The 115,343-nt window shown below is 41.2% G+C and carries 86 protein-coding genes, 1 tRNA gene and 1 other RNA gene (1 of these 88 running past the window's edge); 48 read left to right on the top strand and 40 right to left on the bottom strand.

Features of this window, described 5'->3' with window-relative positions:
- A protein-coding gene (locus HWV58_RS13055; RefSeq protein WP_175634525.1) for an arylsulfatase crosses the window boundary here: on the top strand, positions 1–869 show its 3' portion. 517 nt of this gene lie to the left of the window's left edge; 869 of the gene's 1,386 nt are visible here — the last part of the coding sequence; its start codon lies off the left edge, out of view; its stop codon occupies positions 867–869.
- A gap of 317 nt (positions 870–1,186) precedes the next feature.
- Here the strand turns inward: HWV58_RS13055 and HWV58_RS13050 are convergent, their stop codons facing one another.
- The gene (locus tag HWV58_RS13050; RefSeq protein ID WP_175634524.1) at positions 1,187–2,080 is read right to left on the bottom strand and encodes an AraC family transcriptional regulator; all 894 of its coding nucleotides are present in this window, start codon (positions 2,078–2,080) and stop codon (positions 1,187–1,189) included.
- Positions 2,081–2,599: 519 nt separating this feature from the next.
- Here HWV58_RS13050 and spt point away from each other — a divergent pair.
- The 15 genes from spt to HWV58_RS12975 all read left to right on the top strand — a co-directional run bounded on the left by spt (position 2,600) and on the right by HWV58_RS12975 (position 22,785).
- A complete protein-coding gene (gene spt, locus HWV58_RS13045) occupies positions 2,600–3,805 on the top strand; it encodes a serine palmitoyltransferase (protein WP_175634523.1) in 1,206 nt (401 codons plus the stop codon).
- Entirely contained in the window at positions 3,802–4,923 is a 1,122-nt protein-coding gene (locus HWV58_RS13040) for a hypothetical protein (RefSeq protein ID WP_175634522.1), read from the top strand. The genes spt and HWV58_RS13040 overlap by 4 nt, the downstream gene beginning before the upstream one ends.
- Positions 4,920–5,909 (top strand): NAD-dependent epimerase/dehydratase family protein, encoded by a 990-nt coding sequence (locus tag HWV58_RS13035; RefSeq protein WP_175634521.1) that lies wholly within the window; start codon positions 4,920–4,922, stop codon positions 5,907–5,909. Before HWV58_RS13040 ends, HWV58_RS13035 begins: the two co-directional genes overlap by 4 nt.
- A gap of 18 nt (positions 5,910–5,927) precedes the next feature.
- Positions 5,928–7,253 (top strand): inositol-3-phosphate synthase, encoded by a 1,326-nt coding sequence (locus tag HWV58_RS13030; RefSeq protein WP_175634520.1) that lies wholly within the window; start codon positions 5,928–5,930, stop codon positions 7,251–7,253.
- Positions 7,253–7,708, top strand: a complete 456-nt coding sequence (locus tag HWV58_RS13025) for a phosphatidylglycerophosphatase A family protein (protein ID WP_199748384.1) — start codon at positions 7,253–7,255, stop codon at positions 7,706–7,708. The genes HWV58_RS13030 and HWV58_RS13025 overlap by 1 nt, the downstream gene beginning before the upstream one ends.
- Before the next feature lies 1 nt (position 7,709).
- Positions 7,710–8,087, top strand: coding sequence for a GtrA family protein (locus HWV58_RS13020; protein ID WP_175634519.1), 378 nt, complete (start codon positions 7,710–7,712; stop codon positions 8,085–8,087).
- Positions 8,084–10,624 (top strand): DUF5686 and carboxypeptidase-like regulatory domain-containing protein, encoded by a 2,541-nt coding sequence (locus HWV58_RS13015; protein WP_175634518.1) that lies wholly within the window; start codon positions 8,084–8,086, stop codon positions 10,622–10,624. The genes HWV58_RS13020 and HWV58_RS13015 overlap by 4 nt, the downstream gene beginning before the upstream one ends.
- 9 nt (positions 10,625–10,633) lie before the next feature.
- The gene (locus HWV58_RS13010) at positions 10,634–11,926 is read left to right on the top strand and encodes a DUF4833 domain-containing protein (RefSeq protein WP_175634517.1); all 1,293 of its coding nucleotides are present in this window, start codon (positions 10,634–10,636) and stop codon (positions 11,924–11,926) included.
- 3 nt (positions 11,927–11,929) lie between these two features.
- Positions 11,930–12,574 carry a sterol desaturase family protein gene (locus HWV58_RS13005; protein WP_175634516.1) on the top strand — a complete coding sequence of 215 codons (645 nt, stop codon included), beginning with the start codon at positions 11,930–11,932 and terminating at the stop codon, positions 12,572–12,574.
- A complete protein-coding gene (locus tag HWV58_RS13000) occupies positions 12,552–13,487 on the top strand; it encodes a phosphatase PAP2 family protein (RefSeq protein WP_175634515.1) in 936 nt (311 codons plus the stop codon). Before HWV58_RS13005 ends, HWV58_RS13000 begins: the two co-directional genes overlap by 23 nt.
- Before the next feature lie 441 nt (positions 13,488–13,928).
- Positions 13,929–14,279: a hypothetical protein gene (locus tag HWV58_RS12995; protein WP_175634514.1), complete on the top strand. Its 351-nt coding sequence runs from the start codon at positions 13,929–13,931 to the stop codon at positions 14,277–14,279.
- 157 nt (positions 14,280–14,436) lie between these two features.
- Positions 14,437–17,550: a SusC/RagA family TonB-linked outer membrane protein gene (locus tag HWV58_RS12990; RefSeq protein WP_217706999.1), complete on the top strand. Its 3,114-nt coding sequence runs from the start codon at positions 14,437–14,439 to the stop codon at positions 17,548–17,550.
- Positions 17,551–17,576: 26 nt separating this feature from the next.
- Positions 17,577–19,097 carry a RagB/SusD family nutrient uptake outer membrane protein gene (locus HWV58_RS12985; protein WP_175634513.1) on the top strand — a complete coding sequence of 507 codons (1,521 nt, stop codon included), beginning with the start codon at positions 17,577–17,579 and terminating at the stop codon, positions 19,095–19,097.
- A gap of 46 nt (positions 19,098–19,143) precedes the next feature.
- A complete protein-coding gene (locus tag HWV58_RS12980) occupies positions 19,144–21,450 on the top strand; it encodes an arylsulfatase (RefSeq protein WP_175634512.1) in 2,307 nt (768 codons plus the stop codon).
- 69 nt (positions 21,451–21,519) lie between these two features.
- The gene (locus HWV58_RS12975) at positions 21,520–22,785 is read left to right on the top strand and encodes a protease-associated domain-containing protein (RefSeq protein ID WP_175634511.1); all 1,266 of its coding nucleotides are present in this window, start codon (positions 21,520–21,522) and stop codon (positions 22,783–22,785) included.
- On the opposite strand, the gene HWV58_RS12970 is transcribed toward HWV58_RS12975, so the two are convergent.
- Positions 22,768–22,944, bottom strand: a complete 177-nt coding sequence (locus HWV58_RS12970) for a hypothetical protein (RefSeq protein WP_175634510.1) — start codon at positions 22,942–22,944, stop codon at positions 22,768–22,770. The two genes, HWV58_RS12975 and HWV58_RS12970, sit on opposite strands and share 18 nt — an antisense overlap.
- 783 nt (positions 22,945–23,727) lie before the next feature.
- Here HWV58_RS12970 and HWV58_RS12965 point away from each other — a divergent pair.
- The 4 genes from HWV58_RS12965 to HWV58_RS12950 are packed head-to-tail and all read left to right on the top strand — an operon-like array spanning position 23,728 to position 31,326.
- Positions 23,728–25,113: an IPT/TIG domain-containing protein gene (locus tag HWV58_RS12965; RefSeq protein ID WP_175634509.1), complete on the top strand. Its 1,386-nt coding sequence runs from the start codon at positions 23,728–23,730 to the stop codon at positions 25,111–25,113.
- A 20-nt stretch (positions 25,114–25,133) separates the two neighbouring features.
- Positions 25,134–28,217, top strand: a complete 3,084-nt coding sequence (locus HWV58_RS12960; RefSeq protein WP_235972724.1) for a SusC/RagA family TonB-linked outer membrane protein — start codon at positions 25,134–25,136, stop codon at positions 28,215–28,217.
- A gap of 12 nt (positions 28,218–28,229) precedes the next feature.
- Positions 28,230–30,308 carry a RagB/SusD family nutrient uptake outer membrane protein gene (locus HWV58_RS12955; protein WP_175634508.1) on the top strand — a complete coding sequence of 693 codons (2,079 nt, stop codon included), beginning with the start codon at positions 28,230–28,232 and terminating at the stop codon, positions 30,306–30,308.
- Between the two features lie 19 nt (positions 30,309–30,327).
- Positions 30,328–31,326: a DUF4973 domain-containing protein gene (locus tag HWV58_RS12950; RefSeq protein ID WP_175634507.1), complete on the top strand. Its 999-nt coding sequence runs from the start codon at positions 30,328–30,330 to the stop codon at positions 31,324–31,326.
- A 1,069-nt stretch (positions 31,327–32,395) separates the two neighbouring features.
- Here HWV58_RS12950 and HWV58_RS12945 read toward each other — a convergent pair.
- Positions 32,396–34,102 (bottom strand): glycoside hydrolase family 43 protein, encoded by a 1,707-nt coding sequence (locus tag HWV58_RS12945; RefSeq protein WP_175634506.1) that lies wholly within the window; start codon positions 34,100–34,102, stop codon positions 32,396–32,398.
- Between the two features lie 500 nt (positions 34,103–34,602).
- On the opposite strand from HWV58_RS12945, the gene HWV58_RS12940 reads away from it, so the two are divergent.
- Together HWV58_RS12940 and HWV58_RS12935 are read left to right on the top strand one after the other, a co-directional pair.
- Complete coding sequence (locus tag HWV58_RS12940; protein WP_175634505.1) at positions 34,603–35,340, top strand: 3-keto-disaccharide hydrolase; 738 nt, start codon at positions 34,603–34,605, stop codon at positions 35,338–35,340.
- A 4-nt stretch (positions 35,341–35,344) separates the two neighbouring features.
- Positions 35,345–36,700, top strand: coding sequence for a Gfo/Idh/MocA family protein (locus tag HWV58_RS12935; protein WP_175634504.1), 1,356 nt, complete (start codon positions 35,345–35,347; stop codon positions 36,698–36,700).
- Between the two features lie 589 nt (positions 36,701–37,289).
- Here HWV58_RS12935 and HWV58_RS12930 read toward each other — a convergent pair.
- Positions 37,290–38,063, bottom strand: coding sequence for a response regulator transcription factor (locus tag HWV58_RS12930; protein ID WP_175634503.1), 774 nt, complete (start codon positions 38,061–38,063; stop codon positions 37,290–37,292).
- 2 nt (positions 38,064–38,065) lie between these two features.
- Positions 38,066–41,248 (bottom strand): ligand-binding sensor domain-containing protein, encoded by a 3,183-nt coding sequence (locus HWV58_RS12925; RefSeq protein ID WP_175634502.1) that lies wholly within the window; start codon positions 41,246–41,248, stop codon positions 38,066–38,068.
- Between the two features lie 286 nt (positions 41,249–41,534).
- Between HWV58_RS12925 and HWV58_RS12920 the strand changes: the two genes are divergently transcribed.
- The 10 genes from HWV58_RS12920 (at position 41,535) to HWV58_RS12875 (ending at position 54,974) form a co-directional block, all read left to right on the top strand.
- A complete protein-coding gene (locus HWV58_RS12920) occupies positions 41,535–43,109 on the top strand; it encodes a family 43 glycosylhydrolase (protein WP_175634501.1) in 1,575 nt (524 codons plus the stop codon).
- A gap of 243 nt (positions 43,110–43,352) precedes the next feature.
- The gene (locus tag HWV58_RS12915) at positions 43,353–44,426 is read left to right on the top strand and encodes a cellulase family glycosylhydrolase (protein WP_175634500.1); all 1,074 of its coding nucleotides are present in this window, start codon (positions 43,353–43,355) and stop codon (positions 44,424–44,426) included.
- A gap of 133 nt (positions 44,427–44,559) precedes the next feature.
- Positions 44,560–47,625, top strand: a complete 3,066-nt coding sequence (locus HWV58_RS12910) for a SusC/RagA family TonB-linked outer membrane protein (RefSeq protein WP_175634499.1) — start codon at positions 44,560–44,562, stop codon at positions 47,623–47,625.
- A gap of 10 nt (positions 47,626–47,635) precedes the next feature.
- On the top strand, positions 47,636–49,306 hold the full coding sequence (locus tag HWV58_RS12905; protein WP_175634498.1) for a RagB/SusD family nutrient uptake outer membrane protein: 1,671 nt from the start codon (positions 47,636–47,638) through the stop codon (positions 49,304–49,306).
- Between the two features lie 41 nt (positions 49,307–49,347).
- Positions 49,348–50,715 (top strand): sulfatase family protein, encoded by a 1,368-nt coding sequence (locus tag HWV58_RS12900; protein WP_217706998.1) that lies wholly within the window; start codon positions 49,348–49,350, stop codon positions 50,713–50,715.
- Positions 50,716–50,778: 63 nt separating this feature from the next.
- A complete protein-coding gene (locus HWV58_RS12895; protein ID WP_175634497.1) occupies positions 50,779–51,123 on the top strand; it encodes a hypothetical protein in 345 nt (114 codons plus the stop codon).
- Between the two features lie 369 nt (positions 51,124–51,492).
- A complete protein-coding gene (gene uxuA / locus HWV58_RS12890; RefSeq protein ID WP_175634496.1) occupies positions 51,493–52,668 on the top strand; it encodes a mannonate dehydratase in 1,176 nt (391 codons plus the stop codon).
- 28 nt (positions 52,669–52,696) lie between these two features.
- Complete coding sequence (locus HWV58_RS12885) at positions 52,697–53,803, top strand: glycoside hydrolase family 88/105 protein (protein WP_175634495.1); 1,107 nt, start codon at positions 52,697–52,699, stop codon at positions 53,801–53,803.
- 261 nt (positions 53,804–54,064) lie between these two features.
- Positions 54,065–54,310, top strand: a complete 246-nt coding sequence (locus HWV58_RS12880; protein ID WP_175634494.1) for a hypothetical protein — start codon at positions 54,065–54,067, stop codon at positions 54,308–54,310.
- Between the two features lie 172 nt (positions 54,311–54,482).
- Complete coding sequence (locus HWV58_RS12875) at positions 54,483–54,974, top strand: hypothetical protein (protein WP_175634493.1); 492 nt, start codon at positions 54,483–54,485, stop codon at positions 54,972–54,974.
- Positions 54,975–54,987: 13 nt separating this feature from the next.
- Here HWV58_RS12875 and HWV58_RS12870 read toward each other — a convergent pair whose 3' ends face one another.
- Genes HWV58_RS12870 through HWV58_RS12855 form a run of 4 tightly spaced genes read right to left on the bottom strand, consistent with a single transcriptional unit; the run spans position 54,988 to position 60,505 of the window.
- A complete protein-coding gene (locus HWV58_RS12870) occupies positions 54,988–55,965 on the bottom strand; it encodes a PorP/SprF family type IX secretion system membrane protein (RefSeq protein WP_175634492.1) in 978 nt (325 codons plus the stop codon).
- A gap of 10 nt (positions 55,966–55,975) precedes the next feature.
- Complete coding sequence (locus HWV58_RS12865) at positions 55,976–56,920, bottom strand: T9SS type B sorting domain-containing protein (protein WP_175634491.1); 945 nt, start codon at positions 56,918–56,920, stop codon at positions 55,976–55,978.
- A 33-nt stretch (positions 56,921–56,953) separates the two neighbouring features.
- Positions 56,954–57,649, bottom strand: a complete 696-nt coding sequence (locus HWV58_RS12860) for a hypothetical protein (RefSeq protein WP_175634490.1) — start codon at positions 57,647–57,649, stop codon at positions 56,954–56,956.
- 21 nt (positions 57,650–57,670) lie between these two features.
- Positions 57,671–60,505 (bottom strand): DUF11 domain-containing protein, encoded by a 2,835-nt coding sequence (locus tag HWV58_RS12855; RefSeq protein WP_175634489.1) that lies wholly within the window; start codon positions 60,503–60,505, stop codon positions 57,671–57,673.
- An 855-nt stretch (positions 60,506–61,360) separates the two neighbouring features.
- Here HWV58_RS12855 and HWV58_RS12850 point away from each other — a divergent pair.
- Entirely contained in the window at positions 61,361–62,881 is a 1,521-nt protein-coding gene (locus HWV58_RS12850; RefSeq protein ID WP_175634488.1) for an alpha-L-fucosidase, read from the top strand.
- Positions 62,882–62,947: 66 nt separating this feature from the next.
- Positions 62,948–63,319, top strand: a complete 372-nt coding sequence (locus HWV58_RS12845; protein ID WP_175634487.1) for a hypothetical protein — start codon at positions 62,948–62,950, stop codon at positions 63,317–63,319.
- A 97-nt stretch (positions 63,320–63,416) separates the two neighbouring features.
- Here the strand turns inward: HWV58_RS12845 and HWV58_RS12840 are convergent, their stop codons facing one another.
- From HWV58_RS12840 to HWV58_RS12810, 7 genes are all read right to left on the bottom strand, one after another.
- On the bottom strand, positions 63,417–65,006 hold the full coding sequence (locus HWV58_RS12840; protein WP_175634486.1) for a DUF5689 domain-containing protein: 1,590 nt from the start codon (positions 65,004–65,006) through the stop codon (positions 63,417–63,419).
- A 24-nt stretch (positions 65,007–65,030) separates the two neighbouring features.
- Complete coding sequence (locus tag HWV58_RS12835) at positions 65,031–66,605, bottom strand: SusD/RagB family nutrient-binding outer membrane lipoprotein (protein ID WP_175634485.1); 1,575 nt, start codon at positions 66,603–66,605, stop codon at positions 65,031–65,033.
- A gap of 11 nt (positions 66,606–66,616) precedes the next feature.
- Positions 66,617–70,114 (bottom strand): SusC/RagA family TonB-linked outer membrane protein, encoded by a 3,498-nt coding sequence (locus HWV58_RS12830; protein ID WP_175634484.1) that lies wholly within the window; start codon positions 70,112–70,114, stop codon positions 66,617–66,619.
- A gap of 116 nt (positions 70,115–70,230) precedes the next feature.
- Positions 70,231–71,238: a FecR family protein gene (locus HWV58_RS12825; protein WP_175634483.1), complete on the bottom strand. Its 1,008-nt coding sequence runs from the start codon at positions 71,236–71,238 to the stop codon at positions 70,231–70,233.
- A 124-nt stretch (positions 71,239–71,362) separates the two neighbouring features.
- Positions 71,363–71,929 carry an RNA polymerase sigma factor gene (locus HWV58_RS12820; RefSeq protein ID WP_175634482.1) on the bottom strand — a complete coding sequence of 189 codons (567 nt, stop codon included), beginning with the start codon at positions 71,927–71,929 and terminating at the stop codon, positions 71,363–71,365.
- A 539-nt stretch (positions 71,930–72,468) separates the two neighbouring features.
- A complete protein-coding gene (locus tag HWV58_RS12815) occupies positions 72,469–72,750 on the bottom strand; it encodes a PP2C family serine/threonine-protein phosphatase (RefSeq protein ID WP_175634481.1) in 282 nt (93 codons plus the stop codon).
- Positions 72,751–73,784: 1,034 nt separating this feature from the next.
- Complete coding sequence (locus HWV58_RS12810; protein WP_175634480.1) at positions 73,785–75,071, bottom strand: hypothetical protein; 1,287 nt, start codon at positions 75,069–75,071, stop codon at positions 73,785–73,787.
- 154 nt (positions 75,072–75,225) lie between these two features.
- On the opposite strand from HWV58_RS12810, the gene HWV58_RS12805 reads away from it, so the two are divergent.
- Entirely contained in the window at positions 75,226–76,317 is a 1,092-nt protein-coding gene (locus tag HWV58_RS12805; protein ID WP_175634479.1) for a DUF1573 domain-containing protein, read from the top strand.
- A gap of 472 nt (positions 76,318–76,789) precedes the next feature.
- Here the strand turns inward: HWV58_RS12805 and HWV58_RS12795 are convergent, their stop codons facing one another.
- Positions 76,790–78,112: a hypothetical protein gene (locus HWV58_RS12795; protein WP_175634477.1), complete on the bottom strand. Its 1,323-nt coding sequence runs from the start codon at positions 78,110–78,112 to the stop codon at positions 76,790–76,792.
- 479 nt (positions 78,113–78,591) lie between these two features.
- Between HWV58_RS12795 and HWV58_RS12790 the strand changes: the two genes are divergently transcribed.
- The 4 genes from HWV58_RS12790 (at position 78,592) to HWV58_RS12775 (ending at position 82,142) form a co-directional block, all read left to right on the top strand.
- Positions 78,592–79,245 (top strand): bacteriocin fulvocin C-related protein, encoded by a 654-nt coding sequence (locus tag HWV58_RS12790; protein WP_175634476.1) that lies wholly within the window; start codon positions 78,592–78,594, stop codon positions 79,243–79,245.
- 18 nt (positions 79,246–79,263) lie between these two features.
- Complete coding sequence (locus tag HWV58_RS12785; protein WP_175634475.1) at positions 79,264–79,905, top strand: bacteriocin fulvocin C-related protein; 642 nt, start codon at positions 79,264–79,266, stop codon at positions 79,903–79,905.
- Complete coding sequence (locus HWV58_RS12780; protein WP_175634474.1) at positions 79,883–80,314, top strand: DUF1573 domain-containing protein; 432 nt, start codon at positions 79,883–79,885, stop codon at positions 80,312–80,314. Before HWV58_RS12785 ends, HWV58_RS12780 begins: the two co-directional genes overlap by 23 nt.
- Positions 80,315–80,411: 97 nt before the next feature.
- Positions 80,412–82,142, top strand: a complete 1,731-nt coding sequence (locus HWV58_RS12775) for an O-antigen ligase family protein (protein WP_317174802.1) — start codon at positions 80,412–80,414, stop codon at positions 82,140–82,142.
- Here the strand turns inward: HWV58_RS12775 and HWV58_RS12770 are convergent.
- Entirely contained in the window at positions 82,119–82,550 is a 432-nt protein-coding gene (locus HWV58_RS12770; RefSeq protein WP_175634472.1) for a hypothetical protein, read from the bottom strand. The two genes, HWV58_RS12775 and HWV58_RS12770, sit on opposite strands and share 24 nt — an antisense overlap.
- On the opposite strand from HWV58_RS12770, the gene HWV58_RS24615 reads away from it, so the two are divergent.
- Positions 82,539–83,054, top strand: a complete 516-nt coding sequence (locus tag HWV58_RS24615; RefSeq protein WP_394354241.1) for a DUF932 domain-containing protein — start codon at positions 82,539–82,541, stop codon at positions 83,052–83,054. The two genes, HWV58_RS12770 and HWV58_RS24615, sit on opposite strands and share 12 nt — an antisense overlap.
- Positions 83,055–83,080: 26 nt before the next feature.
- Here HWV58_RS24615 and HWV58_RS12760 read toward each other — a convergent pair whose 3' ends face one another.
- The 4 genes from HWV58_RS12760 to HWV58_RS12745 form a co-directional block, all read right to left on the bottom strand.
- Positions 83,081–83,893: a phage integrase SAM-like domain and Arm DNA-binding domain-containing protein gene (locus tag HWV58_RS12760; protein ID WP_175634470.1), complete on the bottom strand. Its 813-nt coding sequence runs from the start codon at positions 83,891–83,893 to the stop codon at positions 83,081–83,083.
- A 259-nt stretch (positions 83,894–84,152) separates the two neighbouring features.
- Positions 84,153–84,520, bottom strand: a transfer-messenger RNA (tmRNA) gene (gene ssrA / locus HWV58_RS12755).
- A gap of 271 nt (positions 84,521–84,791) precedes the next feature.
- Positions 84,792–85,991 (bottom strand): pyridoxal phosphate-dependent aminotransferase, encoded by a 1,200-nt coding sequence (locus HWV58_RS12750; protein WP_175634469.1) that lies wholly within the window; start codon positions 85,989–85,991, stop codon positions 84,792–84,794.
- A 63-nt stretch (positions 85,992–86,054) separates the two neighbouring features.
- On the bottom strand, positions 86,055–86,447 hold the full coding sequence (locus HWV58_RS12745) for a DUF1573 domain-containing protein (RefSeq protein ID WP_175634468.1): 393 nt from the start codon (positions 86,445–86,447) through the stop codon (positions 86,055–86,057).
- Between the two features lie 170 nt (positions 86,448–86,617).
- Between HWV58_RS12745 and HWV58_RS12740 the strand changes: the two genes are divergently transcribed.
- Both HWV58_RS12740 and HWV58_RS12735 read left to right on the top strand, forming a co-directional pair.
- Positions 86,618–89,038, top strand: a complete 2,421-nt coding sequence (locus tag HWV58_RS12740; protein ID WP_175634467.1) for an alpha-ketoacid dehydrogenase subunit alpha/beta — start codon at positions 86,618–86,620, stop codon at positions 89,036–89,038.
- Between the two features lie 282 nt (positions 89,039–89,320).
- Positions 89,321–91,636, top strand: coding sequence for an ATP-binding protein (locus HWV58_RS12735; protein WP_175634466.1), 2,316 nt, complete (start codon positions 89,321–89,323; stop codon positions 91,634–91,636).
- Here the strand turns inward: HWV58_RS12735 and HWV58_RS12730 are convergent, their stop codons facing one another.
- The 10 genes from HWV58_RS12730 to HWV58_RS12685 all read right to left on the bottom strand — a co-directional run bounded on the left by HWV58_RS12730 (position 91,637) and on the right by HWV58_RS12685 (position 101,257).
- Complete coding sequence (locus tag HWV58_RS12730; RefSeq protein WP_175634465.1) at positions 91,637–92,389, bottom strand: LytR/AlgR family response regulator transcription factor; 753 nt, start codon at positions 92,387–92,389, stop codon at positions 91,637–91,639.
- 122 nt (positions 92,390–92,511) lie between these two features.
- Positions 92,512–93,123, bottom strand: coding sequence for a DUF1684 domain-containing protein (locus HWV58_RS12725; RefSeq protein ID WP_235972723.1), 612 nt, complete (start codon positions 93,121–93,123; stop codon positions 92,512–92,514).
- A gap of 4 nt (positions 93,124–93,127) precedes the next feature.
- Positions 93,128–94,225, bottom strand: a complete 1,098-nt coding sequence (gene aroC / locus HWV58_RS12720; protein WP_175634464.1) for a chorismate synthase — start codon at positions 94,223–94,225, stop codon at positions 93,128–93,130.
- A gap of 134 nt (positions 94,226–94,359) precedes the next feature.
- Complete coding sequence (aroA, locus tag HWV58_RS12715; RefSeq protein ID WP_175634463.1) at positions 94,360–95,649, bottom strand: 3-phosphoshikimate 1-carboxyvinyltransferase; 1,290 nt, start codon at positions 95,647–95,649, stop codon at positions 94,360–94,362.
- A gap of 225 nt (positions 95,650–95,874) precedes the next feature.
- On the bottom strand, positions 95,875–97,014 hold the full coding sequence (locus tag HWV58_RS12710) for a chorismate mutase (protein ID WP_175634462.1): 1,140 nt from the start codon (positions 97,012–97,014) through the stop codon (positions 95,875–95,877).
- 152 nt (positions 97,015–97,166) lie between these two features.
- A complete protein-coding gene (locus tag HWV58_RS12705) occupies positions 97,167–98,000 on the bottom strand; it encodes a prephenate dehydratase (RefSeq protein WP_175634461.1) in 834 nt (277 codons plus the stop codon).
- 364 nt (positions 98,001–98,364) lie between these two features.
- Positions 98,365–98,973, bottom strand: coding sequence for a hypothetical protein (locus HWV58_RS12700; RefSeq protein WP_175634460.1), 609 nt, complete (start codon positions 98,971–98,973; stop codon positions 98,365–98,367).
- A gap of 76 nt (positions 98,974–99,049) precedes the next feature.
- Complete coding sequence (locus tag HWV58_RS12695; protein ID WP_175634459.1) at positions 99,050–99,994, bottom strand: sterol desaturase family protein; 945 nt, start codon at positions 99,992–99,994, stop codon at positions 99,050–99,052.
- A 1-nt stretch (position 99,995) separates the two neighbouring features.
- On the bottom strand, positions 99,996–101,051 hold the full coding sequence (gene aroB / locus HWV58_RS12690) for a 3-dehydroquinate synthase (RefSeq protein ID WP_175634458.1): 1,056 nt from the start codon (positions 101,049–101,051) through the stop codon (positions 99,996–99,998).
- On the bottom strand, positions 101,051–101,257 hold the full coding sequence (locus tag HWV58_RS12685; RefSeq protein WP_124558664.1) for an RNA-binding S4 domain-containing protein: 207 nt from the start codon (positions 101,255–101,257) through the stop codon (positions 101,051–101,053). The genes aroB and HWV58_RS12685 overlap by 1 nt, the downstream gene beginning before the upstream one ends.
- A 94-nt stretch (positions 101,258–101,351) precedes the next feature.
- Between HWV58_RS12685 and HWV58_RS12680 the strand changes: the two genes are divergently transcribed.
- Entirely contained in the window at positions 101,352–102,536 is a 1,185-nt protein-coding gene (locus tag HWV58_RS12680) for a proline dehydrogenase family protein (protein ID WP_175634457.1), read from the top strand.
- A 424-nt stretch (positions 102,537–102,960) separates the two neighbouring features.
- Here HWV58_RS12680 and HWV58_RS12675 read toward each other — a convergent pair whose 3' ends face one another.
- The 4 genes from HWV58_RS12675 to HWV58_RS12660 form a co-directional block, all read right to left on the bottom strand.
- On the bottom strand, positions 102,961–103,281 hold the full coding sequence (locus HWV58_RS12675; protein WP_175634456.1) for a DUF962 domain-containing protein: 321 nt from the start codon (positions 103,279–103,281) through the stop codon (positions 102,961–102,963).
- Between the two features lie 8 nt (positions 103,282–103,289).
- Positions 103,290–103,925: an HAD family hydrolase gene (locus tag HWV58_RS12670; RefSeq protein WP_175634455.1), complete on the bottom strand. Its 636-nt coding sequence runs from the start codon at positions 103,923–103,925 to the stop codon at positions 103,290–103,292.
- A gap of 114 nt (positions 103,926–104,039) precedes the next feature.
- Complete coding sequence (locus HWV58_RS12665) at positions 104,040–106,742, bottom strand: PQQ-dependent sugar dehydrogenase (protein ID WP_175634454.1); 2,703 nt, start codon at positions 106,740–106,742, stop codon at positions 104,040–104,042.
- Positions 106,743–106,913: 171 nt separating this feature from the next.
- Positions 106,914–107,108, bottom strand: coding sequence for a hypothetical protein (locus HWV58_RS12660; protein ID WP_175634453.1), 195 nt, complete (start codon positions 107,106–107,108; stop codon positions 106,914–106,916).
- Positions 107,109–107,344: 236 nt separating this feature from the next.
- On the opposite strand from HWV58_RS12660, the gene HWV58_RS12655 reads away from it, so the two are divergent.
- The 4 genes from HWV58_RS12655 to HWV58_RS12640 all read left to right on the top strand — a co-directional run bounded on the left by HWV58_RS12655 (position 107,345) and on the right by HWV58_RS12640 (position 109,244).
- Positions 107,345–107,569, top strand: a complete 225-nt coding sequence (locus tag HWV58_RS12655; RefSeq protein WP_175634452.1) for a cold shock domain-containing protein — start codon at positions 107,345–107,347, stop codon at positions 107,567–107,569.
- Positions 107,570–107,733: 164 nt separating this feature from the next.
- Entirely contained in the window at positions 107,734–107,919 is a 186-nt protein-coding gene (locus tag HWV58_RS12650) for a cold-shock protein (RefSeq protein ID WP_175634451.1), read from the top strand.
- Between the two features lie 218 nt (positions 107,920–108,137).
- On the top strand, positions 108,138–108,341 hold the full coding sequence (locus HWV58_RS12645; RefSeq protein ID WP_175634450.1) for a hypothetical protein: 204 nt from the start codon (positions 108,138–108,140) through the stop codon (positions 108,339–108,341).
- Between the two features lie 117 nt (positions 108,342–108,458).
- A complete protein-coding gene (locus HWV58_RS12640) occupies positions 108,459–109,244 on the top strand; it encodes a helix-turn-helix domain-containing protein (RefSeq protein ID WP_175634449.1) in 786 nt (261 codons plus the stop codon).
- A 209-nt stretch (positions 109,245–109,453) separates the two neighbouring features.
- Here the strand turns inward: HWV58_RS12640 and HWV58_RS12635 are convergent, their stop codons facing one another.
- Positions 109,454–110,722 carry an Hsp70 family protein gene (locus tag HWV58_RS12635; RefSeq protein ID WP_175634448.1) on the bottom strand — a complete coding sequence of 423 codons (1,269 nt, stop codon included), beginning with the start codon at positions 110,720–110,722 and terminating at the stop codon, positions 109,454–109,456.
- Between the two features lie 77 nt (positions 110,723–110,799).
- Positions 110,800–112,959 carry an HRDC domain-containing protein gene (locus HWV58_RS12630; protein WP_175634447.1) on the bottom strand — a complete coding sequence of 720 codons (2,160 nt, stop codon included), beginning with the start codon at positions 112,957–112,959 and terminating at the stop codon, positions 110,800–110,802.
- A gap of 193 nt (positions 112,960–113,152) precedes the next feature.
- On the opposite strand from HWV58_RS12630, the gene HWV58_RS12625 reads away from it, so the two are divergent.
- Positions 113,153–113,226 (top strand) — tRNA-Ile (locus HWV58_RS12625).
- Between the two features lie 469 nt (positions 113,227–113,695).
- Here the strand turns inward: HWV58_RS12625 and HWV58_RS12620 are convergent.
- Both HWV58_RS12620 and HWV58_RS12615 read right to left on the bottom strand, forming a co-directional pair.
- Positions 113,696–114,148, bottom strand: coding sequence for a carboxymuconolactone decarboxylase family protein (locus tag HWV58_RS12620; protein ID WP_175634446.1), 453 nt, complete (start codon positions 114,146–114,148; stop codon positions 113,696–113,698).
- Between the two features lie 68 nt (positions 114,149–114,216).
- Complete coding sequence (locus HWV58_RS12615; protein ID WP_175634445.1) at positions 114,217–114,792, bottom strand: Crp/Fnr family transcriptional regulator; 576 nt, start codon at positions 114,790–114,792, stop codon at positions 114,217–114,219.
- Positions 114,793–115,343 lie beyond the last annotated feature (551 nt).

The raw sequence follows: 115,343 nt of genomic DNA, 5'->3' as shown, positions 1-115,343 counted from the left end.
ACGCCAGTACCTATTGGCCCGACCACCGTTATGTTAACGGAAAACTCGTAACGGTTGAGCCCAATACCAATGCCAGAAAGGGCTATTACGAAACCAATATCTGTACAGATGAGGCATTGGCTTACCTGAAAACGCAAAAAGACAGTAAAAAGCCTTTCTTTTTGATGCTGAACTTTAACAATCCGCATTCGCCACTCGATGTGCCGGACCAGGCCATTTATAAAAATAAAAACTGGCCGGAAGATATGAAGACTTATGCTGCCATGGTGTATTACATGGACCAATCGGTGGGTAAGATTAAAGATTATTTGGTTAAAAGTGGTTTATCGGAAAATACGATCGTCTTTTTTGCTTCCGATAATGGGCCGAGGTCAGAACCCACCAGTCAGCTGAAGGCCGTATCCGAGTTTTTTGATTCGAACGGTCCGCTTAAAGGTTATAAAAGAGATATGTATGATGGTGGAATCCGTATTCCTTTTATTGCATGGGCACCATTTATTAAAAACGCCCCTAAAACGAGCGATGTGCCCGGGTACTTTCCCGATATTATGCCCACATTTGGCGAAATTGCAGGTAAAACCAGTGGATTTAAAACCGATGGAGCCAGTATTTACCCCGTACTTAAAGGCGTTAAACCAAAAACAGACCGTTTTCTGTATTGGGAGTTTTTTGAGCTGGGCTTTGAACAAGGTGTTCGTTATGGCTGGTGGAAAGGTGTAAAAAGACATCATAAACTGGAGCTTTACGATTTGAAGACCGATATTGGCGAGACAAAAGATGTGGCGGCAGCCCATCCGGATATTGTTAAGAAAATAGAAGATTATCTTTTAACAGCAAGAACGGATTCGCCTTACTGGACGGTAAAATAGAAAATGTAATTGGAAATTTATTGTAAATGGCAATTTCTTTGTCCTAGCCGGACGGGCTTTCTTTTTGGTGTCAAAAAGACCGGCATAGGCAGCTTGAACGCAGTTGAAAACATAATGAGGTGTGAAAAAAACAAAAAACACCGGCTTAAAATTTTTCTTTCAAAGTCACTGGTTTGGCGTGATTAGTGCAAACCGAAAAATTTGTTATGCCGGTTTTGAGTAAAACGGAGATGCAGTGCTTTGGCTTAGCCAGTTGGTAATGCATGGTGCTAATAAGATCTATGTTAATAATGCCTTATAGCTTACCTGTTTGTGAGTTATAAGGCAATATTATTATCCCTTTTAAACGATAGCGGTGATAAACCCGCATGTTTTTTAAAGTATTTTCCAAAAAAGGAAGGATTGCTGAAATGAAGTTCTTCGGCAATTTCCGAAATGTTCAGCACATGCCCGGTAAGCAATAATTTAGCTTCCCTGATAACAAAATCGTCTATATGTTCTCCGGCCGATCGGCCGGTAACCTGTTTAACAACCTGAGAAAGATGCCTTGGGGTAATGTGCAGGCAGTTTGCATAATAAATTACCCGTTTTTCTATTTTGAAACGCTCCGCTACCAGCGATAAAAACCGATTGGTAAGTTCTACTTTGCTGTTTATTGCGGATGAAGGTAGTTTCTTTTGCTTTTCGTTCAGTAAAAAAATATCATATACAATAGATAAGAAGCTATTGTGTATAATATCGTCGATATGGCGGGTGTGTTTTGAAATGGAAAGCCGGTTTTGAAGCGCCATCATATCGGCCAGTACCTGCTCATATTCGGCTTTTGAGAGCGAAAACTTTAACAGTTCCTGCCCGTTAAATATCTTGTAAGTTTCGGCGATATTAAAAAATATGCCCTTACGTGCAAGATAGCTTTTATTGAAATGCGTAAAAATAACGGTGGCATTGGGTTCTTCGGGTATTTCGTAAATATGATCGGGCATCATACATAAAATATCGCGGTAGTTTAAAGTATACTCTACAAAATTGATTTTTATTTTCAGGCTTCCCTTTTTTACCATTAAAATCCCGAAATCGGTAGACCGGAAAGGCGATTTAGGACAATCACTTCCGCTGGCACTATTGTATATCGACACCATAAGCTCAATGCCCGTTAGGGTATCAGGATAACCTGATGATGATGGCTTTTTGACCGGATGCAATTGTCCCATGCTGGTGTTAAATTATTAGTCTAATTAGTCGTTTAAATCGTTTAGGTTTTTGCGTTTCGGCTTGTGCTGAAAACGCCCGGTTTTTCCTGCCTTCAAATGTATGTTTCGACGCATAATTTTTTATTATTTTTTAAAAATTTGACGAAAATCTGATCAAAAACCAATCATTTGATTAATTTTTAGTGATGGTGTTTTGTTTCTTAATTTATTAAAAATTAGTGTTTTATATTGTTTATTGTAGTTTTTGTGGTGTTTTTAAGGTGGTTTTTTGAATTTTACTATTTTATTTAAAAAGTCAGATAGTAGAACGGTCAACTCATCTAAATGTCATATTCAACCGATCCACCTTTTTGACCAATATATCCCACCTTTCAACCTTTTTTTAGGTCAGATTCTGCGTTAAAATTGTGTTAACAAAACATCAGATAAAAGTAAAGGCTAGCGGCTTTTTGCTAATGGAATTGATGCGTTTGGTGTAAAATGATATGCTTAAACCAAGACAGAATAACAGCATTCGGCATGCGTAAAAAACTACAGGATAGAATTGCTTCATTTAAAGATGCAACACTTATAAAAGAAAAAGGATTGTACCCATATTTCAGGTCAATTGAATCGGCTCAGGATACCGAGGTGGTTATTAACGGGAAAAAAGTGCTCATGTTTGGCTCTAACTCCTATTTGGGGCTTACCAATCACCCCGAAATTAAACAGGCTTCGAAAAATGCCATTGATAAGTATGGTACAGGTTGTGCAGGTTCGCGCTTTTTAAATGGTTCACTCGATATTCACCTGGAGCTGGAGCAACGGCTTGCAGCTTACGTGGGTAAGGATGCGGCAGTACTGTTTAGTACGGGCTTTCAGGTAAACCTTGGGGTAATTTCCTGCCTGCTCGATCGGAACGATTACCTCATTCTGGATGAGTACGACCATGCCTCGATTATTGATGGAAGCAGGCTTTCCTTTTCGAGGACGATAAAATACGCCCATAACGATATGGATGATTTGCGGAGCAAACTGAGCCGCTTACCGGCCGATTCGGCCAAACTCATCGTTTCTGACGGTATTTTTAGCATGGAAGGCGATTTGGTTAATTTACCCGAAATGGTCGAAATAGCCGACGAGTTTGGCGCAAACATCATGATGGATGATGCGCACAGTTTGGGGGTAATTGGTTTTAACGGGGCAGGTACCGCATCTCATTTTAACCTTACCAACCAGGTAGACCTCATTATGGGAACCTTCAGTAAATCTCTGGCTTCGTTAGGTGGCTTTATTGCTGGCAATACCGAAACCATCGAGTTTATTAAGCACCGGGCCCGTTCGCTGATGTTTAGTGCAAGTATGCCGCCTTCGGCTGTAGCCAGTGTTATTGCGGCACTCGATATTATCGAAAGAGAACCCGAACGTATTGATAAACTTTGGGCCAATACCAATTATGCTAAACAGCTTTTGTTAGATGCCGGATTTGATATCGGCCACAGCAACAGCCCCATTATTCCGGTCTACATCAGGGATAATACGGCCACTTTTATGATCACGAACATCTTGCAGGAGAATGGCATCTTCGTTAATCCGGTGGTATCGCCGGCAGTGCCTTCCGATTCTTCGCTGATTCGCTTTTCGCTTATGGCAACACATAGTTTTGAGCAAATAGAAACGGCTGTTGAGAAATTGAAAGCGGCTTTTGTTGCGGTTAATGTTAACCTGTTAAACGTGAGGTTATGAGGGTAATTAAGCCAGTTTCGGATAAAAAAGATTTAAAGGCCTTTATCGATTTTCCGCATACGCTCTATGCCGGCGACCCCAATTATGTGCCCGAACTTTTTATTGCCCAAAGAGATTTACTTACCCCAGGCAAACACCCGTTTTTTAAACATTCTACCATTGCGCTTTTTTTACTGATAGATGAAAATGAAATTGTAGGGCGCATTGCAGCCATCGAAAATACCCGCCACAATGAGGTTTATGATGCAACAGATGGTTTTTTCGGCTTTTTCGATTGTATAAATGATGAGGCGGCAGCTAAACAATTAATCCATACGGTACATCAATGGCTGGAAGCAAGGCAGCTTACGCGGGTACTTGGTCCTGTAAATTTCTCTACCAACGAGGTTTGCGGTTTATTGATCGAAGGTTTTGACGGGCCGCCGGTAGCCATGATGCCTTACAACGCACCTTATTATTTGCCACTGCTCGAAAAAATGGGCTATGTAAAAAATGTAGATCTGCGCGCATATCGCTATACCGCCGGGAATTATAGCGACAGGTCGCTTAAGCTGATGGATCGGATTAAAGAAAGGCTGTTAAGAAATAACATCACCATCCGTACCATCAACATGAAAAAATTTGCTGAGGAACGCGATGCCTTACGCGAGGTGTATAACCGTGCCTGGGATAAAAACCTGGGTTTTGTGCCCATGAGCGATGCTGAATTTGAATACACCGCCAACGACCTTAAACTAATCCTCGATCCTAAATTCTGCATCATGGCCGAGCAGGATGGCAAGATTGTGGGCTTTGCACTGGCCATACCCGATATCAATCAGGTGCTGATCAAGATTAAAAGGGGAAGGTTGTTTCCAACCGGGCTGATTAAGTTACTGGCCAATAAAAAGAAGATAGATGGCATCAGGATCATGCTGCTTGGTGTGGTAGATGGTTACCGGAAGATGGGGATTGAAGCCTGTTTGTATGGTGAAATTATCAGGCATTTTTTGGAAAAGAAAATGAAATATGCCGAAGCCAGCTGGACACTCGACCACAACGATATGGTAAACAGGCCCATTGAAGATATTGGCGGAAAACTGTACCGTAAGTATCGAATTCTGGAAAGAAACCTATGAAAAAGCGGATTTTAATTACCGGTGCTACAGGTTTTGTTGGCTTTCATTTAATTGAAGCTGCCTTGGCAGAGGGGCTTGAAGTGTTTGCCAATGTTCGCAAATCGAGCAAAACCGTACATTTGCAAGGTTTAGGGATCAATTTCGTGGAGCTCGATTTCGAATCGATTTACCAGATGGCGAAGCATGTGCAGGAGTATAAATACAATTATGTGATCCACGCTGCAGCAGTAACCAAAGCCGAAAACCTCGATCAGTACCATAAATACAATGCGGGCTATACCCGTAACCTGGCCATTGCGGTAGCGCAGGCAGCACATCAGGTAGAAAAGTTTGTGTTTGTAAGTAGCCTCGCTGCATTGGGGCCATTAAAAAAGACAGGCAGTCAATTAAGCGATAATGGAGCATCAAACCCGGTAACCCATTATGGAAAAAGCAAAGCTTTGGCCGAAACCTATTTGCATCATATTGATAAGCTGCCCTGGCTGGTGTTTCGGCCAACGGCGGTGTACGGCCCGCGTGAGCGCGAAATATTGATGGTAATTAAAGCCATAAACAGGGGACTGGAGCTGTACATGGGCGATAAAGAGCAGCAACTCAGCTTTGTTTACGTAAAAGACCTGGCTCAAATTATGGTCAGTTCGCTGCAATCGGCAGTGGTTAACAAAAGTTACAATGTTTCTGATGGACACGTTTATGGCCGGTCGACTTTTGCTGAACATGCAAGGGCGATTATGCAAAAGAGCACATTTAAAGTACAGGTGCCGCTGCCGCTAATTAAAGGGATTGCCTGGAGCCTTGAAAAAGGGTATAAGCTGATCCGTAAAATGCCAACACTAAACATCGATAAAGTGAACGAGCTTACCGGCATTAACTGGAGCTGCGACATTCAAAATATTAAAAACGACCTCGGTTACAGTCCGCGATACCAGCTGCAACAGGGTTTAGAAGAAACAATAAAATGGTATCAGATTAACAAATGGTTATAAGTATTTAAATAAGATAAGATGACAGAACAAGTAAAATCAGCAAATGGCAAACTTGGAATATTAATGCCAGGCCTGGGTGCAGTAGCTACAACCATGATTTCGGGGGTAGCAGCAGTGAAAAAAGGATTATCAAAACCAATTGGTTCGCTTACGCAGATGGGTACAATCCGCATTGGCAAACGCACAGAGAAGAAAGAACCTAAAATTAAAGATTTTGTTCCTTTGGCGGCATTAGAAGATTTAGTTTTTGGCGGTTGGGACGTTTACGAAGATAACGTTTATGAGGCGGCCATGAATGCACGCGTATTGGATGCCAATTTATTGCGCGATGTAAAAGAAGAATTGCAGGCCATCAAGCCTATGCGTGCTGCTTTTGATCGCAACTATGTTAAAAACCTGGATGGTAAATATGTGAAGGATATCGATAACCGTTACGAACTGGCACTGGCAGTGATGGACGATATTAAAAACTTTAAAGCCGATAACAATTGCGACCGCATTGTACTGGTTTGGTGTGGTTCTACCGAAATTTATTTCGAGCCTTCGGAAGTGCACAGTTCGCTGGCTGCTTTCGAACAGGGATTAAAAGACAACGATTCGCGTATTGCCCCAAGTATGATTTATGCTTATGCCGCTTTAAAACTCGGCATTCCTTTTGCCAATGGCGCGCCTAACTTAACGGTTGATATTCCGGCCCTGATTGAGCTGGCTAAAGAAACCAATACGCCGATTGCCGGAAAAGATTTTAAAACCGGACAAACCCTTATGAAAACCATTCTGGCTCCAGGCCTTGCAGCCCGCTCACTGGGTGTAAACGGTTGGTTTTCAGATAATATTTTAGGTAACCGCGATGGTTTGGTACTTGATGATCCGGATAACTTTAAAACCAAAGAGGTATCTAAACTAGGCGTACTTGAAGATATTTTCAAACCAGAAATCAATGCCGATTTATATGGCGATATGTACCACAAAATCAGGATCAATTACTATCCGCCTCATGGCGATAATAAAGAGAGCTGGGATAACATCGACATTTTTGGCTGGTTAGGTTATAAAATGCAGATCAAAATCAATTTCCTTTGCCGCGATTCGATTTTAGCTGCCCCAATTGTACTGGATTTAGCCTTGTTTATCGATTTGGCTAAGCGTGCTAACCTTTCAGGCATTCAGGAATGGCTTTCGTTCTACTTAAAATCGCCACAAACCATTCCGGGGGTACCTGCAGAGAACGATATTTTCAAGCAGTTAATTAAGCTTCAAAATACTTTGCGCTACATTATGGGCGAAGAGCTGATTACCCATTTAGGGCAGGATTACGAGGAAGAAGTGGTAGAAACGGTATAGTGTTTTTTCACAAGTTCATATCTACAGCCCTGGGTATAGGCTACATTGGCAAGGGGGCAGGTACCGTCGCTGCGGCGGTTACCTGCGTCCTCTGGTGGTTTTTACAAACGCCGTACACCAATCCGCACCTCTGGCCTTTTTTATCATCCATATTTATTTTGCTGATTGGTGTAATTACAGCCGATGAGGTAGAAAAGGTATGGGGCAAAGACCATCAAAGGGTAGTGATAGATGAAGTAGCCGGAATGGGCATAGCCTTGCTTTGTGTGCCGTTAAAATGGCCGTATTACCTCATGGCCTTAATCCTTTTCAGGTTTTTCGACATTGCCAAGCCTTTTTACATCAGGCATCTGGAAGTACTACCGGGTGGCTGGGGCGTAATGGCCGATGATGTGCTGGCAGGGATTTATGCCAATGTGGTGTTGCAGGGTATTATCCTTTTAGGGCTGTTTTAGTATGCTTACCTTTTTAAAAGCCCAGGCTTCTTCGTTAACGGCTTCGGCAACCGATTTTTTAATCACCGCCTTAACCGTAAGCATATTTGGCTGGTGGTATCTGGCCGGAAGCATGATCGGAACCATTTCGGGGGGAGCTGTTAATTTTTACATCAACCGGAACTGGGTTTTTAATGCCAGCTCAGCAGAAATGAGGAAACAAATCATCAGGTATATGCTGGTATGGCTGGGCAATTTATTACTGGTAACCTTGTTCGTTTACCTGCTTACCCGTTTTTTCAGTCTCAATTACCTGTTCTCCAAAATAGCCGTTTCCGTAGTAATGGGACTCAGCTATAATTATTATATGCAAAAGCAGTTTATTTTTCCCGTAAAATGAAAGTTATTTATTCATTTTTTATAGTCTTGGTTTGGGTTGCAACAGGTTTAAGTGCTTTTGCACAGAAAACAGTTGTTACCGGTAATGTGCGCGATGCCGTTTCCAAAGAGCCGCTACCTTACGTATCTGTATTTTTTAAAGGCACTACTATCGGAACCCAAACCGACCTTAACGGGAATTATGCGCTCAGTTCGTCGAGCCAGCAGGAAGGATTGAGCTTTAATTACATCGGCTATATTACCTTGTCGAAAAACATAATGCCGGGCTTTGAGCAAAAACTGGATGTTGCGCTCGTACCCGATGCAAAAGCACTGGGAGAAGTTACTGTGGTGGCTGGTAAAAAAGCACGTTACCGCAATAAAGATAACCCGGCAGTAGAACTGATCAGGCAGGTAATTGCCCACAGGGAAGAAAACCGGATTAGCAATTTCAATACCGCCGCCTTCAGGCAGTACGATAAAATGCTTTTTTCGATGAGCAATGTATCCGAAAAGTTTAAAAATAAGCGCATTTTCAGAAATTATCAGTTTCTTTTTCAGCAGCAGGATTCTACCTTAATTGGTGGTAAAAATCTGTTGCCCATTTATATACAGGAGAAATTAACCGATAAATATTTTGCCAGCGATCCAACACGGAACAAATCGGTTATTATTGGCGAGAAACAGGTTAATTTCGATCAGCAGCTGGTTGATAACAACGGCATGAAGGTTTATTTCGAACGCATGTACCAGGATATTGATATTTATAAGAACAATATCTCGGTGATCAGCAACGAGTTTTTAAGCCCGATTGCCAATGCTGCGCCTTCTTTCTATAAGTTTTTTATTACCGATACCATTAAAACAGGTCATGGAGAGGTAATTGAACTTGCTTTTACCCCCAGAAATGGTACCGACATGCTTTTTGAAGGGAAATTATATGTGAGCAACGATTCGCATTATGCCGTTACAGGCGTATCGATGGGGGTAAATAAAAACATCAACCTTAATTTCGTAAGGGCTTTAAAAATCGATCTGGATTTTGAACCCACGCTTTCGGGCAAATACAGTTTAGCCAAAAGCAAGCTGATTGCCGATTTTGGGCTGGGCAAAACCAAGGGGATGGGCTTTACGGGCGAGCGTTCTTCGACTTATAAAAATTACCAGTACGATATTAAATTACCCGATACGATTTTTCAGGGTAGGAGTATCGTGTCGGTTGCCGGGGCCTCTGCCCGCGATGATCAGTATTGGGAAAAGAACCGATTAGATCCCTTATCAAAAGAACAGGCAAAGATTTACCACAACATCGATACCCTTCAAAAAATACCTTCATTTCAGCGTACGGTAAAAATTGCGACACTGCTTTTTGCCGGCTATGGTAACCTTGGTCCATACGAAATCGGCCCTGTTAATACCTTTTACAGCTTTAACAATGTAGAGGGGTTTCGATTGCGCTTTGGTGGCCGTACTACCCCCGAACTTAGTAAACGGTTTTATTTTGAAAATTATGCCGCTTATGGTTTTAAAGATGAAAAATGGAAATTTTTTCTTTCTGCAACCTATTCCATTAACAACAAATCAATTTATCAGTTCCCGCAAAATTATGTGCGGGCAAGCTTTCAGCGCGATACCAAAATTCCTGGTCAGGAACTGCAGTTTGTGCAGGAAGACAACTTCCTCCTGTCGTTTAAACGTGGATTAAATGATATGTTGCTCTACAACGATTTTTACCGCCTGGATTATGTGCATGAGTACGAAAATCACTTTTCTTATGCTTTTGGGTTTAAAAAGTGGAGCCAAACACCTGCCGGAGGTTTAAACTATCAGGCCAATGGTGGCGGATTTATTAACCGCTTAACCACCAGTGAGCTTTCGCTGGCTTTGCGTTATGCGCCTAACGAAAAGTTTATCCAGGGCAAAATTTACCGTGTACCCATTGCCGATCGTTATCCGGTATTTAACCTGCGTTACACAGCCGGAATAAAAGGATTGTTGGGTGGCGAATACAATTATCATAACCTTACCGGGAGCGTAGATAAGCGCTTTTATCTTTCACAGCTGGGTTACAGCGATGTTACTTTCGAAGGCAGTTATATTGCCGGTAGGGTGCCTTTTCCCTTGCTGGCGATCCATCGGGCTAACCAAACCTATGCCTATCAGCTCAATTCGTATAACCTGATGAATTTCCTGGAGTTTGTGAGCGATCACTATATAAGCATTAACATCGACCATAATTTTAACGGGTTTTTCTTCAACAAATTGCCGCTAATCAAAAAGCTAAAATTAAGAGAAGTGGTTTCTTTCAAAGCGCTTTACGGTGGTTTACGCGATGAAAATAATCCGGCAGGCGGCAGTGCCCTTTACCAGTTACCGGCATTCGATAATGGTTTGCAGCGAACTTATTCGCTGGGCAAAGAGCCTTATATGGAAGGTAGCGTGGGTATTGGCAATATTTTTAAATTATTGAGGGTTGATCTGGTTAGGCGTTTTACTTATCTGGATAATCCGGAGGTGGCTAAATGGGGGATTAGGGCAAGGGTTAAATTTGATTTTTAAATAAAATATATGGAAAGCGTAAAATTAAGAGATCGCCTTCAGCTGGCTATTTACAAGGTGATTAATCCCTTCGTAAAAGGGCTCATTAAAATAGGCTTAACGCCCAATATGGTAACCAGCATTGGCCTGGTACTAAACATTGGTGTGGCCGTAATTTTTGTACTTGGTGCCGAAAAATCTAATCGTGGCGACATGTCGTACATTGGGTGGGGCGGTGCATTGGTGCTTTTTGCAGGCCTTTTCGATATGCTGGATGGGCAGGTGGCCCGCCTGGGCAACATGAGTTCCCGCTTTGGGGCATTGTACGATTCGGTGCTCGATCGCTACAGCGAAATGATTATGTTTCTGGGCATTTGCTATTATCTGGTGGCGCACCATTATTTTTTAAGTTCGTTGTTTGCCTTTATTGCGCTTATTGGCTCTATGATGGTGAGCTATACCCGCGCCCGGGCAGAAGGTTTGGGCGTTGAGTGTAAAGGCGGATTGATGCAGCGGCCGGAAAGGGTAGTAACCATTGGCGTATTTGCCATTGCCTGCGGGGTAACCGGGCATTTTATTGGCGGCGATTATAAAATCTATCTGCCAGGCATTTCCTTTCATGTATTTGAAACCATGTCGGTTTTTACTTTACCCATTACCTTAATGGCAGTTTTAACCAATATTACAGCCGTTCGGCGCTTGCAGGAGGCCAAAAAAGGCCTGGAAGCACAGGAGCGAAACGAAAAAAAGACCAGCAATAAAGCGGCTTTGGTGGCAGCTACACTGCTTGTTTTAGGCCTGGGGGCAATGGCTCCGGTAAAAGTAATGGCACAGGGCGATAACCCTTCGCCCATTGTTTTTCCTACACCCGAAGGTATTGCCAATCAGCTTTTCTATTTACAACGCGATCCGAATACCAATACCATCGTTTGCCAGTTGAATATCGATAAACACGGTGAGGTGAATAAAGCGCAGCCGGTTAATGTTTTTTGGATGCGTTACGGCGATAAAGGAGAGAAGAAAGAACTCAGCTACATACAGCGTAAATTTGCCTATGGCATTGTGAGTAAAGATTTGGGCAACGGGCAATTCGAACTCCGGTTTGTTTCGCACAAAAAGCTGCCCATGTATCTCCGAAAATCAACAGCCGATAAAAAATACCATGTTTACGCCACCATCAACGATAAAAAGATGGAGATCGATCGCATATTCCTGCGCATAGAAGGGGGCACTTTCTGGTTCCCGAATGTAAAATATGTAGAAATAAAAGGACGCGATGCTGCAGCGCCGGTTAAGCAATTTACAGAAAGGATTAAAATATAAGGTATGAAGAAGAATTTTGTATCCAACAGCACCGCATCGGTAAGGATGTTTAAAAGCGATTTGATGGAAAGCCTTTCGAAAGTACGTTTTTATGTGCCTTTAATTGTTTATGTTCCGGTTATAGCCTTTCTGAGCTATAAGTCGCTGTGGCAAAACGAAATGGCCTTTGTTAATTTCGCGGCATGGTTGCTGTTCGGATTGGGGATATGGACCATTACCGAATATTTTCTGCACCGGTATGTGTTTCACTTCGAACCCAAATCGGGCTGGGGGCAGCGCATCCATTTTATTTTTCATGGTGTGCACCACGATTACCCTAACGATGCCAAAAGGCTGGTAATGCCACCTTCTGCCAGTATTCCAATGGCTTTGGGCTTTTACTTCCTGTTCGACTGGCTGCTTCCCCAAAATTGCGAATATCCATTTTTTATCGGCTTTATGATCGGGTATTTGTTTTACGATATGGTACATTATGCGCTTCACCATGCCAGTTTTAAAAGCGGTTTCTGGAAAAAATTGAAACAGCACCACATGTTGCATCATTATTCCGATTCGACCAAAGGTTATGGCGTAAGCTGGACATTCTGGGACCATATATTTCGCTCAAATTTTGATAAGAAGCAGGATGGAAGAACAACAGGCCAGTAAAGGCTTTTACCACCGCAGTTTCGTTTATGCCGCCATAGCCATTTCGGTGGGCTATTTATTGCTTTCCTTGTTGCTGGTTGGTTTTAAAACAGATCAGCTGGTGCTGGTTTTCATCTTTAACGCCTTGTTCTTTTTTTCAAAAGCAACACGGAAATTTATTCTGGGGTTTTCTATTTTTATCGTGTACTGGATCCTTTTCGATTACATGAAGGCATTCCCGAATTACCGCTACAATGCAGTGCATATCGAAGATCTTTATGATGCAGAGAAACGCATTTTTGGGATCAACCTGCATGGCATGATGTTAACCCCAAACGAATTTTGGAAAATAAACAGCAATGCTTTTTTAGATGTATTAACCGGCCTGTTCTACCTGATGTGGGTTCCGGTTCCACTGGCTTTTGCAGTATATCTGTTCTTTAAAAAGAAGCTTGAGTTTGTGCATTTTTCGCTGGTATTTGTTTGGGTAAACCTGCTCGGCTTTGTTGTTTATTACCTTTTTCCGGCTGCACCGCCATGGTATGTACAGGAGCACGGTTTTGCACTTATACCCGGTACCCTCGGAAATACCGCAGGTTTAGCCCGCTTCGATCAGTTTTTTAACATTACACTATTTAAAGGAATTTACAGCAAAGGCTCTAATGTTTTTGCAGCAATGCCATCTTTACACTCCGCCTATCCGGTTATTGTAGTGTATTATGCGCTCAAAAATAAACTGGGGGCCATTAATGTATTTTTTGTAACGGTAATGCTGGGGATCTGGTTTTCGGCCATTTACAGCAGTCACCATTATTCGTTAGATGTGCTGGCCGGAATAAGTTGTGCCATATTGGGCATTGTTTCCTTTCAGTTTCTGGTGAAAAAGGCTCCGTTAAAACACTTCGTGGCCGCCATAGTGAAGAAAATTACTTAAAATGACTTGATTTTTTATTTGGCTTGAAGCCAGCTAGGGCGGGGGATAGCTATGCTGTTTTTTCTTCAAAAAGACTATTCTCCGTCATGCGAAAAGGTGAAATTTAATTCCTGCGCATTACCATATTGATAATTCAGATCGGATAAACTTATTTTCTTTGCCAATTTTTTAACGTAAAGTGCTGATAATTTAATGTTTGCAATAAATCTACTATATCCATAGATAATATAGATATATTCCTATATTTGCAATGTCAATGTTATACATAACAATATGAATCAACTTTACATTAACAATACCAAACTGCCTGTACTTAAATCTGAAACTGTTTTAAGCCTTGCTGAAATTTGTTGTAGCGTTGATACTTTGTGTTGTTGTATGTGTATGTAAACACCAACGCTCGCCACAAACATTATTCAGTTTATCCTTATTTTCTTTTTTATGAATCCCCTTTTCAGGAAAGTCGTAATCAGCCTTTTGATTATTTTTCTGGCCTGCTTTTTTTTGAACTTTAAGCAAACCGAACCTGCTGTAAAGCCACTTCCGCTGGCCACTGCAACTGCCTTGTGCTGTTCATCTAAGCTCCCCAACCGTTATGGCATAAAATTTACCAGCAATACAAAGGGGGTAGATCGTACCAAAGCGCTGGCTAAACCACAGCATAACGAAGATGCTTTATTAAAAGATATTTCCTTTTGGTTTAATACCAGTTACGAGCTAAGCAGGAATATAAAAACAACAGAAAACAGCGGTTTGGGGCGGCTTGGCTTCAGCTGCATCAAAGATAAATAACCAGATTCCTAACTTATAAACTAATCACAAATGAACTGTAGCAAATAAAAAAAGGGAAAAACTTTCATTTTTCCCTCCGAACCAAATAAATCTTCGAACCAGGTTCTCAATTGGCGTTGGCCCTGATTCAAATGGTAACTTAATTCTAAACAAAATTATGCAAAATTTCTATGAAGTACGTGCCGGGGGCATGCTTACTTCAAAATTTCCTACACCAAACTTTAGGAAGCTATTTCCTGCACATACAGGCAGGAAAGAAAGCAGGATCTTCGGCTTCTTAATTTTATTCATGTTGTGCGCATTTACAAAAAATACAATTGCACAAACCACCCCGCTCATTAATTCTACTTTAACCGGAACGGTAAGAGATGCCAAAACCGGCGAAACACTGCCTGGAGTAAATGTGAGCATTAAGGGAACAACACATGCCGCATTAACAGATAATAATGGCGTTTTCCGTTTCATAACCGGTCAAAAATTCCCTTATACCCTTATCATCAGTTTTGTTGGCTATAAATCTTTACAAATTGTGGCCAATGGCTCGCCCATCGAAGTAAAGCTCGAAGAACAGGTAAATACACTTAACAACGTGGTGGTAGTGGGTTACGGTACGCAGAAAAAAAGCGATTTTACCGGATCACTTTCCTCAGTGCCAACCGAGTTGAAAAACGTTCCGGTGGCTTCGCCCGACCGGCTGATTCAGGGGGCAATATCAGGGGCACAGGTTACCCAGTCGAGCGGTCAGCCCGGTGGTGGTGTGTCTATCCGTGTACGTGGCGGAACCTCTATAAACGCTGGTAACGAACCTTTGTATGTGATTGATGGTTTTCCGGTTTACAACGGCGATGCTACTGTTGATGCAGGGATTACCAACGGACCGGCCATTAACCCGCTATCGGCAATCAATCCGGCCGATATCGAATCAATCGATGTACTTAAAGATGCTTCTGCAACAGCCATATATGGCTCGCGTGGTGCAAACGGGGTAATTCTGATTACTACCAAAAGAGGAAGTAAAAACAGCTTCTCTATTAATTACAGTGGTTATTATGGCACACAAAAAGTAAGCAAAAGAATTGCTTTGCTGAATGCCCGCGAATGGGGCGCTTTAAAGAACGATGCCCTTACCGATGCCGGCAAAGCACCATTTTATACACAGGCGCAATTAGACCAGCTAGGCGAAGGAACCAATTGGCAGGGAGAGGCTTTTAGAACAGCACCGGTACAAAACCACAGCCTTTCGATAGCATCAGGCAATGAAAAAACACGTTTATTGCTTTCAGGAAATTACTTTAAGCAGGAGGGGGTAATTTTAAACAGCGGTTTCGACCGGTATTCGGCAAAGCTGAATGTAGACCACGAAGTAAATTCGAAATTTAAAGTAGGCGTTTATCTGAATGGAAGCACTACCCGTGCCGATGTTGCACCAAGTGGTATTGTTGCCAACATTCTATCCATGGTACCCGTAGTGCCGGTAAAAGATGCCAATGGCAATTTTACAGCCAACAGCAGCTTCGGCGCTACCGTAGCCAATCCCATAGCAACCCTAAGCCTGCAAACCAACGAAACCAAAACAACACGCGTGCTGGCCAACAGCTTTGGAGAATATACCATTATTGAGGGCTTAACGGCTAAGGTTTCCTTAGGTACCGACATCATTAACAACAAGCAGAACAGGTTTCTCCCTTCTACACTTTACGAAAGCCTTCCGGGTGGAAATGCATCAATCGGTTCCTTATCTACTTTGAACTGGTTAAACGAAAATACCATCAACTACAAGAAAAGAATTGCCGAAAAACACAGCTTTGAAGTACTTTTAGGTAATACACAACAAAAATCGGTTACCGAAGTCTTTACCGCCGGTGCTTCAAATTTTGTTAGCGATGCCTTTAAGTACAACAACCTGGGCTCGGGTACTGTGCTTAGCACCCCAACTTCATTAAGAACAGAATGGGCGCTGCAATCTTTTCTGGCCAGGGTTAATTATGCTTACGATAACAAATACCTGTTAACCTTAACCGCCCGTGCCGATGGCTCATCGAGGTTTGGTATTAACAATAAATGGGGAACATTCCCATCAGCAGCCATTGCCTGGAATGCTTCGAACGAAAAATTCCTGCAGGACGTTAAAGCCATCAGCTCCCTTAAGTTCCGCTTTAGTGCAGGGGTAACCGGTAATCAGGAAATCGATCCTTACCGTTCACTTTCGCGCTTATCGAGCTACCAGTACACTTTTGCCAATACACTGGTGAATGGTTTGGCCATTGCCAGCTTTGCAAACCCCGATTTAACCTGGGAAAAAACAGCACAGTACAATTTCGGTATAGATCTGGAACTGTTTTCGAACCGTATTCAGCTTACAACTGATATTTATTACAAAAGAACTTCCGATTTATTGTTAGAAGTGCCTGTGCCATACTCATCAAGCTTAACCAGTGCTTTCCAAAACCTGGGGGTGGTGAGAAACAAAGGCGTAGAGCTTGGACTTAAAACCGTCAACTTTCAGGGCGATTTTAACTGGACAACCAACCTCATCTTTTCTGCCAACAGGAATAAAATCCTTACGCTGGGTGGTTCTCCTTATTTCTTTGTTACCGATCCGGCAAGTCCAACTACTTTACCAACGCAAATTATTAAAGTTGGCGAATCGGTCGGTGCATTTTACATGTACGAGGCAGATGGGGTAAATCCGGCCAATGGTTTACAAAAATACAAAGACCTTAACGGCGATGGCCTGATTACACAAGATGCCGACCGTAAAATTGTGGGCAGCTCGCAACCCAAATTTTTAGCCAGTATCACCAATACTTTCAGGTATCAGAATTTCGATCTCTCAGTTTTTTTTAATGCATCGTACGGCAACAAGATTTTTAACTGGACACGGGCCAACTTAGAAACCGGTACTGGTTACACTGGTGCGGTGGCCACATTGCTCGATCGATGGACGCCATCAAACCGGAATACAGATGTACATAAAGCCATTGAAAACCCGGCAGTAACCATTTCTGACCGCTTTGTAGAAGACGGATCATTTATCAGGCTAAAAAATCTTACCCTGGGTTACAGTCTGCCAACCCCTTTGCTTTCTAAGCTGAAACTAAGCGGGCTGCGGGTTTATGTATCGGGCAGCAACCTGTACACCTGGACCAATTATACCGGCTACGATCCCGAGGTGAGCACCAACGGACAAAATTCGATAAGCACAGGGATGGATAGGGCAGCTTATCCAAATGCACGGTCAATACAAGGGGGCATCAGCCTGACGCTTTAATTTTTCAACATTTAATTTTTATTGCGATGAAAATAAAATATTTACCACTGGCCATTGTGCTTGCCAGTCTTTCAGCTTGTGTAAAACTGGATGAAAGCCCAAAATCATTTATCTCTCCCGAGCAATTTTATAAAACAGCTGGCGATGCAATTTCGGCTGTGAATGCCATTTATTATCCCATGGTTGACAACAGCACCGGAGCGCAACCCATCTACAACAGGCTGTTTTACACCGGGCTTGATTTCCTTACCGACGATCTGGACGCAGGGCCGGGCTCGCCAAATGCAGAAGTGAGGGCATTGGCCAAGCTTACGCACGCATCAACCAACTTACGTATCCAGCAAATCTGGACGGAACATTACGAAGGGATTAACAAGGCCAATATTGCCCTCGAAAGAATCCCTGCCATTGAAATGGATGGAAAGCTTAAAAACCGTTTGCTGGGCGAAGCCAGATTTTTGAGAGGCTTTTATTATTTCAATTTGGTAAGGCTTTACGGCGATGTTCCCTTGCTCTTAAAAGACCAAACACAGTTAAGTCTTGCCGAATTGCAGGTGCCACGCACACCTAAGGAGCAGGTTTTTCTGCAGATTATTAATGATCTGGAAACTGCCACATCCTTATTTAAAGCCGCATCGGCAGGCGAAGCCGGCAGGGCAACCGAAGGTGCTGCAGTATCGCTTTTATCAAAAGTATACTTAACGCGCCGCGACTGGGCAAATGCGGTGAAATATGCCGATGCAGTAATTAATGGTTCATACGGTTATGCCTTGTTTGACGATTATGCACAGGTTTTTCTGCCTGCTTATAAAAACGGCAAAGAGCATATTTTTTCTGCACAGATAAAAGGAAGTACAATTAGCACCGGGCATTTAATTACCTCGAGCGATATCCGTTCGGGAGTACCCGGATTAAAAGGCTCGTACGGCAATCAGCTGGCCTTTTATACCGTTGGCAGCGATAATTTCTTTAGCCTGTACAAACTGTATTCGGCCAAGGATAAAAGGAAACGGACATCATTTGTTACTTACTATATCAGTCCAACCGACGGGAAAAAATATGCAACCATTAATGCTCCCGGCGATTCGGTGCCTTTCATTAACAAAAACTGGGATCCCAACTACGCCAGTACCGGAAACTCTGATGCGAATATGAACATCTTGCGTTATGCAGAGGTTATTTTAATTGATGCAGAGGCCGAAAACGAACTCAATGGTCCAACCACGAAGGCTTATGATGCCATCAATAAAATCAGGAAAAGAGCAGGACTGGCTGATTTAACTACCGGATTAACCAAAGATCAGTTCAGGGATTCGGTTTATCTCGACCGCAGGTTAGAGCTGGTAGGCGAGTGCCAGCGCTATTTCGATCTGATCAGGCAAACAGGTACAGAAGTTACAGGCGTTGGTCCGGAGGGGAAAGGTATTTTGCTTAAAAACCTGAAACTGGTAGGCAAAAACAATGTCGCCGCACGCCACTATTTGTACGCTATTCCACAGGGCGAAATAGACAGAAACCCGAAACTTACCCAAAATCCAGGCTGGTAAAAAGAAGAATTTTTTAGAAAAACTATAAAATAAAACGATGCGTATTATGAAAAAAATACCGAATAAAATTGCAGCTGCAGTGGTCTTAATGGCTGCGCTGCTGCAAATGGCCTCAGCACAAACATTAACCTCCGATCAGGGCTTTAAAGGTAAGATTGGCCGTACCGCTGCCGAGTCTCAGGAGTATTTTCCTGAAAAGAAGAAAGCACCTGCAGGTGCACCAAATGCAATTGTCTTTTTAATAGACGATGCCGGATATGGCACCTCAAGTGCTTTTGGTGGTTTAATGCAAACCCCGGTGTTGGATAGCTTGGCCAATAACGGGTTACGCTATACCAATTTCCACTCTACAGGAGTTTGTTCGCCAACACGGGCGGCGCTGCTAACCGGCCGCAACCACCATTCGGTACACATGGGTACCTTAAATTACAGTTCGAGTGGTTTTCCGGGTTACGATGCCATTATGCCCGCCGATAAAGGAACAATTGCCGAAGTACTGCACGAAAATAATTACAGCACCTTTGCTGTAGGGAAATACCATGTTGCCCCCATTAACGAAATCACTGCAATAGGCCCTTATGACCGATGGGCGGTTGGCCGTGGTTTCGATCATTTTTACGGCTTCCAGCTGGGTCATACCGATCAGTACCACCCCAATTTGTACGAAGACACCAAGGTTGTTGATGTAGAACCCAACGGAAAGCACCTCACTACTTTGCTGGCCGATAAAGCCATTAACTACATTTCCAATCAGAAATCTGTTGCACATGATAAGCCTTTCTTCCTTTACTTTGCTACGGGGGCCATCCATTCGCCACACCAGGTAGATAAGAAATGGAGCGATTTATACAAAGGCAAGTTCGATAAAGGCTGGGACTGGTACAGGGAAGAGGTTTTTGCCCGTCAGAAAAGGCTGGGCGTAATACCCGCTAACGCAGTACTGCCCGATCGCGATCCAACAGTTAAAGCCTGGAACAGTTTATCGCCTGAGCAAAAGAAGGTATATGCCCGTTTTATGGAAATTTATGCCGGTTTCTTAACCCATGCCGATTACGAGTTTGGCCGCATTGTAAATTACCTGAAAGAAATAGGAGAGGCCGATAATACCGTTATTCTGGTTAGCATTGGCGATAACGGATCGAGCCATAGTCCAGAGCATGGTAGCTTAAACGGTTACATCAGCTCATTGGATGAAGATAAACAAGTGGCCGAGTTGTATAAAAACATCGATAAACTGGGTACCGAACATTCATTTCAGGATGCGCCATCGGGCTGGACCCAGGCTACCAATACCCCTTTCAGGTTGTGGAAAGCCGATCCGAACAGCGAAGGAGGTACGCACCAGCCATTAATTGTATATTACCCTAACGGCGGGTTGAAAAAAGGCGATATCCGTGGGCAATATGGTCACGTAATTGATATTGCACCAACCATTTACGAGCTTACAGGTGCAAAAGTTCCGGAGACCATTAAAGGTTATGTACAAAAGCCACTGGAAGGAACGAGTTTGGTTTATTCGTTTAAAGATGCCAAAGCCGAAAACCGCCACAAAATTCAATATTACGAGTTATTTGGTAAACGGGCCATTGTTAAAGATGGCTGGAAAGCTTCGGTTTTTCATAAATCGGGTAGTGACTTCAAACAGGATGTTTGGGAGCTTTATAACCTGAACGATGATTTTAACGAAAGAATAAACCTCGCTGCAAAATACCCTGAAAAAGTAAAAGAATTACAGGCGCTTTTCGATCAGGAAGCCATTAAGTATAATGTATTTCCATTAAATGATAATGCCCTGGGGCATAGTGTTGGCGGAAGGGCACGCAGTCCCTTTGGACTGGATAAAAAGGTGGTTTTGTATGCCGGTATCGAACAGTTTTTAACCCTTACCGGGCCACAGTTCCAGAACGATCCGTTTTCGATTACGGCTGATGTAAACATCAAATCGGCCAGCGATGAAGGGGTATTATTTGCCACAGGTTCTGAGTTTGAAGGCTTAAGTTTATTTATCAAAAACGGAAAATTTGTGGTTGCGCACAATACAGGCAGTATTGTAAAATATCTCGAATCAGCCACTGCTGTACCGGTGGGTAAATCGAAGTTAAAGTTCGAATTTAATTTTACGCCTCCGGCCCATGGAAGTAAAGATAAAAATGCACCGGCAGGTACCGAAGCCATTTACATTAACGATAAAAAGGTTGGCGAGCGCAATGTGGTTGCTGCCGAAGGCAGGATCGCGATTTATAAAGATGGTATCGATGTAGGCGCAGATCGAAATTCGCCGGTAACCGATCGTTATCAGGCCCCATTCAATTTTACCGGAAAATTGAACAACGTAACTATCGAATATAAATAATAGCGTAAAAACAGGCTACCAGGTAACCGACAGCCTGCTTTTATTGCTTAATAATTGACCAAAATAAAGATGAAGATAATATTAAAGGTTTTTCTCCTGCTGGGCTTAACCCAAAGCTTATGGGCACAAAACAACCCCGACGATGAAATTTTTAACGGAAATAAACTGTTTGAGGATGTTAAACAGTATGTTAATTTCGGCGTGCACAGAACCGCAACAAGTGGCGATAACGCAACATCGGCCTGGCTTAAAAATAAGCTGGATGGTTTCGGCTTTCGAACCGAATATCTTTATTTTCCGGTTAAACAGTATTTCCTCGAAAGCGCTTCGTTAAAAATAAAAGATAGTACCTTAAATGTATTTCCGCTTTGGCCTGTGGCCACCGCAAATGTTGCTTTAAATGCAGAACTTGTTGATGCCGATAACGACAAACAATCGGTTTCGGGCAAAATAGCCGTAATCAGGTTAAAAAAAGAAGACCGCAAATACATAGACCGTTTGGAAAAACTAGACCGGTTTAATGATTTAATTGCCCAACGCGCAAGCGCCATTGTTTTAATTGTTGATAATGAGGCAGGCGAAATAGCGGCATTAAATACCCAGCCTAAAGCATCGTGGAAAATTCCGGTGGTACAACTTGCACCAAAAGATACCGCACAGCTTATATCAGGTGCGGGGGTTTTGCTTCAAATTAAAGGCAGCTTAAAAGATGTGCAGGCACGCAACGTAATTGCTAAAATTGGCTCTGGCAAGCAAACCGTAATCGTTTCTACCCCAATTAGTGGCTGGTTTACCTGTGGTGGCGAACGTGGGCCGGGCATTGCCATTTTTAATGCCATTGCCAAATGGGTAAGTGAGGTTAAACCGCCCTATACTTTCGTTTTTATAGCCAATTCATCACACGAACTGGAAGACCATAGGGGCACGCACGTATTTATCGATAAAAAGGCTCCTAAACCAGCAGATGTGAGGTTATGGGTACATTTGGGTGCCAGCTTTGCCATAAACGGCTACCAGAAAACAGCAGAAGGTATTCATAAACTCGAAACTGTCGACCCGAAAAGAAGGGTTTATTACAGTTCGAACCTCGAAAATACCATGCACCAGGCTTTCGATAAGAAACCCATTACACAACTGGGCAATGTGGCTTTAGGCGAACTTAGTGTTGCTGCAAAATATGGCTACGCTACTTATTTTGGCTTTGTGGGTGCCGATTTTAACCCCTTCTTTCATACACCTGTTGATAACGAAACAGCTACATCGCCAGAAATACTGGAACAAACCGCTTTGATGATCAGGGCGGCAATTCAATTGGAGTTAGCCCAACAGCTGTAACTCCGCTGGCCCAAACATTTCATAAAACCGGAAGCTTAATACAAATAAGCTTCCGGTTACTGCTCCAAATTGCTTGCCCATCTGGCTGGCAAAGTCTGCTATTGCAGCCCCTTTAAGCCCCCTGCTTAAAATAAGCGATCTCATCTCATTTCTTATCATACTGAATAATGTTTTTTGTTCATAGTGATTGATTTTCAGTCTGCTATGAGCGGGTGGCGCCGGTTTTGTTGTTCAAAGTTGAGACAAATCGACAAAAGGTTGAACAGATAATAAAGGGCGTATTGCTTTACTTTGATTCAGTTAACCAAATAATAAACCATACTGCAAATTTCTTTAGCCAGTTAACCCTGTGCCTTTGCAGTTCCAGTACTTTTTATGAGAAATAAATTATTTAACCGCGACGGCTAATTACCAGCCCTTTTACCCCCGAACCAATTTATTAACGGAAACCAAAACTATTTTATATTATGCTCAAAAAAACTTACTCATCCTACCTACATTCCAATACCCTTAACCTAAGCTTTAACTGCTAGCCTGATCAATGCTCTAATAACAAGGTCAGCCGGCATTTTTTAAGGTTTCAGTCTATTTTTTTGTAATACAGCGCAGCAGAACATTTGTGTTTAACGCAAATGCCAGGCAGGCTAATGCTTACAAATACTCTGGGCCAAAGCAACAGTGGCGGGTGCATGCCTTTAAATTTTAGCAACAGGCCGGTTCAGGTTTCCATTTGGTGTGGTGTTTATAAACGCCGCAAGGATATACTCATGCCTTGTTTTTGAAAACCAGCCCGCTAAACGGAATACCCGATTGCCCTCATTTTCGATGATAGAACTTGTAGGTGGTCTTTATAAAAACGTTTTATCAGGCTCCGAATTAGCAGCAACCAATAAGTAAAATGTGATGTAACCTGGCAACAGCCAGGATAAAAGCAATATGTATATGAAAACAAAAAACAATGTTAAAACCAGACGTTGGCAAATCCACTGGATGTTGCTCAGCTTCATTGCGCTTTCATTAACGCAGTGCAAACAGGATGAGCTGCCCGAAGAAGCTGGCTACGACCCGGGAAAAGAAGTGGTGATTACTGATTTCTATCCCAAACAGGGCGCTGTAGGGAACAATCTGGTTATATATGGCGAGAATTTCGGAAACGACCTTTCTAAAATAAAAGTAACCATTGGCGGAAAACCGGCCAAGGTGGTGGGCGTAAAAAACAATAGTTTATATTGTATCATTCCCGAGGCGGCCTATGCCGGCGATATTAAAATAACCATACTCGGTAGCAATAACGAGCAACTGGCTCAGGCCACATCAAAAGAAGTATATTCGTATACGCGGAAACTGCTGGTTTCTACCTTTTTAGGTAAGTTTTATGAGGTAGCCAGTAATTTCGAAGAAAAAGAAGGCCCCTTTAACGATTGTGGTGCATTTAAGGGCATTACCTGGCTCACCATCGATCCGAAAAACCCTAACCACATGTATTTTACAGCCGATGTAAATAGCTGTCGCTTTATCGATTTTGAGAAGAAGTATGTAAGTTATTTCAGGACCGACCTGGATCGGGTATCGATCATGAACTGGCGCATTGACGGAAACCAGGACATGATTGTTTCGCATAACCACTCGAGCGATACCAAAAACGGCAATTATATCTTTAGCCGCGAATCTAACTTCCTCCAGAAAAAAGCCATTGAAGTGTATGCCCGCGGGGTAAATGGTACCATGGTACATCCGCAAAACGGAGAGCTTTATTACTCGAGGTACAGGGCAGGCGATATCCGCAGGTACGATTTTAATACCAAGGAAGATAAGCTGGTATTCTCTAACCCTTACAGTGCCGTGGCGGTTTATATGGTGATGCATCCTTCGGGCGATTATGCCTACCTGGTTGAATACGAGAAGCATTACATCATGCGTACCGATTACGACCGCGATAAGAAAATCTTTAAAACACCATACACCATTTGCGGCGCTGCCGGTACTGCCGGTTATGCTGATGGCATTGGTACAAACGCCCGGCTAAATAACCCCGTACAAGGTGTTTTTGTTAAGAATCCTGATTATGCAACATCAGGAGGAGATCAATACGATTTCTATTTCTGCGATAAAGCCAATCATGCCATCCGCACCCTAACCCCACAGGGCAGGGTAAGCACATTTGCCGGCCGTGGCAATAATGGCACCAACGGATATGCCGATGGCGATTTACGTACCGAAGCCCGTTTCAACAGTCCGCAGGCAATTGCCTACGATGAAACCAAAAAATGTTTCTATATCGGCGATACCGGTAACTGGCTGATCAGAAAAATAGCAAAAGAAGAATAATTATAAACACCTACGATATAATGATGAGATTTATTTTACTAACATGCATCGTCTTGCTTGGCATTTCTATTAATGCCCTTGCACAGCAGGAGGTGATCGTTAAAGGGGTGGTAACAGATGCCGGTAAACTACCCATTCCGGGGGTAAGTATTTCGGTTGCCAACCTGCCCGGACTGGGCGCAATAACCGATGGAGATGGAAAATTTAGTGTGAAAATTCCGCCATACCAAACCCTGATATTTACCTATGTAGGTTACGAAAAACAAGAAGTACTGATCAAAGAACAACGCGTGGTAAATATAACCATGAAAGAATCGGATGCCAGTGTACTGAACGAGGTAGTGGTTACCGCTACCGGTGGACAGAAAAAGATTTCCATTACTGGTGCCGTTACCACGGTAAATGTAGATCAGTTAAAATCAAACCCTTCTACCTCTATGGCCGATGCATTGGCCGGGGTAGTACCCGGTATTCAGGCCATGCAAACCTCTGGCCGGCCCGGAAGCATTTCCGAATTCTGGGTGCGCAGTATCTCTACTTTTGGGGCCAGCAACGCCGCCCTGGTATTAATTGATGGTTTTGAGCGCGATATGAACGAAATCAACGTGGAAGACGTAGAATCCTTTTCGGTGTTAAAAGATGCTTCCGCAACCGCCATGTATGGCAGCAGAGGTGCCAATGGGGTTATCTTAATTAAAACCAAGCGCGGTAAAGAAGGCAAAGTAAATATCAATGCTAAGGTAGAAGGTTTTTATAGCCAGCTTACCAAACTTCCCGAATTTGTTGATGGCTATACTTATGCATCGATGGCCAACGAGGCCAAGATTGTCCGGAACCAGGAACCGCTTTTTTCAAAATCAGAACTCGAAGTACTCCGCCTGGGTTTAGACCCCGATTTGTTCCCCAATGTAAACTGGATGGACGTGATATTACGCGATGGGGCAAAAAGTCAGCGAAGCATGCTCAATTTAAGTGGTGGAGGAAAAACAGCACGTTACTATCTCTCAGGAAGCTACCAGGACCAGGAGGGGATGTATAAGGTAGATGATGCCCTGAAGAATTACAATACCAACGCCAATTTTAAAAAATATACCTACCGCTTAAGTGTGGATATGGACATTACCAAATCGACCTTGCTCACAGCAGGCGTTTCGGGCTCGTTGCGTAAACAAAATGATCCGGGTGTGGGGAGCGATGCCATCTGGACTGCCCTTATGGGATACAATGCCATTACCGCACCGTTGCGTTATTCGGATGGGAAAATACCAGCCAGCGATGACCGTGATGGTAACCCCGATAACGACCAGGACCGCTTTAATCCCTGGGTGCAGGGAACCATGACCGGTTACAACGAAAACTGGAGCAACAACATCCAAACCACTTTAAATTTAGACCAACGGTTAGATTTCATTACCAAAGGCCTTCGCTTTCTTGGCCGTTTTGGTTACGATACCTACAACAACAACTGGATTAAACGTTACAAATTCCCCGAATTGTGGAGCGCAAACCGTTACCGCAACACTGCCGGAGAACTGGTATTTAAACGCATAAGGGAAGAACAGAAAATGACACAAACTTCTGGCTCAGATGGCGAGAAACGCGAGTTTTTTGAATGGGAAACCCACTACAACAACAATATCGGGGCGCATAATTTCGGAGCCGTTATTAAATATACCCAGGCTTCTAAAGTATTTACGCAAAATATCGGTACCGACCTTAAAAACGGAATTGCCCGCCGGAACCAGGGATTTGCCGGTCGCGCCAATTACAACTGGAACTCCCGTTATTATGTCGATTTTAATTTCGGCTACACCGGTTCAGAGAATTTTCATAAAGATTACCGCTTCGGGTTCTTTCCGGCCATTTCGGGAGCCTGGAATATCGGCGAAGAAGCTATCGTGAAAAAACTGGGCTGGATCAATATGTTAAAAGTGCGTTATTCGTACGGGAAAACCGGAAACGACAATATGGGCGATATCAGGTTCCCTTACCTGTACACCATCGAACAGATGGCTGGAGGAGGCTACAATTTCGGCGATTACGATTCTTCAAACCCCTGGACCGGAATTCGCTATTCAAGCGTAGCATCGCCCAATGTTACCTGGGAAATTGCAACCAAGCAGGATTTAGGGATCGATTATTCATTCTTTCACGACAAGTTTAGCGGGGCAGTAGATTTCTTCCGCGAGCGCCGGGAAGGAATTTACATGAGCCGCAATTCGCTGCCGGGATTTGTGGGGCTGGAAAACAATCCATCGGCCAACGTAGGCGAAGTAAAAGCCGAAGGTTTTGATGGTAATTTTACCCTTAAGCAAAAAGTAAGCAATATCGATTTTACCCTGCGTGGCAATATAACCTACAGTAAAAATGAGATTATTGAAAGGGACGAGGAAAACACCATTTACAAATACAAACTGCAGGAAGGCCACCGTGTTAACCAGGCCAGGGGCCTGATAGATTTAGGCCTGTTTAAAGATTATGATGATATCCGCAACAGTCCGAGGCAATCTTTTGGCGAAGTAATGCCGGGCGATATCAAATACAAGGATATCAACGGTGATGGTGTGATTGATGATAATGATATCGTGGCCATCGGGGCAACCACCCGGCCCAATCTAACTTACGGCTTTGGTTTATCGGCCAGCTGGAAAGGTTTGGATATCAATGTACACTTCCAGGGGATCGGAAAGTCTACCTATTTTATCAATGGTTCGTCGGTGTACATGTTTAGCTTAGGCGAAAACTGGGGCAATGTGTTGAGCGATGTGGCCAATGGCAGCCGCTGGAAACTGGGCGAAAATGAAGATACGAACGCCGCATACCCACGTTTAACCTACGGGCCTAATGCCAATAATTACCGGGCTTCGAGCTTCTGGCTCAGAGATGGTTCTTACCTGCGCTTAAAAACATTGGATATTGGTTATTCACTGCCTAAAACACTGGTAAACAAAGCACACCTCAGCGGCGTACGCTTCTTTTTTATAGGCACCAACCTGTTTACCTTCACCAATTTTAAACTATGGGATCCCGAACTGGGAAGCTCAACCGGTAAAGCATACCCGCTTAATAAAACACTATCGGTAGGGGTATCAGTTAATTTATAAGCCATGAAGAATATGAAAAAAATAATTACAGCCTTAACCTTCGTCGCAGCCATTTCAGTAATTAGCGGATGTAAAAAATACCTCGATTCGGATTATTTGTTTGATGAGCGAATGACCACTGAGGAAGTGTTTACCAATCCCGATTATGCCAACAGGTGGCTGGCACAAGCTTACTCCTTTATGGGAAGCAACTACATGCAGGATGTAAGCAGTAAAAAATATGTGCCCTTTAATTTTGCCGACGACATGTATTACGGCGATGAAAGTGATGGATACCGCCGGTGGAAAAACGGGCAGTACACTGAAAATGGTTTAAATGGCGAAAGCAGGGAAATTTGGAATACCGCCTATAAGGGCATTCGCCAGGCATCTATTTTCCTGAAGAACATCGATATCAATAAGAAATTTACCGCAAAAGAAATTGCCGACCTTAAAGGGCAGGCACGCTTTTTAAGGGCATATTTTTACTGGATATTGCTGCGTACCTATGGTCCTGTGCCAATTGTACCCGATGAAGGTATCGATTATACCAAAGAGTACGATGAAATTGCCCAGGCCCGCAACAGCTATGAAGAATGTGCGGTGTACCTGGCTAACGAGCTGGCAGAAGCAGCCAAAGGGCTTTCACTTCAGCAGGGCATACAACAAATTGCCCGCCCAACTCGTGGTGCCGCGCTGGCATTGCGTGCCAGGATTTTACTGTACGCCGCAAGCCCTTTAGCCAATGGCAAAGCACCTGCAGAGGTAGCTGCTGCACTGGTAACCAAAGATGGCAAAGCCTTACTTTCGCGCACTTACGATGAATCGAAGTGGGCGAGGGCGGCAGCTGCGGCAAAAGATGTGATGGATTTAGGCCAGTACCGTTTATATGTTGCCTTTAAAAAAACAAGCGGAGATGCCGCCTACCCGGCAACGGTTACTCCTCCGTTCGACAGCAACTTCTCTAACAGTGCATGGCCTGCCGGATGGAGTGATATCGATCCATACGAATCGTACCGCGCTTTGTTTAACGGAACCGTTCCGGCTTACCAAAACTCCGAACTGATTTTTACCCATGGACAAAATCAGGGTGGCGAGGGGATTAATGTACTGGTATTGCACCAGTTGCCCCGCCTCGAAGGTAAAGGCTATAATTCGCATGGTATGACCCAAAAACAGGTTGATGCCTATTACCTGAATGATGGTAACGACATACCGGGCATGAATAACATGTACGCCGGTAGGCAGGGCTACGAAGGCCGTTACAATACGGCAAGCCGTACAGGGGGCTATGTGAAACAGGAAGAACTAGCCAGTTATCCCGAATTAGGGCCGTTGGGTGTTGGTGTAAACAAGCAGTTTGCCCGTCGCGAACCACGTTTTTATGCTTCGGTTTCTTACAACGGTGCCACCTGGAACCTGTTGAATGCCGAAAGCGTTAGAGATGAAAAAAGCAATGTGCAGATCTTTTACTACCGTGGCGACCCTAATGGTTATAAAAATACCACCTACTGGCCACGTACTGGCGTTGGGATCAAAAAATATGTGCATCCCGATGATATCAGCAACGTGTCGGTTACCGCTTACGATCAAAGCCGGATGAAACCAAAGGTAGATCCGTCTATCCGTTACGCGGAAGTATTGCTCATCTATGCCGAAGCCTTAAACGAAATTAACGGTTCTTATAATATTGCTTCGTGGGATGGCAGTAAAACACATGCCATATCGCGTAATATTTCAGAAATGAAGAGAGGCATACAGCCCATACGCATTCGTGCAGGTTTGCCCGATTATACAGGCGATGTATATTCCGATCCGAATAAATTCCGCATTAAACTAAAAAGAGAGCGCCAGATTGAGCTGTTTGCCGAAGGCCAGCGTTATTTCGATTTACGCCGCTGGTTAGATGCGCCATCAGAAGAATCGGCCCCGGTTTATGGGTACAATGCCTATGCAACCAAATTACAGGCCGACCTTTTCCACGTACCGGTTGAAACGCCTTCGCTGCCTTCCATTTTTACACTTAAAATGTGGTTCTGGCCCATCCATTACGATGAGCTAAGACGCAACAAATACCTGACCCAAAATCCAGGCTGGACAAATCCTGAATAACTTATTTTAATCTGCAACAATGAAAAAGAGTATCTATATACTATTTTTAATGATAACAACAGCAATATGCTTTGTTTCATGTAACGATGAATGGAAGGAAGAACAATTCGTTCAAATGGCTTCATTCAAATCGACCCCAACTGCGCAGGGCGTAACCTGGTGTTACATCCGTTACAATGCCGAAGGGAAATTGCGTTTTAACCTGCCCATTATTATCAGTGGATCTACACCAAATGCTAAAAACCGCACCATTCATGTGGGTTTAGATCCCGATACGCTGGCTAAATTAAACCAGGAGCAATACGGGCATCGCCAGGAACTTTACTTCAGGCAGCTCGACAACAAGTATTACACCATGCCCCAAACGGTTGATGTGCCGGCAGGGGTAAGCACTATTACCTTACCCATCGATTTTAAACTGGGCGATCTCGATCAGGCCGATAAATGGGTATTGCCTTTGCAAATTTTAAACGATGCTTCGTACGATTATCAGGCGAACCCCAACAAATACTATAGGCGCACCATGTTGCGGATTACGCCTTTTAACGATTATTCGGGCGAATATGGAGGTACTTTGTATAAGATATTTCTGGATGGCGATACCGAACCTTTAACGTTAAATACCCACCGTACTTTTGTAGTTGATGATAAAACCATTTTCCTTTATGCCGGAATCAGGGATATCGACTACCTGGACCGCAAGAAGTATAAGGTATTTATCAAATTTACTAACGATAATATCGATATACAGAAGAAAAAATTAGAAGTCTGGAGCGATAACCCGGATAATAAGTTTAAGCTTGGTGCAGCACAGTCTTATTACACCAGAGATGAAGCCTGGGATGCTAAGCTGCCCTATTTAAAGCATGTTTATACTACGCTTTTCCTTTCGTACGAGTTTGAAGATTACACCACCATTCCCGGCCAAAGGCTGAAATATAAGGTAGAAGGAACTTTATCGATGCAACGCGATCTGAATACCCTGATCCCGGATGAAGATCAGCAGATTCAATGGTAAAATAAGTTTGGTTTAGTTTTGTATAAGGAAGGCTGTCCGTAATTTTCGGGCAGCCTGTTTTTGTTTAAGGAGTTTTGGACAGTGATTGGTACAGACACGAAGCAGGGCTATAGCATGTGTAGTTTGTCAGTCTGAGCCTGTCGAAGACCTTTTGTTGCTGAGGTAGGTTAGACCATGGTCCCGATATACCTCTCGTTCGTCCTGCTGATCCGATAGCTATCGGATTTGTTTCAGCATCTCTTTTTATTTAAAATGTTCCATTTGTTAGCCCAATCATCCCCCTGCCCCCTTCAAAAGGGGGACTGGATAAACGCAAGGGTAGGGCTTGGCTTGTTTCGGTGAGCAAAGTGAATGATTGTTTACTGAAGAAGAGACCCTGAAATAAATTCAGGGTGACGTAGCTTATTAAGTCCTTCATCTCGACCGGAGCATGGCGGAGCGGAGAGATCTTTAATCAGATAACATCATCCCCCTGCCCACTTCAAAGGGGGACTGGATAAACACAAGGGTAGGGTTTGGCTTGTTTCGGTGAGCGGAGTGAATGATTGTTTACTGAAGAAGAGACCCTGAAATAAATTCAGGGTGACGTATCTTATTAAGTCCGTCATCTCGACCGGAGCTTAGCGGAGTGGAGAGATCCTTAATCAGATAACATCATCTCCCTGCGTCCTTCAAAAGGGGGACTGGATAAACGCAAGGGTAGGGCTTGGCTTGTTTCGGTGAGCAGAGTGAATGATTGTTTACTGAAGAAGAGACCCTGAAATAAATTCAGGGTGACGTAGCTTATTAAGTCCGCCATCTCGACCGGAGCATGGCGGAGCGGAGAGATCTTTAATCAAATCATATCATACCCCTTCCCCCAATCATTTGGCTTACAAGCTCAATCATTTGACCTAAAAGCCTAAACATTTGACTTCTGAGCTCAATCATTTGACTTCAAAGCCTAAACATTTGACTTCTGAACTCAATCTTATGCCCCTAAACCTTAATCATTTAACCTTTAAGGGGCGCGGAAGGAGCTAGCTTGTTCGTCGGGGCAGAGTTGAAGACCAATTGTTAACCGCGCTGATTAGTTATTTCTGATTGCAAAACTGCTAAACGATCCCTTTTGAGCAGGCTTTCCCTTTACCACAATCCCGGCACGGTAACCCATGCCCCATGGTACGTATTTGGCTGCTAAAAATTCGGTGCGATGTAGACTAACCCAATCGGTACCTGCTTTTTTATAGAAAAATTCGATCTGTTTACCATCATCGCTAACCTGCATCTTAAGCTGTACAGGTCCTGTCAGGCTTTCTTTAGTCGTTTTAAGTACCGTATAGGTTCCCTCGAAATTATCAAAAACAACCAGGCCATCCTGAGTAGCAGTAATGCCAATTCCGCCAAGCTCACCCGGCCATTTGCTTTTAAAAATAGCACCGCCTAAGCAAATCCCTGTCTGTGCATCACCTGGATTTACCTTCGCTTCGATATTAAAGTTTACGGTTTTAATGTATTGACCCAAAAAGGTGCCCAAAGCATGGTTTTCATCCGAAGCTGCAAGGTTTAACCCTTTGTTCAAAGTCATTTCGGGCCTCGATGCCTTTGAAGGCCACTGCCAAACCAGGTTTAATTTGGTATCTTTTTCAAAATTGTTCGAAAAATCAAGATCAGCTTTAGGGCGATTGGGTACCGTTGCATTGTGCAATACCGGCCAGCCGTCGGTACCAATCTTTAGCTCTTCAATAACGCCCTCTCTGCCTACAAACACGTCATAACTTTTGTTAAAAGCATGATAAAGCATAAAAAGCCTGTCATCAGCAGTTTTTACCACGGTACCATGACCGGGGCAGTTCCATTTATCGGTACTTACCATGATCGGATTGTTGGCGTATTTCTCCCAAACCCCGCTGGCAAGGTCTTTGGTACGCGCTATTCCGGTTTTGTAATTGCATTTGGCATCGCAACAGCCCCCAACCGAGTACAGGCTGTAAATATATTCGCCGAGGCTAAAGAAACAGGCACCCTCAACCAATCCGGTTTCCCAGGCCTGGTTATTGGTAAAAACCTTGCTTTTTTGCCCAAGTAATTGGGTCCGGCTTTCGTTAATTTCCTGTTTCCATATCCAGCTTTCCTTGCCACAACCATTGCCGTCGTTCTTCCAGAAAGCATAAATTTTGCCTTCATGTTGCAGCTCAAAGGCATCAATCGCACCGCATTCATCTTCTATAATTACCGGTCCGTTATCGGTAAATTTACCGGTTTCAATCTTATCGGCATCAATCCAGGCAATGCCACATTGTAAGCCCGGATTGCCTTTGGTTGCCCTGTTGTGGGCGGTGTAATAGGCATAAATCCGTTTTTGTTTCGAATCGTAAACCAGTTCTGAAGCCCAGAAATTATTTTCGCCCCACTGGTTTTTCATATCCTTAAAACCTTCGGGAAAAACGTGGTTAACGAGTTTCCAGTTTTTGAGGTCGGTTGATTTGTAAATGGTAAAATAGGGCGCCCACTCGTTTGTGGTAGAGGTGGCATAATAGATATTATCAACCCTGATGATAGAAGGATCGGGATTATCACCCGGCAAAGCCGGATTAAGCAATTGGACAGGCGTATTAGCTGTGCTACCATTATCTACCCGTGTTTTTTTAATTCCGCAAGCCGCAATACTTAAGCCGATAAGCGGGTAAATAATACCTTTCCTAAAAGTACGGTTATGGAGAAATTTATTGGTTTCCTGCGTTTGAAGCTGCTTGGGTTGCTTTCTAAAAAAATTGGATAGCGAAAAATGAATCATGTATTTCCAGGTAAAAAAAGTTTATCTGCCTTTGTTTATTTTTCGAAAGTAATGAATTCTAAACACCACGAAAGCGTGACTAAAGCGCAGCACCCGTTTTTCATACATCCCTTTGAATGTTGATTAATGGAACCCGGTTTTTCTGCTTTTTGTTTGTAATGTTTTGTATTTTAGTATTTTATGATTGTTTGTTTTGAGCAGGACTATCTTTTGTGATTCAATTTTTTATCCGGATTTTCCTTTTTGAAGCCGTTTTTTAAACAGGTAATTGAGACGAATCGACAATAAGTTGAACATATTTTACAATGCGCATTGGCTTACTTTGACAATAGAAAACCAATTATAAACTTGTTGCCGGTGCAGACAGCCTATGCTGGCGGCCTTTAACAGCAGGATATGGATAAAGCTGAAATGATTAAACATTATTTACCGCATGTAAATTATCGTTTTCCTAACCACTCCATTTAAACACATATAAAATCACTATAAAATTAAAATTAATGAAAAACTACAGGTTAATTTACACGCTTCTCTTAGGCATTTTTGCAGTAAATATGGCTTATGGACAAAACACCTTAACCAAGGCCGAAAAAAAGGAAGGTTTCAAATTGCTTTGGAATGGTAAAGATGCAAGCGGCTGGCGTGCCATATTTAAAGAACAATTTCCGGCCAAAGGCTGGGAAATTAAAGATGGCATTTTAACCGTATTGCCTTCAAACGGAAAAGAGCAGGGATCGGGAGGTGATATTGTAACCACAGCTGAATATTCGGCTTTTATCTTGAAATTCGATTTCAAACTTAGCCCCGGAGCCAACAGTGGTGTAAAATATTTTGTAACCGAGCAAGAGAAAACCAATTTATCGGGCATCGGCCTGGAATTTCAGGTGCTGGATGATGAAAAACATCCGGATGCTAAACTGGGTAAAAACGGCAACCGCAAACTGGGTTCTTTATATGATCTGATTCCTTCAAACAAACCGGCTTCGGTAATTAAGTCTATTGGCGAATGGAACAGTGGTGAGGTTAGGGTTTATCCGAACAACCATGTAGAGCATTGGTTAAATGGTGTAAAAGTGGTTGAGTACGAGCGTGGATCGGCCGATTTTAAAGCCCTGGTAGCCGGTAGTAAATACAAAACATGGAAAAACTTTGGCGAAGCTCCAAAAGGTCACATCCTGATCCAGGATCACGGTAACCAGGTTTCGTACAAAAACATTAAAATTAAAACACTTCGTTAAGGCCATGGAAGAATCGAGAAGAGATTTTATCAAAAAGGCCGCCATTGCTGCTGCTGGTACCTATGTGGGTACTTTTGGCATGTCGGCAAAGAGTTATGCCAATATTATTGGTGCTAATGACAGGGTTAGGGTTGGGGTGGTTGGCTTTTCCGACCGTTTTAAAGATACCCTTTTCCCTTGCTTTTTAAATCACCATAAAGAACTGAATTTTGATATTGTGGCGCTTTCCGATTTATGGAATTACCGCCGCGATTTAGGAGCAGATTATATTAAAAACAAGATTGGTCATGACATTACCACCTGTAAAAATAACGACGAACTTTATGCCCTGAAAGATCTGGACGCTGTAATTATCAGTACGCCCGATTTTGCACACGCCCTACATGCTATCGAAGCCGTTAACCATAAAAAAGATGTGTACTGCGAAAAACCTTTTGCCGAAACCATGGATGATGCCAATGCGGCATTGAAAGCGGTAAGATCGTCGAAACAGATCCTGCAGATTGGCTCGCAGCGCCGTAGCGGACAAAATTATCAGGCCGCTGCTGATTTTATTAAGCAAGGCAAATTTGGCGATATTACGATGGTAGAGCTGAGCTGGAATGTAAACCAGCCGGGCCGATGGCGCAGGCCTGATTTGGTGGCCAAACTGAAAGAGCAGGATACAGACTGGAAGCGCTTTTTATTAAACTGCCCTTACGAAGCCTTTGATCCAAGAATTTACCTCGAATACAGGTTGTTCTGGCCTTATTCGTCAGGGATGCCGGGCCAATGGATGAGCCACCAGATTGATACCGTGCACTGGTTTACCGGCCTGTCGCATCCGCGTAGTGTTACCGCAAACGGCGGTATTTACCAGTGGAAAGATGGCAGGCGGAATTGGGATACCACAACTGCGGTGTTTGATTATGGCCCGCTTGATGATCTGACCAAAGGTTTCCAGGTGGTATTTACCTCGAGGATGCACAATGGCGATGAAAAACCAGCCGAGATTTACTATTCGAACGGTGGAGAGTTAAACCTGATTACCAATACCATTTCGCCACAAGGTGGTTTAACGGCGAGGGCTGCGGCTGCAATGAAAATGAAGCCTAACCTGCTGCCCGAAATTAAGCTGGCTGCACCATCGGCTGCGGCGGCATCGGCCAATACCGGGGCTGATGTGTTGAGTTCGAACCACATGCGCAACTGGCTGGAATGTATTCGCAGTAGAAAAGAACCTAATGCACCTGTTGAAGCAGGTTACCAACATTCTATTGCCAATATCATGACGAATGCTGCCGTGCGTACGGGAGAAAAAGCAACCTTCGATCCCAGCCGCAAAGCAGTGATGGTAGGAGGCAAAGTATTTAAATATTAAATTAAGCTCAATCAATCAAAGATGCCTGGATCATTTCCGGGCATTTTTGGTTTATAGGAACAATAATCGTCATTTCGACTGAAGCCGGCCGGTTTTTCACCGGTGGCGGAATGGAGAAATCTATCATTGACAACCTAATAGAAGAATCGTCATTGCGAGGAGGAACGACGAAGCAATCTTACAACGATCGCTATTTGAAATTGCAGTAATGCTTTTACCAACCCATCGTAGTAAGCTTACCTGCCTGCAGCCAAAGCATTAAGATTCCCGCCTGCGCGGGAATGACGGTTTCCGGTAAGGGGAAACTCTCCAGGCTTGGCCATGAAGGTTTGGTGAGGAAAGTTGATCTAAGTCCACTTTGAAGGTAAACCCTTTATGGTCGTCACCCTGATCCGATAGCTATCGGATTTATTTCAGGGTCTCTCTATTTTAGAGGTGCTGAAACACCCGTCCGACCGGCCGGGCGGAAGTTCAGCATGACGGTACAGGGAAATTCTATCGTAGAGATGCTGAAATAAATTCTGCATGACGGTAATTAGGATTCCCGCCTGCGCGGGAATGACGATTTCTGATAAGGAGGAAAATTAATTTATCCTTCTCCATCCTTACTCAGCGAATTCATATACTCCTGTGGCGATACTTTAAAATCCCTTTGGAAGTTTTTATTAAACAGGCTTTGCGAGCCATAACCAACCATTTTAGCGATTTCGAAGAAGCTGAATTCGTTTTGGGCAATTAACTTGGTGGCTTTTTTTAACCGGGTAACATCAATCAGCTCCTTTGGCGATAGCGCCGAAATGGCCTTAATTTTACGGTAAAGCGTAGGCCGGCTCATGTGCATGTGTTCGGCAAGCTGGTCGATATCCAGATAGGGATCCTGAATGTTTTTGCGTACGTACTCATCCAGCCTTTTCAGAAATGCTTCTTCGGTTTTAGAATTGGCCACTACACGTACATCTTCGAAAGGTGAGCTGGCAAAATGGGCTTTAATTTTTAACCGGTTTTGCAACAGGTTTGCCACCTGCAAACGTAGTAATTGCGGCGAAAACGGCTTCTTGATATATAAATCGGCACCTACTTCCAGGCCTTCAATATGGGCCTTATAGGTATTTTTAGCGGTAAGCAATATAATCGGGATGTGACAATATTCCACGTTTGATTTGATCAGCTGGCAGAGCTCAAAACCGTCAATGCCAGGCATCATGATATCCGAAATAATCAGGTCGATAATCTCCTTATCCAGAATTTCCTGCGCAACTTCTCCGTTAATGGCCAGATGTAATTTATAGGTGCCTGCAAAAACCTGTGTCAGAAACTCCAGGATATCTTCATTATCATCAATAATTAAAATACTGTCGGTCATATCTATTTTATCTTTTTCCAGCTACTCAGTTTAAATTCAAATTTTTGGTGGATGGGTAAAGTTAACTCGAAAACCACCTGGTTAACTTCGCTTTCTACTAATTTTAACGAACCATTGTGCAATTCGGATAAAGATTTGGCAAGCGAAAGTCCGATACCGGTACCCGGTTTATCCTTTCCGTATAACCTGAAAAAGGGTTCGAAAATCTGCGCATGGTATTGCGGCGGAATGCCCCGTCCATCATTGGTAAAGGTAATGGTAAAGTGCCCTTCTGTTTCGGCTGAAGTGTTTAAACGCACATTCACCTGACTGGTTCCGTATTTGATGGCATTCGAAATCAGGTTGTTGCAAATTTTAACCAAAGCTTCGCGGTCTGCAAAGGCAATTATCGGGGTTTTGGGTAGTGCTAAATCCAACCCGATATTTCTTTTCAGTGCTTCCTGTTTGAAAATTTCGATCTGCTCTTTTAACAGGCTGTTTATATTGGTGTTAACAAAGTTTAAACCAAACTGGTGCATTTCTGTTTTGCGGAAATCGAGCAGCTGGTTGGTTAGCTTAGCTAAACGGTTGGCATTTTTTTCGACCATCAGCAGGCTGCTTTTAAAGGGCTGCCCTTCGGCCTGGTCTATCATCATTTCAACAGGGCCCAAAATTAGCGTTAATGGGGTTTGTATTTCGTGCGCGATGTTGGTGAAAAATTCAATTTTAGCCTGATAAATCTCCTTCTCTTTTTCGTGCTCGAACAACTGTAATTTATTGAGGTTTTTACGCTCGATGTAACGGTGATAATAGCGGACAGCCAGAAAAAGTGCGGTTGCAATCATCAACAGATAGCAAACATAAGCGGTAATGCTTTTCCAGAAAGGCGGTTTGATCTTAATAAAAAGGCGACGCTCTTTACCAGCCCAGCTTTCTACATTACTTTTTGCCCGAACTAAAAAGGTGTAATTGCCGGGCGATAAATCGGTAAAATATGCTTTGCGGTTGTTGTTCAGGTAGGTGGTGGCCAGGTCTACACCTTTCATTACATATTCGTAACGGGTAACTTCCGGCGAGGAATAGTTCAGCGCCGCAAATTCGATACTGAAATTATTCTGATCGTGGGCAAGCACAATGGTATCTGTAAAGGAAATGGATTTGGTGAGCGGACTATTTTTGTCGTTCGGAAAAACTTCCTTGTTGTTGATCTGAAAACCGGTAATGAAGGTAGGGGGAGCGGTATCTTTCTGCTCAAAATCTTTGGGATTAAAAGAAATCATGCCCCTTACCGAGCCAAAATACATGCGCCCGGCCGGATCTTTATAGGCCGAACTGAAGTTAAACTGATCGGTAATTAAGCCGTTGGATTTGGTATAAACCTTAAACTTTTCAGTTTGCAAATCAAAACAGATTAAACCCTTCAGCGAGCTTATCCACAAATGTTTAGAGCTGTCTTCGAGTGCGCGGAAAAGGATATTGGTTGGTAAGCCTGTTTCGGTGGTAAACTTTTTCAATACTTTCCTGTCCGGACTTAACCTGATTAAACCGCCACCTTCGGTAGTAAACCACATGGCTTTGTTGCTGTCTTCCATAATCCCACACACCGGAAATTCGCGTACGGTACTGTTTTTAATTTTATCGCCGAAAGTAATGTTGCCTTGTTTGCCTGTTTTGGGGTGGTACCAAAATGCACCACGCGATACGCTACCGGTCCAGATATTACCAAAGCGATCTTCCCAGATATCGTAAACATAAGAGTTTACCGGAATCTGTTTAACCCGCTTAAATGTTTTTTGCTTTGGGTTAAAAGTAAAGAGCCCGGAGCCCATGTTGTAACCGGTGCCTACGTAAATGGTACTATCTTTAGCCAGGTGAATGGAAAGCACAAAATCGCTGGTTTGCTCATTTTCTTCGCCAATGGTTTTGAAACGATCCCTAACCGTTCCTTTGTTAATATCAACAATTTCCATTCCGTGCAAAAAGGGGCCTACAAACAACTGGTTGCCTAAAGCGAGCAGGCCGTGGATGTTGGGGTAGGATAAATTTCCGGATTTGCCATTGGCCGTATAATTGGTGAAAATCCCCGTTTTAGGATTAAACCTATTAACCCCGGCATCTTCGGTACCAATCCACAAATTGCCTTTGTTATCCGGACAAATTTCCCGTACGGCATTTCCTGAAATGGAATTGGTGCCTACCAGCGGAAAATATTTTTCGAACCTTGCGTTGTTTTTGGAGAAGTAACTCAATCCACCGAAATAAGTACCTGTCCACATGCCACCTTCATTATCCCTGCAAACGGTATAAACGGCATTATCGGGAATAGAATAAGGATCGCCGGCCCGTTTCCGCAGGTTTTGACTGGTGTTGGTTGCCAGATTATAAATGTAGATACCCGATTCGGTGGCAATCCAGTATTCCTGCTTTTCGCCGGCAGTAATGTCGCGCACATAAATATCGGTATTATCACTGTTTTTGAGGATCAGCGATTTGATCTCGCCCGTTTTTGGATCATAACTTTTTAAACCCTGTTTAAAGCAGCCAACCAATATGCGGTTATCCGCAATAGGAAAGACTTTGCTAATGGATCGCCGGTTTGCAGGTACACGCTGGTCGATTATACTTACCGTGGTTTTAGATTTAGCTTGCGGGTTGTAGGTAACCAGCTGCCCGTCATCATTGCCAATTATAATATTGCCGCGATCATCGAGCGCGATACAGGCAGCACTAATGTTCAGGTTTACCACCTGGTTATCCTGCTGCGTATATTTGTGAAGCTCTCTGTTGGCTAAAAAAAACAGATTGTTTTGCCGGTCGACTAAAATGGAGTTGATGTATTTTTGCAGCGTAGACTCAAGGGGAGTAAATACTTCCTTATGCGGATCATATTTAAAAACACCACGACCGGTACCCACCCACAACATGCTTTTTTTATCTTCGGCCAGACTTACAATAATGTTGTTGCCAATATTGCCAAATTTACTTTTTTCATTTTTGAAGGTTTTAAACGTATAGCCATCAAAGCGGTTCAAACCACCTCTGGTGCCTACCCAAATCATCCCTTTTTTATCCTGCAGAATGGTATTAACCGAGTTGTGGGCTAAGCCATCATCGGCCTGGTATTGTTTAAAGTAATAGGATTGCCCTTCGCAGGTAGAAACTGCAAAAAAAGAAACCAATAAACAAACAGATAAAAGAAACCGCATAGTAAAGTCAATATCAAATATAGAGATAAATCGAAACGTTAAACCGACCCTGTTTTGAGCTGGCTCTAAGTGTTTGCGAGGTGTTGGTGTTTAGTTGTTGATTGTCAGTGTATTAATTTGTTTTTGGCTTTTTAAAAACGCATGATTTGAGACATATCGACAAAAAGATGAACAAATTTTACGGGCACCAATGTTTTACTTTGATTTTGCAATTAACCAAATTATAAACCTTACTGCAAAATCTTCTACCGGCTATACTATGCCATTGCAGTTTTAGTATTTTTTTATGAGAAACAAAATGTTAGCTAAACTGGCCGCAGGGCTGGTAATTTTAGCTGGTTCTTGTCAAAAAGGACCATCAACCGGTATTATTGAAGGCGAAAACCAGGCCGGAAAGCTTGCACTGCAAAATGTAATCGCTGCTGCACCCACGCTAGGTACCTTAATTGATGGGGCAGTTTACCGCATCAGGGGCGTATCGTCGTTATCTAATGGGCCTGTGGTCGAAGTAACCGGCAATTCTACCGCCGAAAATGCCGCGATCCAGCAATGGTGGTGGTTTCCTAACAATGGCCAGAAATGGAAACTGGTAAAAATTGATGCCACCTATTACAAACTGGTGAATGTAACGAGCAATAAATGCCTCAAATCGCCTTCGGCAACTTCGGGCGATATCTTGCAGCAAGGAACAGATGATGGCAGCGATGCACAACAATGGGCCATCGATTATACAGGGAGCAATAATGTTTACACGGTTACCAATAAAGCAACCGGTATGAAAATGACTGTCGACCCGGAAAGCAGTACACCTGGAACCAAAATAAGGCAAACAACGACGGTAACAGGCACGCAGGCCCAATTTAATTTTCACGATACCAATTTTCAGAACCCGCTGATTGATGCCAGCAGGCCCGATCCTTATGTGGCAGAGAAAGACGGTTATTATTATTTCATGTACACCCGGGGGAATAAAATCGGATTGCGGAAAACCAAAACAATGTCGCTGCTCTCTACAGCGGTTGAATCGGTAGTGTGGACTCCACCTGCCGGAATGGCTTATTCTTCGAACATCTGGGCACCCGAATTGCATTTCCTGTCGGGCAAATGGTATTTATATTTTGCAGCAAATGATGGGGGAGATGTAAGCCACCGCATGTTTGTGCTCGAAAACCCCAATGCGGACCCGATGACAGGAACCTGGAATTTTAAAGGTAAAATCAGCGATCCGAGCGATCAATGGGCGATAGATGGCTCAGTGTTGACGATTGGTTCGGCAAATTATTTCATTTGGTCGGGTTGGGAAAACGTGGCCACTAAGTTTAAGCAATACATTTACATTGCACCCATGTCCGATCCATGGACCATCAGCGGTGATCGGGTAAAAATATCATCGCCAACCAATAACTGGGAGAAATACGAACCTAGCGGCGCTTTGGGTGCCGGTGTTAACGAAGGACCAATTATGCTGCAAAAAGATGCCAGTAGCCCCGTGTTTATCATTTACTCGGCCAGTCGCTACAGCAGTGATAATTACTGTTTGGCGCAAATTCAGCTTAAAGCAGGAGGCGATCCGCTGGTACCGGCAGATTGGATTAATAAAAAACAGGTTTTTGTTAAGAGTGATGCCAATGGCGTGTACGGGCCTGGCCACAATGGTTTCTTTACCAGTAGTTATACCGATCCGAATGGAGTACTGCACAAAGAAAACTGGTTTATATACCATGCCCGAAGTGTAGCCAATACCACAAACGGAGCAAGAACGCCAAGGATGCAGAAACTAAGTTGGAATGCCGATGGATCGCCCAATTTCGGCACTGCAGTTGCCACAGGTATCAACATTCCGATTCCGGTTGGAGAGTAAGCCAATTAAATAAAGAGCAGCCACATTAGGGCTGCTCTTTTGCTTTTATAGCACAACTTGATATAAAACGACAAAAGATTGAACAAATTTTTCAGGCTACATTCTCTTACTTTGAAATGAAGAAACCAAATATTCCACCCAGCATCAATGCCTTGTCAATACAACCAGGGCAATGCCGATTTAATAGTAAAGTTTCCCAATCTTTTTAAATATTCTAATTAAAGCATAACCAAAGTATAAACCATGAAGTCTAAATTTTTCCTATCGATAGCACTTTTAATTGCAATTGGCACTGGTAAAATTGTTGCACAAAATAAAAAAGCCACAGCAGAAGTTTGGTCGGTAGCCAAAGCAAACGAGTGGTACAAGAGCCACCAATGGCTAACGGGTGCCAATTATATTCCGGCAAATGCCATTAATCAGCTCGAAATGTGGCAGGCTGATACTTTTAGCCCCGATTTAATAGATAAAGAACTGGGCTGGGCCAACAGCATTGGCTTCAATACTTTGCGGGTTTTTTTATATAGCAAAGCTTACAAACAAGATCCTGAAGGCTTTTTAAAAAGAGTTGATCAGTTTCTGACGATCGCCGATAAGCACAAGATCAGTCCGATGTTTGTGTTTTTTGACGATTGCTGGAACAAAACTTCGGCTACCGGCAAGCAACCCGAACCCAAAGTGGGCGTACATAATTCGGGCTGGTTGCAAGATCCGGGCGACCCTGCCTACAAGGAAACTGCCGGTTTTGCCGAACTCGAAACCTATGTAAAAGCTGTTTTAACACGCTTCGCCAATGATAAAAGGGTATTGATGTGGGATTTATACAACGAACCGGGTAACAGCGGTAAACTCGAAAATACCATTCCATTATTAACCAAAACCATCGAGTGGGCGCGTACGATAAATCCGAGCCAACCCATTACCATAGGTTTATGGAAATGGAATTTCGAAAAACTGAATCAACTGCAGCTGGCCAATTCGGATATTGTTACCTACCACAATTACGAAGCACCCGATTGGCACCAGAGAACACTCGAATTGCTGAAAGCAAGCGGCCGCCCGCTCATTTGTACCGAATACATGGCCAGAAGTCGTAACAGTCGCTTTGCAAACATCCTTCCGCTATTGAAAAAAGAAAATGTAGGTGCCATTAACTGGGGCTTTGTTGCCGGTAAAACCAATACCAAATTTGCATGGGATACCCCGCTTGCTGATGGCAGCGAACCGATTGAGTGGTTCCACGAAATTTTTAATGCCGATGGAAGCCCGTACCGCAAAGATGAAACCGACCTGATTAAAAAATTGAACGGAAAATAAACCGGTTCATAAGACTGTAATCCTTAGTCTCCCGATAAATCGTGACAGGTAGTCGAAGGACTTCTGATAACATGTTTGGGGTATTTCGACCGGGATTTCCCCCCACACAACCAAAAACAAAACTTAACCAAATATGAAATATAGCGTTTTACTAAAAAAAATTATAGCCCTCACATTTTTACAAGTCACCATATCTGCTGCTTTCTTAAATGCAAATGCCGGAAATAAGGAAGCAGCTGATGAATTGGCAAACAAGAAACTGTTGATTACCGGCCATAACCTCGCCGATATTATCATAACCGGTAAAGTAACAGACGAAAAAACAAAATCGCCCATACCTGGCGTAACGGTTAAAGTAAAAGATAGCCAAACCATTGCCGTAACCGACGAAAACGGAGTGTACAAAATAACCGTTCCGAACGAACAAGCCATTCTTACCTTTAATTTTGTAGGCTACGATGTGCAGGAAAAACAGGTTGGCAGCCTTAAAAATATCAACATCGTATTAAAATCGGCCCAGGCTAATCTGGACGAAGTCGTGGTAGTAGGTTATGGTACCCAAAAAAAGGCCGATGTTACCGGTTCGGTGGTACGGGCAAATTTAGACGATTTCAGGAATGCACCTACTACAAACGTGGCCAACCTTTTGCAGGGAACAGTGCCGGGCTTAAACGTAGGGCAGGTTAACCGTGCAGGAGCAACCCCAGGTATCAGCATCAGGGGGCAGAACACTTTAGGAGGTAACCAGAATGTGCTCATCATTTTAGATGGTGTGCAATACAACGGTTCGCTCACTTCAATCAATCCGGATGATATTGCTTCTATTGATGTACTTAAAGATGCAAGTGCCACTGCCGTATATGGTGCGCAGGCTGCCAATGGTGTGCTGCTCATTACCAGCAGAAAAGGTACTGTTGGCCGCACGCGGATTTCTTTTTCAACCCAATATGCTACCCAAAAGCCCAATATCGATTTAAAACCAATGGCCCGCGATGAGTATTTGGATCACATTAAATATTTGTACTATGACCAGGCTTTTCTGGCACCCGGTTTTACACAGCCCAATCCGGCCTTCGATTTGATCAGCAAGGTAGATGCATCGATGAAAGATGCGCAGGGAAACCTGTTGCCGAATGATTTTAGCTGGTACGATGAAGCCACCAAAAGAGGCTCGATAATCGATAACCAGTTGAGCGTATCGGGCGGAACCGATAAAATCAATTACCTGTTATCGGGAAGTCTGACCCGCAATTCGGGCTTTATTGAGAACGATGTTTTCAAAAGAAAAAGCATCAGGGCCAATATCGAAACCAAAGCAACCGACTGGTTAACCATTGGTTTACAATCGTTCGGAACTTTTGTAAATGAGGATGGTGTGGAACCCAATTTTACCGATATCAACCTGATGTCGCCACTGATTTTGCCCTGGGATAATAGCGGTAGCCTGAAGATTAACCCTTTTGGTACCAATTTAACCAATCCTTTGCTGAGCTATCAGGCTGATGATTACGACCGCCACAATTATTTCTTCGCCAATGTATATGGTAACGTACAATTGCCGGTTAAAGGCCTGAGCTATAAAATCAGTTTCGGTAACAATTATCGCCTCGACTTTAAGAACATTTCAAACATGTACGATGCCAACTTAACCGGGCAGGCTTCGAAAGAAAACACCACTTATTACGATTATACCTTCGATAACCTGTTAACCTACAACAAAACCATTGGCAAACACAGCTTCACTGGAACTTTGTTGTATGGTGCCATTGAGCGCGAAAACAGTTATACCAGGGCTTATTCAACCGGCTTTTCGCGGTTAACATTGGGTTACGATAACCTGCAACAGGGAACCAACAGGTTTGCGATTTCAAACGCCTGGAAAGAATCTTTAAACTATCAGATGTTCCGCTTAAACTACAATTACGAAAGTAAATACCTGTTTACCGGTACCATTAGAAGAGACGGATTTTCGGGCTTTGCCGAAAATAACAAATACGGTATTTTCCCTTCAGTATCTGTTGGATGGGATATCTCTAAAGAATCGTTTTTTAAAGTAAACTGGGTTGATAACCTGAAATTAAGGGTAGGTTACGGGGTTGCCGGCAATCAAACCTCCAGGTATTCATCGCTGGCCAATGTTGGCGTAAGTGCCGCTTATGTTTTTGGAGATGGTGGTTCTACGCAGTTTGGGCAGCAGGTAAATGGCATGTCGAATCCCGATTTAAGGTGGGAGCGTACCACTGGTGCCAATATCGGTTTAGAATTTACGCTACTTAAAAACCGTTTATCGGGTACAGTAGAATATTATAACACCAAAACGACCGATCTCTTGTATTCGGTTAATATTCCGGTAATTACAGGTTTTAGCAACGTGTTAACCAACATCGGACAGTTAAATAATCAGGGTGTAGAGCTTTCTTTAAACTCAAAAAACATCAATAGCGGCGGTTTTCAATGGAATACCAGCTTAAATTTCGCCCGTAACGCAAATAAAGTGGTTAAACTTCTGGGCGATTTAAACGGCGATGGTGTAGAAGATGATTTGCCGCAAAGTGGTCTGTTCATCGGTCAGCCAACAGCAGTAATTTACGATTATCAGGTGAACGGCATCTGGCAGGTTGGGGAGCAAATCCCGACAGGTTATTCGCCGGGTACTTACCGCATTGTAGATCAGAATGGTGACGGGGTAATTAATGCGAGCGACAGGGCGGTTTTAGGCTCATCGGCTCCGGCTTACCGCTTAAGTTTGCTCAATAATTTCCAGTATAAGAATTTTACCCTGAGCATTTTCTTAAACTCGATTCAGGGCGGTAAAAACTCTTACCTCGCTGGTAATACCCCAAGAATTATCAGAGATGATAATGCCATTAGAAACAACTATCTGAGCGGGATCGATTATTGGTCGCCCGATAATCCCGAAGGCAAATACCCGCGTTCTATCGTATCGGCCACACTAAATCCGCCACTTTTTCAAAACCGCAGTTTTGTGCGTTTACAAGACGTATCGCTCTCTTACAAATTTACCGGCAAACTGATTGAACGGATGAAATTGCAAAACTTAAATGTATTTGTAAGCGGCCGAAACCTGGCTACCTGGACAAACTGGGAAGGTTGGGACCCGGAAACCAACCAGGGATTAACAAACGATGGAAGACCCGTATTTAAAGGATACGCAGTAGGCCTTAATGTTACATTTTAAACTAAAAGCGATGAAAAAGATAACCCTTACCATTATAGCTGCATTTACGATCCTGTTTTCTGCCTGTAAGCAAGATTTCCTGAATGAAGAACCACTTGATTTTTTAACTACCGATAACGCTTACATTACCGCTAAAGATTTTGATGCGGCGGTTACCAATCTATATAGCCGTGTCAGGCTCGAATTTTACAGCAGCGGCGAGCAAAGGCCCTTCGATTATGTATTTGGCTGCGATCTTGTTTTTGATGGTCAGCCTGCTACTACCAGGCATACCAATATGATTGCTGCCTATTCGCCGTTAAGCACCGAAATTCCGCTAATCCACTGGACTTCCCTATACAAAATCGTGGCAGAATCGAATACCATCATCGACAGGCTTCCTGCCTCATCACTAACCGGTGCAGAAAAAACTTTGATGGAAGCCAGGGCTAAGTTTTTCAGGGGGATGGCTTACCGCACACTGGCCTATTTATACGGCGGTGTGCCTTTAAATACCACTGAGGCCGTAGGTGCAAAAACAGATTATGTGCGGGCACCTAAAACGGCGGTACTGGATCAGGCTATCAGCGATTTAAAAGTTGCAGCTGCAAACCTGCCGGCCATTAACCAGGTTCAGGATGGGGAAATCAATAACCTGGCAGCAGCTCACCTTTTATCGGAAGTTTACCTTGCTGCGGGGCAATTCCAGAATGCTGTTGATGCAGCATCAACTGTAATCAGTAACCCCAATGTGGGCCTAATGACAACCAGATTTGGTGTTAAAGCTTCGGATGCAACCAAAAATGTGTACTGGGATTTGTTTCAAAAAGGTAACCAAAACAGAAAAAACGGCACCAACAAAGAAGGACTTTGGGTAATCCAGTTCGAAACCGATGTGCCGGGAGGAGGTACTGTTTCAACAGGTATTGGTGGTTCTTACCAAATGGAGAGGCATTTTGCACCGCAATTTCTCAATTTCAGGCTTGCGGGTAGCAGTGTTCAGCCGTTTTTATATCCCATTAGCGATTATACAGGTGGCCGGGGTATTGGCTGGGCTATACCAACCAAATATTTTTCAGATGTAATCTGGCAGAGCGATTTTAACAACGACCTCAGAAATGCGCCTTTCAATTTTGTACGCGAGTTTAAAGTAACCAATCCGGCGCACCCGCGTTTTGGCCAAACCATATCTACCATTAATCCACCGGCAGGTATTACCGTACCACGCAGGGATTTTTACGCTTTCCAATCGAAAGTGACTACTCCGGGCGATCACCCTGATGGCATGTTTCAGGATAAATCGCAGCTTTTGCTTAAAGCCAGTGCGGGGGGGACTTATGCCGATCAGTACATGTTCAGACTGGCAGAAACCTACTTGCTCAGGGCCGAAGCTTATTTAGGCTTAAGTCAGCTGGATAAAGCTGCCGCAGATATTAACGCTGTACGCAGCAGGTCTAATGCCTCGGCTGTGTTGCCGGCAAACGTAAATATCGATTACATTCTGGATGAACGCATGCGCGAACTTGGCTCGGAAGAGAAAAGAAGAATAACCCTGATGCGCCTGGGTTTGGTGTACGATCGCGTAAAAAAATGTAATCCTTATTATAATGATGTTTTAACAACTTATAACCTGTGGCCAATTCCTGCTTCAGAAATTGAGCGTAACAATGGTGCCAAATTAGCACAAAACCCGGGTTACTAATTGTATTACTGATCAACCCAGGTAAATAAAAGAACAAATTAATGAGAACAACTGTAATGGTATGCTTGCTGAGCCTGTGCTTGCTGCCCGCATTGAGTTATGGGCAGCAAAGCCATAAGCAGCCCAATGTGGTCATTATCATGGCCGATGATTTAGACAGCCGGCAGTTAAGCTGCTACGGTGCTAAAAATTTGAAAACCAGTAATATTGATCAACTGGCCAGCGAAGGATTGCAGTTTAACAACATTTATGCTTCGCATGCTACTTGCGTGCCCACAAGGGCCTCACTTTTTACCGGTTTGTATCCCATCAGGCATGGCTCGTACCAGAACCATAAACCCGTTTACCCGAATGTAAAAAGCATCGGCCATTATCTGGCAGATTTGGGTTATAAAGTGGGCTTAACCGGAAAAGATCACAGCACAAAACCTGTCAGTTCTTTTCCTTTCGATTTGGTTAAAGGCTTTCAGCCCAATTGTGTTTCCAGTAATGATGAATACGACCTGGCAGGCATCGAAAAATATATGACGGCAGGAGATAAGCCTTTTTGCCTTTTCGTAATGAGTATTAACCCGCACATGCCCTGGGATCAGGGCGACCCGACCGAATTTAATGCCGAAAAACTGATTTTGCCACCCAATCTGGTCGATACCAAAGAAACCCGGGCGCAGTTCAGGAAATACCTGGCCGAAATAAGGCGGCTGGATAATCAGGTAGGTGATTTGATGCAGCTAATTAAAAAAAATAAGCAGGAAGAAAATACCATTTTTATCTTTTTGGGCGAACAAGGGCCACAGTTTGCCGGTGGTAAATGGACCTGCTGGGATTACGGACAAAAAAGTTCGATGATTGTACGCTGGCCAGGAGTAATCAAACCCAAAACAACAACGGCAGCTATTGTGCAATACGAAGATATTACACCAACCTTAATCGATATTGCAGGAGGAAAAACAATAGAAATCCTCGATGGCAAAAGCTTTTTGCCGGTATTTAAAGGCTATTCGAAATTGGCCAGGGCCTATGCTTACGGCATGTATAACAATATTCCCGAAGGGCCGGCCTATCCCAGCAGGAGCATTCGCAGTAATCAATATAAGCTGATCCTGAATTTATCGCCTGAGAAAACCTATGGCATCAAATGGTACAACACAGCCGGCGATTTAGGTGTTTGGCAATCGTGGAAGGAAAAGGCAGCCAACGATAAAGCAGCAAATTTTTTGCTTAAAAGAGTAACCAACCGGCCTGCAATTGAATTTTACGATGTGCTGAAAGATCCTTACGAATTGCATAACCTGGCCCACGATAAGGCCTGTCAGAAAACGATATCGGCTTTCAAAACTGAGCTCGAAAAATGGATGAAAGCGCAGGGCGATGAAGGCGCTTTGGTTGATATTCCTTTTAACCATTAAACAGCATGTAAGATGAATTTGATGTACAGAAATGAATCCTTAAGCGCTTTAAAGTTGCGCCCTATGAAGATAACGGAAGAAATAACCGGAAAAAAGGCCAAAAATATAAACGTTCTGATTGACCTTTTGGGCTACGGAATTGTTGAATTGCCCGTAACCTATCGCTTAAATTTTGAAGATAGTAAGCCGAGAGTTTGCCATGTAGCCTGTGAGGTTAGTTTGCCCGATGTGGCAGCGCATACCTGGTTGTATTCGCCCGATTTCAAGATGGTTTTTGCCGAAATTGATGGCGGTATGGGGCATGTGGTAACTTTTAGCGGCGAAGGCCTGAACAAGAATGTTTACTATCAAACCATGGTAAATGTAGTATCAGATTATATTTTTCTAAAGGAAAAGTTTTTTGATTAATGGCCCCGCCATCAACTTAAAAGTAATGGTCATCTCGATCAAACAGCATAAAAAAACAAGAAGTCAGGTTTAACAACCAGTGCGCTATAAAACTTGACTTCTTTACATATCCAATTAGAGAGCTGATTATTTAATGTAGGGGATTTCAAAAAAAACAAGAAGTCAGGTTTAACAACCAGTATGCTATGAAACTTGACTTCTTTACATAGCCAATTAGAGAGCGCTGAGTATTTACTGTAGGGGATTTAAAAAAAACAAGAAATCAAGTTTAACAACCATTGCGCTATAAAACTTGACTTCTTTACATAGCCAATTAGAGAGCGCTGATTATTTACTACAGAGGATTTCAAATAAACTTTATAAATAACGATGAATTCAAAATATAAAAAATTAGCACAAACCTGGCGTTGGTACGGTCCAACCGACCCGGTTACCTTACAAGACGTTAAACAAGCTGGGGCAACCGGAATTGTAACCGCATTGCACCACATACCACATGGCGAAGTATGGCCAGTTGAAGATATCCTGGAGCGTAAAGCAATTATCGAGGCTTCGGGCTTAACCTGGGCGGTAGTGGAAAGTGTACCTGTACACGAGGCCATCAAAACCCGCAGGGCGGATGCCGACCGCTACATTGAAAACTATAAATTATCGCTCAAAAATCTGGCAGCGTGCGGGATCAAAATTGTTTGCTACAACTTTATGCCGGTTTTAGACTGGACCCGCACGCAGCTCGATTTAGAAATGACCGATGGAGCTAAAGCTTTGTATTTTAACTGGATCGATCTGGCAGTTTTTGATCTGTACATCCTGGAAAGAAATGGGGCAGAAAACGATTATTCTCAATCTGTATTGGAGCGGGCGAAAGCCAGATTTGCAACTTTAAACCAGCAACAACTAGCTGAACTGCGTGTGAATGTGCTCATGGGCATCCCGAATGAAAAGGAAATTGAGCTGGAAGCGCTTCGCAGCAGCATTGATGAATATGCAAAAATCGGCTTTAATGGCCTCCGCCAAAATCTGGTATATTTTCTTTCAGCCATTGCCGGGGTATGCGAAAGCGAAGGCATTAAAATGACCATTCATCCGGACGATCCTCCTTACCCTATTTTAGGATTGCCACGAATCGCCAGTAGCCTCGACGACTTTAACTATATCCTGCAAAGCGTAAACCAGCCTTTTAATGGCGTATGTTTCTGCACCGGATCGTTGGGAGCGGGGATGGATAACAATGCCCTCGAAATATTCAATGCCGTTAAAGAAAGGGTCTATTTCGCGCATTTGCGCAATGTAACTAAAGATGAGGATGGCAGTTTTTACGAAGCAGGCCATCTGGCTGGCGATGTAAATATGTACGAAATCATGAAAGCCTTATCCGAAGAAAACGCACTGCGCGAGCAGCCAATTCCCTTCAGGCCCGACCATGGTCACCAAATGCTCGATGATTTGGCCAAACAAACCAACCCGGGCTACTCAGCCATTGGCCGTTTAAGAGGTTTGGCCGAACTACGCGGACTTGAACTTGGCGTAACCGGCAATTATTAAACCAACATTAACCAAAATATAAACCTGTATGACTAAAAAACTCTCTGCTTTACTCGTATTATTCATTTCCTGTCAGTATGCATTTGCGCAGCGCAATCTGTTAAAAGATTTTCCCGAAGGCTTTGGCCCCAAAGAAGTAGGCAAGCGACTGGCTTACCGGTTTTTAGACCGGAAACACATGCTTCACGCTGGCAAGTGGATTAGCTATCCCGAAACTTTCAACTGGACAGGTGCCCTGAAATTTGCCGAAAAAACAAAAGATAAAAAGCTGTTTTCATTGCTCGAAGCGCGTTTCGACAAGCTTACTGCTGAGGAAACACAGTTGCTGCCGATTATGAACCATGTGGATTTGAACATGTTTGGTAGTTTGCCTTTGGAGTTTTATCTGGCTACCAAAGACAAAAAGTATCTTAACCTGGGCTTGCCTTACGCCGATACCCAGTGGCAGCTGCCCGAAAAAGCGAATGCACAACAGAAAGCCTGGGCCGATAAAGGTTTTACCTGGCAAACCCGGCTATGGATTGATGATATGTATATGATTACCATTGTGCAAACCCAGGCCTATAAAGCAACCGGAAACCAGAAATATCTCGATCGTGCTGCTGCAGAAATGGTGCACTACCTGGATGAGTTGCAACGCCCTAACGGCCTTTTTTATCATGCGCCAGATGTACCTTTTTATTGGGGACGTGGCAATGGCTGGATGGCTGCGGGGATGACAGAAATTTTGCGCCTGTTGCCTAAAGACAATAAAGACCGTGCGCGGATATTGGATGGCTATAAAACAATGATGAAAAGCCTGAAAGATTTTCAAAGCCCTTCGGGCATGTGGAACCAGTTGATAGATGCGTCAGATTGCTGGGCCGAAACATCGGGAACAGCCATGTTCGCTTATGCCTTAATTAGCGGGGTAAAACAGGGCTGGCTAGACCAGAAAGAATATGCACCGGTTGCCCGAAAAGCCTGGCTGGCTATGGTGCCTTACATTAATGAGAATGGCGATGTACGCGAAGTTTGCGTAGGCACAAATAAAAAGAACGACAGGCAGTATTACTACGATCGCCCGCGTAACGTAGGCGACTCTCATGGACAATCGCCATACCTCTGGTGCGTTTTGGCACTAATGGAAAAATAAATCAACTTAAAAAAAGAGCTTCATTGTGCTGTATTTGGTTTTACACCAGCCGTATCTTCAGGCCGGTTTTGCACAATATGATAATCCCGGGGTACTCGCCCCGGGTTATCTGTAGTTCATTTCAATGCCCAAAGGCTTTCATTTATAACAGATTTATGCCCTGAAAAAATATTTTTTTTAATTTTCACCTTGCCTTTTGTCAATGTGCAGTTGCAGCCTGCCTGGTGGACACTTAATTTAGTCGGATTATTTTAGTGAATAATGAACGACTTTAAAAAACTGCAGGATTTAAGAACGGCTTTACTTCAAAAAATTAAGCCATCCACTATCGATCGCGACTTCTGTAACTTACTTTCCATTACTATTTTTACCACCCAGAACGATTACCTTAGTACAAACACATTGATGCAGGTATTTGGTCTTTTACCGCTGAATCAACGCAATCTAAATAACAAAGTGATTGATATGCTCGATCGTTATACCAGTTGCGCTGAGGTAAGCCTTTAAAATTCGGGTAAAAAAATCTCCTTTAAACTTAATCGTAATATTTGGTGCGTATTTTGCAAGCAAGGCTTAGCCGCCAGTTAGCATGCATAGCCAAGTGCCTAACCTTCGATCTGGAATACGCAAATAGGGTAGTCGTGGCTGACGCAACTAAATAATTAGCTTTTAAGAAAAAATGACGAAAAGACCCGTTTTTTACCTCATGGTAGCCAGTTTGTTCTCCGGCTGTACCGGTAATCCGCAACAAGCAACTGAAAAGCCTCAAAAACCGGCTACTGCTTCATCGCAAGCCAGTGCGCCCAAACCCCGGTATGAAAAAGGTTTGCTTTACGAAAATCAAAATTTTGCCTCTTATATTGATGAGGTGAAAAGGGGAGCAGGGGTAATCTCTTTTACATTGAACGTAAACGACAGACTCGATATCTGGAATCTGGACGATACCAAATTTGGCGAAATAGTGATGAATGAAGACCTGACCTACTTTACCCTAAACCTGCCTAAAAAGGTTATTGCGCGTAAATTAATACCTGAAAATGATTTCGCAGCCTTCGAATTTGATGCCGAAAAGCCCGGTTCGGATGCGAAGTACCTTTTTATCTATGCCAATAAAGAAAAAAGAAAGGTAGAAAAGAAAGCTGTTCAATTTGCTTTCACCGCCTGGAAATAATGGGTAATCCGTATTAAAAATAACATTTAGGCCTGCGGCTTTTTTTGGTTACCAGGTAGTAACCTACTGAGATTTCGTGCGAACCATAATCATAATTGCTGAGTTTATTTAAGCTATAATCGTAACCATAACCAATGCGCAGGTTGCCGCGTACAAAAAGCTCTGAAATGAATCCCACTGCACTTCTTGCAGTTAAATTGCTTTGCAAATTAGATTTAGGATATAGCTTAACCGAACTTCTGTACACCCCACCAATCCAGAAACGTTCTTTAACCAAAAGAAAAGCATTTATATCCAGAGAGGTTGGGCCATGTAAATCATCTTTAATTAAGAAAGTGGGTTTAAACACAAAATCCTGGGCAAAGGGTAAAGCAACCCCCGCGCTTAGGTAAAAATGCGGCTGAATCTTAAGATTCAGTAATTTGTAATCGCCAAATAACGATAAACTCTTGCTCAGTAAATTATTGGCAGAGAAACCGATGAAAAATTTCTCGTTTGAATAATGGATACCTGCCCTGATATCGGGCGTAATCTGGCTTACACTACCCAGCGGAATGCGGTTGTCGCCCTGCTCAATCGGGTCGAGTAAATTTCCGTTCAGGCCTGCCTGCATTACGCCAACACCCAGACCAAAGGCCAGTATGTTGGTTTCGGTACGGTCGAGTTTAATGCGGTAGGCAAAATTAGCCGAAGCATTTAACGAGTTTTGTGCCCCGATTTTATCTTTGGTAATTATGGCACCTATGCCCAGACTTTCATCGTTAATGGCCTCATCGGCCGAGATAGAAAGCGTTTGCGGAGCGCCTTTAACACCCGTCCACTGTGCACGGGCAAAAGCCTGTAAGTACAGTTCTTCCTTGTAGCCCGTATAGGCAGGGTTAATGTACATGCCGTTGAAAACATATTGTCCAAACTGTGCGTCTTGCTGTGCAACAACCACTTTGCTAAAGCAACACATCATCACCATCATTAATTTCGCTATCGTTTTCATGTTGTTTATTTTATCTGATCACAGTTACATATCCTTTATAGGCAATCCAGTCGGCGCTGCCATTTTTCACTTTCACTACATAAAAATAGGTGCCATCGCTCAGGCCAGGCGCTGTCCAGTCGTTTTTATAATCGGAGGTTTGGTAAACTGTACTTCCCCAGCGGTTAATAATTGTAACCTCATTAAATTGATAAGAATTCAGGTGTTCGAGGTAAAACGTTTCGTTTTTGCCATCCCCATTAGGCGTAAACACGTTTGGTATTCTTAAACCCGAAATTTCTTTGTTATCGGTTGAGGTATTGTTACTGAGGTTCGGATCGGTCTCATTGGCACTTACTGTTGCGGTATTGCTAACCAGCCCCATTTGTTTCGACTTCACTTTAATCACCAGTTCGGCAAACTTTCCGTTGGCCAGCCCGTCAATTTTCCATTTCACGGTGCGTAATGCAGGATCGTAATCTGCGGTTCCGTCGGTAGGTGCCGAAAGGTTTTCGAAACTCAGGTATTCAGGTAGTTTATCTTCAATCACCAGACCTGTGGCATCGTCTATTCCATTATTTCTTACATTGAGGTAATATTCAAAAACCTCGTCGTTTACTACTGTTCTCGAAGCAGACCGCTTGGTAATCGATACATCTGCCTGGCGACCTGGCACCACCAGTATTTGCACATCTTCCGATAAATCAGAAGTACAGCCACCTTTGTTAATTGAGGCTACCTTGTAAAATCCTGCTGTTGCAGTAATCAATGTCGATTTATTTTGCTCCTGAATCAGTATCCCGTCTTTAAACCATATGTACGTGCTGGCCCCTTCCGATCTGGCACGCAGGATTACCGACGACCCTTCGGTGATCGTAATCGTTTGGCGCCCTGGCGGAGCATCCTGGCTGTATCCGTTTGTTTTAAATAATAAAAGGAATAGCAGCAACAAGAAGGTATAAAACCTCAGTTTCATGTATCAGATTTACCGGGAAACAGGTGTGTAGCTTTAGAAAGTAACCGCAGTTGCTGTACCTTGTGCCGTGCCGATACTAAGTGTTGGTTTGGTTGGTTTAGCCGTAACGGTAATGGTTTTATCTACAATTTGCGGGCAATATTTGCTGCCGTTAATTTCATACCCAACTTTTAAGCGGTAAGTAATACTTCCAACAGTTGGTGCGGTAGGCGTATAACTTAATGTGTTTGCACCGGCAATGATGGTTTCTGCTCCTGCGGCAACCGTGTACCACTGATAAACCAATGCAGCTTTGGTTGGATCTTCCGGATTGGTAACGCTACCTACCTGTGCCAACGGACTTTCCACGCAGAAATTAGCAGGAGCAATGCTGGGTACAAGTGGTTTTAATACGTAAACCGGAATTTCCTGCATTTCCGATTCGCAGGAACCAGGTGTGGTAGATTTTGAACTGAGGTAGTAGTAACCTGTCTTAAGATCAGCGTTGGCAACCTTATTTCCTCCGGTTAAAGTAACACCGGTTGAAGGTGTAGTGGTAGAAGTTGCACTGTATTTTACAATCCAGTCCGTACCTGCAGTGGCAGCAGGCAGTGTGAGTTCACCATCTGAGCAAAAAAGATTTACTCCGGCCGTATTTGGCTCTAAAGTTTGTGCAGATACAGTTAAAAAGCTACCGAATAATACGATTGTAGCAATAATTAAAACGGTTTTGGTAAAGAAGTTGTTCATGGGGATTTTTTTTTAAATGATTTAATATTGTGAATTAGTGTTAACCAGCACATGTGGTGCTGTAGGTTTTGGATTTACTTTTATGTTAAAATTGATTTGTGTAGTACAGCCTGCTGCATTTTTAATTGTTAAAATCCCGGCATGAGTGCCAATAGGGGCATTAATGGGAACAGTAACAGGTATAGTTGAAGCAGGAAGAGTGAGGTTGTTTTCGGCCGGAAAACCCGACGATACCCAGCTAATGCTGTAGGTAACGGGATTATTTACCGGGTTGGTGTAACTTAGCAGGGCAGTGTTATAGCCCTGGCAAAGCTCCGAGTCGCTACCCAGTGTAAGGCTTGGCGGAGGATTTACCGTAACTAAGAAAGTCTGTGTTTTTTCTTCACAACCCTTGGCTGTTGCTGTAATTGTAGCTGTGCCATAAAAACCTGCCGACCAGGTTAACTGCCCGGTTGAAGCATTAATTAAACCTGCCGATAAAGGGGATAAACTGTAAACAATGCCGGTAGTGTTCGTTGCTGTAGCCAGATAGGTGTCGGTTCCGGCACCCATGCAGCGACTGCTGGTTAAGCCGCTGTTAAATAAAAGATTACTTACATTGCCATTTACCGTAATACTCCCCGACGAATTAAAGCTTGATGAAGGCGTGGTCGTAATGCTGTAGGTAGCCGCCGCACCCGCTACAGTTGGTGTACCGCTAATGGTTAATTTTTTAGCAGGTTTGTTGTAGCTAGAGGTTATTCCGGCAGGTAAGTTACTTACCACAACACTGTTGGTTCCATTTGGCATTGTGTAAATAATATCGTCCATAATGGTGTTGATACACACAATCCGGTCGCCCGATCCTGTAGTGGTAGATACGCTGCTCTGATCGTTATAAGTTACCTGATCTGGTTGCGAGCCTGTAATGGTGGCCGTATTGGTAAGCACTCCACTTTGCACAACTTTGGCCGTAATTTTTAACGTAACGCTGGCAAGGCTCGCCAAATCGCCAATGGTCCAGATTCCTGTAGTTGCATCGTAAGTGGTCCCCGACGGAGCAATACTGGATACGTAGGTATAGCCTGCAGGTAATTTATCGGTAACAGATACACCTACCGCATTACCGTTGCCTAAATTTTCGGCTTTTAAAGTAAATTCAACATTGGTGTTCAGCTCCGGATAATCTATATCAACGGTTTTGGTAATGGCCCTGTCGATATTGCAAAGCGAAATGTTAATAGGTAATGAAGGAGCACTGACACCACATTCGAGCTGATAGGTAACACTATAGTTGCCAGATGCACTTGCTACATATGTATTGGAGGTAGCGCCACTAATAGCCACTCCATTTAAATACCATTGGTAAGGTGCTGCATTGGCAACAGCAGTAAGCGTGGCTGTGGCACAATTGGTCTGGCTTACATTAGGTTGCTCAGCCATTTCCGGAAAACGGGTTATAAAGTTAGACATAGAGAAACCCTCTCCCTGCTGCACCATCGAAATGGTAAGTCTGCCCAAACTGGTAATGGAAACAATACCTGGCTTTCCTATGGTAGTATTGGTAAAGCTTATTAATGAAAGTCCGCTGCTACCCAACGGTTTGCGGGTGCCTATGCCGGCAATAGCTTCAATATTCTGATTGGTATAGGTGGGGCTGCCACCGATCGTGGTGAGCAAAATCGGGTCGGCACTTTTGGTTAAAATATAACCGAAATAGGCCAGGTCAGTTGTGGCAACATAGCCTGTAAACTTAGTGGTTTCTACCCGTTTAGAACCCGAACAACCTGATATAGGAACCAGCGCAGATACGTCTACCTCACAGCCTCCACCGCCCGAAACTCCACCTGTACCCGAAAAAACCGCAACGTTTTTATTAGCCACGATGATAGAAGAAGAGAAGCGCGCAGTGTTATTTGCATAATCGTAAGTGCCATAAACATAACCATGTTTAAAAGTGTATTTATCGCCAGGTTGGAGCAGCGTAACGGTTTCCGTGTTTTTTTGTGTTCCGTCAACATCGAAATAGGATATGGTAACCGTAGTATTTGCTTCAGATGCTATAATGGTTGATTGTTCTGCAGTAAGATTGCCTTCTCCTTTAACAATTACGTATTCTTTTCCTAATGATGATATCGGTGGGATAGGGTTGAAAGCCCCGTCGCCACAACCTCCGGGCGCATCGAGATCGGCAGAAGTATTCATCACAGCAGGTAAAGAGGATTCGACCAAAGTACCTATTGGCGCGTGAAACAGATAACTTTGCCCCGCATTTAAGGTAGCTGTGGCCACACCAGCAATTTTAATGATAGTATTATTCTCGATAGCCATAATGCTGTATATCGGGGTATGGGATGAACCTGCAAGATTACCATCGCGATAATAACCCACCCTAAAAGAGTTGCCTATTGCTGCATCTCCAAAACTAAACAAAGAGGCATTTCCTTTTATGTCGCCATCGCCTCCATCAGTACCCAATGCATCAGAAGCCACATTTCTTAGGTTAACAGCAATCGAGGCAGTAGCTTCTACAATAATACCGGCAGCCGATATTACCGTATTTAAACTATGCGCAGGTGCATCTTTTGGTAGGCCAGCAAAACGATAGGTAAAAGGGTTATTTTGCGAGCAACTAAAGGTGGCGATCAGGGTACCATCGCTTTTTTTAATGGTGCCGGTAACCGTTGTGGTATTATCGGTAGTAATTACAATTTCGTTAGCCTTGCTCCAGTATTGCCATGGGGCGGGGGCGATATAATGTTTGGAGTAGCTAATTGCCCGAAAGTAATTTGCTTTGAGTGTTTTTTCAGTAAGATAATTTGTAAACGGATTAGCTTTAACCGAAACAGGAATGGCATAGGCCATCGTTCCTGCCATAACAGGTAAGAGGGAAATAATGATAAAAAAAACAAACTTAAGTAGCGCTTTAATCATGTTTGGTTTAATCACCCTTCAAACCAACACCATACATGCCAGCTTCACCCAAATCTTGCAAAGGCAAGTCAGATAAATTTTAGACAATAGGTTATTACTCCTATGTAGGATTAATAATCTGGTTTAAGATGTAAAATTCAGTTCAACGGATTTCTTCAACACTAAAATACCTGAAATATTATTCCCTCAAATATGGACTGTGTTAATTTTACACCAACTTAAAAGGCTGTTTTTTAGGTGTTTTTATATAGCTATAATTACGTATTATTTATACTACATAAATAAATAGTGTTTGAATAAGAAATCGATTGCAGAAAATGAAATTGTTGTAAATAAACTACTCATAAATAAGTAATTACAGACATGCAAAACGCTTGTTGTAAAATTTGTTTTTTTTAAGCCCTGCCTGCTGTGTAGTAAGAAGCTTTAGTTGGTTTTTTTGACGAAACGGTATAAATAGCGTATGAATTTTATACTTGCTGCTGGGCAATATTAAGTGTATGTAAATTCCTGCAGGCCGATTTCTGCCCGAAATAACTGCTGGCTTTCAGATTTAACCCAAAGTTTTGTTTGGTGTTAAATATAAAGGATATAACTCCTCTGGTTGATTAACACTTCTTATGTCGGATTTTTACAATAAAAAGTCTGTTTTATTCAATTTTAGATCGGATAACATATTTATTTTTGACAATAACAACCAAATATATGATCATCCTGAAACTAAAGCTATAAAGCAACTCGTGTGCTCCCGTATCCCAGGATTAAACTAAAGATGAAAACCATTTAATATTCCGTAAAATGAAAAGAACATTAGTAGTAATCATTACTGTACTCTCCATGTTGGCGAATGTGCGGGCGCAGCAAAATACCGCGAAGGCTGAGCCCGGAAAGTTTAAACCAACCGACGAATCTTTAAAACAATATAAATACCCCGATTGGTTTCGTGATGCAAAATTCGGAATCTGGTCGCACTGGGGGCCACAGGCAGTTCCGCGCCAGGGCGATTGGTACGCAAAGAATATGTACATGCAAGGCAGTGGCCAGAATAAGTACCATGTAGCACATTACGGATCACCCACAAAGTTTGGCTATAAGGACATTATTCCCTTATGGAAAGCAGAAAAGTGGAACCCAGACCAGTTGATGGCACTTTACAAGCAGGCAGGTGCTAAATATTTTGTGAGCATGGGGTCACATCACGATATGTTTTTTTTATGGAATTCAAAGATCCATAAGTGGAATTCGGTAAATATGGGGCCTCATAAAGATGTTGTGGGCCTGTGGCAAAAAGCAGCAAAAAAAGAAGGCCTGCGCTTTGGGGTTTCTGAGCATTTAGCCGCTAGTTTTAACTGGTTTCAGCCCAGTCATGGTTCAGATAAAACCGGAGAATTTGCAGGTATTCCTTATGATGGGCACGATCCTAAATATGCGGATCTTTATCATCTCCCTGCCGATTCTGCCGACATGAAAGAATGGATTACGAACAATCCGGGCTGGCAAAAGAAGTGGTTGGAAAACGTAACCGAATTAATCGATAATTATCATCCAGATTTGCTTTATTCGGATAGTAAACTCCCTTTCGAAAATATTGGCCGTACGATGGTAGCGCACTTTTACAATCAGGATATCGCTAAAAATAAAGGTAAACTCGAAGCCGTTTATACCCCGAAAGAGCCATCAGAAGGTAAATGGGCACAGGATGTTGAACGTGGGGTATTGGATTCAATTAGTCCTTTTCCTTGGCAAACCGATACCTCTATCGGAGACTGGTACTACAGAACAGGGCAGAAGTATAAGAGTGCCGATGAAATAGCACAGCTTTTGGTAGATATTGTGAGTAAAAACGGCAATTTATTAATCAATGTGGTGCAGACTCCGGAAGGTGATCTGGAGCCTGATGTAATAAAAATTGTAACCCAAATAGGAGAATGGACCAAATTAAACGGAGAAGGGGTTTATGCAACCAGGCCCTGGAAAGTTTATGGGGAAGGCCCATCCACAATTAAATCAAACCAGACCAAAGGCCGTTTTGGTGGTTTAACCGATACGCGTAAATATCAGGCAGCAGATATCCGTTATACCACCAAAGGAAATGATCTTTTTGCATTTTGTTTGAATGTGCCTGATGGAGATATTGAAATGCAGCTGCTTGGGCGAAAATCGAAGTACCTGACTAAATCCATTAGTGCAGTTAGCCTGTTAGGTAGTAAGCAAAAGTTGAACTGGGAGCAGCGCGATGGTGCGTTAGTGATAAAAAAGCCGGCAAATTACCCAGTCTGGCAGGTAACAGGATTTAAAATAGCATTTAAAAGCAAGTAAAGGTATTGGGCATTTTTGGATGGAAAGCTTTTCAGCGCTCTGAGATGGAAATAACCAAATTTTCTGATGGATAAGATTAACTATAATGAATATTTAGAAGCACTTGAAAAAATTAACATTTTTCACATGCAGATACAGCATACCCTAACCACTATAGGGATTGCAGCCAAACGCCCCGAAATCAATGCTTCGGAACCAACTTTAATCGATTTTCTTCAAAAACATGCAACTGATAGGGTGCTCTGTGCAGTTAAATTTTTTTTGGAGTCTGAAACGGCCTATAGAAAAATACCATTTTCATCTGTAGAAGAAATTTCAATAGCTTTTTTTGCAGAAAATTATACTTTGAACCGCTTGAAAACGATCAGAGGGCTCGGACCCAAAAGTCTTCTTTTATTGCGTGAAATTTTGCTTAAGGCTGGTTACAAGATATATTGATGATAAAAAAATAAGTAAGATCTTGTCTTAAGGATTAGCCAAACATGAAAAAACCACAAAGAAAGCCCAATCGGTTTTCTTTGTGGTTAATGGTATTTTATTTAATTCGGGTTGGTGGTATGGTATCTGTTTTTACCATATTTCCTGAACCATCTATGGTTTGTACATAATGCTCCTGCTCTATGGCCGAAATTGTTGAGGTTTTACTCAACTGCAGGTAATTTGCAGTACGGGCTTTAACCCATTTACCTAAAGTAACGCTATATACGCCACCGAGCTTATAATAATATCCCTGATCGGGTACTGCATTAGGGTGGTAAGCAAAATTTAAAGTGTTAGAGCCTGATCTGTAAAATGGTTGCGAAGCCAGTGTTATCGGATTAATAATGTCATAATAATCGGTATTGGCAATACGGTAACCTGCCTCTGGCGGACCAGCCTGATACAGCTGCCCGCCCGCTGCCACAAATACAACATCAATCGGTTTGGTATTTACATCAACAGTGGTTCCCTGGAATATAGCAATTCCGTAGGCGTTACCGCTGTTTGCCAGTAAGTTGCTGGTTTTGGTACCAAAGCCATCACCATTGGTAGTTGAGTAATTGAAAGATCTGATCCATTTAGATGAAGCAATACTGGTAGAACTGGTACTATTAATCAGTTTATTTGAGCCACCTACATAAAAGAATTGTCCTTTCGAAACAGTACCGCTTGTCAGGTTAAATTTATAGGTCCTCAAATCGCCTAATGCCCAGCCCGATGTTGGATAAATTTGGGGGGTTGATGCACCAGCGTTATTGGTGGTAACTACCGAGAAAGGTGTTTCTGCAAAATTAATGTTTTTAGTTGCCAAAAACTGGATATACTCATTATTGGCATCAGTACCCATCGGATCGGCAATCCAACCCGTGATTATGGCATCAGGAATTTCAATCGTAGAACTTAAAATGGCAATATCTGAAACGGTACGCAGGCGGTGTTGCGGTTTTAAATTTCCCTTCGCATCAACAGTATTAAACACGATACCATAAAAATTGGCACTAATAGGCAATGATCTGCTTGCAAAACTTGCTGCTGCTTCGGTATGTAAGGTAATGTTATCAAAACCATCGTTTACCAGCTTATCGCCTTGCAGGATATCTGTTGGAGAAGGTAGGGGATCGAAACCTCCTTTTACAATAGCAACCAGTGTACTTTCATATTTCTCCGGATCGGCCAGAATAAAAGAACTGGGTACCTGATTAGGTGGGATTATTATTTTAGAAGCTTTTTTCTCTATGTTATTGGGAGAAATACCGGTAACCTGAAGTATGCCATCCACACGTTTTAATACTCCTCCTTCGATATTGATGTGAACCGAATCGCCGGGAACATATTTAGCCGCATCGGCGCCAATCGGAATAGCAATTCCCCTAAGTTGCGATAACCGGCGTTTATCCTGTACGATAAGCAATCCAGCAGGCAAATTCTTACCCGAATGATCAGAAATTACTACGGCAGCCAGGCTGGTAGAACCAAACATATTATCGGTACTTAAAGTAACATCAGAACCTTTGTACAGGCTCCTTAAATCAAATATCGGAATGTAGGAGCTGATGGTGCCGCCCGGGTAATTCGATTTTTTACAGCTCAGCCAGAATAACGGAACTGCAAATAAAATTATGCTATAAGCTATTATCTTTTTCATTTTAATTGTATTAATGATCCTTAACTAGGGTTTTTGCCACCAAACTTGTGTCGAAATCACATCGGCACCTTGCGCGCTTACTGCTTTTTGATAATTGGTTGGATTTGCAGATTGTACGTAAACAGGATATACCATTCTGGCAGGCATTACACCTCCATTTCTTAAACCCGGACCTTTAGGTAAAATCGGGTGTCCGGTTCTTCTGTATTCGAACCACTGTTGCATATCAACCAAAAACAAGGCATAATACTTTTGAAGATGGATTTGCTCCATTTTTTCATCGGTTGATAACGTATTATTCCAATCGATATCGGCATTAGTTACATAGTCTGTAAATTTCGATGATGAAATCGTTGTTGGAAACGATGGTACCCAATAGTTAATGGCATTAGCAATACCGGTGTTGTAATAAGTTTCTGCCGAACCGTTAATCCAGCCTTTTACAGCCGCCTCTGCCAGTATAAACTGCAACTCGGCATAGTTCATTAAAATACCCGTTAGTGGCGATTGTTGTAACGACCGTGCACCAATGGCAACACTCGAACTCGTTTGATCGTAAGAATAGAAATAAGATTCTTTTAATACGCCTGCGCCAACTAAGTAACCACTTGGCACACCTTTAAAACCACCTGTACTACCCTGAGCAATACCCAGCCTGTTTATGCCATTGTTGGCATAGCCGTTTGCGGTAGAAATATCGATACGCGGGTCGGCCCAATCCCTTAAATGATCGATAAAGAAACTGCCAATGGCCGGCGACCTGAAATCCTGCACCCTTACACCATTTACGTATGGATTAACAAAAGGATCGGTACCAGTTAAGCCGGTCCATTTTAGCGTGGCCGATTCTGCATTGCTCGCCATAACCGGGTAGTTAGCCGGATTGGTATCTACTATTTCCTTTATTTTAGCAATTGCCTGTGCCGACACTTCGGCTTTACCCGAAACCCTTAGCAATAAACGCAGGTATAAAGAATTACAAAACTTACGCCATTTGGCAATATTTCCATTAAAAACAGGGTCGCTCGATGGTGTAATAGCCGCACCCACACTTAATAACGTATTGGCTTCTTCCAGTTTTTTAAACATATCCAGGTATATGTCCTGTTGTTTATCAAAAGCAGGTTCTAAAACACCCGTGCTACCATCGTTAGAGTGGAAGTAGGGGATATCACCATAGGTATCGGATAGCATGGAATAAACCCACGACTGGCATACCAAAGAAATACCCTGATACGATTTATTTTCCTTTCCGGGTTTGCTGGCCAGTTTATAAACATCCTTAAAATTAGTTAACTGCACGTACCAGGCATTCCATAAATAGTCTGAATAGGTGTTTCTGTACTCATACCTGAATACCGTACCATCGCCATCGCTAATGCTTACCGTTACCTGCATCAGCTCGTTATTAAAATTGCGGTTACGGCTCATACCGGGCGTGAGGGTGTTCACTAATGCCGGGGCCAGTAATTTATCGGGAGTAGTTGACAGGATATTGATCGGATCGATATTAACCTCCTGAAAATCTTTATCGCAGGCAGAAAGCGTTGTAATGGCTATGCCTAAAACTGCAATAACTTTATATAGATTCTTTCTCATTTTTTTAAAGATTATATGCCTATTGATAGATTGAAACCATAAGTTCGGGTTGAAGGAAACTGACCGATTTCGAAACCGGTAACAATATCAGAGCCGCTAAGTGTACCAAACTCAGGATCAAACATCGGCCATGGCGACCAGATGAAAAGGTTACGTCCGTATACCCCTAAGGTTGCAGATGAAAGGCCTAATTTTCTTAAGAATTTAGGGTTAAACTTATAATTTAATGATGCTTCCCTGAATTTGATGAAATCAGTGCTGAATGTGCTTCCTTCGGCATTATCGGCACCCATGTGCGAACGGTAGTACTCATCAATATCATAAGCAACTGTGGTATTGGGTACGTAAGAGCCATCGGCCAGTTGTACTACACCATTACCAATAATACCGTTGTACCTACCTGGCAGGGTGCTGGTTAATTTACCTTGCTCAACCATTTTGTAGTTTAACAAAGAGTGCGCAACTGCACCAACCTGGGCATCGAACAATACATTAAGGCTAAAATTGCGATAGGCAAAATTACTTCCGATACTAAATTTATATTTAGGCATGGTATTACCCAGGTAAACTACACCATCGGTAATTTTCGCAAAACCGGTTGCTGCATCATAAACCACATTCCCCTGCGGATCGCGAACATAGCCTCTTCCGTATAAATCGCCCATACTTCCACCTACTTTAGCCACAATCTGTCCGCCGGCAACCGGCCCTGTACGTAAAATAATCGAACTATCGGTTAAAGCTTTAATTACGTTTGAGTTTGAAGCAAAAGTGGCATTCACAGTCCATTTGAAACCATTTTTGTTGGTTATCGGCGTTCCATTAAGGGCAACCTCAATACCGGTGTTGTTTACCTGGCCGGCATTAATTAAAGCCTGGTTGTAACCTGTTGAGCGGTCGATAATACGCGTTAAAATCTGGTTTTTGGTGTTACCTGCATAAACAGCCACATCAAAACCTAACCTGCCTTTAAACAAACTTACTTCAGTACCCACTTCATAGGTAGTCGTTTTAAGAGGCTTTAAGTTCTCGTTAGGCAAGATAGTAGGGTTTACTAATGAGCTATCCGGATAAGTGCCATTGGCCGCTAACGAATAGGTATAGGCAGTTCTGTAAGGTGTGGTACCGCCACTACCAACCTGCGAAACTGATGCCCTTAACTTGGCAAAGCTTACAAATTTAGGCAGCTTAAAAAACTCTGAAAGTATAAAGCTTGAGCTAATTGAAGGATAGAAAAATCCAACATTATCAGTCCGGGTTGCTGTTGCCAAAACACTACTCCAATCTTTACGGCCGGTAACATCTAAATATAAATATTTTTTGTAGTTGGCCGATAGTACGCCGTAAAAACTGTTAATCCGGTATCTGCTGGTATCTGGTATAGAAATCAGCGGATATAAGTTATTGGTTAGCTCGTAAATATTTGGGATTTTAAGGCCATCGGCACGTAAATCAGATTTATCGTATTTATTTCTCAACTGGCTTCCACCAAGCGTAGCATTGATGCCAAAATCCTTGCTGATTTTTTTATCATACCTTAATAAGAAATCGATATTGGTTTCCTGTGCGTGGATATCCTGCTTACGTACCGATCCCTGAGGTAAACGGCTTCCGGCATCGTAAGGGCGCTCTTGTGCACGTTGTTCTGATGAGTAATCGATACTGGACCTCAGCAACAAGCTTAGTTCTTTGGTAAACTGATAGCTGGCCTGGATATTTGCGGTTACATTATTGCGACCTGTTTTGTTAATGAATTCGTTAACCACGGCGTATGGGTTTTCCGGAAACGAACTGAAAGGATATTTAATGGATAAGTTTTCTTTACCATTAACCCAGTAATTTTTAATCCAGTCTATACTGGCATTGGGCTGCCAGAAAATAAACCAGTACATTAACGATTGGTTACCATAGCCTGCCCCCGGAAGGTTATCGCTAAAACGGTTACCGTAATTAATTTTGGTTGCGATTTTTAACTTCGAAGTTACATCTGTATTGGTAGATAGGGTAAGCGTAGTACGCTCAATGCCGGTTTTCGGAACAATCCAGGTATTATTCTGGTTGGTAATGGAAACCCGGGCAGTTGTGTTTTTAAAGCGGCCATCTAAACTTAAAGAGTTGGTTAAGTTTTCGCCTGTGCTAAAAAAGTCTCTGATTTCGTTTTTATAGGGTACCCAGGGAGTTCTGGTTTTACCGGTGGTTTGCGTAACCGGATCGTATTGGAAAAACATTTGACCATCAAAACGCGGTCCATAAGCAGAACTGGTTCCGCTGGTGCTGGCTCCATCGGCAGTTGTTCCGTACGAATAATAAGCAGCACCATCTAAACCCTGACCATATTCGTATTGTAAATCCGGCCAGCGGTTTACTTCTTCAAAAGATCCGTTTGAGGTAAATTTAATGTTTACTTTTTTACGTTTGGCATTACCCGATTTGGTTGTAATAATAATGGCTCCGTTTGCACCACGCTGGCCGTAAAGGGCAGCAGCGCCCGGGCCTTTTAGTACTGTTACGCTTTCTATGTCTTCCGGATTGATATCGTTAATTGAGCTTCCGTAATCGGCAGGCATGTTATCGCTACCTGTACCGTAAACACCATCCGAACTGTTTGCTGTACGTCTGCCTCCGCTATTGTTTATTACTACACCATCCAATACAATCAGGGCTTCGTTATCGCCTGTAAGGTTGTTTTCGCCCCTTAAAATGATTTTGTTTGAACCTGCAGGGCCACTGTTTGATCTGATCAGGTTTAAACCGGCCACTTTACCCGAAAGTGCATCGGTCCAGTTGGTAGATACCGCATCGGTTAATTGTGTACTGTCTATTTTAGTTACGGCATAACCCAGGGCTTTTTCCTGCCTTTTAATGCCCAATGCGGTTACTACCACTTCGTTTAACGAATTATCGGCTGCTTTAAGCTGAAAATTAAGCCTTGTTGTAGCTCCATTGGTTATTTTTACCTGTTGTTTCCGGGCAATTTCGTACGAAATAAACCTGGCCTCGATGGTATAAGTACCGGCCGCAACATTGAGGTTAAACTCTCCGTTGTTATTGGTTTGCGTCAATACATTCAATTCTACTACTTTGATCGTGGCAGCTGGTACCGGTTCGTTGTTTTCGTCTACAACAACGCCGGTTAATTTGCCCGAAACCAGGCTTTTTGCGGTAATCACAATATTGCCATTTGCATTAATTTTGTAATTAAAGGGCAATCCTTTAAGAAGCAGATCCATTATCTCGCTCAGGGGGCGTAGTCCACGCGCAACATAAGCCTTTTTTTGATCGTTTAACAAGGTGTTGTTATAGGCAATGGTATTACCGCTAAGCTTCTCGAGGTTTTCGAAAGCCTTTTTTAAGGTAATTCCATCGGCTTCGAATTGGATTTTCTTGTCCGACTGGGCATTTGCACTATTGGTAAATAAGAGTGTATTAACGGCAATAAAGGCCAGCAATACCAATAGTTTTGAGTGATACTGGTGGATGTTTTTCAACCACCTGGTATTAATTTTCATATCTTTACTAAGTTTTACTTTTTCAAATGAGTTTAACAGTTTTCCGGGTCCGGAATGTGTCCAGCATTTCGGGCCATTTTATTTTGTAATCTTTATACCATATCTATTTCCATAATTTATTGTTCATAAATAATCACCTTGTTTTCATAGATTTTATATTTTGCGCCAGATAGTTTGGCAATCACTTCCATAATTTGATTTACTGCACATTTGTTAAATTTTGCTGTTAGTTTCATGGTTTTAAGCGGCTCGCTTTTAATGAGAACTTCTACATCGTACTCACGGCTGATTACATCGGCAATCTCGCTGAGTGGCTGATTGTAAAAAAACAGTTTGTACTCCCGCCAGCTATCAAAATCACTTGCATTTACCACTTTTTTTGTGGCATGGCCGCTTTCCTTAATAATGTTTAGCTGCTCGTTAGGTAAAAGAAATTTAACCGGAGCAGCCTTGCCGTTATTTTTAACAATAACCCCAACTTTACCTGTTTGAACGGTTATGCTGATTGTTTTGGCCGATTGGTAAGTGTTAATGTTAAATGATGTACCGAGTACAGTGGTACTTACATTTCCGGTGTAAACTACAAAGGGTTGCTTATCCCGGTGCTGCACATCAAAAAAGGCTTCGCCCTCCAGGTAAACAATTCTTTTACCGGTATTAAAATTTTGAGCGTAACGGATTTTACTGTCACCGTTTAGGTAGATATTCGATCCATCGGGCATAGATACCAGTCTTTTTTGTCCCTTCGGGTTATAAATTTCGTGATAGGCCACCCGAACCACCGATTTAGCAGGGATTAGCTTAAAATAAATGACTGGCAGCATGAAAATAACCAATACAGCTGCAGCAATACTGAGATATTTGCGGTAATTAATTTTCCTGATTTTGGCGATTGGCGCAGGCGTGCTATTGTTTACATGTTGCTGAATAGCGGCCCAGTTTTTTTGCTGGTTGGCAGGCTTATTTAAAAACTGATCGGCCGTTTCAAAGGCTTGAAGGGTTTCCCTAAAAATCTGCTGGTTCTCCTGACTGCTGTCAACCCAGATGAGTAAGTCGGTAAGATCTTCGCTGCGTATGGTTTTCTTGCTGTAATCTTCAATTAATTTATAGTAATGCTGGTCCATTTAATCGTGCTGTTCTACAGGGAAGACAGGATAATGGAAGAGAATACGTAGTTGAAAAAGTTAAGTTATAATTAAGAAAATGTTAACCTGATCGAAAAGGGTAACTAGTGCTAATGGTGAACTGTTAAATGGCCGAGCGGTCGGCTGCGAGGTGCCTGAAATTTTTTACGGCCTGGTATAGTAGTGTTTCTACTGTTCGTACCGAGATGCCCAATATTTCCGAAATCATGTTTTTTTCGAGCAGGTCTAACCGGCTCATTAAAAGTACCTCACGCTGGCGCTCCGGTAATAAATTAATTAAACCTATAATTTCGGTATGCGATTCGTGGCTGGCAAGTAAATCGTGTGGATTTAAATAGGGATCAGGAAAATTTAAACTATCCTCGTAATCGTTTAAACTCAGCGTATTTAATTTTACTCTTTGTATTTCGTTAAATGAAAGGTTCTTGGCCGATGCAAAAAGATATTTTTTGATCGATGTAATTTGCAGGTCGCTCCGCTTATCCCACAATTTCATAAACAAATCGGCAATGAGTTCTTCTGCCTTGCTGTAATCCCTGATGTAAATAGAGGTAAACTTGCACAGGGTAGGATAATATCTGTTAAATAAGGTTTCGAGGGCAAGGCTATCTTCATTGATGAGCAAAGACACTAAATCTTCGTCGCTTTTGCTTATGTATATATCCTTCATGCTGGCAGCAAAATTAGATGCCAAACATTATGGGAATATTAAGATAACTTTGCCTTTAGGTTAGCGATGTATTAATTTGGTTGGATTCGTATGGTTTGAGTAACCAGTAGAAATTAAAGCATTAATTTGAGTAAAAATAAAAACACCGAACTACACTTTTGGGTGTAAAATTGGGTGTTTTTATTTAACTGGCTGGTAGCTAGTTTTTTGTGGATCCGAAGGGAGTCGAACCTAACGGTTTATATATCTGTAAATCAGTGAGTTGTAATTCTATTTATGCCTTGAGGCACCAAATGCTCACCTCTATTTATTTTAAGTGCAAATTCCTATTTTTAAAGATAGTAAAATGATTTAAAATTTTCAAAAATAAGGAGGAAATTGATTCTATGTAGACATCTGAAACCGTAAACCGAATCAGGGTTGTTAAACTGGATTTTTTGCCGTCCGCAGTTAGTTCAGGATCGAATAAATTTGTTTGCAATTTCAAAGAGTCAACTTCTAAACAATTGACGCAGCGCGTAATCTTAGAATGGAAGGGCTTATTTTAGTCTAAGAAGTTCTTCCACCAGGAGATGGACTGTAGTAGAAGATTCCTCATTCCCAGGGTTTCGTGGTTCTTCTTTTGTATCATAAATGCGCTGTGCCCTAATTGTGGCAATGTCACATCTGCTTACCGGTTTTCCATTTTTATCGGTTTTGACGGTTTCGAAGAGAACTTCATAGATTTCTTTTGAAATCTTTTTGCTATGGTGCCCATCGTAGACAAGGCCGAAAGGTTTGAGGTAACTATTAAGTTTACTGTGGTAATCCGTACGTAACATTGTTGTTTCCTCCCTGTTTACCGATGCCTATCCGGACAAGGTCGATCCTCTGATCCTGGCCGATGCTTTGGTTTCTCAACGGCAAACCTACATCCATATCTTAACTTCTGTTGGAATACTGGCAAAATAGAAACTTGATACGGCTATTCTCAAAAAAATAGCGTTAACCAAAAAGCTGGATATTGGACAATCACAAAGAGCATCGGAAGGTAACCTTCAATAGAGATCAAGCTGGCCAGGTCAGCTCACTTTCGTTTTAAAACGGGGAGGAAAGTTCGTGTATGAAAAAGTATAATAAACACTGGCATAATAGGTTGCTGTGCAGCTTTAGCTGAGCAATAAAAGTCTTCTGCTATGCTAACTTTGCTATTTTGTTCGCATTTGCTAAAGCCTTGTAAATTATTTTTGCTCATTTTCAGTAGCTTAGCGCTTAGGGTGGATAAACCGATGTCAATTGACCCCACCTGACCAAAAATAGTTTTATTATAACAGGTTTGTATTCAACATACTTACAAGCAATTAAAAATTGGTCAGGTGGGGGTAAATTAATTGGTAATTCCAGTAAGGGTATCTTTATTGGGAACTTTTCTACCCAGCATAATTGAATAATCGCTGGTCCATTTGCACATAAAAAGTGCTTTCAGTGAATGTTTACCAGATTCGACTTGTTGAGCATACAATATTTGGACCGTTAACAGTAATATGGAAATTAATGATGTTAGGGTTTTCTTCATCATTTGTGATATGTCATTAGCTGTGAAATTGTGGATCTTAATTTTTTGCTTCCAATATTAAGCAAAACTGATTAAGTTAAATGAGCTTGCTTTCGCACTCCTTAATCTAAATCTTATTTCTACCAAATATTGGGGAAAAGCCATATATTAGGGCTATGGTAAATGGAAGAAATACATATACTCATACCAATAATCTAGTGGTTCGTATTGGTATTGGTTAGTTCTCGTTGTCTTGTTATCGTAAATGTCGTAAGTTCGCTTATGTACTACATAAAACGCTCCTGCAGGAGTTTTTAACTTCTACTCAATAACCTTGCAATTACCAAATTCATCAAGCAAAAATGGCTTTCCTTGAAAAAAGGCACTGCCATTACTATAGCTTGCCAATCGATAATGAACGTTTGCCCCCATGTTTTTAAATACAACCGCTAGAGATGTTTTATTAACCTTACTCCAAGAAACTATCTTCCAACCTTTGTCAGTCATTGTTGCTAGGTAGAGTGCTTTAGAATTTGAGAGTTTTTTCCCGATAACAAGCTGTATATCGTAACTTATGGTTCTTTCTGGTGTTATATCGACCATCTTAGGTAGATTTAATGTAAAAGGTATGTCTCTCGTTGCCACCCCATAATCATATAGCTCTTTATATGGATTTATTGCTAATTTCTGGTCAAAAACATTACGGTAAAATTTGCATACCCTAAATTTGTACAAATTGGCATACAAATCACTTTTAAATGATCGCGTAGCAATATTGAAGGTCGACACTAAAGTTCTTCCAATACTTGAGCCATCCAAAGTCGGCGTAAATTCGTATGTGCTTGGCACTCCAATGCTTCTTAAAGCATGCACGTGTGTCATAGATATATCCTCTAAATCTGAATATCCTTCATCAACATGACGAAGTTTTCGTAAATCTAATGAGGAAGAAAAGTCAACGTGGCGATGCTCTAAATCTAATACCTCAAACATTGGTGATATATAGTTCTCTAATACGGAAAGTGTATCCAAATCTTTCATTAAGACGTCACTAATGAAGGGCAGGTATCTCTGTCGGTAAAAGGATTGATACCCGTACGGAGTTTCATTATTTACTTGATAAGGCGCTACATAATTGCAAAAATCTTCAATTGATACTTTATTAATCCAGGCATAGTTCTTCCTCATTTTTAAAAGACCATTCACATGCCTGATCAAAAATTGTGCTTTTATAGTATTGATATCAAAAAGCGTATCAATAACTAATCGCTGTCCTGAAGTGTGAGAGAGAGTTTCCATGGAATCTACAGTTATTGGATTGATGATGCTGTATTTTAATCCAGAAGATTTAACAATATTGTATTTAAGACGGTATTGATAAGGCAACGCCTTCAAAAAAAATTCACACAAGTGCATCGCATCTGAATCGCGCTGTTGAGAATAAAAAACCAGAAAACTATTAATCTCTTCTTTATTATTATTCGTCTGAGCCAATAAATATGAAAAATCCTTGTGGATCGGCTTGCAGCTAGGCAAAATGATTAAATGTATGGAAAACAAGAACCACAATAAATTGCGTATAAAAATCATTCTAAAATTTATGCTCATTAGGATTTTATATGCCCACCTCTGTATTCGAACTAGAAAACGGGACTTCAACTATAATTCTAGTTATTTGCTGTGAAAATAAGTAATCATCTACTGTTTTGTAAAAGTATAATTTTAGTTAGAGTTTGTTAATATAAAATGTTAACTTTAATTAATGAAACTCTCTCAGTCTATTCTTTTCGACAGGAAGGCTTATATCAAAGTCTGGCTTTTGTTCTGCATTTGTATGTTTTCTCTCAGTTGTACTAACAATCATATTAAGTTTAATAAAGGAGATTTAGCTGTTATCTTTAAGAAAGCGGTCAAGGATAAGAAGAAGGTTTTTATTTTGGTGTCAGATAGTTTATGCGACAAGTGCATACAATTCGAAGATTTTTTAAATACTCAACAAGCAACAGTCAATCGTCTGCAAAGTGAATTTATATGCTATAAGGTAAATGTCAGAAACCCCATAGATCGCGAAACAGCTGCCTTGCTTAAAGTTCCATCGTATCCATTTCCATTTTTTTTTCAATCTGATGGTCAACTGATAGCTTTCGGGTTTCCTAATACAAAAACATACGATATTCAAGATTTGAATAGAATAACCATAGATGAGAATGTATTTACTGAACTTTTCGGTCTTAATATAGATACCAAAGCATACAAGCGCCTTATAACTTTAGTGCTTAAGGCAAAGATTATGTCCTCTAGTAGAAAAAAATCTGAAGTCGAATCTGCCGTTAGATTGGTGGATAGTTCGCTAAAAATTGCACCTTATCCTTATAATGTTCGCCTTTTTAATGAGATTTCACCCAAAATATCTTCGACCCATAGTCGGAAATTATTAAAACATTACAAAGCAACTAGTTCAGACTATTTTCTTTATGAAGACGTGGAAGGTTACATGAAAATAGAAGATTCAAAGTCAACAATTGATTTTGCTGCTGAGGATGAATATAGTGATTTCGAGTTTTCAGAAAAACGAAAAGACTTGGGAAAACTTAAGAAAGGTCAAGCGTATAAGTTTCAATTTGAAATATCGAATGTATCTAAACATTCGATATTTATTGAATCGGTAAACCACCCTTGTGACTGTCTAAAATTGAATTGGTCTAAAGACATAATCAACATTGGCGGGAAAAAAGTAGTATATGGGACGTTTATACCCTACCAAACTGGCGAGTTTATTAAGGATATTTATGTTCATACTAACTCCATAACTCAACCGATGAAAATCTATCAAATTAAAGGAATTGTCCATTAACATATATAATTAATTTTTATGAAAAAAACGTTCACATTTTTAATCATTTTAGTAATAGGCCTCGTTTCTACTGCGAGAACTGTTCGTCAACCACTTTGGGCCCAATGTGGAGGATCAACTTGGACCGGTGCAACTACATGTGTAGATGGTGCCTATTGTAAATTTGTAAATGCAAATTATTCACAGTGCGTTCCCAAACCTTAGAGATAGGGAGGCTAAGTCAAATGTCTAAAGTGGTTAAAAACTGCTTTAGACATTTATAATTTACCTCTGACACTAAGCAACTTTCACAACTACCAACAACTCCATTTGATAACTACCTCACGTAATTAAATTTCGTTTGGCTTTACAAAGACGGTACAGTTGCTTCTCGATAAGATCAATGATTTTAGAATGATTCATAAAACTTTAACCATTCAAAAAAAAATATCTTCAGTATAAATACCAGGAGGTCTACTGAAGCGACTTTCCCCTACCACCAAATTTGCTGATTGTCTTCAATCACGAAAGGCCTTACATTACTGCTCAAGATTGGATTTTCGGCTTCTAATTTTAATAATATATTAACTGGCACGTTATTAAAAATCAATGAGCTAGATATAGCCCTTTTTGTCTCGATCGCAATCCAATTTTGCTTTATCCTGTCCCAATAGAATAAAGTATAGGTTGCTTTTGGTTTTATCACCTCATTTCTGTCGGATTCAAAAAAAGTGAAGGAAGTGTTTGGCAATTTAGTTTTGACCAAGTATGATGTTGCACCTTCTGTGTTTAGCAAAAATGGCCCATCTATTAAATTTAATCTTCCATCTTTAAAACTAGCGAGATGATATAAAATCTTTCTGCCCATATTCAAAAAAGTTACACTTTGAGTGGATGCATCCAGTTTTGACCAAGCTAAAGGTCTCCATTGTCCATCATTATAAACACATAAGTATAGTACATTGAACTGGGAACTCCTCAGTTTGCACCTTATGTTACTCACTGGGGTTCGCTCATTGGTAATATCAATAAAATTTGAAAAGTTAAAATATTCTGGGATATCTTGCTTTTTTTCACCAGATTCGATAATTTGATCCAGAGGACTTACCACATGTTCAAATGTTCTCCGATACATCTTTGCTATCTGATATTTAAATGGAACTGTATCTCCTGCAAATACAGGATAGAATTTGTTATTTTCGAATAAAATTGCTTCCTGGGCATGACCGTAATTAAATTTCCCCCATAATGGGATTTTCTCATATGCCGTAGGAATCCCCATTGATCGAAAAACATACATGGATCTAATGGCATAATCTTCACAATCGAATGGAACCCTGGTTTTTATTATCTGACTAGCTGTTTGATTAATCGCTGGCTTATTTAAATGGGGTTTTCTGATCATCACATATTGACTAGTTCCTGTCAATTCATCATTTATAATTTTATAAATTTGCTTGGTTGATAATTCCCGCATTGCAAAGGTTGATAAGTAATTGGAATAACGAATCCTAAAATAGGACCTCCAATCGTTGATTTCCTCAAGACCAACGCGGTATGGCAATACATAATTTAAAAAATATGAAAACGGGAAATCCTTTTTTTTAAAATTCTTCCAAAACTTATAAGATTCGATGGCCGCATTGACATTTTCAATAAGCATACTATCTGTTACTTGAGAAGAATCGGAAATCATTTCCAATACTGGATGTGCACCTAGACTGTCCAAGACCTCCTGGGCGCCAAGTTTACCCTTATATGTGCTGACTAGATTGGTTAAATCATTTTCATCTTGCGCCAAGTATTTTATCTTCACCGATTGATGATACGATAAGTTTTTTATAAGAAATCTGGCACATGACAGCTTTAAAGAGTCATTTTCGAAATGACTAAGAACTTTAATATGCTTAATGTTATCAGCCTTATTACATGAGTTGAAAGATATTGCTATGCAAATGTTGAATGATATGAGTATAGCTTTAATGCTAATTATGCCATGAAAAGAATTTCTGTGGAATGAATTAAGTCTAGAGCATGTTTTCAAAATAACTCGATAATGTTAAAAAAATAAAAGTAGAAATTTTCGTCGATAAGTGCGTATTTTGAGCGAATAAGTTTTAGTATCCCGCCTTATAATATCAAAACGTTATCTCATTTCTGGACGATATAGTTGTTACTTAGGCAATTGACTAAATAGACCAAAATTACTGTAATTTTTAGGCGATCGAAAATATTTTGAATTTCCTGGTATCTTCTAACGGTAATTATATTTTTTTTTATACCTTTAAAATAATTATGAAAAAGCTCTCAATTTACTTAAGCATTCTGCTTCTGTTCGCATGCAACAAAAGAAGCACAGAGTTCTCTCCAGAATTCAGTAAGGCCAATGATGTTGGTACAATAAGCGAAACAATATTTGATAATGTATCTAGACTATCGAGCAGTGAAGATCGTTTACTAGCTTATTCGACGTTATCGAATGAAGATAGGTATAGGTACTGGTTGTCAAAAATGTCTAAAATAGTCGCTAACTTAGAGTCAGGAAGTGAACGAAGAAAGGCTTTGGTAGTCTTTAAAGATAATCTTTCAGTTGACTTGTTTCGTGAAAGTGATCAGAAACAAATCTTCATGACACACTGGTTACCAAAATGGATTGAAAATTCGAAGTCACTTTTTTCAGTTGAAGAAATTAATGAATATGTTTTCACATCAGAGTATTTCGAGGAATCACACACTTCAGCAAGCCTGACTACTACCGGAACTGAGAGTGCAAGATGCAGTTGCGCCATTGGCTCTAGTTATACTTGTCTTGGTTTAGATCCGATTCCCCCACACGCACCCAAGTTTGGAACATGCATAGGCGCAGAAACTTGCATAACCCTTAGTCGCGGATGTGGCGCATTGGGCGATGATAGTTGCACCGGCAACGGATGTATTGGAATTATGTAACCTCTTAATCAAATAATAATGAACATTAAATCTTATTTGTTAATATCATTTTTGGTATTAGCTTTTGGCTGTAAAAAGTCGCATCAAGCAGATGATCAGGTAGCGACGACGCGAACTGGTATACAGACTGCTTTAGTGCACGATATCCTAGCAATAACAAATGATGACAATCGAAGGCTAGCCTTTTCCCAGTTATCTAACATACAGCGATTTGATTTTTGGAAGGCGAAACTCTCTATGACACTGGACAAAACTAATTATACTGCTGCACAGCTAGAATTGCTCAGGGAAATGTATGGATACATTGTCCCCCGCATTTTCGAAGAATCTGATGAAAAAGAAATATTTCATAATAGTGTAGTTCCTATGTGGGTCCGAAAAGCTTCAAAAATATTTTCATCTAAAGAGATTTACGAAATTCTCTTTTCTTTAGATTATGAAGAGCAACCCGTTATGGCCCTTAGCACTAGTGGAAGCGAGACAGCTGGTTGCATCTGTGCTGTAGGGTCCGGCTATACCTGCGGAAAATGGAATGGTAGTTATCCTCCTGGATTTACCTGGGGCACCTGTACGAAATCATCTTCAAACGATTGTGCAGAATATAGAGATTGTGGTGCTTTGTTTGATTTAATGTGTAATGGAGACATTTGTAATTGGTAGAATGCTTATAACTAGAAGATTAATAATGATTACTTTGGTTGCTGTGTCAGCAATGGCATGTAATTCTTCAGAGAAACCAAAGGAGGAAGATGGAAATTTTACAAAAATTGAGATTTTGGAACAAAAGTTCAGTTTTGGCGCGATAGCTAAAGGTGATTCAGTAAGCCATGAATTCAAAATTTTAAATAAGGGTAGCATGCCCTTGATAATATCATCGGCTCAAGCCAGCTGTGGTTGCACTGTCCCTACTTGGTCAAAAACTGCTGTTGCAATTGGAGATACGGCGATCATTAGGGTAAACTTTAAGCCTACAGAGAAAATGTCTGGCTATGTTAATAAATCCGTAGTATTTCAAAGTAACATAAAAGATCGTTTTGCTGTCCTTTATCTTCGCGGAATGATAAAATAGGAAATGGGATGTGATAAGATTTATCCGAAATACTCCAGGCATCTCACTAATTCATAAACCCAAAGTTGCTAATGTAATCTACGTGGTTACAATTTTAATGTTGATGTTTGGGTCAAGTACGTATGATGACGATCTGCCGAATCATTTGATAAACTACAGGGAACTCTACATACTTATATCATCTGCACTGTTCACAATCCTTATTTTTGGTGCACAAATTTTGAAAGGGAGGGGCATACAGCTTACTAAAATTGATATAGCCGTTATTGGATATTTTTTGTTCATAGGCTTCAGGTCATACCATCAGTTCGATTGGTCCTACTTGGTTTTCTTTTCAATTTCGAAAAGTGTCAATTACATATTATTATACTTCCTGGTAAGAGTGGTGTCATTCCCAATAAAGTCAAGATCTATTCTTGCATCCCCTTTTCTATTGATTTTTATTATTCAACTGATGATAGGAATGTGTCAGGTCTTAGGATTGTTAGAATCGTTCAATCTAAATTTCAAAGTTAGTGGCTTATTTTTTAATCCTGGTCCGTATATAATTCACTTAAGCTCGTTATTTCCATTACTTTTATTTTTACTTTTAGAATATTGGAGTAAAATACCGTTATTCCTGAAAATTGTCTTTTCTTTTCTTACAATGACCTTTGCATATCTTGTAATTATCGGTGATTCCAGGTCCGCTTGGATCGCTATATTTATAACGTCATCTATCATAGGAATCCTACACTACTATGAGAAATTAGTTGGGTTTCTGAATACAAAAACTATCTCCTTACTATCAGTATTACTTTTATTTTCATCACTGGTTCTATATAATTATAAATACCCTTCATCCGTCGGAAGACTTTTCATCTGGATGAGGAGCTTTGAATTATTTCTAAAAAAACCTTTCTTCGGCGTTGGGAAAGGCTTTTTTGGTGTAAACTATCAGAACATGCAAATGGATTACTTTCAAATGAACCCTCACAGTTCGTTTATTAAATCCGCTGATGATGTGAGATTTGCATTCAACGACTACTTGCAGATCCTTTGCGAAGTTGGAATAGTCGGGCTAGTTTTATATCTCTTAATATTTGTGTATTTGTTAAAACCATTGATTAATAACAAATACAGCAATAATTCAAATGTTTTACCATTCTATATTTCGTTATTAAGCATACTCATTTGTGGCTTGTTCTCATATCCCTCATCGACGGTCGAAATTCAATCACTTTGTGTGATTCTAATTGCTATAATCGCGGCAAAGCAGGAACCCGCAACACCCGTAAGTATCCAAAGAAGCTTGGGTGTTATTTTGCCATATACTTTTTGCATAATTGCACTTTGTATATTAGTTTTATCAACAGTTCGCTATCGCGCATTTAGCACATTCTCGGCGTTTAGCAGTAGACTCACCAACAAGGAAGCTCTTTTAAAGTACGAAAAGCTTTTTCCATTCATCAAAGATGATCCAACTTACACTTTGAACTATGCGAGCCTTAACTTTAGACTAAACAGACCAATGGTTGCTATATCATTGTTAGAAAATGGAATACTGAATTTACCTGAAAAAGAATACTATTATCATCTAGCATCGTATTATAACCACATGCATAATTTCAAAAAGACTGAACAGGTACTTCTAAAGATCAACTATAATTGCCCGAACCTTTTATATCCGAAATATTTATTGGCGAAGTTTTACCATGAAAAAAATAAAACCGTACAGTTTCAGATGTTAGCAAAGCAAATCGCCTCGTTTGAAGCAGTAGGTGACGAAGATCTGATAGACAATTTAAAAACAGAAATTTATTTACTAACTACCCTTCAAAGCAGATAACGTTTTTTTAGAATGACCGTGATACATTCTTGCCATCCAAATTAAATAAGGAATTAAAAAAAGAATTTCAAATGTTATCTTTCTATTAGCCAAGGGATCTATGGTTACGAATTGTTCAACAGAAAAGAATAGATAAATAAACATGCTCACTAAAGCGTCCAAATAGCCAATTTTTATTGCCCAAGGTTTGTCTCCCAAGATACCAAAGCCGACAATAAGTTTGCTAATTGAAATAAATAAAATGGTAAGCCCTGAAAAAGAAACCACATCAGTTGTATGTAAAGCGCCAAATGAATAAGAGGTCGGCATAAAATTCCCTAATAAGACAGATAGTGGTGAGATAAGCCCAGCTAAAATAAGTATTAAAGCAATTCGCTTAGAAGTCGATGTAAATATATGAGAGTCCATGAGATTAGATTATGCTTAAAATTAATATATAGTCGTCACATTTCCAAATTAAAATTGTTTTTTCACACAGGTGCGTATTTCAGAGAAAGTGATTCTTCCCCAATTTTGGTCTGCTTTCCGATTACACCGGAACTATCTAGAATTCTACTTTTAACTGGTCTGAATTTTGGGAAGTGCATGGTAGTGGCTCCAAACAAGGAAGTTTTGGACAAATTGCAAAAAGGACTGGTGGACGAGGCATCCAGCGTTTACAAAAACATCGTGGACGAAGTCTACAGTTATGCCATGAGTGCACCCTCGCAAGTCTTAGATACCACAAAAGGAACACTGTTCGGGGCTTACAATGCCGTAACGGGCTACTATCAGAACGCACGCAAATTTAAAGACGGAGAAGCCAAGTTTAAATCCATCATCGAGGGTACAGCCAAACAGCGGGGACAGTCAGCATTTGACCTGTGTCTGGAACTCGGCAAAAACGGCAACGTAGCCTTTCAGTTAAATTGATTATTCGGGAGCGGGCAACCGCTCCCTTAAAAACTTAAGACCATGAATGGGTTAACAGAGAAAACAGAATTTAAAGCGCTGATTACAGTCGCACAGACCTTGCTATTTTTTTGGAGGCTGTATGGTAAAGGCATATCGGCAGGGGATGCTAAAGCAGTAACCTGTTCTTCAGAGAGGCAAGGGCGGTCTACAACTTTGACTTTTGCCTTGAAATTGGCGAAAGGATCTCGTATCAACCATCCGTTTGCAAGGCAGCGTTTGATTACTTTTTTCAAGTTCTTGATGTATTTTACTGCTGAATTGTTGTTGCATTTTCTGGTCGTCCTCAAAAAGAATTCGTAGTCGGTTATGAATTGGTGATCAATCTTCCTGATGTCAATGTCTGAAATTTTGTGTTTTTCTTTTAGATATTGTTTTAAATGTCTTAAAGCAGTCTGGTAACGCAACAGGGTCATTGGCGCAAATTCAATACCAACAAGTTCTGTCATTTCACTGTTGTGTTCTTCAAAAACTTCTGTGAGTTTCTTTATTTTTCTACCTTTTCCTAAAAAATCGTCTGCCAGGCTTTGTGCGGTTATCTGTTCGCCGAGCATTATTAGGTTTCTGTGGGATTCATGTATTTTTGATTCCAACTGTCTTAGGTATAGGTTAATAGTTTTTGCCTGAAAGGAATGTCCCAATAATTTGCCGTTCAGCCAGTCTACTTCAAGACACTGTTTGCCCGTAGCAAGATCAACCCGTTTTTTTTCGATTGTAATCCTCATGTAGATGGAGGATGTACCCTCTTGATCTGTTTTTCCTTTCTTAAGAAAGAATAGTAAACTGAAATTTCTTTTCATAAAAGTAATCTTAAAGGTGAAATAAAGTTAAGATTGCAGTCAAAAAAAGTCAAGATGTGTACAAGGTAAACTAGTTGATTAACAGTTTGTTAACCCCTAAAGCGGTGAGTCCGAAACTTTCGTAGTTCGACTCACCGCTTGACTCACCTCTTATATGCGTTTTTTGGTCAAAAAAGCCACTAAATACCAAAAAACAAAAGCCTGCAAATTGTTGATTTGCAGGCTTTTAATGTTTTTCAGTGATTTCTGATACTGATTCCAGTGGAGCCGAAGGGAGTCGAACCCTTGTCCAGTTGTGAGATAAATTATACCTTCTACATGCTTATTTTTCAATTGATTTTCGGGAAATAAACCGGCTGAAAACCGACCTTATTTAAATCCTTAGATACTTTATCTCACTTTAAGTCGCATCTCCTTAAAGCCAGCTTTGTTGTTTCGATGCCCCAGATTCTAACCCAACAATGCAGCAGTTAGAGGGACAAAAGCTAAGCGTAGTTCTAAACTAGGCAGCTAAGGCGTAAGTATTTTCGCCAATTAAAATGTGATCGTTCACTTTAAGTGCTCTCCGAACAACGCACTGCATGCTAACATAACCTTCGCCACCCTGTCAAATCCAAGAACGGCCCCGGGTTTTCAGTTTGCAACTATCAATTGCAAAGCAGAACTACAAATATACAAATTTATTGGTTAACTGGTTAATTGTTTAAATTGGTTAACTGTCTTCCCCATCAAATTCCCAACTGGTTCAGTAGCTCATTGGTCATTAGTAACTGCAAACTACCAATTGCAAACTGCATCAAGGTTAACTGGTTAATTGTTTAAATTGATTAACTGTAAAGATCCTCTAAACAATTAACCAATTTAAACTTATCTTCCATTATCCATCTTCCATTTTATACTATACTTGTCTTCCAGGATATTCTTGTAAAGCGATTTCCAAACAATCCATGGCAGCATTTAAATCATCCGTATTCAACACATAGGCCATGCGTACTTCATTTTTACCCGATCCTGGTGTAGAATAGAAACCTGTAGCAGGTGCCATCATCACCGTTTGGTTATTGTGGTTAAATTCTTCTAAAATCCACTGACAGAATTTATCTGCATCATCGATTGGGAATTTAGCCACCACATAAAATGCACCACCTGGATTAGGACAGAAAACACCTTCAATATTATTTAAACGCCCAACTAAAGTATCGCGGCGTAAAGTATATTCGGTATTTACCTTTTCAAAGTAGCTATCTGGCGTATCAACAGCAGCTGCGCCTGCAATCTGCTCTACCATACCCGGACTTAACCTCGCTTGTGCAAATTTTAATCCCGAAGCAATTACCTCTTTGTTTTTAGTAATTAAACAGCCTAAACGGGCACCACAGGCACTGTAACGCTTCGATACCGTATCCATAATCACCACATTTTCATCAAGGCCATCTAAATGCATCGGAGAAATAAATTCTCTTCCATCGTAACAGAATTCGCGGTAAGCCTCATCTGAGAACAAGAACAGGTCGTATTTTACACAAAGTGTTTTTAAAGCTTCAAGTTCTTCTCTCGAGTATAAATAACCTGTTGGGTTATTCGGGTTACAGATAATAATCGCTTTGGTTTTCTCGGTAATCAGCTTTTCAAATTCTGCAATTGGAGGCAATGCAAAACCATTTTCGATATACGATAAAATAGGTTTTACCACAACGTTACTCATGCAGGCAAAGCCATTGTAATTGGCATAAAATGGCTCAGGGATAATGATTTCATCACCTTCATTTACACAGGTTTGCATGGCAATGGTAATGGCTTCAGAGCCACCAACCGTTACCAGTATATTTTCGGGGCTAATGTTGTAACCCAGTTTATTGTAGTATTCGGTAAGTTTTAAGCGGTAGGCAAGTGTACCTTCTGATGGTGTATAGGCCCAAACATTAAAATCAATGTTTTTAATGGCATTTAACATCCCTTCCGGTGTTTCAATATCAGGCTGGCCAATATTTAAATGGTAAACCTTTTTACCATCTTTTTTAGCTTGATCAGCAAATGGAGTTAACTTTCTAATGGGCGATGCAGGCATCTGCACGCCTTTTTGTGAAATTTTTGGCATGGCACAAAAATAAAAAAGTCCCGATGAAAATCGGGACTTTTTAAAATAATATCGTTTAAAAAATTACTTTGAAGCTGGTGCAACGGTTTCGCCTTTAATGTAAAGTACTTTAATCGGTGTTTTTGCATTAGAAGTAATAGTTACTGCTTTAGAGAAAGTAGATGGGCCAGCGGCAGCGTTGAAAGTTACCGAAATTACACCTGTTTCACCTTTTTTAAGTGGAGTAGAAGTATATTTAGGAACTGTACAGCCACAGCTTGCTTCAGCTTTGCTGATAATTAACGGCTCTTCGCCAACGTTGGTGTATTTAAAATCGTAAGTTACTGGTTTGTTTAAAACAATTTTACCAAAATCATGTGTTTCCGACTCAAACTTAAATTCAGCAGGTTTAGTTTGTGCGTTTGCAGCAATACCAAAACCTAATACAAAAGCGAATAATACTAAGATCTTTTTCATGTTATGTGGGTGTATTTTATTTTTAAATTACTCAAACAAATTTAATGTTTTCAAATTAAAACAAAAACTATTCCAATTATATTTTACAATTCCATATATAATTTTACATAAGAGGATAAAGGCAAACTTTTAATTTTGTCTATATTTGCCGCAACCAATCTTTGATTACTATGCAGAATGAAAAATTGATTACCAATGCTATTGATGCTGCTGAATTGAGTTTTAACGATTTTAAATCAATCGTAATAAACGACTACAGAATAGCTGTTGAGAGCAGGCAGGCCAGTGTTTTAGGAAGAAGGGAAGTGTTAACCGGCAAGGCTAAATTTGGCATTTTTGGCGATGGTAAAGAAGTACCTCAGGTGGCGATGGCGAAAGCATTTAAGAACGGAGATTGGCGTTCGGGCTATTACCGCGATCAAACCTTTGCGTTTGCTACGGGTATTTCAACAATTAAAGAATTCTTTGCACAGCTTTATGCCAACCCTGCTAAGGATGCTGATCCTTTTTCGGGCGGCAGGCAAATGAACTGTCACTTTGCAACCCAGTCTATTAACGAAGATGGGAGCTGGAACGATTTAACCCAAATTAAAAACTGCTCTTCTGATATTTCGCCAACAGGTGGCCAGATGGCCCGTTTAGTTGGTTTGGCTTATGCCTCTAAATTATTCAGGGAGAATAAAGAACTCGATTATTTAAAGCACTTTTCGGTTAACGGAAATGAAGTGGCTTTTGGTACCATAGGCAATGCTTCCACATCAGAAGGGGTGTTTTTTGAGGCCATTAATGCTGCGGGAGTGCTGCAGGTACCCATGGCTATTTCAATCTGGGATGATGCTTATGGTATTTCTGTACCTGCAAAATATCAAACCACTAAAGAAGATATTTCGGAAGTTTTAAAAGGATTTCAACGCGATTCGGATAATCCGGGATATGAAATTTATAAAGTGAAAGGATGGGATTATCCTGCCCTTTGCGAAGTTTATGAAAAAGCCATTAAGGTTTGCCGAGATGAGCATGTGCCGGTTTTAATTCATGTTACCGAGCTTACTCAGCCCCAGGGACATTCTACTTCGGGTTCGCACGAAAGGTATAAATCGAAAGAACGCCTTGGCTGGGAAAATGAGCACGATTGTATCCTCAAAATGCGTAGCTGGATGCTCGATTCGGCAGTGGCTACCGAAGAAGAAATTCTCGAAATTGAAAAAGAAGCCAAACTTTTTGTGCGTAATGCCCAGAAAGAAGCCTGGAACGAGTTTTTGGATAGCATCAGACCAGAGCAAAAGCAAGTGGTTGATTTGGTTAGCGCCATGGCTAAACACCAGCCTGACCTTGCTAAAATAGCTGCTACATTGGCTTCTACCGCTGATGCACAGCGTAAAGATGTATTTAGTGCTGCCCGTAAAGCCATTCGTTTATCAACAAAAATCAATTCGCCTGAGCGTGATGAACTTTTAGCATGGTATAAAAAACAGGAACCATTAAATTACGACAGGTATAACTCAAAATTGCATACCGATGGAATGGAAAGCCCGGATATGATTCCTGTGGTGGATGCCGTGTATGATGAGTTTTCTAAAATGATTGATGGCCGGGAAGTGCTGAATGCTTGTTTTAACGAAAACTTTGCGCGCGACCAGCGTTTGGTAGCTTTTGGTGAAGATTTAGGTAATATTGGTGATGTGAACCAGGGCTTTGCAGGTTTACAGGCCAAATATGGCGAGTTGAGGATTACCGATACCGGTATAAGGGAAATGACCATTATGGGTCAGGGTATAGGCCTGGCACTCCGTGGTTTAAAACCTATTGCAGAAATACAATATTTAGATTATTTAATATTTGCCTTAAATGTATTGAGTGATGATTTAGCCTCGCTTTCGTACCGTACTAAAGGCATTCAGAAAGCGCCGGTTATTGTGCGTACACGTGGCCACAGGCTCGAAGGCATCTGGCACTCGGGTTCTCCAATTGGTATGCTGCTTGGCTCATTAAGAGGCATGCACCTGTGTGTGCCGCGTAACATGACTCAGGCTGCAGGTATGTACAACACTTTGTTTAGGGCTGATGAGCCTGCTGTAGTAATTGAATGCTTAAACGGTTACCGCCTTAAAGAAAAATTACCAGTTAATGTGGGCGAGTTTACGGTTCCATTAGGTAAAGCAGAGGTGCTGGAAGAAGGAACTGATATTACGGTTATTTCTTATGGATCTTCTTTAAAAATTGTCCAGGAAGCTGCAGAAGAACTGGCATTCCTGGGTATTTCTGTCGAAATTATTGATCCGCAAACGCTTTTACCTTTCGATATCAATCATGTTTGTGTAAGCTCACTTGCTAAAACCAATAAATTATTGGTGCTTGATGAAGATGTACCTGGAGGTGCGTCTGCATACATTTTGCAAAAGGTGCTCGAAGAACAGAAAGGTTATTTTCATCTGGACGGACAGCCTAAAACATTAACAGCAAAAGCACACCGCCCACCATTTGGCTCAGATGGCGATTATTTTAGCAAACCTTCAGTTGATGATGTAATTGAAACCATTTACCAGATGATGCACGATGCTAATCCAAATAAATATCCTGCGCTTTTTTAATAGCCATTAATAGAATTGTTTTTTGGTGTATAGGTTTTTGTTAAATAGCTGACAATCATTTTGTTACATATTTTATATTCCTAATTGGAATAAATAAAGCGGTTTTCTAAACTGTCGAGTAAACATTCGATTACTGAATGATCGGATTTTTATATACATTTATAAACCAAACCCTATTTTTGTTATTTTCAGTATGTTCCAAGTCATCCCCATTGGAGATTGCTGTATGATGCAAGTTTTTTGTTTATCCTTCATAAATAATCTCTAGTTTTTTATTGTAGGATGAATAAACACCTTGTTTTCAGTCGGTTGATTAATAAAACTTATTTATTCAAGATAGGTACTGCAATCATTTTGTTTTTATTTCTGGGCTTAACCAGCTTTGCCCAAACTAATGCTTCGCAAAAAAAACTCGACAGTCTTTTAATCCTGAATGAAAATAATTTAAAGACTGATTCTTCCAAAATAAAAATCCTGACAGAAGTTTACCGCCAGTACATGCGGATGAAAAATGTAGATAAGGCAGAAGAGTTTCTCAACAAAAGTATTCAGCTATCGCATGACAAGAATCTAAAAAAGTTTTCGGCTATGGCCTATTACCGAAGGGGCTTAATGTACCATGGCAGGTCAAATTATCAAAAAGCAGAAGAAAACTATTTAACAGCGGCTACCGAATTTGCATCGATTGGTAATTTAGATATGACCGCCGGTACCTATTTAAATCTTGGAGCGCTATATGGCAGTATACCCGATTATGTTAAGGCTTTAGAAGTAAACCAAAAGGCAATTGCCATTTATGCAAAACTCGGTAACGAAACCGATATGGCGAGCTGTTATACCAATATATCGGGCATTTATCAGAGTCTGGGCAATCAGAGCCAGGCATTGGTTTATCTAAAAATGGCACTAAAGGTATTTGCGCAGGAAGGCGAAAACTCGCGTGGCGTAGCTGTTGTTTACGGTTTAATTGGTACAAACTACTTCGAGGCATCAGACCGCGAATTGACAGAAATGAAGGTTTTACCCGGTCAAAAGGTAAAACTGGCTTTAGAGTATTACAACAAGTCGTTAAAGGTGTCAGAAGCGATAGCAGATGTGGGTTTGTTAGCTAGTGTTAAACGTAATCTGGCCGATTTGTACAGTTCGATAGGGCAGCAGGAGCAGGCTTTAAAATCTTACCAGAAATCGGTCGAGCTGAGCAGGGATGGCGAAGATCAGGAAAGTTACGCCTCCAGTTTATATGCGCTTGGCAATTATTACCAAAAGGAAAATGATTTAGGTAATGCAATTGTGCTGCTTAACCACAGCTTAAAAATTGCCGAAGAAAACAGATTGCTTGATATTGAAAAACAATCTTGTTTAGGCTTAAGTGCGGTGTATGAAAAGCAGAAAGATTACAACAAGGCCTTAGCTTATTACAGGCAATATATTGGCGCGAGGGATAAAATTTTTGATCAGGAAAAAGAAAAGGAAATCACCAGGAGGCAAATGCAGCTCGATTTTAGTGTGAAAGAACGCGATTACCTGCTCAAACAAAAAATTACAGAGGGAGAGCTAAAAAGGCAGCAGCAAGAGCTGGTATTAAAACGGCAGCAGCTAGCCCTGAGTGATAAGGAGAAGGCTTTAGATTTGCTTACGTTCCAAAAGGCAAAGGCCGATCTGGATATTCAGCGTTTGGCTCAGGAAAGTAAATTTGAAAAGGTAAAATTCCAGGCGCAAATGGCTGCCGAAGTAAAAGATAAGCAGATTAATAAGCAACGCCAGCAGATTAAGCTCGATGAGCGCGTAAAATTACTGCTTACCATTGCCATTACTTTGATTTTAATTATTGCGGTTGTAATCTATTTTAACCAGCGGAAAACTACCCGGCTTAACAAAATTATCAATACCCAAAAACGCGAACTGGAACAATTGAGTAAGGTAAAAGACCGGATTTTTAGTGTGGTAAGTCATGATATGCGCACCCCTGTTAATTCGCTTATTTCGTTTATGCAATTGCTGGAGGGCGGAAACATCGAACAGGAGAAGTTAAACCGTTATGCAGCTTCGCTGAAAAATAATTTAACCTATACTTCTACCATGATGGAAAACCTGCTAAACTGGGCTGCCAGTCAGATGCATGGCTTTAACCCTTGCTTAGAAACACTGGATCTTCAGGGTTTGGTACAGGAAGTGATGGGTTCGCTGCGGGATCAGGCTGATGAAAAGGAGCAGCATTTGCAAAATTTAATCCCCTTAGGAACCACTTGCCTGGCCGATGCCAATATGCTAAGCCTGGTAATCCGCAACATTGTAAATAACGCAATTAAATTTACCCCGAATGGCGGTTCAATTGAGGTAAGCTCGGTTAATGGCAGCAATCATTTAGAAATTAAAATTGCCGATAATGGCATTGGTTTAACCCCGGTTCAAATCGATCATTTTAATAAACCGGGTTATCTTGGAGGCGGGGTAAGTACACCGGGTACCAATAAAGAAAAAGGAACAGGACTGGGCTTACTGCTTTGCCGAACGTTTATCGCCCTCATGAACGGGAAAATCAGTGCAGGCGTTAATCCGGCAGGAGGAAGTTTCTTTAAAATCTTATTGGGTAAATAACTATTTTAAAAAGCGCGAAAGAATTTTCTTATCAATCGATTTTTCAAGCAGCTCCTGCCTGTTGGTTGAGCTGATGGGTACCGTAAAATTGTGATCTAAATGTACCTCGTGATTGGTTAAGGTAGTAATGTGGTTAATATTGATGATGTATTGCTTATGTACCCGGGCAAAAAACTTAGCTGGCAATTGTTTCTCCAGGTTTTTTAAACTAACCAAAATTACGTGCTTATCCGTACTGGTAAAGAGTTTCGAGAAATCGCCCATGCTTTCGATGTAAATCACATCGTCGTACTTTAATTTGGTAATGCCTTTAGTTTCTCTGAAAAAGAAATGATTATCTTCTTCACTGGCTGGTTGTTCATCGTTTATGGTTTCCTTTCCAACCAGCTTTTTAAGTTCTAGGTACTCAATGGCTTTGTTGGTAGCCTTTAATATGCGTTCGAAAGTAGCTGGCTTTACGATAAAATCTAAAGCATCAAGGTTAAAACTTTCGGCAGCATACTCGCTAAAAGAAGTGATAAATATAAATAATGGCTGTTTTTTAAGGCTTTTGAGCAAATCCATACCCGAAAGTTCAGGCATATCAATATCCGAATAAACGATATCAACACTGGTTGAAGCTAAAATTTGTGAGGCTTCTATGCCGCTGCTACAAACTGCTAAAATGTTTAATGACGGGATTTTTTTAAGGTGCATTTCTATTGCATCTCTTTCTATTTCGTTATCATCAACGATTAAGCAGTTATAGATCATTTGGGGATAGTGCTAGTTTAGTTAGAGAACAAGGGATTTACACTTAAAGTTTCAAATTTAATCGAAAATGTGAATTATTGTGTAAATCCCGGTAATTTTTTATCAATCCTTCCTAGCGGAGACTATTTGCGGTGTTTCTTTTCGCCTGTGTAGAGCTTTTCGCCAGCCGCTACTTCCATTTGTAAGTCGTTTTCTTCGGGTGGCACCGGACAGCGGTAGCCGTCGCTATAGGCGCAGTATGGGTTATAGGCTTTGTTAAAGTCTATTTCTATTTGGTTGTTTGCAATTGCTTTGGTGTCCAGATCAATGTACCTTCCGCCTCCGTAAGTGGTTTTGCGGTTCGTTTCGTCGGTAAAAGGCAAAAAAAGATGGTCTTTATAAACCGGATTGGCCGAAAGCGCAACACTTTTATATAAAGTCATCTGCAGTTTTTTACCATTTAAGCTGAAAGTAACATGCGCATACCTGAAGTAATCGCTGCTGGTACCATCGTAGGTAGGCATTTTGAAAACTTTTTCGTTTTGTAGCAGCGTTACATCAGCTAAAACTTTGTAAGTACTGTCAGCATCGTAGAAATGGAGGTTTTCCAGGTCTTTTTTCTTTAAGGGAGAGCGGCTATCAGTAATAAAATCCTGTTTATAAGCTTCCCGGTGCTTTGCAATTTTTTCGGTATAACTTTGAGCAAAGGCATTTAAGCTAATAAAAACGAGCAGAACAGGCAGGAATCTTATCATAGGATTAAAGGGTACTTACTTTATTTCTCAAAAACTGATCGGCTAAAACCAATGCAGCCATTGCTTCTACAATAACTACAGCACGTGGCACTACACAAGGATCGTGACGGCCCTTGCCTTTAATTTCGGCAGCTTCACCGGCAGCATTAATGGTTTGCTGGTTGTGCATAATGGTTGCAACCGGTTTAAAAGCTACTTTAAAAGTAATATCCATTCCGTTCGAAATACCGCCTAAAATACCACCTGCATAATTGGTAGTGGTTTTAAACACTTTCGAATTGGCTGCTTTAGGCTGGGGGATATCGTTGTGTTGCGAACCTCTTAATTCACTTCCGGCAAAGCCAGAGCCATATTCGAAACCATGAACGGCGTTGATGCTGAGCATGGCTTTGCCTAAATCGGCATGCAGTTTATCAAAAACCGGTTCGCCCAATCCGGCCGGACATCCTTTTACCACACAGCTAATTTTTCCGCCAACGGTATCTCCATCTTTGCGGATAGCATCAATAAATTCGATCATTTCGTGTGCAGTTGCCGGATCGGCACAGCGTACAATATTTTCTTCCCTGATTTGAAGCAAAGCTGATAAATCGTTGCTTTCCAGGTTCGGTGCTTCAATTGTACCGACAGCTGTTACGTGCGCAAATATTTCAATGCCTTGTTGTTTTAAAAACAGTTTGGCAATTGCACCTGCGGCTACGCGGGCAGCGGTTTCGCGTGCCGATGAACGGCCGCCACCACGGTGATCGCGGATACCATATTTGGCGTCGTAAACATAATCGGCATGGCTCGGGCGGTACACGTCAACATTGTGGCCATAATCTTTAGATCGCTGATCTTCGTTTGGAATAAGTAACGCAATAGGGGTTCCGGTACTTTTTCCCTCAAAAATACCCGATAATACCTGAACAGTATCACTTTCCTTTCTTTGAGTCGTAATTTTCGATTGACCCGGTTTGCGTTTATCCAGTTCTGATTGGATAAAATCCATATCGATATCCAATTGCGCCGGACAGCCATCAATAATTACCCCAATGGCTACGCCATGAGATTCGCCAAAAGTTGTGATACGAAATAGTTGTCCGAAAGAGTTACCTGCCATTATTTTAGAAATTGAATTTTAGATTGATTGAATTATAGAATGAATTTTTAAACCCATTCTTATTTGCTTATACTAAATACTTAATACTAGCCCTGCTTGATACTTGCTACCAATTACTTGATACTTATTGCTTTTTAATTAACTTCTACCTCAAATCCAGCTTTCTTCAAATCCTCCCAATAAAAAGGATAAGATTTCTCTACTACCTGCATTTCTTCGATCTCCACTTCGTTGATCAATAATGCAAGCGGGGCAAAAGCCATCGCCATACGGTGGTCCTCGTAGGTTGCAATGGTAATTTTATCAGGGAAATGAAGGTTATCGGTATTTAAAGTATAAACCAGGTTATCTTCGGTTAAAGTAACACCAATTTTGGCCAGTTCATTTTGTAAAGCAGCAATACGGTCGGTTTCTTTAATTTTTAAGGTTTCTAGTCCGGTAAAAGCCATGTTTTTGCCTAATGCAGCTGCAATAACTACAATAGTTTGTGCTAAATCGGGGCAGGTTTTAAGGTCTAACACCTGATTGGTATCTAATGATAAACCCAGGTTACTGATCGAAATTCCTTTTTCTGTTTTGCTGGTTGCGATGCCAAAAATCTTCATAATTTTCTGGATCTGACTATCGCCTTGTAAGCTCTTATCTTTTAAAGCCGGCAAGCCGATCTCTGCCTCGTCTGCTAATGCAGCAATGCTGTACCAGTACGATGCTGCGCTCCAATCGGGTTCTACCACGAGTGTAGCCGGTTTAAAAGCCTGTGGTTTTATCGAAATCAAGTTGCCTGTCCAGGTGTGTGCTATACCCACTTCTGCAAGCATATCTAGAGTCATATCTACATAAGGCTTAGAAGTAAGTTCGCCCTCTATTTCTAAAGTTAAGCCTTGTGGTAACACAGGGGCAATCATCAGCAACGCCGAAATATACTGACTACTGATATCACCTTTAATTTTAACTTCGGCTGCTTTTTGATTCAACGGGCCAATAATATTCAAAGGAGGAAAGCCTTCGGCTTCAGCGTAAGAAATATCGGCACCAATGGTTTTTAATGCTTCTGCCAAAATACCGATCGGGCGTTGTTTCATACGCTCGGTCCCGGTTAGCAGGAAATTACCATTTTTAGCCGAAAGATAGGCCGAAAGAAAACGCATTGCAGTTCCTGCGGGCCCCACGTCAACCAGTTCGGAGCTTGCAGTTTTCAGTTTGGAGTCTCCTCCCAACTCACCACTATCAACACCCAACTTATTTAGGATGCCATTTAAGGTAACGGTATCAGCTGCGTTAGATAAGTTTTCTACTTTAACCAGTTTCTGGCTTAAAGCGCTTATAATTAACGCCCTGTTGCATTCGCTTTTAGAGCCTGTTAATTGGATTTCCGTATTAATATTCTTGGTTCCTTTAAAAGAAACTAAGGCATTTTTTGACATTTTATTCTGTTTTATGCTCAAATGTAAGTGTCAGATGTTTCCATCTGACACTACACTATATTTGTTTCTTAATATCATATTGTTTGTCGAAAGTTATCGTAAACCCTTCGACAGGCTAAGAATGATATCATTGCCAGACTTCTGGCTTTAGTCTTTCAGCTTTCCGTTTTGGTTAATCGTATTGGTTTTACCCTCCACCTTCAGCCTTCCAACCTTCAGCCTTTCTTAGGCTTTAACCTCAGTATGTTGTTCTGCAGCAATGCCTTGCTCAGCTTTACCAGCATTCATAATTTCAGTTTGCTTGCGGATCGACTCACCATGTACCAATTCTAAGAATTTTTCGGTAAAGTTTAAGTCTAATTTTAACGCTTTTGCAAAAGCATGACCTTTTTGAATAATGGCATCCCAACGGTTAACCTGTAAAATAGTTACCTGGTTATCGCGTTTAAATTCACCAATCTTCGCTACAATAGCCATACGCTCACCTAATTTTTGCAATAAGATATCGTCAATCTTATCAATTGATTTACGTAATTCAGCTAATTTATCAGCAGAAGCTTCGTTTGCTACCTCTGGTTCGCGCACGGTTAAACGGTCAACCAATTCTGATAAGGCAGCAGGTGTAACTTGTTGTTTAGCATCTGTCCAGGCTACTGAAGGATCAACGTGTGATTCGATCATTAAACCTTGCATATCTAAATCCAATGCTTTTTGCGAGATGTAAGGGATTAACTCACGGTTACCGCAAATGTGGCTTGGATCGTTGATGATTGGTAAATCAGGACAAAGTGTTTTTAGCTGGATAGCAAGTTCCCACATTGGTTCGTTACGGAAAGAGCTTTTCTCGAATGAAGAGAATCCGCGGTGGATAGCGCCAATTTTAGTAATACCTGCGCCATTGATACGCTCAATTGCACCAATCCATAATTGTAAATCAGGGTTAACCGGGTTTTTAATTAATACCGGAACATCATGACCTTTTAAAGCATCAGCAATTTCCTGTACGGTGAAAGGGTTTACAGTAGAGCGTGCACCAATCCAAAGGATATCAACACCTGCAGCTAAAGCTTCTTCAACGTGTTTTGCGTTTGCAACCTCAACAGCTGTTGGTAAACCAGTTTCTGCTTTAGCGCGCTTTAACCACTCTAAACCAATGCTGCCAATACCTTCAAATTCTCCCGGACGGGTGCGTGGCTTCCAGATACCAGCTCTTAAAACTGATACTTTACCGGTTGCAGCCAGTAAATGTGCAGTAGTTAATAATTGTTCTTCAGTTTCTGCACTGCATGGTCCAGAAATGATTAACGGTTCGTTGTTTACGTTTAACCAGGTGTTTAATGGCTGGATGTTTAAATTTAGTTTCATGATGATGGGGGTGTTTAAAGTCCGGACCCGTTGTCGGAAGTCCGGTTTATATTTTAATTTTAAATTGTTTATTATTTTTTTGTTAATCGGTTAATTGTTTAAATCGGTTAATCGGCAATTAACCAGTTAACCAATTTATATAGTTAACCTAATTATACTTTATCGTTCTTTTGATATTCGCCAAGGATATTAAAGTTTGATGTGTATTTTAAGGCTTTCCTTACGGCCTTATCGTATTTATCTGTGCTTGGCCATTCTAAATCGACGTAAAAGTAATATTCGTTTCTTTTGCCCAGCACCGGCATAGATTGTATTTTTGTTAAGCTTACATCCTGTTCGGCAAAGATGTTTAACACTGTGGCCAGCGAGCCGGCTTTGTGCCCAACCTGGAAACAGATTGAAGCTTTGTTTATTTTTTTGCCTTCGTCTGTTTTATCTTTTTTCAGGATCAGAAAACGGGTGTAGTTTTTCTTGTTCGATTCTACGCGGCGCTCTAAAATATTTAATCCGTAAAGTTCAGCAGCTAAGTTATTTGCGATTGCCATTGTATCTGTCAGCTTTTCTTCCTGGATGCGTTTGGCGCAGGCAGCAGTATCGTTGCTTTCTACAATTTTAATGTGCGGATAATCGTAAAAGAAATCGATGCACTGACGGATAGCGATAGGGTGTGAGGTTACCACTTTAATATCTTCGAACTTTACACCCGGCAAAGCCATTAAGTGCAATTGGATAGGTAAGTAAACCTCGCCAAATACGGAGAAACCATAATCGCGGATCAAAGTATAATTTGGCAATAAACTACCTGCAATGGAGTTTTCGATAGCCATAACCACGAAATCTGCTTCATTTTTTTCAAGCTTATCGCAGGTTTCTTTAAATGAATTGCATTCTACAGTTTCAATGCTTTTACCAAAGAACTTGTAGGCTGCTTCTTCGTGAAAAGAGGCCTTAATACCCTGAATTGCTACTCGTTTTGTCGTTTCCATTTTTTGCGTTAAACAAAAAAAGTCCCGGCTGTTTGCCGGGACTTTCTTATACATTTTAATATTTTTTATATATCTTTTGCATATTAGCCCCGGCTCTCACTAAAATAGTAAAAGTAACCAAAGTAATATGTGTTAAAATTTTTCATTCTTTTTTTTCGTTGAGCCAAATGTAGTAACAAAATTTAATTTGTCAATAGGAAATTGAAAATATTTTTAATAAAATTTAATTTTTTTGATTTTAGACCGATTCGGTACATGGTATAAAATCGTTAAACAAGCTATTTTTTTGACTCATTGATCATAGATATGGAATAAGGAATGAGGAAAGGACATTGATTAAGTAGGGCCTGCTGGCTGATAAAACCTATTCGCTCAGTTTTTTTGCAATTTGAATGAGGTAACTATTGGAGTATTCTCCAAAGTAGCTGATGTAATCTCCGCTTTTTGAAATAACCACGAAGCTTCCGCAAGGGTAGTGGTGCTTAAAAAAATGTTTTTCAACAATCTGCTCAGGGTCTTTAATCCAGTTTATCGCTTTTCCGAATTTATCTAAGCCTGTAGCTGTTTTATATACATAGAGTGGTGCAGTCTTAACCTGTTTGTATAAATCTTTTTTTAAGGTATTGTTCGCGGCAATCATAAGCTGTGGATTGCTTGTAGAATTGCAAGCGTCCTCGCCGGGGTAATAAATAATCACAATAGGTTTTACCGTATCAATTTTTCTGTTCAAAGCCCGCTCTAAAATGGACAATAACTGCGTTCTATCATTTATTTTGCCCTTCTCTTCTCTGCTAATCAGTAGATGGTGATGAAGGGAATCGCCCGGAATATCAAGCACAGCATTGGTCGCACGTTTTTTATCAAAGGTAGCTTTACTAATTTCCTGATGGTTTACATCGAAATACTTTGACTTTTGAGCATATAGGCAGAGGGAAAAGGATGTTACTAAGAGTAGAAGTGCATATTTTTTCATGAGCGTAGTTTTTGCAATATGCTTAAAAAATAACAAACCCTGCAGTTTTTTAAATCTGCAGGGTTTGAGTGGTAAATTATACTGCCGAACTTAATTCGGGTTGTGCTGATTTTAATTTTTTAGATTTTTCAAGTGCTTCTGTATCGCGCAGCTCCTGTTGCATAATTTTGGCAATTTTGGTGCTTCCGTCATGGCTCCATCCGGGTGGATTGAAAATGTATTTCACTTTATCCGTAAAGGTTGGTGCCTTTTTAACATCTGCTGTTAAGGCAATAAATTCATGAAAAATGATATTTACCGGCCCTGTATCTGTAGGTTGGGTAGTTAAGCCGTATTTCACTTCATCTTCGGGTAATTCTGCCTGAAAGGTTCCAAACCACCTGTCCCAGAGGATTAAAACCATACCCATGTTTTTATCGAGGTAACGCACATTGCTGGCGTGGTGTACCCGGTGGTGAGATGGTGTTACGAAAATATACTCGTACCATTTCGGGAACTTGATGTTGTATTGGGTATGAACCAGGTTGCCGTAAATTTGGGTAACCAGGTAGGCAAAAAGGATATCGACTGCCGTAAAGCCCATAAAGGCTAGTGGCAAGTAAAAGAATACCCGGTACAAAGGTTCGAAAACGGTAGAGCGGAAACCTGTGGTTAAGTTAAAATGCTCTGATGAATGGTGGGTAACGTGCATGGCCCAGAAAAAGCGCACATAGTGACCTACAGTATGCAGAAACCAATAAAGGAAATCCTGCGCCAGGATCAGCACCAGCCAGTAAACCCAAACATTACTAATTTGGAACAAACGGAACTGGTAGCAATATTGCAATAAGAAAAAGGTACCTGTTTTAGTAGCTAAATTAATTACAATCGCCGCTGTCATCAGGTAAATATTGGTCCAGGTATCACGTTTGGTATATAATTTTCTGTCGTGCAGGTAACTGAAATACATTTCAACCAGGGTTAAAACGATTACGAAACCAAAAAGCCCGATGACAGAAATATCACTTCCGGTAAACTTCATGCTATAAACTGTTATAATAATCTAAACTGCTTAAAATATCGGCTTTGGTAGCACGGCAGTTAAACGCGCATTTGCCTGTTGTTTCCAGTAAAGAGAACAAAATGTTGCCATCTTCGTTCTTTTTATCACTTTTCATCAAATCTAAAAGCGTATCGTAGCTTTCTTTTTTGATGTGGTATTTAGGATATAACGATAAGATATATCTGCTGATATCTTCCAGCTCTTCTGTAGTAAGGGTACTGTTATTAATCGAAAGTGCAGCTTCGCACACAAAACCAATGGCAATCGCTTCACCGTGGGTTAACGGATTTTCGTCGTTTGCCAGCGAGTAACCTTCAATGGCATGCCCAATGGTATGACCAAAATTTAAAATCTTCCGCAGATTTTTTTCATGCGGATCGATCGTTACCACCTCGTTTTTAATTTCTACCGAACGGTAAATGTCTTCTGCCGAAGGTGTTAAATAATTGCTCCCTTTTAATTTTTCGTAATACGGTTTGTCGTAAATTAAACCATGTTTAATCATTTCGGCAAAACCCGATAAAAGTTCGCGTTGTGGTAGCGTTTTTAAAAAGCCGGTTTCGATAAAAACCATTTGCGGCAAAGTAAAAGTACCTACCATGTTTTTTACATTGTCGATATCAATGCCGGTTTTACCACCTACAGAGGCATCAACCTGCGAAAGCAGGGTAGTGGGGATGTTAACGAAATCGATTCCGCGTTTATAGGTCGAGGCGATAAAACCACCCATATCGGTAATTACACCACCGCCAAGGTTAATCATTAAACTTTTGCGGTCGGCCTCAAAATCCAATAGGGTTTTCCAGATACCGATGCAGAAATCGATGTTTTTGTTTTCTTCGCCCGCCGAAGTTTCAATCAGGTCAAATTCAGAAAAATCTAAAAGCGATTGAAAAAGAGGTAAGCATACTTCACTGGTATGTTCATCAGCAAGCACAAAAACTTTGCTGTATTTATTGCTTTCTAAAAGTACTTTTAAATCGGCTAAGTTACTTTCGAAATAAACGGAGTGGCCTGCGCTGGTTAGTGGTTGCATTAAATAACTTCTATTTTATTTTCCCCAAAAGTAATAATATCGCCAACTCTAACCTTATAACGTTTGCGGTAATCTACTTCGCCGTTACATTTTACTAAACCATCTGTAACAACGGCCTGGGCATCACCGCCGCTTCCAACCAATCCGGTAGCTTTTAACAACTGAATTAATGGAATAAATTCGCCTTCTAATTTGAATTGTATCATTTTCTGCAAAAATACGATTATTTAAACCTTTTTAGTTTTAACAATCAATGCTTTTTATAATTTTGCACCAATCTGACTTAATTATAGATAAAAAATGGATTTATCCCCCAATAAGCAACCAAATTTCGATAATACGGAAGTTGCGTTCCGTCAAAAAAGCAATACAGAATTAAAAAAAGCTTACTGGCTTTTTAAAATCATCGCCAATAATTTTCTAACCAAAGTTGGTCCGGCCATTACCAATTTCTTTTTGAATATCGGACTACCCATTCAAGGTGCGATTAAAGCAACCATATTTCAGCAGTTTTGTGGGGGCGAAACCATTGCAGAGTGCGATAAAGCAATAGATCAGTTACATAAAGGCGGCGTGGGTACTATTTTAGATTACTCAGTTGAAGGTGAAGAAGAAGAGCAGGTATTTGATGAAACCTGTGCCGAAATTATCCGTACTATTGTTCGTGCCGATGGCGATGTTAAAATTCCAATTACGGTATTTAAAATTACAGGTATCGGTCGTTTCGCGCTGTTACAAAAATTAGATGCAAAAGAAACCCTTACGCCAACTGAAGAGGCTGAGTATGAGAAGGTAAAAGTGCGTTGCGAAAAAATATGCAAAACCGCTTACGAGAAAGGTGTGCCGATTATGATCGATGCAGAAGAAACCTGGATTCAGGATACCATTGATGCGCTGGCATTGGATATGATGCGTAAATTTAACCGCGAACGCATTATTGTGTACAACACCTATCAGATGTACCGTCACGATAAACTGGCTGATATGAAAGCCGACCATTTAATTGCGAAAGCCGATGGTTTTATTTTAGGGGTTAAAATGGTGCGCGGTGCCTATATGGAAAAAGAGCGTAAGCGCGCTGCCGAAATGGGTTATGCTTCGCCGATACAGCCAGATAAAGCTGCGTCTGACCGCGATTATAACGAATCGTTACGCTATTGTGTAGATCATATTGAGGAGATTGCTATTGTTGCAGGAACACACAACGAAGATAGCAGCCGTTTGTTAACTTATTTACTGGAAGAAAAAAATATTGCCCATAACCATCCGCATGTTTACTTTGCACAATTGCTAGGCATGAGCGATAATTTAAGCTTTAACCTGGCCGATTCGGATTACAATGTAGCAAAGTATGTGCCTTATGGACCAATTAAAGCTGTAATGCCTTATTTATTCAGAAGGGCACAGGAAAATACTTCTGTTGCCGGCCAAACCGGTAGAGAGCTGGGGTTGATTGAAAGAGAATTAAAAAGAAGAAAGCTGTAGTTCAGTTTTCAGTTATATCTGGATCGTCATTTCGAGCGGAGTACAACGAAGTCGAGAAATCTGTTAAGATCTCTCCCCGCCTGTACGGGCAGGCATTTCGCTACGCTTCAGTCGAGATGACGATTTTCTTTTTTAAGACCTCCTCAAGTTGAATTTGTTTCAATGTTTTGCTAGATGAAAATTGCCAACTGTTTTTTTTGAACTGAAAATTGCCGACAATTAACAGTTTTCAGTTATATCTGGATCGTCATTTCTAGCAGAGTGCAACGGAGTCGAGAAATCTATTAAGATCTCTCCATTTCGCTACGCTTCAGTCGAGATGACGATTTTCTTTTTTAAGACCTCCTCAAGTTGAATTTGTTTCAATGTTTTGCCAACTGCAAATTGCCAACTGTTTTTTTGAACTGAAAATTGCAAACTGAAACTATTTCTTCACCACAAAAGATTGTTTTCCGGTTAACAGATCATAAAAAAGAATAAAATCGCTGGCCAGGCTATACCCCGGATATTTAAAGGTAGCCGGTTTATTCTTCTCGAAGAAGAAATGCCCCACCCAAGCGAAACTGTAACCCACCAGTGGCATAAGCAGGAAGAAACGCCAGTTGTGAAAGAGAAAGCCCGCAAAAAAAGCCAATACCACCAAGCCAGTACCGATAAAATGCAGTACACGGGAAGTGGTGTTGGTATGCTCCGATAAGTAAAAAGGATAGAACTCTTTAAGCGATGTAAACTTTTTCTCTGCCATAACCTAATTTACAAAATTCCGTTTGCTTTTAGAAATGTGGCTAACTGAGCCGGTTTTTCGGTCATGAGTAAAGTATTTAAGCCTACTTTTTCCGCGCCTGCTATATGTTGCGGACTATCATCAATAAACAAAGTTTCGGCAGGGTTTAAGTTATTCTCTTTTAATACCTGTTCGAAAATATTGGTATTTGGCTTACGCAATTTCATGTGTTGCGAAAAATAGGCCTTCTCGAAATAATCGTCGTAATTGTTAATTTTAAAAGTAGCCTGCAGGTAATTGATAATCCAATCGTAGTGGATTTCGTTATTGTTGCTTAGCAAAAATGTACGGTATTTTGATTTAACCTCTAACAGTAAATCGTGGTTTTGTTGTATGGTACCAATCAATAAGCTGTTCCAGGCATCGTCAATCTGCTGGTCGGTAAGTTGAGGTTGGTTGGCGGCTGCCCTGATACCTGCCCTGAATTCGGCCGGAGAAATGGCTCCGGTTTCAAAATCATCAAATAAGCGGTTATGCGCTTTGTGTGCAAAAAAGGTTTCTACATCGGTAATGCCCAGTTTTTGGAATGATGCCTGTGCGATTCTGAAATCTATGTCGAATATTACGTTGCCGTAATCAAAAATGATGTTTTTAATGTTTTGCATGTGCTGCCAGTTTTGTTGCAAAGATATTATTGCTGTCTAAAGAAGCGTAATATTAAGGCTATCTTTTTACAATAAAAAAGCCCGGAACTTTTTATGTTGTTCCGGGCTTACTGTTTATTTTGGCTCGACTATTACCGACTGAATAATGAGCTTATTGTTTTTATCTTCGGATTTTAGACCCTTAAATACAAAATAGAGGGAGTGAAGCTTTCCGTCGGTGAGCAGATTTACAGGCACAGCTTTGGCAAATGTAGATTTTCCAACCACGGCACCATCTTTACCGTCTAGCCTGATTTCAATTTCACCTTCAGTACCAGGCGCTAAGTTTGCAAATGAAAAACCAAAACTGGCAATACCGGTTAAATCGATGTTTTTTAAAGCTAACCAGCCATTGTCGCGGGTTAAAACAAGTTTTTCGCCACCATAAATATCCTTCTTTTCAAAGCCTTTGAATTCTTTAATATCGTCAGCATCAATTATGCTGCTTCTCAGGTTAATTAAGTTGGTTGTGGTTAGTGGTTTTAATCCTTTGGCACCTGCATCGGTATAGCTTGCTTTAAGTGTCATTACCGATTTCTTCTTATCTACGTTAGCTGGTGGTACAATTTTGCCGGCAGCAGGTAACGAAGCCACAGCTGTTTCTTTATTGCCCAGGGTCATAATCCATTCGGTAATCTTTTTAACCTCAGCCTCTTTCATGGCGCTGTGTGCCGGCATTGGCACCTCGCCCCAAACGCCATGGCTGCCACCAATTACTTTCGAAGCCAGATAATCAACCGCCTTATTGTCGTTTTTGTATTTGGTAGCAATTTTTTCAAAGGCAGGGCCAATTGAAACTGCCGATTCTTTGTGGCAGGTACTGCAATCCGACTTTAACATCAATGCTTTTCCAACTACGGTTTGTGCGGCTTGCTGGTGACCCAATTGCGCACCCGCCATATCAGTTCCCTGCGTATAAGTATTTGAGATGTAAATGCGGCTGTTATTAACTTTTGCACCTTTATCGCTTACCAGCACTTTATAATCTACAACTTTGTTCGGGAAGTAAAAACTCTTGTTTCCCGCTAAAACGATATCTACGGCTGGCTGTTCGTTACCCGCAAAAACCGGAATAACCTGACTTTTGGCAGCAGCTTTACTTTTATCCATTACGGTAACACTAACCGGGTATTCGCCGGCTTTGGTATATGTATATTGTACTGTTGGTGTGGTAGTGGTTTTGATAATTCCTTTTCCCAGGTTCCATACATAACTAAGTGCGTCGCCATCCGGATCTTTAGCTTTAACAGTTGCTGTTAATTTATAAGGCAGTAAACCACTTGTTTTTGCAATGTCGAGGCTTTCTACACTTGGCGGGCGGTTTCCTTTCAGGTAATCGATACGCGTAATGGCGGCATCCGGGTTTTTAGAAAACCAACCTTTTCCGTATTCCAGGATATATAGTTTTCCATCAGGTCCCAGTTCCATATCAATAGGTGCTGCTAACGAAACTTTAGATAAAAATGGTTCCATGCTAATGTAATCGCCTGCAGCGTTCATGGTTACTGCTTTTACCCATCCGCGTACCCATTCGTAAATAATTAATTTTCCGTTGTAGTAAGCCGGGTAGGGCGAATTGGCTTTAGCATAATAAACCGGACCTGCCATAGCTGTACGGCCACCGGCACCAACCTGTGGAAATTCGCTCGATAAGCCATAAGGATACCAGATAAATGCTGGTTGAGTGGGTGGCAACTGGGTTAAACCTGTATTGTTTGGCGAGTTGTTAATTGGCGCTGCCGGATCGAAGGCATTGCCGTTCTCACCATTGGTGAAATCGTAAGCTTTATAAGGATAGTTGTTTCCGATAAACAAAGGCCAGCCAAAATTACCGGCTTTACGCGCCTGGTTAACTTCATCATAGCCTCTTGGGCCTCTTAATGCATCATCATCACTGGCATCCGGACCAACCTCGCCCCAATATAAAAAGTTTGTTTTCTGGTCAACCGAAATGCGGTAAGGATTGCGGTTACCCATTACATAAATTTCAGGCCTGCTTTTTGGATCATTTTTAGGGAAAAGGTTTCCATCGGGAATGCTGTAAGTAGCATCCTCATTAACTCTTATCCTTAAAATTTTACCCCTTAAATCATTGGTGTTACCTGATGATCTTCTGGCATCGTACTGTTCAAATCCTTTACGGTTGTCAAGAGGTGCATAGCCTTTGTTCACAAATTTTTGATTTGGTGCATCGAAAGGAGTAGAGTTATCACCCGTTGAAACATAAAGCAAACCATCTGATCCAAAAGCAATTGAACCACCGGTGTGACAGCAGATATCGCGTTGCGAATAAAATTCGAGCACGATTTTTTCTGATTCTTTTACAATCTGGTCGTTAACCAGTTTAAAACGCGATAATCTGTTTACCGACTTATCGAAAGGGCTGTAAAAAAGGTAAACGTATTTGTTTACGGCAAATTTTGGGTCGGCGGCCATACCCAGCAAGCCTTCTTCGGCGTTAACACCGGGTGCATTGGTTTTAAAGTAAACATCGAGCTTGCCGGCTTCTTTAAGTTTTTTAGTCTGGTTTTTATAAATCAGTATTTCGCCTCTTCGCTGGGTAACCAAAATATCCAGGTTGGGCAGCACCGCCATTTCGGTTGGTTCGGTAAATTCTCCCTGCGCAAGGGTAACTTTTACAAAGCGGTCCTGATCAGGGGTGTCGGTTTTATCGAAAGATAAAAAGGATGTTTTTTTGCTTTCGTAGGAGTTTTTGTTAATTGTTGTTGCCGAAATGAGGGCAGCAGCAGATAGCAATAGTGTAAAAATTGTTTTCATTTATTTGGTTAATGGTGTGTTGCGTAAATATAGGATATTATTTTATGCAACCGATACATTGTATCAAAATTAATGCTTATGGCCAAATTGGGCTTAAAAAAAGCCTGTTGGTTTAGCACCGTAAACCAGAAAATTTAAAAAACAAAAGATACAATTAAATGCTAAGGCAAGCTAAAACTGACATTGCTTAATAACCAGTATAGTGCCGTCGTTTTTGAGTTTATAGTAATACTGTTTTTCGCGTCGGCGGTTTAAAATTTCGATGTGGGCCACTTCTCCCTGTTTTCCGGTATCATCCTGAATATTGTCGCCCTCTTTTACGTTATCTAGTTCTTTTTCCGAACTGTTTTTTGTTAGCTTTTTCATGTTTTCGGTATATTGATGTATAGTACTAACAGGTTGCGCTCAATATGGTTTTAAATTTGGTTAACAACTGTAGGTTGTACGTGTCCCAAATTTAACATTTTGATATTATTGACAAGATTTGCACATCAACTAGTCTGTTAGGGTTATCTATTTATTTTGACCGGATATCTACTGCGGTAATTGTGTAGTATTAGTTACCTTATATTTATATGGCTAAACACTTTAAACTATTTTGTATGACCGGAGTAATTACAGCTTATAATAAACAAAGGGGATTTGGACTAATTTCACAATTGATGGTTGCCGAAAGTATTTATTTCGATATTTCTGAATGCAGGGCAAAAGGTTTGTATGTTGGCAGTTCGGTAGAATTCGATACACAGATTACGAAAAGGGGTATTGTAGCTAAAAACATCACGGCAGCACCAAAAATGAAGGTCAGGGCCAAAATCATGGTTTAGTGTGTCATTTTTAAAATGATGTAGCGCGCTCCAAATTCAAAAAGTATTTAAAATTTTTTCATCGTCGTCGGGTAATGGTGCTATAGTGATTTTACTTTAAGCATTATCCAGTTTCTTAAAAAGGTGGAAGTTTTTAATATATTTATGTTCAAAATCTAAATTAAATGCAAGGAACAGTAAAATTTTTTAACGAATCTAAAGGTTTTGGATTCGTAATTACCGAAAGTGGTGAAGAAGTGTTTATTCATGTAACCGGTCTGGTTGATAAAGTAAAACAAAACGATAAAGTAACATTTGAAATAGCGCAGGGCAAAAAAGGTCCTAATGCGATTAATGTAAAGCTGGCATAATTTAATTCATTGCGCCATACTCGGGCTGTGTTTTTTACTTTAAATTATTACCAACAGGATAAAGTTGATGTATAGCGTCTTTATCCGTCTAAAAATAGTTTTCTGTCATTTTCTTATTTTCCGGATTCAGGATGAGAGCTTAAACGGCTTGCTCAAATATTTTGGCATAGTTTTTTAGGCAAAGGTGTAAATGTGCTTAGGCCAAGATGATAAAACAAATGGGGATAATAGGAAGTTACAGTGAAGTAGAGGGCTTTGGTAAGATAAAAACCGATTTTGGTGAAGAAGTTTTGTTCTACCGGACAGGAATATTAGATGGCGTTAACCTGAGTGCTGGTTTAACGGTTTCTTTCGAAATGCACCAGGTATTATCAGTTGCAGTAAACATACAGGTAATTGATCAGTTTGGTACTGCGTTATAAATCAGTAGTATGTTGTTTTTTATAGTATTTGTCATACACGATGATAAATTTTATCTTTAGCATGTAACCAGAAGATGTAATTCTGGTCTTACTCATGTTTATCCTTTTGAGTTTATTATGATACAGCTGGAGCCAATTAGTGGAGTTTTTAAGAGAGAGCGTGCGCTTTTGGCTGCATTTCCGATGCGCATGTTAATTATTAAAGAGGGTACAGGCTTTTTATGTATGAACTCTGGCGATTACGTGCTGACAAACCGGCGGATATTTTTTATTCCGGAGGAAGGTTTGGTAAGGCTTGACGGAGAAATTAAATCAGGATACTGGCTAAGTTTCAGCAGTTTGTTGTATGCTGAGTTTCTGCTTCAGCATTTGGATCCGATGGCTAAAAATTTATTCCTTAATTTATCTTTCAGGGATCTCGATCTTCCCGCATCTTCCAAAACCTATAGTTTGCTCGATATGCTGAGGCGGGAGATTAATGCCCGGAAAGACCTCGCTTTTCTGGCTCAATATTTATCGTTGTTTTTAGGTTATACAGCTGGTTTAGATGGGTATCTGGCAGCTTTAACCCTCGATGAGTTGGAGCAGGTATTGCGTTTCAGGGCGATTTTAGAGCAGTATTATAAGCAGGAACGTTCTATTCAGTTTTATGCAGAAGGAATGGGCATGAGCACTGGTAAACTAAACCGTTTTTTAGATCGCGTTTTGGGGAAAAGCCTGGCAGTTTTAATTAAAGATCGCATTATGCGCGAAGCCGAAGCATTATTAACCCATAGCGATTATTCGGTTGATGAAATAGCCATTATGCTTGGTTTTGAGCAAACCACTAATTTTAACAGCAGTTTTAAAAGATACAAGGGGATGTCGGTATTTCAGTTCAGCAAGATGGCCCTGTTAAATTGAAAATTGGTGCGTCTGGTAAAGAAATGGACATCTTTCGATTTCATCTCTTCAAAGAAAACAGGTTTTCCCGACCTCAAACATTATTTGCTTTGGCGCCTAACGCGTAAGGCCTTGCTCGCTGCATCTATAATCAGTCGCACCAATTTTACTGTCCTAAATTATATAATCTTGCCGTAAGAAAGAAGAAATGTTGGCAAATTATTGAAAAATTAATCCTCAAATAAATAGCCACTGTAAGCCAGTCCCTTAGCTACACTTTTAAAGTTATCGCCCGAATTTAGCGGAATGTGAGGGAATTTATGCTTAAACAGTTGCTGCACTGCGGCTACCATTGATGTTCCACCGGTTAAAAATAAACAGTCGATATCCTGAGGTTCAACTTTGTGGGTTTCCATAAACTGATCGAGGTATTTTTCAATTTTAAGGATATCTTTTTCGATAATACCGTTGTATTGTTCAATAGAAATATCTTCATCGATTTCGATTTCCATATTGGAGTAAGCAAAGTTGGATAAAGTTTGATCAGAAAGCTCAATTTTGGTTTTTTCGATTGATCTGAACAGCGAATAGCCCAGGTTATTTTCGATCAGCGTAATCAGGTTCTTGAATTTTGGATCGTTGCCCGAGTAGTAGTAATATTCTTCAATCTCTTTCTGGATTTTTAAACCATTAAAAAAGTTCATTTTATCCCAGGTACAAATATTGGCAAAAAGCGATTTGGGCACATTAAGCACTTTACCAGGGGTGGCTTCGTACATGGTGTTTTTACCGAAGTAAGGTGTTCCCTTTTCCCACATAAAGGCCGAGTCGAGGCTATCGCCGCCAATGTAAATACCGCCGGAAGCAATCATGTCGTTTTTACGATCTTTGCTGCCTACTTTGGCCGGATCGAGCACCAGATAGGTGAAATCTGTTGTTCCACCACCTAAATCGGCAACCAAAACGCGTTCCTTTTTAGTAATTGTTTTTTCGTAGGCAAATGCTGCACCAATGGGCTCGAACTGGAAGCGTACCTGACTGAAACCTGCACTTTCGGCGGCTTTTTTAAGCCTCGTTTGTGCCAGTGTATCTTTCATGGTGCTGTCGTCGTCGAAGAAAACCGGCCGGCCAATAATGGCCCTCTCACAATCTTCGCCAATAATCTGATCGGCTTTATCTTTTAAATCTTTGAGGATTAAGGTAACCAGATCGGATGCCGTATAGCGTTTATTGTGAATGCGGGTTTCGGTAAAAGTAGTACGCGAAAGGATTTGTTTGATAGATTTAATAAACCTTCCTTTCATGCCATCATTCAGGTAGGCATCAATAGCTTTTTCGCCCACAATGTGGCTTTCGCCATCAACCACGCTTTTGGTTTCAGTAAAATAAATCAGCGAAGGGATAGAAATGGTATCTACAATCTCTCTTTTTTCTTCATCGTAAATGGAAAGGGCCGAATTGGTTGTTCCAAAATCGATTCCGTATAAAAACTTACTCATGGGCTTGCAATAAAGTGGTGGCAATTAAAATGGGGTTGCGAAAGTATTAAAAAAAACATTTAGCAGACTAAAATTTTTTAAAATAACTCGCTGGTACCCAAATGGGCGTTAACGATGCGGGTAATTTGCTGGCCAAGTTCTTTTGCATTGCCAATACCAACACTTTTTAATGCTGCCAGCTGATCGGTAGTGCGTGGCATGCGCTCGGCGATGGATAGCAGGGCCAGATCAGACAGCACGGCATGATCGGCAGTGCCCCTTTGTGTTGCAATGGTTTTTCGCCATTCAACCAGGTTTTTGTACACCTGCGGATTGCTGATTTCTTTCGGTTTAATACTTGTTTTAGCCTGTTTCTTTTCTCCCGGCTGTTTATTGCTGCTGGCATGAAGGGTATCGATATAATCTTTAATCGAAAATGGGTTCCATGAAATTTTAAATAACGCCAGTTTGATGTTTAAGGCATCTTTACAATCTTTGAGCAAGGTTAACAGCTTATCCGAATGGGTATCGTTGTAAAAATTGATGGCTACAATTTTGTCCATTAGCGTAACAACCTGGTGCAGTTTGGGAATAAAATAATCGGAAGCTTTTTGTAAGCGCTCCATAAAAGTAGTTTCTTTTGCCGGATGACCAGAGGTAGAAACTTTATCGTATTCTTTGGCAATAAAGCTACGGGCAACTTTAAAAACTTCGTTCTGTAGCGTTTGGTTTGCCTGTTCGTACAAAGCTAAAAAAGCATTTTTCTCATCTTTATCAATCAGTTTGGAGCGACCAAGCTTTTCCCAGTCTTTGGTTACCAGCGAAAAATCCAGGAGCTCGTGTATCAGTCCCCAGGCATATTGCTGGCTGCAGCGATCTAGTAATTCGGTGGTGGGTTTTTCCTGATGGCTTGTTTTGGTGAAACTGATTACTTTGGCATCGGTAATGATGTTTTCGGCCACTACCGGCGATTTTAAGATCAAGCCTTCCAGGCTGCGGCAACGACTCAGGGCAACATAAGCTTGTCCGTGTGTAAAGGCAGTACTTACATCCAATATCGCTTTGTCAAAAGTTAAACCCTGACTTTTATGTACAGTAATGGCCCAGGCCAGTTTAAACGGATATTGCGCAAAAGAACCTGTACTGTTTTCATTTATTTTATTGTCTTCTTCACTCAGACTGTATTTAACATTCTGCCAGATTTCTTTTTCAACCTCAATTTCGCGGCCACTATCTGTAAAGGCTACCTTAATGCTACCCTGGCTAATGGCTGTTATTTTTGCTGCTTTCCCGTTGTAATATTGCTTTTTGCCCGATGAATCATTTTTGATAAAAATAACCTGTGCGCCAAGCTTCAGCTGCAATTTTTCATCAGTAGGGTAGGCATCTTTCGGGAAATCACCACTTACTTCGGCATCAAAATCAAATATTTCGCCGTCCAGTTTTTCTAAACAGCCTTTATTTATTTCGTTAACCAGCTGGTTGTGGGTGGTAAGGGTAATGTAATCGTCTTTCCATTCCTGGTTAAGCGATGGATCGTAACGTTCGTTTAGTTTGGCCAATAAAGCCGGACTCAGGTCGTTTTCGCGCATACCGTTTAAAATATCCAGAAACACAGGGTCGTTTTGACGGTATACCTTTTCCAATGTAAATGTAACCATCGAGGTCGATTTGAAAATCAGACTGTCGAAAAAGTAAGGGCTTTGATAATAGCTGCCCAAAATATGCCAGGCATCATGAAAAATGGGCGAAAGCTGGTACAAATCGCCGATCATAAGCAGTTGTACACCACCAAAAGCACGGTTTGATCCTTTTACTCTTTTTAAAGTGCGGTCGATAAAATCGATAATATCTACCCGCACCATACTAATCTCATCGATAATTAAAAGATCGAGACAGCGGAGCAGTCTGGTTTTCTCGTCAGAATATTTAATAGGAACTTCTGTGTTTTCATCTACAACCGGAACCAAAGGCCCAAAAGGAATCTGAAAAAAGGAGTGAAGCGTAACTCCACCCGCATTAATGGCCGCAACAGCGGTAGGGGCCACCACGGCGTAATTCTTTTTGGTGTTTTCTCTGATTTTACGCAACAAAGTGGTTTTTCCAGTACCTGCCTTGCCCGTTAAAAACACAGGCTGGTTGGTTGTGGCTAAAAAATCTAAAAGGAGTTGGTTGTCCGGATCGGGCGTATTCATATCAATGCAAAAATAACCTATTCGGCAGGCATTTGGTAAGAGATCGGTGACTGTTTTATCCACAAAATGCAGGGTTTTTGCAGGTTGCAGCAACAAATAAGCCTTGGAGGATACGGAAAGCCTGTTTGGTTTTTTAAATTAAGCAATTGAAAATGAGTTTGTACGCAAAATATTTTAATTTTATATGAAAAACATTTTCGAAATTTGAATGCAAATTTGTAACATTGCACTCGCAAAAAAGCTAAGGCTTTTTTCCGGGCCTATAGCTCAGCTGGTTAGAGTAGAAGACTCATAATCTTTTGGTCCCTGGTTCGAGCCCAGGTGGGCCCACTAACGTCCTTCGCAGTATCGTGGAGGACGTTTTTATTTTTAGCCCGTTACTTAGCCCTCGATTGAAGCAAATGGAGGCCTGTTTTGGTTCGATCCTAGTTAGGGTAACCATACAAGGTAACTTAAAGTTTATTGCTTACTTTGTTGCTTCAACCAAGTTGATCTGCATTTTCGGGCAATAATTTTCTCCATTTTTATGGTTCGAGCTATGGTCTTTAAAAATCGACCACTAACTGTTAAAAAAGCTATTATTTTGCTTTTTTAACATTTTGTTCCATTCCAGCTTTGTTATTGTTTCCATATGACAAAGAGTTCCTGTTTGTCAACGATAGCTGGTGAACGCATCGTTATAATCTTTGCAGTTCTCAATTTTTTTATATCTCATTTTGGCAAAGGCCAGATTATAAAAAAGTCTTTATGTGAAAAAAATCACAGGCCTTTAAACCTGCGATTTTTTTATGCAGAATCTCTATGCAAGACTTTGCCCAATTTTTAGGTGAGTGCTTAGCACAACCCTGTTCCAAATATTGATGGTAATTACGGCTGTTATGATATCTGCAATTTGAGCTTCGCTAAAAAATTGCAAAGCGCTTGAATACGTTTCATCTGACAATCCATTATGATGGATTAATGTGATTTCTTCGGTTATTGCCAACACAGCTTTTTCTTCTTCGGTAAAAATGCCCTCCGCTTCTCTCCAAGCATTAAGCAAAAAAATACGCTGATTTGTTTCTCCATTTTTAATTGCGTCTTGCGTATGAATGTTGATGCAATAGGCACAACCGTTAATTTGTGAAGCACGAATCTTTATAAGTTCTTTGTTTGTCTTAGCTATAGAAGCGTTTGATAGATAAATTTCTAAACCAACCATCGCTTTTAGTGCATTTGGAGCAACTTCCTTAATGTTCAATCGTTTTTGCATTGTATTATTGTTTTAAAATTGTTCAATGCAAAACTGGGTAATAAGAGAATGAAAAAACTTAAACTGGTTTAAGAAGGAATTCTTTTTCGAATTTCGCTTAGATATTCGGGAGTGAAACCAAGATATGAAGCAATCAGGTACTGGGGAACTCTTTGCACAAATTCGGGGTGATTTCTAACAGCTTGAAAATAAAATTCTTCTTTTGAGAAGGAAAAAAGAAATTGGATGCGCTTTTGAGCCGCCGCATAAGCCCTTTGGTAAACGAAACGGAAATAGCGTTCCATTACCGGGAATTCCTTTAATAATTTTTCCTGTTTCTCTTGCGTGAAATAAAGTATCGTGGATTTTTCTACAGCCTGAATATAAAATTCGGTAGGGACTTTATTTTCATAGGCAAAATTGTCAGTAAGCCACCAGGTTTCTATGGCAAATTCGGTCGTTTGCTCAGTGCCTTTTTCGTTGATGTAGAACTTTCGCAATAAGCCGTCTAATACAAAGTAATGATGCCTGCAAATCTGCCCTTCCGCTAATAGATTTTCCTTTTTATTTACTTCTTTCGTGTCAAAGAATTTTTTGATTTCTTCAAATTCTTCATCAGTTACTGTTGTGAATTTGCGTATGTGTTTTTTGAATATATCTAACATTGAAATTAACAGATTTTTTTATTTTGCAGGTAACGTTTTGCAAGTTAATTGAAGCATAATTGCTTGCACGAGCAATGAAACACTAAGCTAAATAAATAACTTCTAATTTTTTTACTCTCAATTTGCCTGATAAATAATCTAATCCTGTTGTTATCCTCAAAACACTACATTTCGTACTATAATCCAAGGTTTCTAATTAAGAGGGCGGTTCAATTTTTACCCTGTATCCTCGCTTTGATTCTTCCTTAAATCAATTAAAAGCCTCAAGTCATCCATTAGTCGGTTCAAATTTTCCCTTGTGTGGCCCACTGCTTTAAACCCCTTTAAGTATAACTTGAAGGGGTTTTTTGTTGGGGATAAACTATGCTATAGATCATTTAAAGGCTGTTTGATGATGGTGCGTATTTCAACGAAACTGTTCACGGATCAAGCGGAAAAGTTGGGGGGATATCTTTTATGCATATATTTTCGATAATCTGAATAAGAAGAATTTAACATCCCTTACACCTCTCGATGTTGCTCTAAAGGCTTTGATCTTAGCATTGAAAGAT

It is taken from the genome of Pedobacter ghigonis, from assembly GCF_903166585.1.
Lineage (GTDB): Bacteria > Bacteroidota > Bacteroidia > Sphingobacteriales > Sphingobacteriaceae > Pedobacter > Pedobacter ghigonis.
This window is presented reverse-complemented; position numbering and strand designations above follow the sequence as displayed.

Excerpts from the sequence above, each read along its gene's own strand:
- HWV58_RS13050 (WP_175634524.1), bottom strand. The coding sequence starts at position 2,080 with ATGGGACAATTGCATCCGGTCAAAAAGCCATCATCATCAGGTTATCCT.
- spt (WP_175634523.1), top strand. The coding sequence starts at position 2,600 with ATGCGTAAAAAACTACAGGATAGAATTGCTTCATTTAAAGATGCAACA.
- HWV58_RS13040 (WP_175634522.1), top strand. The coding sequence starts at position 3,802 with ATGAGGGTAATTAAGCCAGTTTCGGATAAAAAAGATTTAAAGGCCTTT.
- HWV58_RS13035 (WP_175634521.1), top strand. The coding sequence starts at position 4,920 with ATGAAAAAGCGGATTTTAATTACCGGTGCTACAGGTTTTGTTGGCTTT.
- HWV58_RS13030 (WP_175634520.1), top strand. The coding sequence starts at position 5,928 with ATGACAGAACAAGTAAAATCAGCAAATGGCAAACTTGGAATATTAATG.
- HWV58_RS13020 (WP_175634519.1), top strand. The coding sequence starts at position 7,710 with ATGCTTACCTTTTTAAAAGCCCAGGCTTCTTCGTTAACGGCTTCGGCA.
- HWV58_RS13015 (WP_175634518.1), top strand. The coding sequence starts at position 8,084 with ATGAAAGTTATTTATTCATTTTTTATAGTCTTGGTTTGGGTTGCAACA.
- HWV58_RS13010 (WP_175634517.1), top strand. The coding sequence starts at position 10,634 with ATGGAAAGCGTAAAATTAAGAGATCGCCTTCAGCTGGCTATTTACAAG.
- HWV58_RS13005 (WP_175634516.1), top strand. The coding sequence starts at position 11,930 with ATGAAGAAGAATTTTGTATCCAACAGCACCGCATCGGTAAGGATGTTT.
- HWV58_RS13000 (WP_175634515.1), top strand. The coding sequence starts at position 12,552 with ATGGAAGAACAACAGGCCAGTAAAGGCTTTTACCACCGCAGTTTCGTT.
- HWV58_RS12995 (WP_175634514.1), top strand. The coding sequence starts at position 13,929 with ATGAATCCCCTTTTCAGGAAAGTCGTAATCAGCCTTTTGATTATTTTT.
- HWV58_RS12990 (WP_217706999.1), top strand. The coding sequence starts at position 14,437 with ATGCAAAATTTCTATGAAGTACGTGCCGGGGGCATGCTTACTTCAAAA.
- HWV58_RS12985 (WP_175634513.1), top strand. The coding sequence starts at position 17,577 with ATGAAAATAAAATATTTACCACTGGCCATTGTGCTTGCCAGTCTTTCA.
- HWV58_RS12980 (WP_175634512.1), top strand. The coding sequence starts at position 19,144 with ATGAAAAAAATACCGAATAAAATTGCAGCTGCAGTGGTCTTAATGGCT.
- HWV58_RS12975 (WP_175634511.1), top strand. The coding sequence starts at position 21,520 with ATGAAGATAATATTAAAGGTTTTTCTCCTGCTGGGCTTAACCCAAAGC.
- HWV58_RS12970 (WP_175634510.1), bottom strand. The coding sequence starts at position 22,944 with ATGATAAGAAATGAGATGAGATCGCTTATTTTAAGCAGGGGGCTTAAA.
- HWV58_RS12965 (WP_175634509.1), top strand. The coding sequence starts at position 23,728 with ATGAAAACAAAAAACAATGTTAAAACCAGACGTTGGCAAATCCACTGG.
- HWV58_RS12960 (WP_235972724.1), top strand. The coding sequence starts at position 25,134 with ATGATGAGATTTATTTTACTAACATGCATCGTCTTGCTTGGCATTTCT.
- HWV58_RS12955 (WP_175634508.1), top strand. The coding sequence starts at position 28,230 with ATGAAAAAAATAATTACAGCCTTAACCTTCGTCGCAGCCATTTCAGTA.
- HWV58_RS12950 (WP_175634507.1), top strand. The coding sequence starts at position 30,328 with ATGAAAAAGAGTATCTATATACTATTTTTAATGATAACAACAGCAATA.
- HWV58_RS12945 (WP_175634506.1), bottom strand. The coding sequence starts at position 34,102 with ATGATTCATTTTTCGCTATCCAATTTTTTTAGAAAGCAACCCAAGCAG.
- HWV58_RS12940 (WP_175634505.1), top strand. The coding sequence starts at position 34,603 with ATGAAAAACTACAGGTTAATTTACACGCTTCTCTTAGGCATTTTTGCA.
- HWV58_RS12935 (WP_175634504.1), top strand. The coding sequence starts at position 35,345 with ATGGAAGAATCGAGAAGAGATTTTATCAAAAAGGCCGCCATTGCTGCT.
- HWV58_RS12930 (WP_175634503.1), bottom strand. The coding sequence starts at position 38,063 with ATGACCGACAGTATTTTAATTATTGATGATAATGAAGATATCCTGGAG.
- HWV58_RS12925 (WP_175634502.1), bottom strand. The coding sequence starts at position 41,248 with ATGCGGTTTCTTTTATCTGTTTGTTTATTGGTTTCTTTTTTTGCAGTT.
- HWV58_RS12920 (WP_175634501.1), top strand. The coding sequence starts at position 41,535 with ATGAGAAACAAAATGTTAGCTAAACTGGCCGCAGGGCTGGTAATTTTA.
- HWV58_RS12915 (WP_175634500.1), top strand. The coding sequence starts at position 43,353 with ATGAAGTCTAAATTTTTCCTATCGATAGCACTTTTAATTGCAATTGGC.
- HWV58_RS12910 (WP_175634499.1), top strand. The coding sequence starts at position 44,560 with ATGAAATATAGCGTTTTACTAAAAAAAATTATAGCCCTCACATTTTTA.
- HWV58_RS12905 (WP_175634498.1), top strand. The coding sequence starts at position 47,636 with ATGAAAAAGATAACCCTTACCATTATAGCTGCATTTACGATCCTGTTT.
- HWV58_RS12900 (WP_217706998.1), top strand. The coding sequence starts at position 49,348 with ATGAGAACAACTGTAATGGTATGCTTGCTGAGCCTGTGCTTGCTGCCC.
- HWV58_RS12895 (WP_175634497.1), top strand. The coding sequence starts at position 50,779 with ATGAAGATAACGGAAGAAATAACCGGAAAAAAGGCCAAAAATATAAAC.
- uxuA (WP_175634496.1), top strand. The coding sequence starts at position 51,493 with ATGAATTCAAAATATAAAAAATTAGCACAAACCTGGCGTTGGTACGGT.
- HWV58_RS12885 (WP_175634495.1), top strand. The coding sequence starts at position 52,697 with ATGACTAAAAAACTCTCTGCTTTACTCGTATTATTCATTTCCTGTCAG.
- HWV58_RS12880 (WP_175634494.1), top strand. The coding sequence starts at position 54,065 with ATGAACGACTTTAAAAAACTGCAGGATTTAAGAACGGCTTTACTTCAA.
- HWV58_RS12875 (WP_175634493.1), top strand. The coding sequence starts at position 54,483 with ATGACGAAAAGACCCGTTTTTTACCTCATGGTAGCCAGTTTGTTCTCC.
- HWV58_RS12870 (WP_175634492.1), bottom strand. The coding sequence starts at position 55,965 with ATGAAAACGATAGCGAAATTAATGATGGTGATGATGTGTTGCTTTAGC.
- HWV58_RS12865 (WP_175634491.1), bottom strand. The coding sequence starts at position 56,920 with ATGAAACTGAGGTTTTATACCTTCTTGTTGCTGCTATTCCTTTTATTA.
- HWV58_RS12860 (WP_175634490.1), bottom strand. The coding sequence starts at position 57,649 with ATGAACAACTTCTTTACCAAAACCGTTTTAATTATTGCTACAATCGTA.
- HWV58_RS12855 (WP_175634489.1), bottom strand. The coding sequence starts at position 60,505 with ATGGCAGGAACGATGGCCTATGCCATTCCTGTTTCGGTTAAAGCTAAT.
- HWV58_RS12850 (WP_175634488.1), top strand. The coding sequence starts at position 61,361 with ATGAAAAGAACATTAGTAGTAATCATTACTGTACTCTCCATGTTGGCG.
- HWV58_RS12845 (WP_175634487.1), top strand. The coding sequence starts at position 62,948 with ATGGATAAGATTAACTATAATGAATATTTAGAAGCACTTGAAAAAATT.
- HWV58_RS12840 (WP_175634486.1), bottom strand. The coding sequence starts at position 65,006 with ATGAAAAAGATAATAGCTTATAGCATAATTTTATTTGCAGTTCCGTTA.
- HWV58_RS12835 (WP_175634485.1), bottom strand. The coding sequence starts at position 66,605 with ATGAGAAAGAATCTATATAAAGTTATTGCAGTTTTAGGCATAGCCATT.
- HWV58_RS12830 (WP_175634484.1), bottom strand. The coding sequence starts at position 70,114 with ATGAAAATTAATACCAGGTGGTTGAAAAACATCCACCAGTATCACTCA.
- HWV58_RS12825 (WP_175634483.1), bottom strand. The coding sequence starts at position 71,238 with ATGGACCAGCATTACTATAAATTAATTGAAGATTACAGCAAGAAAACC.
- HWV58_RS12820 (WP_175634482.1), bottom strand. The coding sequence starts at position 71,929 with ATGAAGGATATATACATAAGCAAAAGCGACGAAGATTTAGTGTCTTTG.
- HWV58_RS12815 (WP_175634481.1), bottom strand. The coding sequence starts at position 72,750 with ATGTTACGTACGGATTACCACAGTAAACTTAATAGTTACCTCAAACCT.
- HWV58_RS12810 (WP_175634480.1), bottom strand. The coding sequence starts at position 75,071 with ATGAGCATAAATTTTAGAATGATTTTTATACGCAATTTATTGTGGTTC.
- HWV58_RS12805 (WP_175634479.1), top strand. The coding sequence starts at position 75,226 with ATGAAACTCTCTCAGTCTATTCTTTTCGACAGGAAGGCTTATATCAAA.
- HWV58_RS12790 (WP_175634476.1), top strand. The coding sequence starts at position 78,592 with ATGAAAAAGCTCTCAATTTACTTAAGCATTCTGCTTCTGTTCGCATGC.
- HWV58_RS12785 (WP_175634475.1), top strand. The coding sequence starts at position 79,264 with ATGAACATTAAATCTTATTTGTTAATATCATTTTTGGTATTAGCTTTT.
- HWV58_RS12780 (WP_175634474.1), top strand. The coding sequence starts at position 79,883 with ATGGAGACATTTGTAATTGGTAGAATGCTTATAACTAGAAGATTAATA.
- HWV58_RS12775 (WP_317174802.1), top strand. The coding sequence starts at position 80,412 with ATGTTGATGTTTGGGTCAAGTACGTATGATGACGATCTGCCGAATCAT.
- HWV58_RS24615 (WP_394354241.1), top strand. The coding sequence starts at position 82,539 with ATGAGAGTCCATGAGATTAGATTATGCTTAAAATTAATATATAGTCGT.
- HWV58_RS12770 (WP_175634472.1), bottom strand. The coding sequence starts at position 82,550 with ATGGACTCTCATATATTTACATCGACTTCTAAGCGAATTGCTTTAATA.
- HWV58_RS12760 (WP_175634470.1), bottom strand. The coding sequence starts at position 83,893 with ATGAAAAGAAATTTCAGTTTACTATTCTTTCTTAAGAAAGGAAAAACA.
- HWV58_RS12750 (WP_175634469.1), bottom strand. The coding sequence starts at position 85,991 with ATGCCAAAAATTTCACAAAAAGGCGTGCAGATGCCTGCATCGCCCATT.
- HWV58_RS12745 (WP_175634468.1), bottom strand. The coding sequence starts at position 86,447 with ATGAAAAAGATCTTAGTATTATTCGCTTTTGTATTAGGTTTTGGTATT.
- HWV58_RS12740 (WP_175634467.1), top strand. The coding sequence starts at position 86,618 with ATGCAGAATGAAAAATTGATTACCAATGCTATTGATGCTGCTGAATTG.
- HWV58_RS12735 (WP_175634466.1), top strand. The coding sequence starts at position 89,321 with ATGAATAAACACCTTGTTTTCAGTCGGTTGATTAATAAAACTTATTTA.
- HWV58_RS12730 (WP_175634465.1), bottom strand. The coding sequence starts at position 92,389 with ATGATCTATAACTGCTTAATCGTTGATGATAACGAAATAGAAAGAGAT.
- HWV58_RS12725 (WP_235972723.1), bottom strand. The coding sequence starts at position 93,123 with ATGATAAGATTCCTGCCTGTTCTGCTCGTTTTTATTAGCTTAAATGCC.
- aroC (WP_175634464.1), bottom strand. The coding sequence starts at position 94,225 with ATGGCAGGTAACTCTTTCGGACAACTATTTCGTATCACAACTTTTGGC.
- aroA (WP_175634463.1), bottom strand. The coding sequence starts at position 95,649 with ATGTCAAAAAATGCCTTAGTTTCTTTTAAAGGAACCAAGAATATTAAT.
- HWV58_RS12710 (WP_175634462.1), bottom strand. The coding sequence starts at position 97,014 with ATGAAACTAAATTTAAACATCCAGCCATTAAACACCTGGTTAAACGTA.
- HWV58_RS12705 (WP_175634461.1), bottom strand. The coding sequence starts at position 98,000 with ATGGAAACGACAAAACGAGTAGCAATTCAGGGTATTAAGGCCTCTTTT.
- HWV58_RS12700 (WP_175634460.1), bottom strand. The coding sequence starts at position 98,973 with ATGAAAAAATATGCACTTCTACTCTTAGTAACATCCTTTTCCCTCTGC.
- HWV58_RS12695 (WP_175634459.1), bottom strand. The coding sequence starts at position 99,994 with ATGAAGTTTACCGGAAGTGATATTTCTGTCATCGGGCTTTTTGGTTTC.
- aroB (WP_175634458.1), bottom strand. The coding sequence starts at position 101,051 with ATGCAACCACTAACCAGCGCAGGCCACTCCGTTTATTTCGAAAGTAAC.
- HWV58_RS12685 (WP_124558664.1), bottom strand. The coding sequence starts at position 101,257 with ATGATACAATTCAAATTAGAAGGCGAATTTATTCCATTAATTCAGTTG.
- HWV58_RS12680 (WP_175634457.1), top strand. The coding sequence starts at position 101,352 with ATGGATTTATCCCCCAATAAGCAACCAAATTTCGATAATACGGAAGTT.
- HWV58_RS12675 (WP_175634456.1), bottom strand. The coding sequence starts at position 103,281 with ATGGCAGAGAAAAAGTTTACATCGCTTAAAGAGTTCTATCCTTTTTAC.
- HWV58_RS12670 (WP_175634455.1), bottom strand. The coding sequence starts at position 103,925 with ATGCAAAACATTAAAAACATCATTTTTGATTACGGCAACGTAATATTC.
- HWV58_RS12665 (WP_175634454.1), bottom strand. The coding sequence starts at position 106,742 with ATGAAAACAATTTTTACACTATTGCTATCTGCTGCTGCCCTCATTTCG.
- HWV58_RS12660 (WP_175634453.1), bottom strand. The coding sequence starts at position 107,108 with ATGAAAAAGCTAACAAAAAACAGTTCGGAAAAAGAACTAGATAACGTA.
- HWV58_RS12655 (WP_175634452.1), top strand. The coding sequence starts at position 107,345 with ATGACCGGAGTAATTACAGCTTATAATAAACAAAGGGGATTTGGACTA.
- HWV58_RS12650 (WP_175634451.1), top strand. The coding sequence starts at position 107,734 with ATGCAAGGAACAGTAAAATTTTTTAACGAATCTAAAGGTTTTGGATTC.
- HWV58_RS12645 (WP_175634450.1), top strand. The coding sequence starts at position 108,138 with ATGGGGATAATAGGAAGTTACAGTGAAGTAGAGGGCTTTGGTAAGATA.
- HWV58_RS12640 (WP_175634449.1), top strand. The coding sequence starts at position 108,459 with ATGATACAGCTGGAGCCAATTAGTGGAGTTTTTAAGAGAGAGCGTGCG.
- HWV58_RS12635 (WP_175634448.1), bottom strand. The coding sequence starts at position 110,722 with ATGAGTAAGTTTTTATACGGAATCGATTTTGGAACAACCAATTCGGCC.
- HWV58_RS12620 (WP_175634446.1), bottom strand. The coding sequence starts at position 114,148 with ATGCAAAAACGATTGAACATTAAGGAAGTTGCTCCAAATGCACTAAAA.
- HWV58_RS12615 (WP_175634445.1), bottom strand. The coding sequence starts at position 114,792 with ATGTTAGATATATTCAAAAAACACATACGCAAATTCACAACAGTAACT.